Origin of the sequence: Tenacibaculum holothuriorum, from assembly GCF_002120225.1 — a bacterium.
GTDB lineage: Bacteria > Bacteroidota > Bacteroidia > Flavobacteriales > Flavobacteriaceae > Polaribacter > Polaribacter holothuriorum.
Map to the genome: position 1 here is coordinate 115,343 of NZ_LAPZ01000003.1, position 115,343 is coordinate 230,685.

Annotated in this window: 123 protein-coding genes, 1 tRNA gene and 1 pseudogene (2 of these 125 running past the window's edge); 52 read left to right on the forward strand and 73 right to left on the reverse strand. The window is 31.1% G+C overall.

Annotated features, from left to right (window positions below; genetic code table 11):
- From WH52_RS05720 to WH52_RS05780, 13 genes are all read left to right on the forward strand, one after another.
- On the forward strand, nucleotides 1-321 hold the 3' portion of the coding sequence (locus tag WH52_RS05720; RefSeq protein ID WP_086029990.1) for a PadR family transcriptional regulator. It extends 24 nt beyond the left edge of the window; 321 of the gene's 345 nt are visible here — the last part of the coding sequence; its start codon lies beyond the left edge, outside the window; the stop codon is at nucleotides 319-321.
- A complete protein-coding gene (locus WH52_RS05725) occupies nucleotides 314-2,287 on the forward strand; it encodes a PspC domain-containing protein (RefSeq protein ID WP_086029991.1) in 1,974 nt (657 codons plus the stop codon). The genes WH52_RS05720 and WH52_RS05725 overlap by 8 nt, the downstream gene beginning before the upstream one ends.
- Before the next feature lie 109 nt (nucleotides 2,288-2,396).
- Nucleotides 2,397-2,816 carry a nuclear transport factor 2 family protein gene (locus WH52_RS05730; protein ID WP_233131523.1) on the forward strand — a complete coding sequence of 140 codons (420 nt, stop codon included), beginning with the start codon at nucleotides 2,397-2,399 and terminating at the stop codon, nucleotides 2,814-2,816.
- A gap of 137 nt (nucleotides 2,817-2,953) precedes the next feature.
- Complete coding sequence (locus tag WH52_RS05735) at nucleotides 2,954-3,463, forward strand: hypothetical protein (RefSeq protein ID WP_086029992.1); 510 nt, start codon at nucleotides 2,954-2,956, stop codon at nucleotides 3,461-3,463.
- 98 nt (nucleotides 3,464-3,561) lie between these two features.
- On the forward strand, nucleotides 3,562-3,954 hold the full coding sequence (locus WH52_RS05740; protein WP_086029993.1) for a helix-turn-helix domain-containing protein: 393 nt from the start codon (nucleotides 3,562-3,564) through the stop codon (nucleotides 3,952-3,954).
- A gap of 59 nt (nucleotides 3,955-4,013) precedes the next feature.
- A complete protein-coding gene (locus tag WH52_RS05745; protein ID WP_158091355.1) occupies nucleotides 4,014-4,409 on the forward strand; it encodes a VOC family protein in 396 nt (131 codons plus the stop codon).
- A gap of 31 nt (nucleotides 4,410-4,440) precedes the next feature.
- A complete protein-coding gene (locus tag WH52_RS05750; RefSeq protein WP_233131524.1) occupies nucleotides 4,441-4,980 on the forward strand; it encodes a VOC family protein in 540 nt (179 codons plus the stop codon).
- A 105-nt stretch (nucleotides 4,981-5,085) separates the two neighbouring features.
- Nucleotides 5,086-5,751 (forward strand): M15 family metallopeptidase, encoded by a 666-nt coding sequence (locus tag WH52_RS05755; RefSeq protein ID WP_086029995.1) that lies wholly within the window; start codon nucleotides 5,086-5,088, stop codon nucleotides 5,749-5,751.
- A gap of 94 nt (nucleotides 5,752-5,845) precedes the next feature.
- The gene (locus WH52_RS05760) at nucleotides 5,846-6,520 is read left to right on the forward strand and encodes a hypothetical protein (protein ID WP_086029996.1); all 675 of its coding nucleotides are present in this window, start codon (nucleotides 5,846-5,848) and stop codon (nucleotides 6,518-6,520) included.
- 123 nt (nucleotides 6,521-6,643) lie between these two features.
- Complete coding sequence (gene pdhA, locus WH52_RS05765) at nucleotides 6,644-7,633, forward strand: pyruvate dehydrogenase (acetyl-transferring) E1 component subunit alpha (protein ID WP_086029997.1); 990 nt, start codon at nucleotides 6,644-6,646, stop codon at nucleotides 7,631-7,633.
- 20 nt (nucleotides 7,634-7,653) lie between these two features.
- The gene (locus WH52_RS05770) at nucleotides 7,654-9,279 is read left to right on the forward strand and encodes a pyruvate dehydrogenase complex dihydrolipoamide acetyltransferase (protein WP_086029998.1); all 1,626 of its coding nucleotides are present in this window, start codon (nucleotides 7,654-7,656) and stop codon (nucleotides 9,277-9,279) included.
- 119 nt (nucleotides 9,280-9,398) lie between these two features.
- Entirely contained in the window at nucleotides 9,399-10,085 is a 687-nt protein-coding gene (locus WH52_RS05775) for an Ig-like domain-containing protein (protein ID WP_086029999.1), read from the forward strand.
- Between the two features lie 16 nt (nucleotides 10,086-10,101).
- Nucleotides 10,102-10,962 (forward strand): hypothetical protein, encoded by an 861-nt coding sequence (locus WH52_RS05780; protein WP_143592081.1) that lies wholly within the window; start codon nucleotides 10,102-10,104, stop codon nucleotides 10,960-10,962.
- A 30-nt stretch (nucleotides 10,963-10,992) separates the two neighbouring features.
- On the opposite strand, the gene WH52_RS05785 is transcribed toward WH52_RS05780, so the two are convergent.
- From WH52_RS05785 to WH52_RS05810, 6 genes are all read right to left on the reverse strand, one after another.
- On the reverse strand, nucleotides 10,993-11,535 hold the full coding sequence (locus tag WH52_RS05785) for a DinB family protein (protein WP_086030001.1): 543 nt from the start codon (nucleotides 11,533-11,535) through the stop codon (nucleotides 10,993-10,995).
- Nucleotides 11,536-11,587: 52 nt separating this feature from the next.
- Complete coding sequence (locus tag WH52_RS05790; RefSeq protein ID WP_086030002.1) at nucleotides 11,588-12,124, reverse strand: Crp/Fnr family transcriptional regulator; 537 nt, start codon at nucleotides 12,122-12,124, stop codon at nucleotides 11,588-11,590.
- The gene (locus WH52_RS05795; RefSeq protein ID WP_086030003.1) at nucleotides 12,124-13,188 is read right to left on the reverse strand and encodes a PA0069 family radical SAM protein; all 1,065 of its coding nucleotides are present in this window, start codon (nucleotides 13,186-13,188) and stop codon (nucleotides 12,124-12,126) included. The genes WH52_RS05790 and WH52_RS05795 overlap by 1 nt, the downstream gene beginning before the upstream one ends.
- 235 nt (nucleotides 13,189-13,423) lie before the next feature.
- The gene (locus WH52_RS05800) at nucleotides 13,424-14,497 is read right to left on the reverse strand and encodes a hypothetical protein (protein WP_086030004.1); all 1,074 of its coding nucleotides are present in this window, start codon (nucleotides 14,495-14,497) and stop codon (nucleotides 13,424-13,426) included.
- A 29-nt stretch (nucleotides 14,498-14,526) separates the two neighbouring features.
- Nucleotides 14,527-15,588, reverse strand: a complete 1,062-nt coding sequence (gene aroC, locus WH52_RS05805) for a chorismate synthase (protein ID WP_086030005.1) — start codon at nucleotides 15,586-15,588, stop codon at nucleotides 14,527-14,529.
- 45 nt (nucleotides 15,589-15,633) lie between these two features.
- Entirely contained in the window at nucleotides 15,634-16,377 is a 744-nt protein-coding gene (locus WH52_RS05810) for a sulfite exporter TauE/SafE family protein (protein ID WP_086030006.1), read from the reverse strand.
- Nucleotides 16,378-16,536: 159 nt separating this feature from the next.
- Here WH52_RS05810 and WH52_RS05815 point away from each other — a divergent pair.
- Nucleotides 16,537-16,621 (forward strand) — tRNA-Ser (locus tag WH52_RS05815).
- Between the two features lie 208 nt (nucleotides 16,622-16,829).
- Here WH52_RS05815 and WH52_RS05820 read toward each other — a convergent pair.
- A complete protein-coding gene (locus WH52_RS05820) occupies nucleotides 16,830-19,214 on the reverse strand; it encodes a TonB-dependent receptor domain-containing protein (protein ID WP_086030007.1) in 2,385 nt (794 codons plus the stop codon).
- Nucleotides 19,215-19,341: 127 nt separating this feature from the next.
- Here WH52_RS05820 and WH52_RS05825 point away from each other — a divergent pair, with 127 nt between their 5' ends.
- Nucleotides 19,342-21,021, forward strand: coding sequence for a sensor histidine kinase (locus WH52_RS05825; protein WP_086030008.1), 1,680 nt, complete (start codon nucleotides 19,342-19,344; stop codon nucleotides 21,019-21,021).
- 3 nt (nucleotides 21,022-21,024) lie between these two features.
- A complete protein-coding gene (locus WH52_RS05830; protein ID WP_086030009.1) occupies nucleotides 21,025-21,723 on the forward strand; it encodes a LytR/AlgR family response regulator transcription factor in 699 nt (232 codons plus the stop codon).
- 63 nt (nucleotides 21,724-21,786) lie between these two features.
- Here WH52_RS05830 and WH52_RS05835 read toward each other — a convergent pair whose 3' ends face one another.
- From WH52_RS05835 to WH52_RS05940, 22 genes and pseudogenes are all read right to left on the reverse strand, one after another.
- Complete coding sequence (locus WH52_RS05835; RefSeq protein ID WP_086030010.1) at nucleotides 21,787-22,437, reverse strand: class I SAM-dependent methyltransferase; 651 nt, start codon at nucleotides 22,435-22,437, stop codon at nucleotides 21,787-21,789.
- 185 nt (nucleotides 22,438-22,622) lie between these two features.
- Nucleotides 22,623-23,609, reverse strand: coding sequence for a quinone oxidoreductase family protein (locus tag WH52_RS05840; RefSeq protein WP_086030011.1), 987 nt, complete (start codon nucleotides 23,607-23,609; stop codon nucleotides 22,623-22,625).
- A gap of 79 nt (nucleotides 23,610-23,688) precedes the next feature.
- Entirely contained in the window at nucleotides 23,689-24,552 is an 864-nt protein-coding gene (locus WH52_RS05845) for a helix-turn-helix domain-containing protein (protein ID WP_086030012.1), read from the reverse strand.
- 88 nt (nucleotides 24,553-24,640) lie between these two features.
- On the reverse strand, nucleotides 24,641-25,501 hold the full coding sequence (locus WH52_RS05850) for an SDR family oxidoreductase (RefSeq protein ID WP_086030013.1): 861 nt from the start codon (nucleotides 25,499-25,501) through the stop codon (nucleotides 24,641-24,643).
- Between the two features lie 93 nt (nucleotides 25,502-25,594).
- On the reverse strand, nucleotides 25,595-26,485 hold the full coding sequence (locus WH52_RS05855) for a helix-turn-helix domain-containing protein (RefSeq protein ID WP_086030014.1): 891 nt from the start codon (nucleotides 26,483-26,485) through the stop codon (nucleotides 25,595-25,597).
- A gap of 15 nt (nucleotides 26,486-26,500) precedes the next feature.
- Complete coding sequence (locus tag WH52_RS05860; protein WP_086030015.1) at nucleotides 26,501-27,559, reverse strand: L-dopachrome tautomerase-related protein; 1,059 nt, start codon at nucleotides 27,557-27,559, stop codon at nucleotides 26,501-26,503.
- 137 nt (nucleotides 27,560-27,696) lie between these two features.
- Nucleotides 27,697-28,614, reverse strand: a pseudogene (locus WH52_RS05865) (alpha/beta hydrolase); the annotation flags it as partial.
- Between the two features lie 18 nt (nucleotides 28,615-28,632).
- The gene (locus tag WH52_RS05870; protein WP_143592083.1) at nucleotides 28,633-29,637 is read right to left on the reverse strand and encodes an alpha/beta hydrolase; all 1,005 of its coding nucleotides are present in this window, start codon (nucleotides 29,635-29,637) and stop codon (nucleotides 28,633-28,635) included.
- A gap of 21 nt (nucleotides 29,638-29,658) precedes the next feature.
- A complete protein-coding gene (locus WH52_RS05875; protein ID WP_198938388.1) occupies nucleotides 29,659-30,204 on the reverse strand; it encodes a nuclear transport factor 2 family protein in 546 nt (181 codons plus the stop codon).
- Nucleotides 30,205-30,211: 7 nt separating this feature from the next.
- On the reverse strand, nucleotides 30,212-30,739 hold the full coding sequence (locus WH52_RS05880; protein WP_086030017.1) for a nuclear transport factor 2 family protein: 528 nt from the start codon (nucleotides 30,737-30,739) through the stop codon (nucleotides 30,212-30,214).
- 223 nt (nucleotides 30,740-30,962) lie between these two features.
- Nucleotides 30,963-31,871, reverse strand: coding sequence for a helix-turn-helix domain-containing protein (locus WH52_RS05885; RefSeq protein WP_086030018.1), 909 nt, complete (start codon nucleotides 31,869-31,871; stop codon nucleotides 30,963-30,965).
- Between the two features lie 85 nt (nucleotides 31,872-31,956).
- Complete coding sequence (locus WH52_RS05890; RefSeq protein WP_233131525.1) at nucleotides 31,957-32,847, reverse strand: nuclear transport factor 2 family protein; 891 nt, start codon at nucleotides 32,845-32,847, stop codon at nucleotides 31,957-31,959.
- A 193-nt stretch (nucleotides 32,848-33,040) separates the two neighbouring features.
- Nucleotides 33,041-33,895: a helix-turn-helix domain-containing protein gene (locus WH52_RS05895; RefSeq protein ID WP_086030019.1), complete on the reverse strand. Its 855-nt coding sequence runs from the start codon at nucleotides 33,893-33,895 to the stop codon at nucleotides 33,041-33,043.
- A gap of 68 nt (nucleotides 33,896-33,963) precedes the next feature.
- Complete coding sequence (locus WH52_RS05900) at nucleotides 33,964-34,416, reverse strand: hypothetical protein (RefSeq protein ID WP_086030020.1); 453 nt, start codon at nucleotides 34,414-34,416, stop codon at nucleotides 33,964-33,966.
- A 112-nt stretch (nucleotides 34,417-34,528) separates the two neighbouring features.
- Nucleotides 34,529-35,065 carry a Crp/Fnr family transcriptional regulator gene (locus WH52_RS05905; protein WP_086030021.1) on the reverse strand — a complete coding sequence of 179 codons (537 nt, stop codon included), beginning with the start codon at nucleotides 35,063-35,065 and terminating at the stop codon, nucleotides 34,529-34,531.
- A 34-nt stretch (nucleotides 35,066-35,099) separates the two neighbouring features.
- Complete coding sequence (locus WH52_RS05910) at nucleotides 35,100-35,642, reverse strand: dihydrofolate reductase family protein (RefSeq protein ID WP_086030022.1); 543 nt, start codon at nucleotides 35,640-35,642, stop codon at nucleotides 35,100-35,102.
- Nucleotides 35,643-35,663: 21 nt separating this feature from the next.
- Nucleotides 35,664-36,707 carry an ArsO family NAD(P)H-dependent flavin-containing monooxygenase gene (locus WH52_RS05915; RefSeq protein WP_086030023.1) on the reverse strand — a complete coding sequence of 348 codons (1,044 nt, stop codon included), beginning with the start codon at nucleotides 36,705-36,707 and terminating at the stop codon, nucleotides 35,664-35,666.
- 82 nt (nucleotides 36,708-36,789) lie between these two features.
- A complete protein-coding gene (locus tag WH52_RS05920; RefSeq protein WP_086030024.1) occupies nucleotides 36,790-37,896 on the reverse strand; it encodes a bestrophin family protein in 1,107 nt (368 codons plus the stop codon).
- A gap of 138 nt (nucleotides 37,897-38,034) precedes the next feature.
- A complete protein-coding gene (locus WH52_RS05925) occupies nucleotides 38,035-38,736 on the reverse strand; it encodes a DNA alkylation repair protein (RefSeq protein WP_086030025.1) in 702 nt (233 codons plus the stop codon).
- A 9-nt stretch (nucleotides 38,737-38,745) separates the two neighbouring features.
- The gene (locus WH52_RS05930) at nucleotides 38,746-39,525 is read right to left on the reverse strand and encodes an MBL fold metallo-hydrolase (protein ID WP_086030026.1); all 780 of its coding nucleotides are present in this window, start codon (nucleotides 39,523-39,525) and stop codon (nucleotides 38,746-38,748) included.
- A gap of 3 nt (nucleotides 39,526-39,528) precedes the next feature.
- Nucleotides 39,529-40,182 (reverse strand): MBL fold metallo-hydrolase, encoded by a 654-nt coding sequence (locus WH52_RS05935; protein ID WP_086030027.1) that lies wholly within the window; start codon nucleotides 40,180-40,182, stop codon nucleotides 39,529-39,531.
- Nucleotides 40,183-40,242: 60 nt separating this feature from the next.
- On the reverse strand, nucleotides 40,243-40,818 hold the full coding sequence (locus WH52_RS05940) for a Crp/Fnr family transcriptional regulator (RefSeq protein ID WP_086030028.1): 576 nt from the start codon (nucleotides 40,816-40,818) through the stop codon (nucleotides 40,243-40,245).
- Nucleotides 40,819-40,977: 159 nt separating this feature from the next.
- Here WH52_RS05940 and WH52_RS05945 point away from each other — a divergent pair, with 159 nt between their 5' ends.
- The gene (locus WH52_RS05945; protein ID WP_143592085.1) at nucleotides 40,978-41,952 is read left to right on the forward strand and encodes a pepsin/retropepsin-like aspartic protease family protein; all 975 of its coding nucleotides are present in this window, start codon (nucleotides 40,978-40,980) and stop codon (nucleotides 41,950-41,952) included.
- Between the two features lies 1 nt (nucleotide 41,953).
- A complete protein-coding gene (locus WH52_RS05950; protein WP_086030030.1) occupies nucleotides 41,954-42,916 on the forward strand; it encodes a glycogen-binding domain-containing protein in 963 nt (320 codons plus the stop codon).
- A gap of 113 nt (nucleotides 42,917-43,029) precedes the next feature.
- Here WH52_RS05950 and WH52_RS05955 read toward each other — a convergent pair whose 3' ends face one another.
- Nucleotides 43,030-44,055, reverse strand: coding sequence for an alpha/beta hydrolase (locus WH52_RS05955; protein ID WP_086030317.1), 1,026 nt, complete (start codon nucleotides 44,053-44,055; stop codon nucleotides 43,030-43,032).
- 194 nt (nucleotides 44,056-44,249) lie between these two features.
- Between WH52_RS05955 and WH52_RS05960 the strand changes: the two genes are divergently transcribed.
- Entirely contained in the window at nucleotides 44,250-45,125 is an 876-nt protein-coding gene (locus tag WH52_RS05960; protein ID WP_086030031.1) for a LysR family transcriptional regulator, read from the forward strand.
- Nucleotides 45,126-45,179: 54 nt separating this feature from the next.
- On the opposite strand, the gene WH52_RS05965 is transcribed toward WH52_RS05960, so the two are convergent.
- The 9 genes from WH52_RS05965 to WH52_RS06005 form a co-directional block, all read right to left on the reverse strand.
- Entirely contained in the window at nucleotides 45,180-47,207 is a 2,028-nt protein-coding gene (locus tag WH52_RS05965; protein WP_086030032.1) for an NADPH-dependent 2,4-dienoyl-CoA reductase, read from the reverse strand.
- 122 nt (nucleotides 47,208-47,329) lie between these two features.
- Nucleotides 47,330-48,199 (reverse strand): pirin family protein, encoded by an 870-nt coding sequence (locus WH52_RS05970; protein WP_086030033.1) that lies wholly within the window; start codon nucleotides 48,197-48,199, stop codon nucleotides 47,330-47,332.
- 132 nt (nucleotides 48,200-48,331) lie between these two features.
- Nucleotides 48,332-48,769, reverse strand: coding sequence for a MarR family winged helix-turn-helix transcriptional regulator (locus WH52_RS05975; protein WP_086030034.1), 438 nt, complete (start codon nucleotides 48,767-48,769; stop codon nucleotides 48,332-48,334).
- A gap of 49 nt (nucleotides 48,770-48,818) precedes the next feature.
- A complete protein-coding gene (locus WH52_RS05980; protein WP_086030035.1) occupies nucleotides 48,819-49,067 on the reverse strand; it encodes a glutaredoxin family protein in 249 nt (82 codons plus the stop codon).
- A gap of 73 nt (nucleotides 49,068-49,140) precedes the next feature.
- A complete protein-coding gene (locus tag WH52_RS05985) occupies nucleotides 49,141-49,422 on the reverse strand; it encodes a GNAT family N-acetyltransferase (protein WP_086030036.1) in 282 nt (93 codons plus the stop codon).
- A complete protein-coding gene (locus tag WH52_RS05990) occupies nucleotides 49,422-49,850 on the reverse strand; it encodes a (4Fe-4S)-binding protein (protein ID WP_086030037.1) in 429 nt (142 codons plus the stop codon). Before WH52_RS05990 ends, WH52_RS05985 begins: the two co-directional genes overlap by 1 nt.
- A gap of 42 nt (nucleotides 49,851-49,892) precedes the next feature.
- Nucleotides 49,893-50,423, reverse strand: a complete 531-nt coding sequence (locus WH52_RS05995; RefSeq protein WP_086030038.1) for an NADPH-dependent FMN reductase — start codon at nucleotides 50,421-50,423, stop codon at nucleotides 49,893-49,895.
- Nucleotides 50,424-50,436: 13 nt separating this feature from the next.
- A complete protein-coding gene (locus WH52_RS06000; RefSeq protein WP_086030039.1) occupies nucleotides 50,437-50,844 on the reverse strand; it encodes an OsmC family protein in 408 nt (135 codons plus the stop codon).
- Complete coding sequence (locus WH52_RS06005) at nucleotides 50,837-51,193, reverse strand: DoxX family protein (protein ID WP_086030040.1); 357 nt, start codon at nucleotides 51,191-51,193, stop codon at nucleotides 50,837-50,839. The genes WH52_RS06000 and WH52_RS06005 overlap by 8 nt, the downstream gene beginning before the upstream one ends.
- Before the next feature lie 161 nt (nucleotides 51,194-51,354).
- On the opposite strand from WH52_RS06005, the gene WH52_RS15085 reads away from it, so the two are divergent.
- Nucleotides 51,355-52,308, forward strand: a complete 954-nt coding sequence (locus tag WH52_RS15085) for a bifunctional helix-turn-helix transcriptional regulator/GNAT family N-acetyltransferase (protein ID WP_086030041.1) — start codon at nucleotides 51,355-51,357, stop codon at nucleotides 52,306-52,308.
- A 163-nt stretch (nucleotides 52,309-52,471) separates the two neighbouring features.
- On the opposite strand, the gene WH52_RS06015 is transcribed toward WH52_RS15085, so the two are convergent.
- Together WH52_RS06015 and aceB are read right to left on the reverse strand one after the other, a co-directional pair.
- Nucleotides 52,472-54,094: an isocitrate lyase gene (locus WH52_RS06015; RefSeq protein ID WP_086030042.1), complete on the reverse strand. Its 1,623-nt coding sequence runs from the start codon at nucleotides 54,092-54,094 to the stop codon at nucleotides 52,472-52,474.
- 83 nt (nucleotides 54,095-54,177) lie between these two features.
- Nucleotides 54,178-55,773, reverse strand: coding sequence for a malate synthase A (gene aceB / locus WH52_RS06020; protein ID WP_086030043.1), 1,596 nt, complete (start codon nucleotides 55,771-55,773; stop codon nucleotides 54,178-54,180).
- A 152-nt stretch (nucleotides 55,774-55,925) separates the two neighbouring features.
- Here aceB and WH52_RS06025 point away from each other — a divergent pair, with 152 nt between their 5' ends.
- The 4 genes from WH52_RS06025 to WH52_RS06040 are packed head-to-tail and all read left to right on the forward strand — an operon-like array spanning nucleotide 55,926 to nucleotide 61,902.
- A complete protein-coding gene (locus tag WH52_RS06025; RefSeq protein WP_086030044.1) occupies nucleotides 55,926-57,404 on the forward strand; it encodes a helix-turn-helix domain-containing protein in 1,479 nt (492 codons plus the stop codon).
- Nucleotides 57,405-57,463: 59 nt separating this feature from the next.
- Nucleotides 57,464-59,107: an acyl-CoA carboxylase subunit beta gene (locus tag WH52_RS06030; protein ID WP_086030045.1), complete on the forward strand. Its 1,644-nt coding sequence runs from the start codon at nucleotides 57,464-57,466 to the stop codon at nucleotides 59,105-59,107.
- A gap of 18 nt (nucleotides 59,108-59,125) precedes the next feature.
- Nucleotides 59,126-61,123, forward strand: coding sequence for a DUF3352 domain-containing protein (locus tag WH52_RS06035; protein WP_086030046.1), 1,998 nt, complete (start codon nucleotides 59,126-59,128; stop codon nucleotides 61,121-61,123).
- Between the two features lie 56 nt (nucleotides 61,124-61,179).
- Nucleotides 61,180-61,902, forward strand: a complete 723-nt coding sequence (locus tag WH52_RS06040; protein WP_086030047.1) for a YebC/PmpR family DNA-binding transcriptional regulator — start codon at nucleotides 61,180-61,182, stop codon at nucleotides 61,900-61,902.
- Between the two features lie 19 nt (nucleotides 61,903-61,921).
- Here WH52_RS06040 and WH52_RS06045 read toward each other — a convergent pair whose 3' ends face one another.
- From WH52_RS06045 to WH52_RS06100, 12 genes are all read right to left on the reverse strand, one after another.
- Nucleotides 61,922-63,022 carry an AMP-binding protein gene (locus WH52_RS06045; RefSeq protein ID WP_086030048.1) on the reverse strand — a complete coding sequence of 367 codons (1,101 nt, stop codon included), beginning with the start codon at nucleotides 63,020-63,022 and terminating at the stop codon, nucleotides 61,922-61,924.
- 3 nt (nucleotides 63,023-63,025) lie between these two features.
- Entirely contained in the window at nucleotides 63,026-63,943 is a 918-nt protein-coding gene (locus WH52_RS06050; RefSeq protein WP_086030049.1) for a CPBP family intramembrane glutamic endopeptidase, read from the reverse strand.
- Nucleotides 63,943-64,845 carry a CPBP family glutamic-type intramembrane protease gene (locus WH52_RS06055; protein ID WP_086030050.1) on the reverse strand — a complete coding sequence of 301 codons (903 nt, stop codon included), beginning with the start codon at nucleotides 64,843-64,845 and terminating at the stop codon, nucleotides 63,943-63,945. Before WH52_RS06055 ends, WH52_RS06050 begins: the two co-directional genes overlap by 1 nt.
- 20 nt (nucleotides 64,846-64,865) lie before the next feature.
- Nucleotides 64,866-65,903: an o-succinylbenzoate synthase gene (locus tag WH52_RS06060; protein WP_086030051.1), complete on the reverse strand. Its 1,038-nt coding sequence runs from the start codon at nucleotides 65,901-65,903 to the stop codon at nucleotides 64,866-64,868.
- A gap of 1 nt (nucleotide 65,904) precedes the next feature.
- Complete coding sequence (locus WH52_RS06065; protein ID WP_086030052.1) at nucleotides 65,905-66,291, reverse strand: VOC family protein; 387 nt, start codon at nucleotides 66,289-66,291, stop codon at nucleotides 65,905-65,907.
- 28 nt (nucleotides 66,292-66,319) lie between these two features.
- Nucleotides 66,320-66,832: an SRPBCC family protein gene (locus WH52_RS06070; RefSeq protein ID WP_086030053.1), complete on the reverse strand. Its 513-nt coding sequence runs from the start codon at nucleotides 66,830-66,832 to the stop codon at nucleotides 66,320-66,322.
- Nucleotides 66,833-66,837: 5 nt separating this feature from the next.
- Nucleotides 66,838-67,515, reverse strand: coding sequence for a metal-dependent hydrolase (locus tag WH52_RS06075; RefSeq protein ID WP_086030054.1), 678 nt, complete (start codon nucleotides 67,513-67,515; stop codon nucleotides 66,838-66,840).
- Nucleotides 67,516-67,542: 27 nt separating this feature from the next.
- Nucleotides 67,543-68,478, reverse strand: coding sequence for a 1,4-dihydroxy-2-naphthoate octaprenyltransferase (gene menA / locus WH52_RS06080; RefSeq protein ID WP_086030055.1), 936 nt, complete (start codon nucleotides 68,476-68,478; stop codon nucleotides 67,543-67,545).
- Nucleotides 68,479-68,554: 76 nt separating this feature from the next.
- Entirely contained in the window at nucleotides 68,555-69,334 is a 780-nt protein-coding gene (locus tag WH52_RS06085) for a (Fe-S)-binding protein (protein ID WP_086030056.1), read from the reverse strand.
- An 89-nt stretch (nucleotides 69,335-69,423) separates the two neighbouring features.
- Nucleotides 69,424-70,740 carry a (Fe-S)-binding protein gene (locus WH52_RS06090; protein WP_086030057.1) on the reverse strand — a complete coding sequence of 439 codons (1,317 nt, stop codon included), beginning with the start codon at nucleotides 70,738-70,740 and terminating at the stop codon, nucleotides 69,424-69,426.
- Between the two features lie 94 nt (nucleotides 70,741-70,834).
- Nucleotides 70,835-71,797 (reverse strand): MlaD family protein, encoded by a 963-nt coding sequence (locus tag WH52_RS06095; RefSeq protein WP_086030058.1) that lies wholly within the window; start codon nucleotides 71,795-71,797, stop codon nucleotides 70,835-70,837.
- A gap of 66 nt (nucleotides 71,798-71,863) precedes the next feature.
- On the reverse strand, nucleotides 71,864-73,105 hold the full coding sequence (locus WH52_RS06100) for an N-acetylmuramoyl-L-alanine amidase family protein (RefSeq protein WP_086030059.1): 1,242 nt from the start codon (nucleotides 73,103-73,105) through the stop codon (nucleotides 71,864-71,866).
- Nucleotides 73,106-73,196: 91 nt separating this feature from the next.
- Between WH52_RS06100 and WH52_RS06105 the strand changes: the two genes are divergently transcribed.
- From WH52_RS06105 to WH52_RS06115, 3 genes are all read left to right on the forward strand, one after another.
- The gene (locus WH52_RS06105; RefSeq protein ID WP_198938390.1) at nucleotides 73,197-75,911 is read left to right on the forward strand and encodes a putative LPS assembly protein LptD; all 2,715 of its coding nucleotides are present in this window, start codon (nucleotides 73,197-73,199) and stop codon (nucleotides 75,909-75,911) included.
- Nucleotides 75,912-75,944: 33 nt separating this feature from the next.
- Complete coding sequence (locus WH52_RS06110; protein WP_086030060.1) at nucleotides 75,945-76,325, forward strand: Rid family detoxifying hydrolase; 381 nt, start codon at nucleotides 75,945-75,947, stop codon at nucleotides 76,323-76,325.
- Nucleotides 76,326-76,421: 96 nt separating this feature from the next.
- Complete coding sequence (locus WH52_RS06115; RefSeq protein ID WP_086030061.1) at nucleotides 76,422-77,909, forward strand: T9SS type A sorting domain-containing protein; 1,488 nt, start codon at nucleotides 76,422-76,424, stop codon at nucleotides 77,907-77,909.
- A gap of 169 nt (nucleotides 77,910-78,078) precedes the next feature.
- Here WH52_RS06115 and WH52_RS06120 read toward each other — a convergent pair whose 3' ends face one another.
- The 4 genes from WH52_RS06120 to pfkA all read right to left on the reverse strand — a co-directional run bounded on the left by WH52_RS06120 (nucleotide 78,079) and on the right by pfkA (nucleotide 81,643).
- The gene (locus WH52_RS06120; RefSeq protein ID WP_086030062.1) at nucleotides 78,079-78,441 is read right to left on the reverse strand and encodes a methylglyoxal synthase; all 363 of its coding nucleotides are present in this window, start codon (nucleotides 78,439-78,441) and stop codon (nucleotides 78,079-78,081) included.
- 62 nt (nucleotides 78,442-78,503) lie between these two features.
- The gene (gap, locus tag WH52_RS06125) at nucleotides 78,504-79,496 is read right to left on the reverse strand and encodes a type I glyceraldehyde-3-phosphate dehydrogenase (protein ID WP_086030319.1); all 993 of its coding nucleotides are present in this window, start codon (nucleotides 79,494-79,496) and stop codon (nucleotides 78,504-78,506) included.
- 149 nt (nucleotides 79,497-79,645) lie between these two features.
- The gene (gene gap, locus WH52_RS06130) at nucleotides 79,646-80,638 is read right to left on the reverse strand and encodes a type I glyceraldehyde-3-phosphate dehydrogenase (protein ID WP_086030063.1); all 993 of its coding nucleotides are present in this window, start codon (nucleotides 80,636-80,638) and stop codon (nucleotides 79,646-79,648) included.
- A gap of 21 nt (nucleotides 80,639-80,659) precedes the next feature.
- Nucleotides 80,660-81,643 carry a 6-phosphofructokinase gene (gene pfkA / locus WH52_RS06135; RefSeq protein WP_086030064.1) on the reverse strand — a complete coding sequence of 328 codons (984 nt, stop codon included), beginning with the start codon at nucleotides 81,641-81,643 and terminating at the stop codon, nucleotides 80,660-80,662.
- Between the two features lie 167 nt (nucleotides 81,644-81,810).
- Between pfkA and WH52_RS06140 the strand changes: the two genes are divergently transcribed.
- Nucleotides 81,811-83,538 (forward strand): sodium:solute symporter family protein, encoded by a 1,728-nt coding sequence (locus tag WH52_RS06140; RefSeq protein ID WP_086030065.1) that lies wholly within the window; start codon nucleotides 81,811-81,813, stop codon nucleotides 83,536-83,538.
- 13 nt (nucleotides 83,539-83,551) lie between these two features.
- Here the strand turns inward: WH52_RS06140 and WH52_RS06145 are convergent, their stop codons facing one another.
- Nucleotides 83,552-84,919, reverse strand: coding sequence for a tetratricopeptide repeat protein (locus tag WH52_RS06145; protein ID WP_086030066.1), 1,368 nt, complete (start codon nucleotides 84,917-84,919; stop codon nucleotides 83,552-83,554).
- 208 nt (nucleotides 84,920-85,127) lie between these two features.
- On the opposite strand from WH52_RS06145, the gene WH52_RS06150 reads away from it, so the two are divergent.
- The gene (locus WH52_RS06150) at nucleotides 85,128-85,469 is read left to right on the forward strand and encodes a DUF2853 family protein (RefSeq protein ID WP_086030067.1); all 342 of its coding nucleotides are present in this window, start codon (nucleotides 85,128-85,130) and stop codon (nucleotides 85,467-85,469) included.
- 85 nt (nucleotides 85,470-85,554) lie between these two features.
- Complete coding sequence (locus WH52_RS06155) at nucleotides 85,555-86,982, forward strand: L-serine ammonia-lyase (protein WP_086030068.1); 1,428 nt, start codon at nucleotides 85,555-85,557, stop codon at nucleotides 86,980-86,982.
- On the opposite strand, the gene WH52_RS06160 is transcribed toward WH52_RS06155, so the two are convergent.
- The 3 genes from WH52_RS06160 to WH52_RS06170 form a co-directional block, all read right to left on the reverse strand.
- Nucleotides 86,979-87,611 (reverse strand): SanA/YdcF family protein, encoded by a 633-nt coding sequence (locus tag WH52_RS06160; RefSeq protein ID WP_086030069.1) that lies wholly within the window; start codon nucleotides 87,609-87,611, stop codon nucleotides 86,979-86,981. The two genes, WH52_RS06155 and WH52_RS06160, sit on opposite strands and share 4 nt — an antisense overlap.
- Before the next feature lie 6 nt (nucleotides 87,612-87,617).
- Nucleotides 87,618-88,376: a peroxide stress protein YaaA gene (gene yaaA, locus WH52_RS06165; protein WP_086030070.1), complete on the reverse strand. Its 759-nt coding sequence runs from the start codon at nucleotides 88,374-88,376 to the stop codon at nucleotides 87,618-87,620.
- 99 nt (nucleotides 88,377-88,475) lie between these two features.
- Nucleotides 88,476-89,258, reverse strand: coding sequence for an MBL fold metallo-hydrolase (locus WH52_RS06170; RefSeq protein WP_086030071.1), 783 nt, complete (start codon nucleotides 89,256-89,258; stop codon nucleotides 88,476-88,478).
- An 82-nt stretch (nucleotides 89,259-89,340) separates the two neighbouring features.
- On the opposite strand from WH52_RS06170, the gene WH52_RS06175 reads away from it, so the two are divergent.
- The 4 genes from WH52_RS06175 (at nucleotide 89,341) to WH52_RS06190 (ending at nucleotide 92,463) form a co-directional block, all read left to right on the forward strand.
- Nucleotides 89,341-90,786 (forward strand): nicotinate-nucleotide adenylyltransferase, encoded by a 1,446-nt coding sequence (locus tag WH52_RS06175; RefSeq protein WP_086030072.1) that lies wholly within the window; start codon nucleotides 89,341-89,343, stop codon nucleotides 90,784-90,786.
- A gap of 107 nt (nucleotides 90,787-90,893) precedes the next feature.
- Nucleotides 90,894-91,439 carry an RNA polymerase sigma factor gene (locus WH52_RS06180; protein WP_086030073.1) on the forward strand — a complete coding sequence of 182 codons (546 nt, stop codon included), beginning with the start codon at nucleotides 90,894-90,896 and terminating at the stop codon, nucleotides 91,437-91,439.
- A gap of 33 nt (nucleotides 91,440-91,472) precedes the next feature.
- A complete protein-coding gene (locus WH52_RS06185) occupies nucleotides 91,473-92,009 on the forward strand; it encodes a hypothetical protein (RefSeq protein WP_086030074.1) in 537 nt (178 codons plus the stop codon).
- 1 nt (nucleotide 92,010) lies between these two features.
- Nucleotides 92,011-92,463 carry a sensor of ECF-type sigma factor gene (locus tag WH52_RS06190; protein WP_143592086.1) on the forward strand — a complete coding sequence of 151 codons (453 nt, stop codon included), beginning with the start codon at nucleotides 92,011-92,013 and terminating at the stop codon, nucleotides 92,461-92,463.
- A gap of 37 nt (nucleotides 92,464-92,500) precedes the next feature.
- Here WH52_RS06190 and WH52_RS06195 read toward each other — a convergent pair whose 3' ends face one another.
- From WH52_RS06195 to kdsB, 5 genes are all read right to left on the reverse strand, one after another.
- Nucleotides 92,501-92,698, reverse strand: a complete 198-nt coding sequence (locus tag WH52_RS06195) for a hypothetical protein (protein WP_086030076.1) — start codon at nucleotides 92,696-92,698, stop codon at nucleotides 92,501-92,503.
- A 135-nt stretch (nucleotides 92,699-92,833) separates the two neighbouring features.
- Nucleotides 92,834-93,100 (reverse strand): hypothetical protein, encoded by a 267-nt coding sequence (locus tag WH52_RS06200; RefSeq protein WP_086030077.1) that lies wholly within the window; start codon nucleotides 93,098-93,100, stop codon nucleotides 92,834-92,836.
- A gap of 21 nt (nucleotides 93,101-93,121) precedes the next feature.
- Nucleotides 93,122-93,748: a chloramphenicol acetyltransferase gene (locus tag WH52_RS06205; protein ID WP_086030078.1), complete on the reverse strand. Its 627-nt coding sequence runs from the start codon at nucleotides 93,746-93,748 to the stop codon at nucleotides 93,122-93,124.
- A 3-nt stretch (nucleotides 93,749-93,751) separates the two neighbouring features.
- Complete coding sequence (locus tag WH52_RS06210; protein ID WP_086030079.1) at nucleotides 93,752-94,441, reverse strand: HAD family hydrolase; 690 nt, start codon at nucleotides 94,439-94,441, stop codon at nucleotides 93,752-93,754.
- Nucleotides 94,434-95,168, reverse strand: a complete 735-nt coding sequence (gene kdsB, locus WH52_RS06215; RefSeq protein WP_086030080.1) for a 3-deoxy-manno-octulosonate cytidylyltransferase — start codon at nucleotides 95,166-95,168, stop codon at nucleotides 94,434-94,436. The genes WH52_RS06210 and kdsB overlap by 8 nt, the downstream gene beginning before the upstream one ends.
- A gap of 490 nt (nucleotides 95,169-95,658) precedes the next feature.
- On the opposite strand from kdsB, the gene WH52_RS06220 reads away from it, so the two are divergent.
- Complete coding sequence (locus WH52_RS06220) at nucleotides 95,659-96,012, forward strand: hypothetical protein (RefSeq protein ID WP_086030081.1); 354 nt, start codon at nucleotides 95,659-95,661, stop codon at nucleotides 96,010-96,012.
- Between the two features lie 81 nt (nucleotides 96,013-96,093).
- Here WH52_RS06220 and WH52_RS06225 read toward each other — a convergent pair whose 3' ends face one another.
- The 3 genes from WH52_RS06225 to idi are packed head-to-tail and all read right to left on the reverse strand — an operon-like array spanning nucleotide 96,094 to nucleotide 98,009.
- Nucleotides 96,094-97,068: a type I phosphomannose isomerase catalytic subunit gene (locus WH52_RS06225; protein WP_086030082.1), complete on the reverse strand. Its 975-nt coding sequence runs from the start codon at nucleotides 97,066-97,068 to the stop codon at nucleotides 96,094-96,096.
- A 4-nt stretch (nucleotides 97,069-97,072) separates the two neighbouring features.
- On the reverse strand, nucleotides 97,073-97,486 hold the full coding sequence (locus WH52_RS06230; RefSeq protein ID WP_086030083.1) for a 6-pyruvoyl trahydropterin synthase family protein: 414 nt from the start codon (nucleotides 97,484-97,486) through the stop codon (nucleotides 97,073-97,075).
- A 1-nt stretch (nucleotide 97,487) separates the two neighbouring features.
- The gene (gene idi, locus WH52_RS06235) at nucleotides 97,488-98,009 is read right to left on the reverse strand and encodes an isopentenyl-diphosphate Delta-isomerase (RefSeq protein WP_086030084.1); all 522 of its coding nucleotides are present in this window, start codon (nucleotides 98,007-98,009) and stop codon (nucleotides 97,488-97,490) included.
- A gap of 83 nt (nucleotides 98,010-98,092) precedes the next feature.
- Here idi and WH52_RS06240 point away from each other — a divergent pair, with 83 nt between their 5' ends.
- The 11 genes from WH52_RS06240 to ettA all read left to right on the forward strand — a co-directional run bounded on the left by WH52_RS06240 (nucleotide 98,093) and on the right by ettA (nucleotide 108,800).
- Entirely contained in the window at nucleotides 98,093-98,791 is a 699-nt protein-coding gene (locus WH52_RS06240) for a peptidylprolyl isomerase (protein ID WP_086030085.1), read from the forward strand.
- Between the two features lie 45 nt (nucleotides 98,792-98,836).
- On the forward strand, nucleotides 98,837-100,426 hold the full coding sequence (locus WH52_RS06245) for a peptide chain release factor 3 (RefSeq protein WP_086030086.1): 1,590 nt from the start codon (nucleotides 98,837-98,839) through the stop codon (nucleotides 100,424-100,426).
- A complete protein-coding gene (locus WH52_RS06250; RefSeq protein ID WP_233131526.1) occupies nucleotides 100,419-101,969 on the forward strand; it encodes a hypothetical protein in 1,551 nt (516 codons plus the stop codon). Before WH52_RS06245 ends, WH52_RS06250 begins: the two co-directional genes overlap by 8 nt.
- A gap of 27 nt (nucleotides 101,970-101,996) precedes the next feature.
- On the forward strand, nucleotides 101,997-102,926 hold the full coding sequence (locus WH52_RS06255) for a peptidylprolyl isomerase (RefSeq protein ID WP_086030087.1): 930 nt from the start codon (nucleotides 101,997-101,999) through the stop codon (nucleotides 102,924-102,926).
- A 183-nt stretch (nucleotides 102,927-103,109) separates the two neighbouring features.
- A complete protein-coding gene (locus WH52_RS06260) occupies nucleotides 103,110-103,775 on the forward strand; it encodes a hypothetical protein (protein ID WP_086030088.1) in 666 nt (221 codons plus the stop codon).
- Between the two features lie 73 nt (nucleotides 103,776-103,848).
- Nucleotides 103,849-104,523: an energy transducer TonB gene (locus tag WH52_RS06265; RefSeq protein WP_086030089.1), complete on the forward strand. Its 675-nt coding sequence runs from the start codon at nucleotides 103,849-103,851 to the stop codon at nucleotides 104,521-104,523.
- A 299-nt stretch (nucleotides 104,524-104,822) separates the two neighbouring features.
- Nucleotides 104,823-105,929 carry an energy transducer TonB gene (locus WH52_RS06270; protein ID WP_086030090.1) on the forward strand — a complete coding sequence of 369 codons (1,107 nt, stop codon included), beginning with the start codon at nucleotides 104,823-104,825 and terminating at the stop codon, nucleotides 105,927-105,929.
- A 77-nt stretch (nucleotides 105,930-106,006) separates the two neighbouring features.
- Nucleotides 106,007-106,468 carry an Mpo1 family 2-hydroxy fatty acid dioxygenase gene (locus WH52_RS06275; RefSeq protein ID WP_086030091.1) on the forward strand — a complete coding sequence of 154 codons (462 nt, stop codon included), beginning with the start codon at nucleotides 106,007-106,009 and terminating at the stop codon, nucleotides 106,466-106,468.
- Nucleotides 106,469-106,470: 2 nt separating this feature from the next.
- Entirely contained in the window at nucleotides 106,471-106,806 is a 336-nt protein-coding gene (locus WH52_RS06280) for a tRNA-binding protein (protein ID WP_086030092.1), read from the forward strand.
- 113 nt (nucleotides 106,807-106,919) lie between these two features.
- Entirely contained in the window at nucleotides 106,920-107,096 is a 177-nt protein-coding gene (locus WH52_RS06285) for a CAL67264 family membrane protein (protein ID WP_086030321.1), read from the forward strand.
- Nucleotides 107,097-107,108: 12 nt separating this feature from the next.
- Nucleotides 107,109-108,800, forward strand: coding sequence for an energy-dependent translational throttle protein EttA (ettA, locus tag WH52_RS06290; protein ID WP_086030093.1), 1,692 nt, complete (start codon nucleotides 107,109-107,111; stop codon nucleotides 108,798-108,800).
- Nucleotides 108,801-108,824: 24 nt separating this feature from the next.
- Here the strand turns inward: ettA and holA are convergent, their stop codons facing one another.
- Nucleotides 108,825-109,826: a DNA polymerase III subunit delta gene (gene holA, locus WH52_RS06295; RefSeq protein ID WP_086030094.1), complete on the reverse strand. Its 1,002-nt coding sequence runs from the start codon at nucleotides 109,824-109,826 to the stop codon at nucleotides 108,825-108,827.
- A 17-nt stretch (nucleotides 109,827-109,843) separates the two neighbouring features.
- On the opposite strand from holA, the gene WH52_RS06300 reads away from it, so the two are divergent.
- The 3 genes from WH52_RS06300 to WH52_RS06310 are packed head-to-tail and all read left to right on the forward strand — an operon-like array spanning nucleotide 109,844 to nucleotide 111,540.
- Entirely contained in the window at nucleotides 109,844-110,290 is a 447-nt protein-coding gene (locus WH52_RS06300) for a type I restriction enzyme HsdR N-terminal domain-containing protein (RefSeq protein WP_086030095.1), read from the forward strand.
- Nucleotides 110,291-110,317: 27 nt separating this feature from the next.
- On the forward strand, nucleotides 110,318-110,545 hold the full coding sequence (locus tag WH52_RS06305; RefSeq protein ID WP_086030096.1) for a PLDc N-terminal domain-containing protein: 228 nt from the start codon (nucleotides 110,318-110,320) through the stop codon (nucleotides 110,543-110,545).
- The gene (locus WH52_RS06310) at nucleotides 110,542-111,540 is read left to right on the forward strand and encodes a glycosyltransferase family 2 protein (RefSeq protein WP_086030097.1); all 999 of its coding nucleotides are present in this window, start codon (nucleotides 110,542-110,544) and stop codon (nucleotides 111,538-111,540) included. Before WH52_RS06305 ends, WH52_RS06310 begins: the two co-directional genes overlap by 4 nt.
- Here the strand turns inward: WH52_RS06310 and WH52_RS06315 are convergent.
- Genes WH52_RS06315 through WH52_RS06325 form a run of 3 tightly spaced genes read right to left on the reverse strand, consistent with a single transcriptional unit; the run spans nucleotide 111,524 to nucleotide 113,395 of the window.
- The gene (locus WH52_RS06315; protein WP_086030098.1) at nucleotides 111,524-112,210 is read right to left on the reverse strand and encodes a hypothetical protein; all 687 of its coding nucleotides are present in this window, start codon (nucleotides 112,208-112,210) and stop codon (nucleotides 111,524-111,526) included. The genes WH52_RS06310 and WH52_RS06315 overlap by 17 nt on opposite strands.
- Nucleotides 112,211-112,264: 54 nt before the next feature.
- Nucleotides 112,265-112,885, reverse strand: a complete 621-nt coding sequence (locus WH52_RS06320; RefSeq protein ID WP_086030099.1) for an L-threonylcarbamoyladenylate synthase — start codon at nucleotides 112,883-112,885, stop codon at nucleotides 112,265-112,267.
- 9 nt (nucleotides 112,886-112,894) lie between these two features.
- The gene (locus WH52_RS06325) at nucleotides 112,895-113,395 is read right to left on the reverse strand and encodes an IS1096 element passenger TnpR family protein (RefSeq protein ID WP_086030100.1); all 501 of its coding nucleotides are present in this window, start codon (nucleotides 113,393-113,395) and stop codon (nucleotides 112,895-112,897) included.
- Nucleotides 113,396-113,505: 110 nt separating this feature from the next.
- Between WH52_RS06325 and WH52_RS06330 the strand changes: the two genes are divergently transcribed.
- The 3 genes in view from WH52_RS06330 to WH52_RS06340 are tightly spaced (at most 19 nt apart) and all read left to right on the forward strand, a layout consistent with a single transcriptional unit that may run on beyond the window.
- The gene (locus WH52_RS06330) at nucleotides 113,506-113,922 is read left to right on the forward strand and encodes a PaaI family thioesterase (protein ID WP_086030101.1); all 417 of its coding nucleotides are present in this window, start codon (nucleotides 113,506-113,508) and stop codon (nucleotides 113,920-113,922) included.
- Between the two features lie 19 nt (nucleotides 113,923-113,941).
- Nucleotides 113,942-114,793 (forward strand): alpha/beta fold hydrolase, encoded by an 852-nt coding sequence (locus WH52_RS06335; protein ID WP_086030102.1) that lies wholly within the window; start codon nucleotides 113,942-113,944, stop codon nucleotides 114,791-114,793.
- On the forward strand, nucleotides 114,790-115,343 hold the 5' portion of the coding sequence (locus WH52_RS06340; protein ID WP_086030103.1) for an isochorismate synthase. Its footprint extends 487 nt past the window's final position; only the first 554 of its 1,041 coding nucleotides appear in the window; its start codon is at nucleotides 114,790-114,792; its stop codon lies beyond the right edge, outside the window. The genes WH52_RS06335 and WH52_RS06340 overlap by 4 nt, the downstream gene beginning before the upstream one ends.

The following is a 115,343-nucleotide window of genomic DNA, read 5'->3' on the forward strand; positions in this document are numbered from 1 at the left end:
CAAATGCGCAAAGGTGTTTTAGAATATTGCATCTTATCAATCCTTCAAAAGGGAGATGCTTATACTTCTGAAATCCTTTCAACATTAAAAAGCGCAGAAATGATTGTGGTTGAAGGTACCATATATCCGTTACTAACTCGTTTAAAAAACGCAGGTTTATTAACGTACCGATGGGAAGAATCAACCTCAGGACCACCACGAAAGTACTACGTTTTAACAGAAAACGGAGGCATGTTTTTAAAAGAATTAGACAAAACCTGGAATAATTTAGTAAACGCAGTAAACCAAGTAACACAAGATAAATCAACTAAAGATGAATAAGACTATCAATATAAATTTAGGAGGCTTCTTCTTTCATATAGACGAAACCGCCTACCAAAAACTAAAACGTTATCTAGACGCCATTGCTCGTTCGTTGAGCGATGATCCTCAAGGTAAAAACGAAATAATTTCGGATATAGAAGCTCGTATTAGTGAGTTACTTTCTGAGAGAATTACTGATGCTCGTCAAGTTGTAAACGAAGGAGACATTGAAGAGATTATTGGTATAATGGGGCAGCCAGAAGATTATTCTGAAGCTGAAGAAAATTATACCGAATCGAACTACTATCAAAGAAGAAGTTCATCATCTAAAAAATTATTTAGAGATGGAGACGATAAATTCTTAGGAGGTGTAGCTGCTGGTTTAGCACATTATGTAAATATTGATGTTATTTGGGTACGATTAACCTTTTTAATCTTAACCTTAGCAGGTATAGGATTTGGAGTAATCGCATATATTATCTTATGGATTTTATTACCTGAAGCTAAAACTACCTCTGAGAAATTACAGATGGAAGGGGAAGCTGTAAACATTGACAACATTGAAAAAAAAATTCGTAACGAATTTGAGAACCTTTCTGCCAAGGTAAAGGAAGGCGCCCATGAATTATCTGATAAAATTTCGAGTGCTGATTATCAAAAATTACGCAACCAAACTAAATCAGGATTTCAAGATTTTTTAGATACTTTCGGAAAAATACTACTAGCCGTATTTAAAGTATTTGGTAAATTCATGGGCGTTTTATTAGTATTTGTAGCTGGTGTAACCTTAGTTTCTTTACTATTCGGTATGTTCTCGGTAGGTAGTATCGAAGTATTAGGATTTGAAAATGGTATGGTACATTACCCACCATTCTTTTACGACTCTCTTTTACCTCGTTGGTTGTTAGCTACAATGCTGTTTATAGCTATAGGAATTCCGTTTGTAGCCTTATTTATTTTAGGTTTACGAATTTTATCACCAAACATTAAAAAAGTTAGTACACCTACCTTTTTAACCTTATTAGGAATTTGGTTAGTATCAATTTTATGTTTGATTTTCTCTGGAATAGAATTTGCTACATCAAAAGCTTATAACGGAACAAAAATTACCAAACAAGCAATTACGTATACTACCGAAAATCCGCTAAAAATTAGAGTAATTAACAACGACGATATTTATTACAAACACAGTTTACGTAGAAGCAACAATGCAATAGATGTTGAAGTTGATGATGAAATGATGAAATACTCTAACGATGTTAGAATTGATGTTCAAAAGAGTGAAACAGGAAATGCTTACATAGAAATCAGAAAAAGGTCGGAAGGAAGAAACCGTAAAAAAGCAAATGACAAAGCTTCACAAATTAGCTATAACTATAAAATAGCAAACAACACAATTGTCTTCGATGGGTATTTCTTGAGTAAGTACAGAAGCTTATGGAAAGACGAAGAGGTTACAGCTACAATTTATATTCCTGAAGGAACAAAAGTATATTTCGAAGGATCTACAAGAAGCTTCTTATACGATATTAAGAATACACAAGATATTTACGATAGAGATATGGTAAATCATAATTTCGAAATGACTTCAAAAGGATTTGAATGTTCAGACTGTGAAGATGAAAAGAAAGAGAACGATACTGATGACGAATGGAACTCTGACGAAGACAATAACAACGATGTTAGTTTTTTATTCGACAGTACTATTAACGATGCTAAAGCTGAATTAATAATCACGAAAGAAACAACCAAAAGCGAGTTAAAAGAATTAGCTCGCTGGTTTAAAAACAAAAAGAATATTGATATAGATTTTTCAGAATCAAGCTTTTTTAACAACGGAAAAATAAAATCGTACATCTTAAAAGTTAACTGTAATGACGGATATAAAGGAAATACTGCCTCTAAAGGTATTACCATAAACAACGGAAAACACGGTTTTATAAGAAATTACGATAACAGTACAGTTTCTTTTAAAATTTGGTAGCAAATAATCAATACAACTAACCATGCAACAACTATTTGACTTCTTTTTTAAAGGAAACTTTTTCTTAAAAGTTGTACTATTTATTTGGGCGCTACTAAAATCATTTTTTATGAGCGCTCAAGTAAATGAAATTCCAAAATACAAACCTATTGATTTTGAGTTACATCAACAAATAAGTAAAATGGATAGTATCTTTTTCAACGCATATAATACTTGCGATTTAAAAACTCAAGCCGATATTTTACATGAAGATTTGGAGTTTTATCATGACAAAGGTGGATTATCAACCTCAAAAGAAAGTATCGTTAAAGCGCTTAAAGACAATATCTGTAACAAAGTCACGCGCACACTTATAAAAGGAAGCATAGAAGTTTATCCAATACCAAATTATGGAGCAGTACAAGTAGGCTATCATAAATTCTTTAACAAACTTGAACCTAACTCAAAATCAAAACCTGGTAAATTTATTATGCTTTGGAAAAAAGAAAATTCAGGGTGGAAAATATCACGTGTTATTAGTCTTCATTAACACGTCACAAAATTAGTCCCATTAGTTAGCTAACTCTAATGGTAACTAATACTTGGTTTTATTAGTTTACAAGCCAAAACTGTACAGTTTTGGCTTTTCTTTATAAAAATACTATTTTGGTCTCAAAATTAAGTTTTATGAAAAAAGTTATTTATTTAACATTATTTTTTTTAATGTTTATTTCTTGTGGAAACAATAATCAAGACTGTAAAGAAACTCTTACCATCCGTCAATTTTATTTTGTTAACGGTAATTCATATGACTATGATACAAATATTGAAGTTCCGTGTGGTACTATTATTGAAAATCAGCCAGTAAATATTACACCTCCAAAATTAAAAGAATTTACTTATGAAGTAATTAATTTCGAATACACTATTAATACAGTAACTAACATATCTAAGTTAGAAATGGAAGTAAAACTAAATAATACTAGCAATGCTTCTGTAAAAGGGTTTCCTTACTTTACTATTAAAACTGATAATTTAGAGTTTTCAACAGATTACTCTAATCTTGCTACTAATTCTTGTCAGCAATTAGAAGCAAATAGCAGTTGTACTTTTATTTTAAAAATTGAAGAGTCTTTAAATATAGGAAACTGGAGTAACCCTAAATTAACTAACGTACAATACTTTTTAACTAATTAAAAAATTTACACCTAAGTTATTTCATTATAGCTTTTCTTAATTTTAGATAAAGTGTTCCCTCTTCACAAAAAAAAGATTTATCTTACCTTTTAGAATTGATGGCATTTATTATGTCTTTTTACAATAAAGAAATACTAAGAATTAAAGAGGATTGTTATTCCAACCAATGGCAACTAGATACTGTTATCGGATTACGGAATTATATTAACAATAACTTCAGTGAAAAATTAAATTTAGACCTTTTTTCTCGTATTCGGTTTGTTTCAAAATACCATCTTTTAAGACTATTTAAAAGATATTATGGCCAAACTCCTAATCAATATTTAATTAACAAAAGAATCGAAAAAGCTAAAGAATATATAAAAGACGGTCTATCTATTTCAGATACCTGTCATGAAGTAGGCTTTGAAAGCTTGAGTTCTTTTAATTCTTTATTTAAAAGAAAAACGGGATTTACACCACGGGCATATCAAAAGAGCAATTTTCGATAAGTTTTTTTGAACATGATTTTAAATCTTTGCACCATCAAATAATTATTAAACTTTAAATCATGAAGATTAAACTTGTAAGTATTCCTGTAGATAATCAAGAAAAAGCCCTTGAATTTTATACTAAAAAATTAAATTTTGTAAAAAAGATAGATGTTCCTGTAGGTGACGGTAATAGATGGTTAACAGTAGTTTCTGGTGAAGAACAAGATGGTCCAGAACTTTTATTAGAACCAGCTCCTGTTAATTTTGAGCCGACAAAAGTATATCAAAAAGCATTATTTGATGCTGGTATTCCTTATACACAATTTAATACCTCTAATGCTCAGAAAGAATATGAAAGGTTAATCGATTTGGGAGTCACTTTTAGTGTAAAACCAACAGAAATGGGAACTGTAAAGATTGCTGTTTTTAATGATACTTGTGGAAATCATATACAAATTGTAGAAGTTTTATAGTCATATTCTTTTAATAAAAATACTTCATCATATGAAACAAATTTTACCAATACTATTATTACTAAGTTTAATCGGAACAAGTTGTACTAATTCTAAAAAAAATAACATCTCAGAAAAACTTAGATTAGAAATCGATAGTTTAAAAACTAAACTAACAAAAAACAAGACAATTATGAAAAATCAAATGATAAGGTCTCTTACTTTTCAAGACGGAAATGCAGAAAACGCTATGAATTTTTATGTAGAATTATTCGATAACTCTAAAATCATAACAATAAAACGTTGGGAAAAAAGTGCACCAACAGAAGAAGGAAAGATTATGCAGGCAACATTCGAATTAAATGGTAATTTATTTATGTGCAGCGATAGTCCTGCTATACACGATTGGAACTTTACACCAGCGGTTTCTAATTATATAGAATGTGAAAATGACGAAGAAATTGAAAAATTATATTCCAAATTATCTGAAAACGGAAAAATAATGATGGAATTACACAATTATGGATTCAGTAAAAAATTTGCGTTTATTCAAGATCAATTTGGAGTTTCTTGGCAATTAAACTTAAATTAACCTAATTAATTCTAATTTAATAATCAACTACCTCGGGGAAAGTCTCAGAGAATTAGCCTTGATTATTGCACTGCGATTAAAATCCATTTCAGTATTTTTACCAACATGAAATGGATTTTATATTTAATACTTATAACAACCACTACAGTTGTTGCTCAACAATTGCCTAAAGGATTTTCGTATGTAAAAGATGTAGCACCAACCATACAAAAAGAGCTACGCTACTGTTCACATAACAATTTTATAGGCATACCTATAGACGGATATGAAGAGAATGTTTTAATTACTTCTACCAAAGCTGCAAAAGCACTAAAAAAAGTACAAGACGAATTACTTCTTTTAGGACTAAGTCTTAAAGTTTATGACGCTTACAGACCACAAACCGCTGTAAATCATTTTGTTCGTTGGGCAAGAGTGTTAAACGACACAGTTATGAAACAGCAGTACTATCCCAAAATCAATAAAAGACATTTATTTAAATTAGGATATATTGCCTCAAAGTCAGGTCATTCAAGAGGAAGTTCAATCGATTTAACTATTGTTGATACACAAACAGGAAAAGAATTAGACATGGGAAGCCCATATGATTTCTTTGGAGGAATTTCACATATTACATATACGAAACTTACTAAACAACAATTAAAAAACAGACAACTTCTTCAGAAGGTTATGAAGAAAAACGGATTTAGACCTTATCCAAACGAATGGTGGCATTTTACCTTAAGAAATGAACCTTTTCCAAAAACATATTTCGATTTTCCTATTAAATAGATTAACAAATATTTCAGAACTTACCAGTAAGTTTTAACGTCATATTGTGACCTTATACTTAAATCGGCATTATATTTGCTAACAATAAGTTTCTATGATGAACATTTTTAAAACAATATTATTTCTAGGAATCTGTATTTGTACTTCCAACTCTTTTGGTCAATTAGATGGTTCCGAAGGTGGTTCTACAAAAGGAAATAGTTCTTTTAATTTCAATGCTGCCCCAGCTAAAGAAGTAAAAAAACCAAAATCTTTAGATTTTAATAATGATAATGGATTTAAAAATGCACACAAAGAGCATCAAAAAGAGTTAGATAAAAAAAGAAAAGAAAACGAATTTAACAATAAAGGAATATTAACTAAGGCTAAAATTGCTGAAGAACAATATTTAAAATCTTTCAAAAAAATAAATGGTTTATATGATTATCCTGTCATAGACCAAGATTTAGGAAGTTTTAGTACCAAGTCTGGCAGTGTAAATATTATTTGTAGAGACTATCAATATCCTGACGGAGATATGGTAACTATTTTTATAAATGATATCCCTGTTGTTTCTAACATTACACTAAAACAACGTTATCAGTCTTTTAACATCCCATTAGAAGAAGGTATTAATACTATAAAAATATTAGCATTAAATCAAGGAACATCAGGTCCTAACACTGCTGCTTTTAAAATTTATAACGATGCTGGTATGCTTATATCTTCTAACGAATGGAACTTAGCAACTGGTGCTAAAGCTACAATTATTGTCGCTAAGGAAAAGTAATACTCAAACCTTATCGTAACTTTTATCTATTACTCTTTTTTTAATTGTATAAAACAATTATTTTTGCGTTTGCGTTTTAACCATTTAAACGTATACAAACACTAAAATAAACAACTTATTACGATGAAAGAAATCACTAAAGAAACCTACATCAATTGGTATAGAGATATGCTATTTTGGAGAAAGTTTGAAGATAAACTTGCAGCTGTTTATATTCAGCAAAAAGTAAGAGGTTTCTTACACTTATACAACGGTCAAGAAGCAGTATTAGCAGGTTCATTACATGCAATGGACTTAACTAAAGATAAAATGATTACTGCATATCGTAACCACGTTCAACCAATTGGTATGGGAGTAGATCCTAAACGTGTTATGGCCGAGTTATATGGTAAGGCAACAGGTACTTCTCAAGGTTTAGGAGGTTCAATGCATATATTTTCTAAAGAATTCCGTTTTTACGGAGGTCACGGTATTGTAGGAGGTCAAATTCCTCTAGGAGCAGGTATTGCTTTTGGTGATAAATACAAAGAAAATGATGCAGTTACCTTATGTTATTTTGGTGATGGTGCTGCACGTCAGGGTTCTTTACACGAAACATTTAACATGGCAATGAACTGGAAGTTACCAGTAGTTTTTATTTGTGAAAACAATAATTATGCTATGGGTACTTCGGTAGAAAGAACTGCAAACCACGAAGATATTTGGAAGCTTGGTTTAGGATATGAAATGCCTTGTGGACCAGTAGATGGAATGAATCCAATAAAAGTTGCCGAAGCAATCGATGAAGCTATTCAAAGAGCACGTCGTGGTGAAGGACCAACTTTCTTAGACATTAAAACATATCGTTATAGAGGTCATTCTATGTCAGATGCTCAACATTATCGTACTAAAGAAGAAGTAGAAGAGTATCGTAAAATAGATCCTATTACACAAGTTTTAGATATTATCAAAGAAAACAACTATGCTTCTGATGATGAAATCGAAGCAATAAAGCAAGAAGTAAAAAACAAGGTGAAAGAATGTGAGAAATTCGCAGAAGAATCTCCGTTCCCAGATGCAAGTATTTTACACGATGTTGTTTACGAACAAGAAGATTATCCTTTTATTAAATAAATCATCAATCGAAAAAAATTATGGCTACAATAGTAAATATGCCACGTTTAAGTGACACCATGGAAGAGGGTGTAGTGGCAACATGGTTAAAACAAGTTGGTGATAAAATTGAAGAAGGAGATATTTTAGCAGAAATCGAAACCGATAAAGCTACGATGGAATTCGAATCATTCCACGAAGGTACTTTATTATATATCGGAGTTCAAGAAGGAGAAACTGCTCCTGTAGATAGCTTATTAGCTATTATTGGTGAAGAAGGTGAAGATTACCAAGCTTTAATAAATGGAGCTGATAGTGCTACTGAAACTAAGGTTGAAGAAACTCAAAGTGAAGAGCCTAAAGCTGTTGCTTCTTCAAGTTCTGCTGAAATTCCAGCGGGAGTACAAGTAGTTACCATGCCTCGTTTAAGTGATACAATGACTGAAGGTACAGTAGCTTCTTGGTTAAAAAATGTTGGAGATACTGTAGAAGAAGGAGACATTTTAGCAGAAATCGAAACAGATAAAGCTACGATGGAGTTCGAATCTTTCTACGAAGGAACTTTATTACACATAGGAATTAATGAAGGAGATAGCGCACCAGTAGATAGTTTATTAGCTATTATTGGTCCTGCTGGTACAGACGTAGCTGCTGTTATTAGTGCGGCTAAATCTGGAAGTATTTCTAATACTTCTGAAACCAAAGCAGAAACTCCTAAACAAGAAGAAAAAGTAGCTGAAACAACTCCTGTAGTTGAAACTACTTCTACAAATAACGGAGGAAGAATTTTTGCTTCTCCTTTAGCTAAAAAAATAGCAAAGGATAAAGGAATTAATTTATCTGAGGTAAAAGGAACTGGAGAAAACGGACGTATCGTTAAAAAAGACGTTGAAAACTTTACTCCTACTGCAAAAGTAGCAGCTTCTGCTCCTACTAAAGCTTCTACTCCTACTCCATCAGTTACTAATTTTGCTATTGCTGGTGAAGAAGGTACCGAAGAAGTTAAAAACTCTCAAATGCGTAAAGCGATTGCCAAAGCGTTAAGCAATTCTAAATTTAGCGCGCCTCACTTCTATTTAAATATAGAAGTAGATATGGACAATGCAATGGCTTCTCGTAAAATGATTAATGCTATTCCAGATACAAAAGTATCGTTTAACGATATGGTTGTGAAAGCATGTGCTATGGCATTAAGAAAACATCCACAAGTAAATACTTCATGGACAGATGAAACGACAAAATATCATAAGCATATTCATGTTGGTGTAGCTGTTGCTGTAGATGAAGGTTTAGTGGTTCCTGTTGTTAAACATACAGATGCTTTAACTTTAACTCAAATTGGAGCTTCGGTAAAAGATTTAGCAGGTAAAGCTAGAAATAAAAAAATTACTCCTGCAGAAATGCAAGGAAGTACATTTACAGTTTCTAACTTAGGTATGTTTGGTATTGAAAGTTTTACTTCAATTATCAATCAACCAAACTCTGCGATTTTATCTGTTGGAGCAATTGTTGAAAAACCAGTTGTTAAAAACGGACAAATTGTTGTTGGTAACACTATGAAATTAACCTTAGCTTGCGATCACAGAACTGTTGATGGCGCTGTAGGAGCTCAGTTTTTACAAACGTTAAAAATATATTTAGAAAACCCAGTAACTATGCTGGCTTAAGCTAAATTTAACATATAATATTGAAAAACTCGAAACATAAAGTTTCGAGTTTTTTTTATTTCATAACTGTAATGTTTTGTTTTTGTATCGACCAAACTCACAATACAAAAAATACTTAGATGAAACATTTTAAACTATTATTCTTATTCTTAATAATACTTCAAAGTTGTGTTGAGAATGATATTGTTGATGATCGAGTTGACGAAAAATTAACTATCAATAACCCGATAGAGAAAATCACTTTAAACACTACTTATCAATATACCACAAAATATACTAATAATGTCGGACAGACATCAACTCCTACGATAAGCTGGTCTAGCTCAGAATCTTCTATTATATCAGTAAGTAACAATGGTTTAATTACTGCTTTAGCAGAAGGAAACGCTATTATTACTGCATCTACTACAACTGAAGATGGAAAAACTATTACAACCAACAATACTGTACTTGTTACAACAGAAAATATAGACAACAATGGTCCTAAAGAAAAATCAGGAACTCTTTCTGGAAGCTATTCTTTAAGAGGTACATTTACTTTAAAAGAAATCCCTAATTCTAACGATTTAGAACTAAGCATTAATGCAGATTATAATCTATCTAGCGGTGTTCCTGGACCTTATTTGTATCTATCAAACAATCCAAATACTGTTATTGGAAACGGATCTAAAGAAATTAGTCGTGTTACTACTTTTAGCGGAACACATGCATACATTATAAAAGACACAAAAATTGGTGATTTTAAATATGTTTTCTATTGGTGTAAACCGTTTGGGGTAAAAATTGGAATTGGAGAAATTAAATAAATCAAGAATTAGCTACATGAAAAAATATATTTTATCAATCTTAGTAATAGCGTTTAGTTCAAGTACACTATTCGCACAATGGACTAAAGGAAAAGGAAAAGGGTATTACAAATTATCTGCTTGGTACCTTGAATCTGATAAACATTATGAAACTGATGGTACTATAAGAGATAATGTTAACAGAAAACAATTTAATGTAAATGTATATGCTGAATATGGTGTTACTAACAATCTAGACATCATTGGATATATTCCTTTTTTTGCAAGAGTCGCTCAAGATAATCAAGTATCGGGTACTACCGGTGCTGTATTACAAAAAGGAGAAGGTCTAAGCTCTATTGGAGATATCGATTTGGGGGTTCGTTATGGTATTTTTAAAAAAGGAAAATGGGCTATGGACGCTAAACTATTACTTGGCTTACCTACAGGGAATAACAAAGGAGGAAGCGATGGCAGCTATCAAACTGGTGATGGTGAATTCAATCAATTTCTATCTACATCGTTAGGATATTCTACCAACTTTGGAGATTTACCATTCTATGCAAAATCATATGTTGGTTTTAACAACAGAACCAAAGGTTTTTCAGATGAATTTAGAGGTGGTGTAGAAGCTGGAATTAATCTATTCAATAATAAATTATGGATTATAAGTAGATTAAATATTTTAAAATCGTTTAAAAACGGCACCTTAAATGCTGCAAATGCAAATGGTAGTATTTTTGCGAACAATATAGAGTTTACTAGCTTCGGGTTTGAAGCTGCCTACTATATAACTAATAAACTTGGAGTTTCAGCAAGTTTTGATTCTGCTTTTTCTGGTAGAGTTATCGCTGCTAATCCGTCCTTTTCTGGAGGTATATTTTTAGATATAAAATAATAAAGAAGAGAACTTTTAAAGTTCTCTTTTTTATTTTAAAGCTTTTTTAGCTTGTTGAATATGCCTTTCATTATGATAAATTACAAATCGTAAAGTATCGCCTAATCTAAATTTCAATAGCGGCAATGTTATTGCTGTTTTCGTTTTAGTTAAATCAATTTCTTTTGATTTTTCTAACAATTCTACCAACTCTTTCTGTAGTTTTATAAACTTATTTAAAACGGTAGCTGCATCCAATTCTGAATAAATAGGATTTTTACTTTTAAAAGTATTCATGGTATCCATATCTTTTTTAGGTAACATGCTTACAGCAGACTTATTTCCTAAATAACCTGATTTAAAAACGGTAGATTTAAAATACTTAGAATTATCAATTCTTTTTCTAATCTCTTTATTATAAAATTGTGCATATAAGTTTAAATGTTCTAAACATTCAATAGCCGACCACGATTTTTCATTCTTCTTTTTCAACAACTCAGTTTCATTAAATCCTTTTAATTTTTCAGCATATTGAATATGAGAATTTACATAAGTGGTAAGCTCGTTAATTAGTTCATCTGTCTTAAAAACCATATCATTAATTTTTATTCAAATTTGAATATTTTTGTTTTACTAATTCTTGAGGCTAATCAAGAGTTTTTAAAATTCTAGATAAGGTTTCGGGTGTCATTCTTAAATAAGATGCAATATATTTTAACGGAATTTCTTGAAATACTTGCGGACTTCTTTTTAAAACTCGTTCAAATCTTTTTTGTGGAGAATAGGTAATTAAATCAATTTCTCTTTCTATTTGTTGATACACAAAACTTTGTAATAATTGCTCCCAAACAGCTTTATTCTCTTCTGAAGATTGCATCACTTCATTAAAACGAGCCTTAGAAATCATTTTTAACTTACATTTTTTTAATGCTTGAATATAAAATTCGGTTGGTTTTTCGGTAAGAAAACAATCTAAGGCAGTTATTATTGAATTTTTATATCCAAATCGAATAGTGTGTTCTTCCTCTTCATCATCAATAAAAACTCGTAAACTGCCCTCTTCTACCAAAAATAAATTAGTGTTTTTAGTCTGTTTAGTTACTAGATATTCATTTCTTTTTAAAACGATTTCTTCTTCCCAATAAGGTTCTAAAATCAATAAAAGTTTTTGATAAAAATCCATTAAAATAATGACATTTGATTGGTTTGATGTTTATCAAATTTAGTAAAATCTAACGGAGGAAAATGCTTCTCTTTTAAATACAGATTTCTGGCAATGGTAAATTGTGTTTTAATTTGTTCAGCAATTTTGCCCTCACCTCGCATTCTACTTCCGTAACGGGAATCGTTTAATGTTTCATTATGACAATCTTTTATTTGATGTAAAATCTTATCCGCTCTATCAGGATATGTTTTTCGAACCCAATTTGTGAAAATTTCACCTATCGCTCCGTTTAATCGTACAATTGTATAGCCTACGGAAAGAGTTCCTAATTCACTTACTTTTTTCACTAACGGAATTATTTCATGACTATTAATTGACGGAATTATCGGCGCCATCATTACATTCACAGGTATTCCGTTTTCTGATAAAATCCGTACAGTTTCTAGCCTTTTTTTAATCGTTGTTGTTCTGGGTTCTACCACTCGCCTAGTTTCTTCTGACAGTGATGTAATAGACACACTTACTCTCACTAAATTCATTGAAGCCATTTCTTTAAGAATGTCTAAATCGCGAAGTATTAATGAGTTTTTGGTAATCATGCTTACTGGATGTTTCAACTTCAATAAAACTTCTAACATTTTTCGCGTAATTTCTAGCTTCTTTTCTATAGGTTGATAACAATCTGTATTACCTGAAAACATAATATTCTGCGCTTCCCAATTTCTACTTCTCAGCTTTTTCTCTAACAACTCTGGGGCATTGGCTTTATACAGAATCTTCCTTTCAAAGTCTAATCCTGCTGAATATCCCCAATATTCGTGCGTATTACGAGCGTAACAATAAATACAACCGTGCTCACAACCTTGATACGGATTCATTGAATAGGTAAAACCGATATCTGGACTCGTAACCTTGTTTAAGATTGTCTTCGGAAAAATTTCTAAAAAGGATGTTTTGTTATTGTCTGCCGATTCGTTTTCGAGCTCACAGTAATTTAAAAAATCGTTTAATACTTCTTTTTGATGCTGTAAAAATTTGTTGTGCGTATTGTGTTGTGCACCACGTCCTTTAAGGTAGTCCATAATTAAATCTCAATAAAATGTTACTAAAATGTCTTTAGAATGATTTTATCGAGAACACGTTAGAAAAAACTTCTCGATACTATTTCGACAGAAAATCGAAATCACTCGAAGTGACTGTATAAAATTACAGGAAAAAGAAATTGGCAAATGTTAAAGAGTATAAATTTTATGAACAAAAAAAACAGGAATAAAAAATTACTCCTGTTTTAATTTATAAGATTATGTGAACTTCTTTCTATTCAGCTACAAATAACTTCTCTATATCTTTTCTCTTAAAAGATCTATAATTTAATGGTGATGGAGCATTTCTGAAAGAGATAATTTTTCCTTTAGATGGATTAAATACAACTTTATGATCCATTGTAAGTGCAGAAACAAATCCTACTGGTCCAAAACTAGATTTAGCTTTAACATACTTTTTAATTAAAGGAAAACCAATATATACGTCCTCCTTATTTATAATTGCATCAGCAATACGCTTAGCAGAAACTAGCTCTACTCTATCTTTGTATTTCTCAAATTGCTTATATAATTTACTTCCAGAAATTGCTGATTGGATTAAAAGTTTCTTCCCTACCAACTCTTTTTTATTCTTATCAGATTGATTTTCTGCATATTTGTGAAAACTTATCTTCTCTCCTGTTTTTAATGCTTCTTCTATAATATTTTGAGCTAATATTAAAGTTACAATAATATTTTCTTTACTTAATACTTTTGCTTTTCCTTCCTTTTCGAATTCTAATTCCTCAATTAACTTTTTTTGATTTTTATTTTTAAAATTCGTCTTAGGATAATTAAAATTTGTATTAACTAAATGATTTCTATAAGTTGCTTTTGTTCTCTTCTTCTCAGATTTCCCATAGGTCATTAAGTTAAAACTCATTGTATAATACATATTATACCCGCTAACACTTACTTCATCTGGTGTAAGATTTAAGACTGCAAACTCTGTAGACTTTTCTTTTCTTAACTTTTCTATTTCTTCTTTAGTTAGGTACGTTATATTTTGAGCATCATTTAACTTCCAATACTCTGGTACTACTTCTTTTACCGTCGTATTAAAATACTTAATATTGTATATTAGATCGTCTAATTCTTTTTGTAATTTCTTCTTCTTTTTTTCTTTTTTTGTTTTTGAAATCTTTTTCTTTAATTCTTCAATTGTTTCATTTCCTTCTTCTGGCATAACAACCACAGCCAATGGTCTTGTTGTTAATTTTTTTAAGTCTTCAACTTTTCCTGTAAAACATTTTTGTGCATTTACATTTAAAATAGATGTAAATACTAAAAAGAGTAATATCTTTCTCATTCTTAATTATTAAATTATTTTAGTTTTTATTAAAATTTTCTCGCCCTGTCCAACAACCAAAAATCAGCTAAAACCAACGCAGTTAAGGCTTCAACAACAGGAACTGCTCTTGGTACAACACAAGGATCATGTCTTCCTTTTCCTTGTATTTCTGTAGCTTCTCCTTCAGAATTAATTGTAGATTGATTTTGCATAATAGTAGCTACAGGTTTAAAAGCTACTCTAAAGTAAATATCCATTCCATTAGAAATTCCTCCTTGAATTCCTCCAGAAAGATTTGTTTGAGTAGTACCATCTTCATTAAAAATATCATTATGCTCAGAACCTTGCATTTTTGCACCACAAAACCCGCTTCCAAATTCAAAACCTTTTACAGCATTTATAGATAGCATTGCTTTTCCTAATTCAGCATGTAGTTTATCAAAAATTGGTTCTCCTAATCCAACAGGAACATTTTGTGCAACACAAGTAATAGTTCCTCCAATAGTATCTCCTGCTTTTCTTATTTCTTTGATTTTATCAATCATTTTTTCAGCAGAAACCTCATCAGGACAACGAACTATATTACTTTCTGTTTTTGAAAAATCTAAATCTTGATATGGTTTATCAATAAAAATATCTCCTACCGAAGATGTAAATGCATTGATATTAATGTGCTTTAGTAATTGCTTAGCCAAAGCACCTGCAACTACCCAATTGGCAGTTTCTCTTGCTGATGTTCTTCCTCCTCCTCTATGATCTCTTATTCCATATTTTTTATCGTAGGTATAATCGGCATGAGAAGGTCTATATACATTCGTATTATGATTGTAATCTTTACTTTTTTGATTGGTATTTTTAATAACAAAACCAATAGAAGCACCTGTAGTTTTTCCTTCAAAAATTCCAGATAAAAACTCAACTGTATCGGGTTCTTTACGTTGAGTTACAATCTTAGATTGTCCTGGTTTACGCCTGTCTAATTCATATTGAATTGCTTCAAAATCGACTTCCATTCCAGCAGGAAAACCATCGATAACACCACCAATAGCTGTTCCGTGAGATTCACCAAATGTTGTAAGCTTTAAAATATTTCCGAAAGAATTAAACATAGTATCTTCTATTAAAAATGAAAGAAGCGAATTTAACAGATTACTTTAAAAAAACCATAGTTTAATTGCCATAATTGTTACCATAATTCCTAGAAAAATCTTTACTAGATTATCTCCTTTATCTACCGACCATCTACTAGCAAACCACGCTCCTGTAGAATTACCTATAGCCAATATAAAACCATGATACCAACTAATTTTGTCATTGAACGCAAAAACTGCGACTGCGCCTATTGTATAAATAAAAGCTACTACCACTTTTACAGCATTCGATTTTACTAAAGATAAATTATTGATTGTTGATAAAGCTAATAATATAAATAAGCCTGTGCCTGCTTGAATAAAACCTCCGTAGATACCAATAAAGAAAAACACAACTATAGATATCCATAAATGCTTTCCTGTTAATTTCTCTTGAACAGATTTTAAAGATGTTCTCGGTTTTAAAACCATTAAAACAACTACCATAACCATTACTACAGCTAGTATTTTATTAAAAGTTTCTCCTTTTATATCTACTGCTATTTGGGCTCCAACCAATGCTCCTATCAGTGCAGATAAACCTACCCATATACTAAATGGGAAAGCTGATACTCCTTTACTTTTAAAACCTGCGGTAGAAAAAACATTTTGAATTAAAATAGCAATTCTATTTGTTCCGTTAGCAATATTTGAAGGCAATCCTAAGAAAATTAACATCGGTAAAGTGAGTAAAGAACCTCCTCCTGCAATAGTATTTATAATTCCAGCTATAAATCCTACTCCAATCAATAAAAAAATTTCAGTCATACTTTTTCTCTAAACTTATTGATTGTAAAAGTATTACAATTGATTTGAGTTTTCATCAAAAAAATTAATTAAAAAAAGTTCAAAAAAACTTGTAGAGAACTAAAAAAAGGTCATATATTTGCACCCGCAATCAGCAATTACAACTGCTGAGACACTCAAGGAGAAATGGCAGAGTGGTCGAATGCGGCGGTCTTGAAAACCGTTGTCTGTAACAGGACCGGGGGTTCGAATCCCTCTTTCTCCGCAACAATCCGAAGTTTAGGCTTCGGATTTTTTTTAGGGGATTAAGTAAAGAAAACACTCAAATTATTGAGTGTTTCTTTTTTTATTAAAGTTTTAGAATATTTTATACTACACTTTGACTAAATTCTTACTTCAAACTATTACTTATTAATAAAAAAGCCTGCATTGAAAAGTCAACACAGGCTTTAAATAATTAAACACAATATAATTTAATATCTATTTCTTCTATTAGCTCTTCTATTTTTATCGGATGGTTTTTGATTAAACTTATAAACAAAACTCAATGAAAACCTTTGTGCATTTCTACTTCTATCTTGATAAATGGAAAAATTTTCTCCTATAATTTGCTCCCTAGTTCTTCTTGTATCAAATACGTTAGAAACATTAAATATTAAACTTCCTTTATTATTAAGAATACTTTTTTGCAATCCAAAATTCACATTACTTATTGGCTTAGATGCTGTTTGCTTATTGCTTTCTGCTCCTTGATAAAAAATTCTTGTTTGTAATCTTAATGTTTTAGTTGGTTTCATGCTTATAATCAAATTTGTAAACCATGTATTACTTGAAAAATCAGCTGTTTGACCATTTAAAACACCTTTTTGCTCAAATATATACGCATTTACATCACCCGAAAAACGTAACCATTTTAATGGATTATACGATGCAGATAATTCTACTCCATATCGTTTTTCATTATCTAAATTAACTGGTGACTGAATAAATACTCCTTCATTGTTTTGAACAGTTTCATATTGAAAAGCATTATCTGTATCTGAATAATAAATAGATGGATTTAACTGAAACTTGTTTCCTCTATATATAAAAGAAAATTCGACAGTATCTGTAAATGATGGATTTAATGCTGGATTCCCAGTAAATCTAGCTGTAAAATCTTTCAATTGAAAAAAAGGATTGAGCTGCCATAATGAAGGACGCCCTATACGCTTACTATAGCTTATTTGCCCGCTCAGATTATCTTTAAATTCATACCCGAAAGTTGCAGAGGGAAATAAGTTTGTGTAGTTATTTTTTAAATTTAATACGGTTTCTGAAGCTTCAACATTTATATCAGTATTTTCTAATCTTAACCCTAACTGATAACTGGTCTTCCCCTTTTTAGATTTCAATTGAGCATAACCAGATACTATTTTCTCTTTATAATCTAGTTGATTATTAATATTATCTATTATTTCAAATTGTCCATTTATTAATTCTTCTGCTAAAAACTCATTCGTAATGGCTCTATCTTCAAATTTAGCTCCGATTTCTATCTTAGATTTTTCATTTAGAGGCGCCTCAAAATCTGCTTGTATTACAATATCATCTGTATTTCCTTTTCCTTTCGTTTGTATTACTGTTTGCGCTTCAGTATTCGTTGGAAACTTTTCATCGGTTTGTAAATGCCAACCCTTTTCACTATTCCAAAAATCATATTGAAAATCTACCGTTAATTTTTGTCCTTTCTTAGCAAAAGTCTTGGTATAATTTACTTCTAATTGATTATAGTCCCTTTCTTCTATAGAATTTCCTATGGTTTGTAATGATTGAGTTATTGCATTAGAAACAGAAAAATCATAAAATAAATTGGTTACATCTGTGTCTTTTGTTTCATTCCTATAATATGCTACAGTAAAAGTATTCTTATCATTAGCGTAAAAGTCGGTTCCGAAATAAAACAATTGCCCATCATCATGCCTATCTTCATCTTCTCTTTGATTTAGAAAAGTACTTATGTTGTTTGCAATTGTAGTTTGTTGTTTAAAATATTCTCCTTCATAGTCGGTATATCGTATTCCTGCGTTAGCGAAAAAATTGAACTTTTTTGTTTTATAATTTAAATTACCTATAGCTCTATAATCGTCTGGTATACCTGCTACCAAACGTATTTGTCCGTTTAATCCAGACTGTCTATTCTTTTTTAAAATAATATTGATGATACCTGCGGAGCCAGATGCATCAAATTTTGCTGAAGGATTGCTAATTACTTCAACACTTTCAATAACATCTGCCGATAATTGTTCTAATGCTTGAGACTGTGTTAAAGCAGAACGCCTACCATTAATCATTACCTGAACGTTTGTATTTCCTCTTAAACTTACTGCTCCATTTGGACTAACATTTACTGAAGGCACATTATTCAAAACATCAGTAGCTGAGCCATTCTGAGAGGTTAAATCTTTTCCTACTCTAAACACTTTCTTTCCTAACTTTAATGAAACTTCAGAAGTTTGTCCCTCTACTACTACTTCATCTAAAGTCTTAGAATCTTCTTTTAAAATTATCTTCCCTAAATCAACTTTTTTTTGCGTTTTGTCTATAGTTACATCTTTTATTACAGTAGTAAAACCTATATATTGAATTTCTACTATATAATTTCCATTTAAAATTTTATGAAAAGAAAAAATCCCTTTTTCATCTGTAACCACGCCTTCTATTAATTTTTTAGAATTATCCTTTAAAATAACTGTCGCAAAAGGCAATGGTTTTTCTGCAACATCAACCACATTCCCACTAATAACAACTTCTTTTTGCTGTCCGAATATGATAATATTAAAAAATAGACATATTAATAAACTTGTAAATGACTTCATACTTTGAGTTTTAATTTTCCTCAAAAATGAAAACAAAAACTACTCTTTATATGTAAAACTATATGAACTGCTCTAGAAGTTTGTAAACTGCTCTAATAAGATCTTTATTTCTTTTACTTTTACTGTGATGAAAAAACTACTTTTCTTAACAATTACTTTCTTATGCATTTCTTGTAACCATGAAATAAAGCAAGATTATGCTGAAATTTCTGGTTCTATAGTTTTTAAAACCGGAGATAATATCTCTTGGGCTAATCATAATTTTAATGATAGTAACTGGAGTAATGAAAAAGAAATTCCTAAAAATGAGGAAATCTTTTGGGCTAGAAAAAAAGTTAGTATTAAAACTCCTATAGATTCTTTACAGGCTATCGGATTAGGTATTAATACTTTCGGAGCCTATGAGGTATTTTGGGATGGAGTTTTAATCGGCAAAAATGGAACTCCTGGTAACGAGTCAAATAAGATTGGAGTTGTGACACAAAATTTTTTAATTCCGAACCATTTGTTAAGAACTGGTGAGCACACAATTGCCTTAAGAATGTCTCAACGATATGAAAAAGAACATTTACGTGGTATATATGCCTACATATACGATTATAAAAAACTAGTAACTAATAAATTAAAAGACACAATTTACATTAACCTTTTAGCAGGAGCATTTTTACTAACAACTATTTATTACTTTTTCCTTTATATAAGCGATAGAAAACAATACACAATGCTTTTGTTTAGCTTGTCTAGTTCTTTATTTTTTTTATTAATTATTGCTGAGTATATTAAATTTTACATTCCTATACATTACTCAAACTTTATTTTACGCTTAAGAATTATTGGACTTCTAACCTTATTTATTTCCTTTTTAGTTCCTTATTATTTTGCTGTACAGTTTTCTTTTCCTTATCGCAAATGGTTTTTTACAGTATATGGTTTATTATTAATATGGGCGTATCTATTTTACTCACACTCTTATGATTATACTGCTATATTTTTAGCACAAATGATGTGGTTATCTTCTACCTTAATTATATGTTTTGCTATTTTTAAAAAACAAAAAAATGCTGTTATCGTGTTAATAGGCTTATTATTAAGCTTCACTGTATATAAAATTTCTATTTTCGATGTGAGCTTGTTTGTAAGCTTTGCTATTATCTCTTTATGTATGTTCTATTTACTTTCAGTAAAATTAAAAGAACAACGATTAGCTTTTGAACATTCTATAGCAGAGTCAACACGTTTAAAATACGAACTATTAAAAAAGAAGATACAGCCTCATTTTTTAATGAACACACTTACCTCCTTAATTGATTGGGTAGAAGAAGCTCCTAATAAAGGTGTTGAGTTTATTGAAGCTTTGGCCGATGAATTTGACTTATTAAATCAAGTAGAAAATGAAACATTAATACCAATTTCTCAAGAAATACAATTGTGTAAAAGCCATTTAAACATTATGAAATTTCGAAAAGAAATCGATTATATCTGGCAAGATGAAGGTGTAAAAAATGATACTTTTCAAATGATTCCTCCAGCAGTAATTCATACCCTATTAGAAAATGGAATTACGCATTGTTTACCTCTTGAAAACAATTCAATGCGATTTAAATTAATTGTTACTGCTCATAACAAACAGGCGACCTATACATTTCTAACGTATGCCAAGGTTCGAAATGCTCAAAAAAACACATCAGATGGTACTGGTTTTAAGTATATAAAAGCAAGATTAACTGAAAATTATGGAGATAATTGGGAATTTAATTCTGAATCTACTGAAAGTGGATGGAAAAATGTAATTACAATTTTTAACTAATCTATGAGGATTTTAATTATTGAAGACGAAGCTAGAATAGCCAAAAGAATTGAACGTATGACGAAAGATTTTTTTCTTAATACACTTCAACAACTAACCTGCGTACATTCCTTAGTAGACGGAATTGAACACATTGCTAATAATCCACTAGATCTACTCCTTCTGGATTTAAATCTTAATGGTGAAAATGGATTTGATGTATTACAACAAAGTGTTTCTGAAGCCTTTCATACCATCATTATCTCAGCAAACAAACATCAAGCATTAACTGCCTTTGAATATGGTGTTTTAGACTTTGTACCCAAACCTTTTAACAAAATAAGACTAGAACAAGCCTTTAATAGAGTGCTAAAAAAAGAAGAAGTAACTACAGAAAACCTTCAATACCTAGCTATAAAAAAACGTACTGGCATACAGCTGGTAGATATTAAAAATGTACTTTACATCAAAGGAGCTGGTATGTATACCGAAGTGTATCTTAAGAATGGAAAAATAGAACTACACGATAAATCTTTAGAAAAACTATCACAACTTCTACCTCAATCATTCCACAGAATTCATAAATCATATTTAGTGAAATTATCAGAAATCAAAGAGATTTTAGTTCAAACAGGCAGTAAGTACTCTGTTGAATTAAATTCTGGTAAAATACTCCCTGTAGGTAGAACCAAATACAAAAATTTGAAAGAATTATTTCTGTAAAATTACTTTCTAAGTTTTGTATTTTAGATTCTGTACAACAGTTTCAATAAAGCTTGCTTTTCTTTATATTTTTCTTTGAAAGATGCTAAGGTGAATTTCTTCGCCCAATTCAACTTCATTACTCTTAGAATGGAATATTTGTTTTAGTCCTTTATTCTCAAATGATTCCATATAACTATTATTCAAAAGCCATGGTGGTCCATTCTCATAAGTTCTTTTTCCTTGTTGAACTTCAGTAACCACCATTAATTTTCCATTGTTAGCTACAAAATCTGAAATGTTTTGAATTACCTTCTCTTCATATTTGGGAGGGAGTGCTTGAATTGTAAAAATCTCCAATACGAAATCAAATTTTTGATACCATTCAGAAACTCCTTTAATTAAATCTGCTTGAACAAATGTAACTCCAGAATCTGGAAATCTTGTTTTGCAAAGCTCAATAGCACTATTTGAAACATCAAAAGCTGTTACATCAAATCCTTGAGACTTTAGCTCTATGGCATCATCACCCATACCACAACCAACAACTAAAGCGGTTTTTCCTTCTCCTATATTTGAATTTTTATCAATCCAATTCTTAAATATTGGATGCGGTGCCATATTTGCCCAAGGTACTCCTTCTCCACTTTCATTAGTTTCTGAATACAATACTTCAAACCAATCGTTAGGTTTATTTTCATCGATGCCTAACTTCTCTCTCGTTTTTTCGTCCATTTATATCTATATCAACTACAACAAAGATAGTACTTTAGATAAAGTATATAAACGTAAAATCTATTTTCCTTAATGAGAACTCATCTACAAAATGTATATATTATCATCTCTAAAATATTTTACAATTCTATCTAACTCATTATCTCATCAATTACTTTGTAAGAACTTAAAACAATATGCTTCTGTTACAGGGTTAATAATAACTTCCCTCTTACCAAACCTGCTTGTAACTTCTCATGAGCAGCTTTCGCTTCGCTTAGTGGCATGGTTTCAAAAATAGGATTGATTTTTCCTTCTGCTAACCATTGATATAACTCTTTTAATCCACTTTCAACTTGTGAATATTTATTATCGAAGGTTGCATACAATTCTGAAAAAGAAATGGATGGTGCTTTTCCGAAATACTTCACACTTTCTTCCATTAAGTTGAAACTTCCTAAACCGCCTAAAAATCCAAAGATTACAATATGACCTAAAGGCGCTAACAATTCTAAATCATCTTTTACCGTATCTCCAACCACAGGATTAAACACATAATCGATACTGTTTTCTCCTACTGCCTCTTTTACTTGTTGCTTCCAATTCTCATTCGAGGTATTGAATGCAAAGTTCGCTCCCATGTTTAAGGCATTTTGTACTTTTCCATCTCTACGTTCTAATGCCACAATATTCAACCCTAATAGTTTAGAAATTTGCACTAATGCTGTACCCACACCACCTGATGCAGCATAAATTAAAGCTGTTTTTCCTTCTTCTACCTTAGCCACATTCTTCAGCATATGATACGCTGTAAAATAGTTAACTGGTAATACGGCAGCTTTTAATAAGTCTGCATTGTCGTTTAATACCACTAATTTATCTGCATCTACTAAAGCATATTCTGCATAAACTGATGACCCTATTACACCTAAAAAGGCTACTTTGCTTCCTACTTTTAAGTCTGTCCTGTTAGCATCTTCAATAGTACCCGTTCCTTCTACACCTGGAATAAATGGTAATTCTGGCATCATTCCAGGAGGCATATTTCCTTCACGAATAATGGTATCTATAAAGTTTACTGGAGCTGCGTGTATCTTAACTAATACTTGTCCTGCTTTTGGAGTTGGACGATTTACCTCTTGATAAGTTAATACACCTGCTCCTCCTGTTTTTGTAATTTGAATTGCTTTCATCTTAAATCTAATTATAACACAAAGTTACTTTTGCTTAACAAAATGAAGATAATACTAAAAAAGGGTAAAATGGTATTTTTTACTGATTGTCTCTAAATACTTTTGGGCTAACTTGTGTGTGCTTTTTAAAGAATTTACCAAAGTATGAGGGTTCATTAAATTGTAAGATATGACTAATCTCTGCGATATCCATATCGGTATACAACAACATATTTTTTGCTTCCAACAATACTCTATTGGTAATATGTCCTTTAGCTGTTTTACTTGTATGAGCTTTAATTCTATCATTTAAATAATTAGCTGTAATGTGTAATTGTTCGGCATAAAAACGCACCGATTTATGTTCTATAAAATTATTTTCAACTAATCTTTTAAACGTGTTTACCAATTGAAACTCTGAAGAAATTTCTTTCTCTGATGTCTGGTGTTTTTCCTGTATTTCTTTACCTTTTTCTAAAAGCGCTAATATTAAATATTTACTTAGCTCTTTATTTTCACATTCTTTCTGAATTGTTTTAAAAAGACTTGTAATACTTTCTTTTTCCTCTATATTTAATTGAAAGATGTTGTTTTGAACATTGCTAAAAAAAGAATAGTCTGTCACTATATCTTTTACATGAGGAAGCAAAAACTCAGGGGTAAAGAATAGTATAAAGCCTTTCATTGCTTCTCCTCTAACAAAACTAAATATATGTTGAGAAGACTGAAAAAACAAGACATCTTCTAATCTTGAATGCGTATTTTGATTGATGTGCATTTCGCCATCTTGCTGACTTTCTAAATAAATAACAGAACAAAAATCTCGTCGGTGTGCAGCTACCATTTTGTGCACATCAGGATATGTATCTTGATGCGTCAAGATATCAAAATGCTTATGAATTGGCGTTCTTTTTAACCCTGTAAATTCATAAAGCTCTTGTATGCTTGAGATTCTTTTTATCATGTATTTAAAGCTAAATCAAATAGCTTGTACAACTTTAATCGTACAAGCTATATTGTAAATTTATGAATATTATTTTTCATCTAAACTACTACATAAAATAAGCTTTATGCTTTTTAAAAAATGTTTTTGCAGAAGTATACTCTCTTCCTGTTACAGTCTTAAAATCTTCGGTATACTCTGCAGTCCATCCTTGTTTCATGATGTAATTTAGCTCCATCATAGCATTTATCAACCACTCTGGCATACCGTTACCCAACATACTTTCTCTGGCTTTATCTTCAGGCGCATCTATATAACTTACTTGTTTACCAATTACTTCACTAATAATATTTGCATATGCGTCATTTGTTAATGCTAAACCACTTAAATCATAAGCTTTATTGTAATGCTTATCAGTTGTTAGTGCAATTGCTGCGACTTCAGCAATGTCATGTACATCTACCATGCCTACTTTTGCGGTGCCATTTGGAGCATAAAAACCACTATGCTCTTTGATGGTCTGACTATGAAAGTTTATAAAATTTTGCAAGAAATTATTTGGTCTTACAAACGTATATTTTAACCCTGAATCTTTCAGTAAATCTTCACTTGTTCCTGCCCAACGTGCCATCTGAATTTGTCCGTTACTACCTGCTCCCAAAGCTGTACTACGTACAATATGTTTTACAGTATTCTTTTTAGCAGCATTAATAACTAATTGTGTTACAAACTCAGGGTTTTGCATTAAAGGTGTTACCAAAAACACACGGTCTTTACCTTCCAGTGCTTTATCTAAATCTTCTTGATTGGTAAAATCTACTTGAACAGCCTTAGCTCCAAATTGTTCAACTTTTTCAATATCTTTTTCGTTACGAATTCCTGCAAAAACGTTTACAGACTTGTTTGCAAGTTGTTGCACAACTGCTAATCCTATATTTCCTGTAGCTCCTAAAACAATTATATTTTCCATTTTAATCTGATTTTAAATTAATTACACTACAAATTTACTTTGGAAAAAGAGGAAGAAATAACCAATATAAGGGTTAAAATGACCAAAATTGAGTTAGGTATTATGCTCTCGATATTGTTTTGGTGTTTTATGAAGATATTTTTTAAAGAAGCGTGTAAAATGTGTAGGTTCTTCAAACCCCATATTATAAGCTACTTCTGCAATAGACAATGTAGTATAACTTAGCTCCTTTTTAGCTTCGCTAAGTGTTTTTTCAATAATCAGTTCTTTAGCCGTTTTTCCTTTTACTTCTTTGAGTACTTCATTTAAATGACTAGAAGATACATGGAGCTTATCGGCATAATTTTTAACCTGTTTATCTCTTCTAAAACAGTTTTTTACCAAATTCTGAAATTTAAACACCAACATTTCTTTGGTTGTTAATGTTGATGTATTATCAAGAGTTATCTCTTCTAAACTCTTTATTTTAAAGAGTAATGCCAATAAAGACGATTGTATAATTTGGTATCTATATAATGTTTTGGTGTGATATTCTTTGTACAGCTTTTCAAAATCATCGGTCAATGTAGTTGCTGTTGTATCCTTTAGGTGAAATGAGTTTTTATCTGCAATATCAAAGAAGGTAAAATCCTTTTTTAAATCACCTTGATAAAAATTTAAGTAATCTCGTTTAAAATATAAAATATAGCCTGTTACGTGTTCGCTTCTCGTCCATGAATAAATATGGTCTGGAGATACAAAAAAAAGTGAGTTTTGAAGTTGCTCATTTTTATGTGTATCAATTTCTATTTTAGTGCCATTATTGGTCTTAATAATAAACCCTATTTGATAAAAATCTTTTTGATAAGGTGGCATATGATATACAGAAGAACTTGTGATTTCTTCAAACTTTAGAATAAAGAAATCAGAAATATCAGTTTTCTTATAAAAACCTGTTGCTTCAAGAAAATTGTTAATTTCTTTATACCTTTTAATATTAACCATATGCCTTAAAAAGCCTTACAATTTAATTCTATTTACGGTAAATACTAAATCAGATATATCTCCTCCAGCCTCGTGAATACGAGAATTGGTATAATACAGGTAATTATTTTCAATACTAAAAGTATCTGCCCACTTTACGTTATCTCCTTCAACTACAGTTGAAATTTCTTTCGTTTTTAAATCTAATTGCATGATTTTGTGATGCTCTAAATCAGCATAATACAAGATGTTTTTATGAATAATCATTCCATCTGGTGCAGACGTTTTGGCTACTAACTGAACTGAATTTTCAATTTCTTTTTCGGAAGCTTTTATAAGTTTTTCTACCGAAATAGCATACAAATTATATCCTGTGAGTGCATGATAGTATAACATTCCTCTTTTTGTATCTAATGCGATACCATCAGAATGTACCGTATTATTCCACTTTTTACCCTCAAAGGTTAAATAGGCTTGTTCACTATTGGTAGAAGGATGTTCATCTAACACACGTTTAGCCTCCCCAGTTTTTAAATTGATAATCACCAAACCTGAATTTGCTGAGTCTGTACAATATGCATAACCTCTTTCATTGTCGATACGAATATCATTGATGTAAGAGTCTTTGTGGAAAGCTTTTTCTGGTAATTTATAAGTTCTTACCAATTCATTGGTATTCAAATCGAACACAAAAACAATAGGTTGACCGATAACTCCTTGAAATAATGGATTTCGGGTATCTACCACATACAATAAATTATTCGATGCTACTACCGATTGTACACATACAAACGTGGAATCTGTTACGGGTTGTCCTATCTCCCAATTATTCCACTGTGCATTCGGATATGGAGTGAATTGATTCCCTTCTTTTATTTCTGCTACTGAAAATTTGATAGGCTTACGCCAATAAGGGAAATTCACAAACAAACGCTGATTGCTTATCGTTACTCCAGTTAACTGCTCTCCTTTTATAGAAGCTACTTCAGTTACTTGAGGTGATTGTTCTTTCTTCATGGTTTCTTTTTCATTTGCGCTTTTTTTACAGGCCAATAAAGACATTGAAAGAAACAAAACAAGATATATTGATTTCATTTTTACACGTTTTAAGCTACTTTAAAATTACTTATTTTATATTATTCTCTAAAGATTTAAAAGAAGATTTTATGAGAAAACATCCAACTATTATAAAAGCCATTTGACTTTTATGGTACAAATGGCTTTTACATCAATCATTCAACTAAAACTCGACGAAAAAATGCGCTTGCTTTTTCAACAGTCAAATTCACTTCTTTCTCTTGATCATAAAATGCAAATTGATGCATCGGGGAAACTACATCAGTGGTTACCCAAATTAATTCTTTGTCTTTTGAAGGTACTGCTTCAAAATACTTTTTGGTATATGCGGGCAATACACAACCATTTGAATGTATCATCAACAAAGGCTTATCAAGTCTTGCAGCTGATGGGAATGGATCAAGGTTCAACCAATCTTCCCAAGTAGCTACAGCAAATTGATTAGCATTCCATTGAGAAATCGCTCCTCTATTTGGATTCAAATAATAATCAAACTCTCCAAACATTGCAGCAATATCATCAGTTGTAGAAATCGTTTTGATATACGTAAACTCTCCTGTTTCTGCGTATTTCTTTTTAGCAGCTTGAGCCGCTAGTTTACGTTTTTTCACTCCTGCCTCTCCTCCATAAAATAACTTTACTGCCTCTTCATCATGTAACCATGACGCTGTAGTCGCTACCGCTTTGATAGCTGGATCTTCGGAAGCCGCTATAAGTGCATACATAGCCCCAGTACAAACTCCAAAAACACCTGTATTATTAGCATCTACCTCTGGTAGTTTTTTTAAATACGCTATTGCATTTTGAATGTCCTGAATTTTCATGGTTGGATTTTCCCATACTCTAGGAAACCCTTCACTTTCTCCATAGTTTCTAAAATCGAACGCTAAAGTGATAAAGCCTTTTTCCGAAAATCGTTTGGCGTATAAGCCTCCCATTTGTTCTTTTACAGTAGTCCAACTTCCAGAGCAAACAATAACTGGATATTGTTGATCTTTTTGAAAATTTGGTGGGTAATATAAATTCCCCACCAAATTTAAACCTTCACTCTTAAAGTTTACTTTTTTCATGACTCTAGAGAGATCCTTTTCTTATTTTAATTCTCTATCCATGTATGCAGCTACGTTGTCTACTGCTGTTGCTACTGGTTCTGGTTTGTCATAAAAATCGAATTGTGATACTCCTGGTAAGTTTACCGATTCTACTTTATCACCAGCAATTGCTTTAAACTCTTTACTTCCTTGTGGTAATGCCATTGCTTCTGACTCCACAAATAAAATCTTTCCAGGAATTTTATCAGCATTTTTAAAAGCATCATATGTTAACCAAGGTCTCCAAGTAGCCACATTGAATTTGTTGTCATATTCTGGAATTAACCCGCGATCTTTTTCTGTATAGTAAGGCGCATTAAACATTGGAGAAGTTTTATCTGTAGTGCTTGCCGCAATTAGAACTTGTAATTCACCTGTAGTTTCAAAGTCTTTTTCAGCTTTATCTGATAATGCTAATAAGTTTTTAACAGATTCTTCTCCTCCATATACTTGTGTAGCCAATGCTGGATTGTGTAGCCAAGGAGCTACTAAAGCCACTGCATTTAATTTATTTGCTGCATAAGCATCTACCATATATCCAGAACTAGCACATACTCCTACGCCTCCTACTTCATCAGACGCTATATCCGAACGTGTTTTTAAATAATCTGCTGCTGCCTCAATATCTGCTGTTTTGCTTATTGGATCTTCTATATAACGTTTTTTTCCTTCTGATTCTCCCCAACCATTAAAGTCGAACGCTAATGTGATGAATCCTTTTTTAGCCAATTTCTTAGCATATAACATCGGCATTTGTTCTTTAACCGTTGTCCAAGCTCCAGTTACAATTAATGCTGGGTACTTTTTTCCTTCTTCATAGTTGTCAGGATAAAAAATATCTCCTACTAATTTCATTCCGTTACTTTCAAAATTTATTTTCTCCATGGTTTTTACTGTTTTTTTATGGTTGTTTTCAGCTGTTGCGTTGTTTTCTTTATTCTTTTTATTTCCAGAACAACTCGCTAGGAGTACTACTGTGAATAGATTTAAAAATACTTTTTTCATTGTTTTTTGATTTTTAGTTTACTATTGTTTGATTTTATCTAATAATCCGAAACCTCTAGCGGCAACGATTGGATTAAATATTTCTACATATTCAGTGATTTCTCCATCAGTATTAAACTTAAATGTTGAATAGTAATCATTACTATACACTCCTGCATTGTTCTTTAGTTTAATGTCTCCTTTGTATTTTACAAATACCATATTTGGATCTTCCATTGCATATATCTCTTCGATATCGAAAGTCATTCCATCAAAATTTGGAAATACAGGTTCCCAATAATTTTTAATTCCTTCTTTACCATTAGCTCCTGTTGGAAAAATTCCAGAGTTGTATGGATTGATGTGTTTTGCATCTTCAGCGAATAAATTCGCTACAGTTTCTGCATTTTCTGCTGTTAAGGCATTAAAGAATGCACGTACTGTTTCCTTATTTTTTGTAGCTTTTTCTGTTGTCATTTCGTATTGTTTTAATTGATTTTGTAACTGTACTACTTTTTCAGATTGTTCTGTGTTAGCACATGATAAAAAACATACTGTTGTTACTGTTAAGATTAATAGTCTTTTCATTTTAATTTTAATTTGATTTTACATTTTCAATTGCCTTCTCTATTAACTTCCCATTCCCATCTTGGTATTTGTAATTGAAAGTCATTGAAGTAATTTTCCAATTATTATCTTTTTTCTCTAAATCGAAATCATAACTTCCAACAACTGTCCAAACACTTCCATTTTCGTCTTCTATATAATGTGTGGCTGTTCCATAACAAAAGCTATGAGCTTTTGTATCGTTTATTTCCGTAATAAAGTTTCCTATTTGATGATGTGTATAAGTAAAACCTGGTAATACTGTTTTCCATCCTGTGGTAATCTCTTCTGGAGATACTTCTGTTGCTGGATTTCCTGTCATTGATGAATAATCTAAGTTTACTTTAGGTGCGAATTGTGCTTCTACTGTATTCCAGTTTCTCTTGTCTGAATTCACAAACATCTTAGTTACAGTTTCTTCTATTGCAATAGTCTCATTCATAATAGTATTGTTTTTTTGTGGTTGTTGACATCCAAATAAGGATAGTATTATTATAAAAAATACCGCTATTCTCATATCATTTGTTTTGATGATACAAAGATCTAACAGCTTTTCGCATAAAAGTTTATGAAATCAAATCAAGAAGTATAAAAAACAAAGAAACGATTGAAATTGTTACTTTAAATGAAGTTTTACATTAAAAGTTAGCTAATTAGAAAAGTTCTCGATACGTTTTCGCTTTGGAAAAACTTATGGAAACCTTTAGACCCTGAAATAAATTCAGGGCGACAATTGTTAGTTAGTTACTTTTTCTGAAAGAATTTGGTGTAAGACCTGTTTGTTTTTTAAAAAAGCTATTAAAGTTGTTAGGAGCATCAAAATGTAATGAGTAAGCTATTTCTTTAATACTCATTTCTGTTTGTAATAAACGTGATTTTGCGAGTCGAAGGAGATGATTTTGAATATGTTTCTTAGCAGTATGACCTGTTATTTGCTTTACCGTTGCATTTAAATGATTTGGATGAACAGCCAATTGCTCCGCATAAAAACTAGGTGAATGAGTTCTTTTGTTGGCTAATGTACTCTCATAAAAACTCGTTTCTATTAATGTTTGAAAACGTGATAATAAATTAACATCAGCATTTCTAATCGCTTTTTCTGCCTCCTCTTTTGAAACTTGCTTGTCGAAAAATCGTTTTATATAATTCAATAAAACTAATAAATGAGCTTCTATAATTAAATTTGAATCCTTTTTTAGTTCTTGATTCTCTTGATAAATAAACTCGAACATGCTTAACAACACAGATACTTCTTCTGGTTTTACTTCAAAAGGCATAGCCTTATCTATCTTTAAAAAAGGAAATTCTCTAAGTAGATCTTGTAAATGTTTTGATTTTGTGATAAATTCTTTAGAGAACATTAAATAATAACCTTCCCAATTTGAAATAATATCCCACGATATTAATTGAAAGGGAGTATTAAAAAACACCGTTGCTCCTTCTGGAAAATTAGTATAATGCCCAGAAATAGCTTTTCCTCCTCCTTCAACTTTTATAGCAATGGCATAGAATTCATGCTTAAACGATGGCATTTTAGCAACGACCGTAGGCATGTTTTCTTCAAAAGTTCGAATATCAAAATAAGCTTGTTTTGGAGCTGGTATTTGAATAGCCTTACAATAATCTGATATCGTTTTGAAGTGTTGCATTACTCAAATGTACGGTTTCTTTTAAAAATTAACGTATAAAAAAATCCTGCATAAAGCAGGATTTAAAACAGTAACAAATGAAAGCTTAGAACTTACCATTTTCATGTGCCATTTTCTCTGGAATTTCTTGAATCACATCCCAGTGCTCCACAATTTTTCCATCTTTTACTCTAAACAAATCATAAAAGGCTTGTGGCTTTCCTCCCCACTCTCCTTCACTCATGGTTAGTACAAAGTTTCCTTCTCCTAAAACCTTATGTACTTTCTTGTATATAAACATATTGTTTTGAGAAGTTAAATATGTAATAGCTTCATTTAATCCATCTAAACCATCTTTTACTAACGGATTATGTTGATCATATTGTTCTGTACTAACATACTCTGTAATTTTTTCTGGCGCTTTACCAAACAATACATCATCTACAAACTTTTTAACCAATTCTTTATTAGCATCTGTTTTATCTAGATCTGTTACTTCAGTTGGACCATCTACCTGTGATCTTCCACTAGCAGTTTGCGCTACTTTAGGAGTTAAATTATCCCAATGCTCTGCTACTTTACCATCTTCCATTCTCCAAACATCAAAAGCTACCATTTCCTTTCCTCCAAATGCTTCTGCATTGTCATACGAATTGTGTAATACAATAAAGTCTCCATCTTGTAATATTCTATGCGTGGTCGATGTAGTACCCGCATTTTTTAAGGGTTCTAAAAACCCTAAAACCGGCTCTCTTCCTGTTGGTACATGTGGATTATGCTGAATATAATCTTCTGTAAAGTATTTTTTAATTCCATCTGCATTATAATCTTTGAAAAAAGCGTCTTGTGCCTTTAAGGCTACTTCTTTATAATTTGGTGTTTTTACCTCTTCTACTACCATTTCTGTAACTTCTTTTAGTTGTTCGTCTTTTTTTGCTTCTTTTTTACAGCTTGCTATAAGTGCTGCAACTGCAATAACTACTGTTAATTTTCTCATTTTGTTGATTTTTTATTTATAATTGATTTGTTAATAAACTCCTTATTGATTTTGTTTGAAAAGCTACCTTCATACTCGTATAAAGATAGCTAGCAATCAATCATAAACTCAAAATCAATAAAGTCTATTTTAACTGATACAAAGTTAGTTAGGGTTCTAAAGAATATTAGTATCTAAACAATAGTAAAAACTATCATTTTGATAACCTGTATTTTTTTGGAGAGTATCCTGTTTTACTTTTAAATAAACGAATTAGGTTATTAGGCTCTGAAAAATTTAAGTCATATGCTATTTCAGAAATTGTTTTTGCGGAATGAATTAATTGTGTTTTAACCTCAGAAATAATTCGATCTTTTATCATTTCTGTAGCAGTTACATTGAATTGTTTTTTTACAGATTGATTCAAGGTTATCCTGCTAATATTTAATAAAGACACATAATCATTTACCTTATGCTTGTGTACATAGTTTAACTCTAATGCTTCTTTGAATAGGTACGCATGATTATTTAGTTGTGTCTCACTATCTAATTGATATTTCTCACAAAAAACTCTGTTCATTTTAATCAAAATATAATATAACAGTGCTCTTAATATATGTCTTGAATCACTTTTAAAATCAATAATTTCATTTTGAATCTCGCTAAAAATGTTCTGATTAAAGCTGTGTAGCAATTCTTTAGAATCAAAAGTAGTAAGAACTGTTTTATTGTAGAAGTATTGCAATCGGTATACAAACAACTTATCCGAGAAAAAATTAGCTAGAAACTCTTTTTCAAAAATAACTGCCCAGCCTTTGATTTTGTTTTCACTAACAAACCAACTTCTCTTTTGATATGGAGACACGAACAAAAACATACCCTTCCGAAGCACTATTTTTTCTCCATCTAACACCACATAACCTTCGATTTCATCATAAATAAAAATTTCAAAAAAATCAGTATCATGAACTTCGGAAGATAAAAGAAACTCATTATTCTCTTCTATCTTAAAAAAATCCATTGCCAATGGATGGTCATACTTATATTTATCAAAGTTTACTGTTATCATTTTGATAACTTAAAACTACACCATTTTTATCTAAAAAACAAAAAGCTACTTTAACAGGGTGAATAAGTTTAGATTGAAAATGGCAATACATCTGGTTCTATAAATTTATCCTTTCCTATATCTGTGATAAAAATATCATAACTATAATGCTTGGCTATCAATTCTTTAAAATTGGTTTTTAACCGTACATTTTCAGCAATAAAATCTTTAAAACTTTTGGTTTTTGATTGCTTCATAAAATGATTAATTGCTCGCATAGCAACAATAGTCACCGTAGTATTATATTTATCTTGAGCTCCTACATGTTCTACATAGTTTAGTAGTTGTTGCTGTATACGCTCTTCTCCCTTTTCTAATCCGTAATTTTTAATATTTAACCACCCTAATCGTAAATGCGCCTCATGACTAAATAATTTAGGGTCTAATACACAATTAGAAAATTGTTTATCGAATTCTATATCTGATAAATTATAATGTGAATCTACTCTCTTTTCTTTCTTATCTGATGAATCAGTCTTCATACTTCTATAATTTTAAATTTATTCTGCAAAATTATAGGCTGTATAAATCTTTTTGATCAACATTTGTTGAGAAGTGGGAAGTTAAATAAAAAATAGCTTGCTTCTTTTGATGCTACTTTTTCTTTTCTTTAGAAACAAGTTGTTTACGTGCACGACTTAATTGTGTTGGAGTAATTCCGAGATAATTTGCTATATAATAATTGGGAATTCGATTGATTAAACTTGGATACTCTTGCAAAAACAACTCGTATTTTTGTAGTGAATTCAAATTTAAAAGTGATACTAATCTTGATTGTAATTGTTGATTTAATTTTTGAAACTCCCTAGTAATAACTTCAGTTATTTCTTGATCCTTGTTTACCTGAGCCATAACTTCTTGATAATTAGCTACAGATATTATACAACCTTCTAAGGCTTCAATAGTAAATGTCATTTTTCCATTGGGTATAAAACTACCCACAATTATATCTCCTTCTTGGTAAAAATGTGTGGTAACTTCACTCCCATCAGCATCGTATTCAAAACCTCTCATTACACCTTCCAACAGTTTTCCTATAGTATTGCATACTTTTTCTTGCTGTATAAAGGTTTCTCCTTTTTTTACTATTCTGATTTCGTGAAGTTTTTCACTAGTACTTTGTGCTGACATGAGTCGAAAATATAAAACTGATAAGATGCTACAACTATTCCTTTATTCGTTTAAAATGATTCTGCACAATCTTATCTAAATATATTTGGGTCTTAGTGCATTCAAAATTTAGTTTATTGGGCTGGCTAGAAAACAATGGTGAGCCTTCTCCTAAAAGAACAGGAATTCGAGTAAGAATTATTTCATCTATTAAATCTTCTTTTAGAAAACTTTGAATCACCTTTCCCCCATCTATATAGAGTTTATTATATCCTTTTTTATGTATTTGCGCTAAAACTTCTGTTAAAGTTCCTTTTATCAAAAATACTTTTCCTTCTAAATTTTCTGGTACCTTAGAGAGTGTAGTACTCAATACAAAAACAGGTTTTTGATAAGGCCACTCAATATCAAATCCTAAAACGGTTTCATAAGTAGTTCTCCCCATCACTAAAGCATCTATTCTTGAAGTAAACTCTTGATAACCCATATCTATATTTTCTGGATTAGGGATTTCATGCAGCCAATCTATATTTCCGTTTTTATCCGCTATAAATCCATCTAAACTTGTTGCTATAAATACTTTATTACTTCTTTCCATTATATTTTGTTTTAGCGCTGACTAAGATAAAAATTCTTCAATTTCATTGGCAGTTTGTCGTGCAGTTTTTCCTACACCATAGATAGTAGCAGAAGCAAACCCTGTCCAACTTCCATAGCCTACCAACCATAAACCAGGTACTTCTATGGAACGAGTATCTTGGGTTGCTATTCGATTATTCTCTGTAATATGCAAGGGTTCTAAATGCTCTAAATTCGCTTTAAATCCTGTACACCAAATTACCACATCAAAAGATTCTTGTATTCCATCTTTCCAAACAACACCTTGCTTATAAAATGATTGAAATGGTCTTTTTGCTTGTAAAACTTTCCTTTCTCTTGCTTCTTTTACACTTTCAACCATTACAATACTACTTAACGACACCTTCCTTTTAGAGGGTTGTTCTGTAGATTTCCCTAAAAACTTCTGTGTTGCTTGGTTAAATAAATAACGCCCATCAATATCATCAGGTAAAAAATGAGGCTCTTCTATAGTGACCCATTGCGTATTCGCAACCTTAGATACTTCAGCTAATATTTGTGCACCTGAATTACCTCCTCCCACAATTAAAACTTTCTTTCTTGAAAGTTCATTTGAATCTCTATAATTGACCGAATGCAACTGTTCCCCTTCAAATTCTTCTCGATTCGAATAGTCTGGTATAAATGGTTCATGGGCGGTTCCTGTGGCACTTACCAAGGTTTTAGTATAAAAGACCCCTTGATTTGTGATTATTTTAAATATCTCTTGTTCTTTATGAACACTTAAAACCTCCGTATTTCTCTGAACAGGAAAATTATATCGCTGTTCATACTGCTCTAAATAACTGATGAATTCATTTTTAGTGGGATACTCGTGCTCACTCTTAGGCATCATCCAACCAGATAACGAACTATATTCTGTGGGAGAAAACAACTTTAAACTATCCCAAGTATGTAGCCACGATCCTCCTGGCTTTGATTGATTGTCTAACACTAAATAATCTAGCTTTTTACGGCGCAAAAAATAAGCCATTGAAAGTCCGGCTTGTCCTCCTCCAATTATCAATGTGTCATATATCTTCATATATTTTTTAGAACTTTAAGTCTTTTTTAAACTAATTGTATTGATAAAAAAATCCTACTTAAATAAGCAGGATTCTCTTTATTTACATTTGAACACCGTCAGAATCTTTAACAGGTTCTGGAATTTCGTTTTCATCATCCCCTATAATTTGACGTATGTCTATTTCTATTCCACGTGACATTGTAGTAATAGGAACATCATTTGCAATACCTTCAAACGGATTTTCTGAAACTTCTCCTATACGCTCCATAGTATGAAAAATCCAAGAAATCACCACACTAAAAGGAATCGTAAACCATACAAAGTGTTCTCCTATCAATTCTATTAAGTGATGATATCCTCCTTCTGGATATGGTTTCCATGTTTGAGTTAACTCTACTATTTGTCTACCTATTTTATTAAATTCATGCATCATTCCATAAGGGAGTAAAATCACAAAAATCCAGATAAAAAAACGATTTAAAGTAGCAAACTGACGTGGATACGGAAAATTTTTAATCCGTTCTACTTTCCCTTGTAGTGTAAAAAACTCTACCAATATTTTTTCCATGTCTAAAAATGCAAACTCCCAAATATATCCTTGCTCTTTTAATTCTCTAAGTTGATTTGATTGTAACTTTAAGCAAGCTCCTTGTTTATTACGTTGTTTTAAAATGTAGTCTTTTTCTTCTTCTGAAACATAACCTTCTAGTTCTTCAGACAAAGTCATCTCACGTTCTCGAATATAAATTCCTTGCATATACTCTTTATCTGATTTATTTACGCTCGATAGTTCCCATGGCTTTGGAGCTCTTAATGCATGACGCAAAGAAGCCATCCACCCAACGTGACGCATAATTAATTGCTTCCGGATTTTAAATAATTCTTCTTCTGATAACTTATGCTCTGCTCTTTCATTTGTAATAAAATCATTCGTCATGATTGCAAACGAACGCGAAGTATTTACAATTCCTCCCCAAATTTTACGCGCTTCCCATAAACGACCGTAAGAAGCATTGTTTTTAAAGGAAATAATAAACGCCAATGCTGTACCTACCAAACCAATTGGTAACCAAGGTAAGTGTAACCAATACCAACGTAAACCTGTGTACAGTACTACCGGAATTAATGATAAAATAATAAAGATATAGATATAGCGTCGAGTCCACGATAACATATCTTTTACAGAATAATTTCTTTTAGTGTACATAGTTGATTAAAGTTCCTTTTTGTATAAATTAATATTTTCTATAATAAAAGCTAAACATCAATCTATTAGCTTCTTTATATATATTACAATATAAGTATTTATATCGACTTTAAAAGTATCGTACTTCTAATCAACTCCTTATTTACTTCTATAAATAGCTCTAGGATAATCCGACATTCGAACATTTTCTTTTTGTAATTCAGCTAAGGCATTTTTAGCAATCCAATGTGCTGATTTATTCTCAAGTTTTAAAATTTCATTAGCTTTTTGAATCGCTTTTTTATTGAGGTCAATATTTCTTTTTCCAATATTTCGTAATGCCCAGTTTACGGCTTTTTTCACATACAATCTATCATCTTTAGCCTCTCGCTTAATGATTGGTAAGAACTGCTCAAAAAGTCTGTTTTCACTTTTCTTATCTGCCATACAAAAAGCAGCCATAGTTGCAAATCCTGCCCGCTTTTCAAATTCAGACTTACGTTTTGTCCATTCTAAAATTTTAGCAAGTGCCAAATCACTTTTAGCAAATATTCCCATAGAAAAGCTGTCACAAATTTCCCAGTTTTCAAATGTTACCACCCATTTCTCCATCAAATCCTCAGTAATAGCTTTAGGATTAAAAAGCTTACTGCACAACAATCTTGCCTCATAAACACCACTATCAAATAGTTGTACAGCCAGCATATTGTTTTGACCTACTTCTTTTGCTATTTTCTTTAATTCACTGTGATAAATTCCCAACGAATTATGAGATACAATACCGTACTTCTTTTCCTTAAAAACAACTTTTTCAGCATCTTCAAGGCTATATAATCTTTGTAAGATCTCTTCGTAGGTCATTTATGTATTTTAAACATTACTAATATTAAATTCTAAAATTTCTCCATCTTCTGGAATTGATGTTTTCTCTAATAATCCTTCTTTTTCTAAAACTGATTTTAACTGTACACGAGTTGTCGGACAGTGATTCACCGCCTCCATATGATTGGCAATAGTTTTATACGGTGTATTTTTAATAAACTTTACAACATCTTCAACTGTCATTAATAATGGCTTAAAAATATCAAACTGTGCTGAACCAGCTGCCACAACGCTAATTTCTGGCTTGTATTCCGTTAATACTTTGTCTACAGCCTCTGTATAAACAGTATCACTACTTAAGTATACTGATAACTCATTGGGTAATTCTATATAAAACCCCATTACGTTTCCAGCTGGTTTTGCTACAAATCCATAGCCATGTTGTGCCGGTATTCCTTCTATTTTTCCTCCTAAAAAATCAGTTCGTTTCCAATAATCAATAGCTTGAACGACATTTAATCCTCTTTTCTTTAATTCCTTTTCATCTTTTATACTGCAAGTAACAGGAATATTTTTTTCTTTTAAAAATGCTTCAGCATCCTTATCTAAATGATCTGGATGTAAATGAGTAATTAAACAGTGTGTTACCTTTTCTAAAATAGGTCTACAATTATCTGGTAATTCAACAATAGGATTTCTCTTTGGTTTAAATCTAAAAAATGTAAACGGTGGCATTGTGCCTTTTTTCCCTATCATTGGGTCTACTAATATGACATCATTTTCAGTTTCAATAGTCATTGTGGCGTTTCTAAAGTGTTGTATTTTCATGATTTAAATATTAATTAGTTGTTCTTGTTTCCACTCTGCATAAAAGGGGTTGAATCTTTTTTCTGTACCTATTGTACTACTGCTTCCATGCCCAGGATGAATGAGCATATGCTCTGGTTGCTTATCTATTAACTTAAGTACGGATTCTTTAAGATGTTCGAGATTTGCTGTAGGCCGATCCCATTTTCCAACCGATCCTTCAAAGAGTGTATCACCTGTGTATATATCATGTCCTATTTTATAACATACACCTCCTTTAGTATGACCTGGAGTAAAGATAACCGATATTTCATGTCCTTCCAATTCAACAATTGAACTTTCATTGATAGGAACAACCTCTATTTTGTTTATATCGTACGCTTTTTGTTTTTTAAAATAGCCAAAACCATTTAGATTATCATTCAATAAGATTTCTACTTCTTCTTCATGAAGATATACAGGTACATTAAAGCAGTCCAAAGCCTCTATATGATCTATATGGGCATGAGTTAAGAGAATCCCTATAACCTCTAGCTTTTCTCTTTTTATATATGCTTGTATGGTTTCTTTTTGGTAACCTGGATCAATGATAAAACACTTATTATTCCTTTCCAACACATAACAATTCATTGGGAAAAAACCATCTAAGTGTAACTTTCTAACAGGATATAATTTCATGATTTCATCTTTTGAAAGCACAAAATTAGTCTGTCAATTATCTAATTCCATTGATTCAAATCAAGAAATTCTTTTTCGAATTCTGCTTAAGGTTTCTGGGGTAATATTTAAATAAGAGGCAATATGATATTGCGGAATTTTCTCCAACCAATTAGGCTTATAAATTAACAACTCTTTATACAATTCATCGGCTGTTTTGGTTACTCTATTGTACTCAAGTAGCTCCTTATGTTTTAATAATTTTTGAAATGATAAATCAATAAATGATTTTCCACATTCGTATTTATGAAGCAGCTTACGAAAAACACTTTTATCTATACACAACACTTCTATTTCTGTTAAACTCTCTTGATACTTATTAGTTTCAGAATTATTCATAAAGGATGATAAATCTGTTATGAACTGTGGACTGGTGTAAAAATTAATGTTCGTTTCTTTTTCTGAGGTTGCGTAGTATTCTCTAATAACACCCGTATTTAAAAATCGAAGCTGTTTTTCTTCCTGAGCTGTCTTAAGTAGCTGACTCCCTTTTGGAAAAGTTTTTGTTTTAAAAAAAGAAAGAAGCTCTTCTAAACCTTCTTTGTTTAACGGATATTCTGTTTCAAAAAACTTGGATATTTCAGCTAGGTTACTCATAGCTGCAAAAATAATAAAAACGCTACTCTAAATTTATGGTAGTTCTAAAACAACCTATAATTATATTGTTTTTCTGTATAACTTAGATTTATTAATCTTTTTAATATCTATATCTTTGAAAATATGTAACACATTCTCTTTAGAACGCGTCTTTATTGTATGTTTAAGTTAGTACCAATAGTATTCTTTCTATTATTTTGTCAATCTTCTTTTTCTATGAATGAGAATGAAATTATTATAAACTCTATTCCCATTCGTTTTAAAAATGCAAAAATTATAAACGAACACTCTACTAGAATTCCGTTTAAACTTGTAGATCGACTGATAGTTATTGAAGGTACTATAAAAGATAAAAAAGGACAATTTATAATTGATACTGGTTCTGAGACAATGCTTTTGAATAAAGTACATTTTAAAACCTATACTTTTGAAGAGAAACAAGAAACTACAACAGGTGTAATTGATTTTGTTGATGATATTTTTGAGAAAAGAATCAAAAAAATGTCCTTAAAAGAAATGACACTTCACAATAAAAGATCTGATATTATTGATTTATCTCATATAGAAAAAAGTAAAAAAATTAAACTACTAGGTATCATCGGATTTAGTGTTTTAAAAGATTATGAGGTTTTTATAGACCTATATTTAAATCAAATTACACTGACTAAAATAGATGCTTCTGGTAATACTTTGAATAAAAAAGTATACTTAGAAAAAATTGTTGATTCTTTAAATTTTAAACTAAAAAAACACACCATTGTTTTAAACGGTTATATTGACAACGAAAAAATTACATTTGGATTAGATTCTGGAGCAGAATTCAACCAAATAAGTAAAAGAGTTCATAAAAATGTGCTGCAACATTTTTATCCTAAAAAACGAGTAAAACTTGTAGGTGCTAGTAAAAGAAGTATTGAAGCCTTGTATGGAAACTTGTTTAGAGTTAAACTTAGTGATCAAATTTACTTTGGTCCTATGAAAACTATTCTAACCAACCTCAACAATATGAACAAAGCTTTTGGCACAAATTTAGATGGTGTTTTGGGGCATGACTTTTTTCTACAAAAAAGAGTTATCATTAACTATAAAAAGGAGAAACTATATTTTATTAATTATCCTCTGATAAGAAAATAACATGACACATTTTTTTAAAATAACTTTATGCATTATCGCTTTTTGGAGTCAGAATATTTTGGCTCAGGAAAAAGCTATAAAAGGTTATAAAATAGAAGGAGATTATGTTGTTTTTACATTTGATGAAAGAGATTATTCTGAGGCAACCAATGAAATAACCAAAGAAAAACTCGATTTTGATGATTTTGATATAAAGAATGTAGTGGTTTCAGGTAATTTTAATTCATGGTCTAGAGATAGCTGGAAAATGACTAGGGTTTCTAAATATGTATATGAATTAAGAAAAAAGATAAGCGACTTTAAGGACGAATTTGATTGGGAATTCAAATTCATTATTAACAATAGTATTTGGGCCGAACCTTCGGAAAACATTAGTAATATAACTCCCGCTACAGATGGGTATTATAACTACTATACCTATAATTTAAAGATATATAGTGCCTATCCTAGCAAAAACGGAAACACTAAATTTAAGCTTAAAGGCTATAAAAACGCCAAAAAAGTAATTGTTACCGGGTCCTTTAATAAATGGAACGAACAGTTGTTTGAAATGAAAAAAACAAACGATGGTTGGAAGCTTATACTACAATTAAAACCTAACAGATATGAATATCGATTTATTGTAGATGGAAATTGGATGGAAGATCCTAGTAATCCTTTTAGAGTTCCTAATCAATTTGGAGAATACAACTCTTTGATTGATATCTCTGTTCATGTAAAATTTCACTTACAAGGTTTTAAAAATGCTGAAAAAGTAATCTTAGCTGGTTCTTTTAATAATTGGTCTGAAAACGCTTTTAAAATGGAAAAAACAACCGATGGTTGGAGCTATACAGCAAAATTACCTTCTGGAAAACATCATTATAAGTTTATTGTGGACGGAAACTGGATCGTAGATCCGTCAAACTCTATAAAAGAATATGATGAACATGGTAATATTAATTCTGTAAGAATGGTAAGGTAGTTAGCATCTACGCTCTTATTTTGACCACTTATTCCATCAATAAAAAACCTGTTTAAATAATCAAACAGGCTTTTTTAAACTTTTCTTTCTATCTAGTTTTACTTTGATGGAAATTAATTCATCGTAGCAGCTACTTTACTCGTTACATTAAGTGTCTTTGTATAATAATCTTTTAGCTTTATTACTGCTTGATTTACATATCTTTCTTGGTCATATAAATCAAAATGTGTTGCCTCTTTTATGGTAAATAGTTCTTTACTTCCCTTTGCTCTCTCTACAGCTACCTCACTAAAATATGCCGAAAGCGCATTTTCTCCAACAATGGCTAAAAAAGGTCTGTCTGACATTAATTCCATTTGCTCACTTGGATTAAAAAAGTAACGTGTATCTAAAGACATCGCAGCTCTTAAAGGACTATAGGTAGCAAACTGTCCACCTCTCTTAGGGTTTCTATAATAATCAGCGGCTCTGTCCCAAAATGTTCCCATTCCCGATCCTTTTACTGGAATACCATCTACTAAAACAACCTCACCTGTTTCAAAGTATTTTTGGCGTGCATCACTTCCCATTTTAATTTGTTGCTGAAATTGTGCTACTTTATCTCCTTTTAAAACATCACTATACTGTGTTGCTCCTCCTAAACCATAATCGATAAAATCAACAAAACCACTTACGGTTGCAACCGATTTTACGCGCTGATCAAAAATAGCTGTTTGAATACTATATCCAGCTCCAGAACAAATTCCTAATTCAGCTATTTTAGTTTTATCTACTCCAGTCACTGTTCCAACAAAAGAAATAGCATTTTTAATATCTTCAACTTTCATAGGAGCATTCTCCATACCTCTTGGATAACCACCACTTTCTCCATAGGTTCTATGATCAAAAGCTAAAGTTACAAAACCTTCTTTCGCTAATTTTTCTGCATATATACCGGCTGTTTGTTCTTTAATTCCACTTGCAGGAGTAATACATATGATAGCAGGAAGTTTTCCTTCTGCTGTATAATTTTTAGGTATGAAAAGGTTTCCTGCAATCCTTGTTCCTTCACTTAAAAAACTTACCTTATTAATTCCTTCTTGATAAACAACTTCATAAGTTGCATCACTTCTCTTTGTTTGTGCATGTACGTTAAACATAATATTTACTATTAATATTGTTAATAATTTGATTTTTAAAACTTTATTTCTCATTAGTATTTGATATAAAAATTATTAATGATATTTTTGAATTATCAACAATTAATTATTGATTTTCAAATCTTTGACAAAATTATATTGAAACAAAAGACAATCAAAATACTATTTTTTTATATTTATCATAATTATAGATTATGGATGCTAGATTATTGAAATTTTTTATTGCCGTTTATGAAGAAAAGAATTTAACTCGAGCGGCCACACGATGCTTCGTTTCTCAACCAAACATTTCAAATGGAATAAAACAATTGGAAGAAGAACTGGATAAAAACTTATTTATTCGTCATAAAAAAGGAGTAGAATTAAAAACAGAAGCTCATTATTTGTATCCTATTGCGAAGCGATTGGTAGGAGAAATGAATTCATTAAGTCACATTTTTAAAGAGCGTCAGTTCAATAACAAAATTCAAATAGGCGTTGCAGAAAGTTTACCCCAAGAACATAAACAACAGTTTTTTAGAACAACTACTAACCTTTGTGAGTCGGTAGAGTGGGTTACGAAAGATATCGGACGAGAAAATGAAATAAACTTGCTGGTTCGAGAATGGAAGCATGAAGAGGATTTGTTTTTACCTCTATGGAAAGAAGATTATGTTTTATGTATTCCGAACGACAATCCTTTAATTAATAAAGAAATCATAGAGTTGAGCGATTTAGAAAAGGAAACCTTCATTCATTGCCCTCCGTGTGAAGCGCATAAGCAATGCTTATCTATACTAAACAACGAAACTAATAAAATGCTCACTATAGCAAATTGTTCTACGAAAACCGAAACCTTAACAATGCTTATGGCCGGTTTAGGAGTTACTTTTCTTCCCGAAGCTTTTGTTGATGGATGGTATGGTTTTGAAATAAAAAAGTACAACGGCCCGAGGTACTTTAGAGAAGTTGGGCTTGCGTATCCTCGTAAGAGTTTACGAAACCCAGCAATTGCCCAAATTATCGAGTATTTTTCTAAAAATGAATTAAAGACCAACAAGTTTACCGAGTTTGGCTATTATTTAAAATAAAAAAGCCCGTCAATTTCGACGAGCTTTCTTACAACTTGATTTTAAATTTATAAACTACAGCTTAGCAGCTAATCTGCTACCTTGGTCTATTGCTCTCTTTGCATCTAATTCAGCAGCTACATCTGCTCCTCCAATTACATGCGTTGTAATTCCTTTAGCTTCTAAAGGCTCTAATAATTCTTTAAATGGTAATTGACCAGCACATACAATAACATTGTCTACATCTAACACTTTTTGTTCTTCATTTTGAACATAGTGTAATCCTTGATCATCTATTTTCGAGTACTGAACTTCATTGATAAACTGTACTTTTTTCTTCTTTAATACAGCACGGTGAATCCATCCTGTTGTTTTTCCTAAGTTACCTCCGAATTTTCCTTTACTACGTTTGAACATAAAGATTTCTCTTGGCGAAGGGTAAAACTCAGGTTGTACACCTTCAATACCCGCTCTTGCTTCTAAGGTTTTATCAATTCCCCATTCTTGCAACCAAGCATCAATATTTTGAGAAGTACTTTCTCCTTCATGGGCTAAATATTCTGAAACATCAAAACCAATACCTCCAGCACCAATCACAGCTACTCGTTTACCTACTGTTTTTTTATGTTTTACAACATCTATATAGCTTAATACTTTTTCATGCTCTATTCCTTCAATACGAGGAGTACGAGGCGTGATTCCGGTAGCTAAAACAACCTCATCAAAATCTTCTCTGGCTAAATCATCTGCATTTACTCTTGTGTTCAACTTTAATTTGACATTATGCAATTCAATTTGCTTATTGAAATAACGAATCGTTTCATAGAACTCTTCTTTTCCAGGAATTTGTTTTGCTATGTTAAATTGCCCTCCTGTTTCACTATCTGCATCGTACAAGGTTACATCATGCCCTCTTTGAGCTGCTACCGTAGCCGCTGCTAATCCTGCTGGTCCAGCTCCAACGACTGCGATTTTCTTTTTATTATCTGTAGGTAAATAGTTTAATTCTGTTTCATGACAAGCTCTTGGATTCACCAAACAACTTGCTACTTTCTTTTGGAATGCGTGATCTAAACAAGCCTGATTACAAGCAATACAGGTATTAATTTCATCATCACGCTCTTCTTTTGCCTTAATCACCCATTCTGGATCTGCTAAAAACGGACGTGCCATTGAAATCATGTCTGCATCTCCTCTCGACAATACTTCTTCTGCCGTTTCTGGCATATTGATTCTGTTTGAAGTAACTAAAGGAATTGATACTTCCTCTTTCATTTTTTTAGTTACCCAAGTAAATGCTGCTCTGGGAACTGAAGTTGCAATTGTAGGAATACGAGCTTCGTGCCAACCAATTCCTGTATTGATAATAGTAGCTCCAGCTTTTTCAATTTCTTTAGCCAATTGTACTACCTCTTCCCAAGAACTTCCTTGCTCTACCAAATCTAACATTGATAAACGGTAAATGATAATAAAGTTCTCTCCAACGGCTTCACGCGTTTTACGAACAATTTCTACCGCTAAACGGATTCTGTTTTCATAACTTCCTCCATAATTATCGGTTCTTTTATTGGTTCTAGTAACAATAAATTGGTTTATTAAATATCCTTCAGACCCCATGATCTCTACACCATCATACCCTGCTTCTTGCGATAATTTTGCACAGTTTACAAAGTCTTTTAAGGTTCTTCGTATACCAGATTGTTTTAAAGCAAACGGTTTAAACGGATTTATAGGCGCTTGAATTTTAGAAGGAGCTACACTAACAGGGTGATACCCATAGCGTCCTGAGTGTAAAATCTGCATACAAATTTTACCACCTTCTTTGTGAACTGCTTCTGTAATTTTTTTATGTTCTCTTGCATGCTTTTTCGTACTCATACGAGCAGAAAAAGGAGCCGTCCATCCTTGAATATTTGGTGCAATACCTCCTGAAACTATCAACCCTACTCCACCTTTTGCACGCTCTGCATAATAAGTAGCTATTTTTTCAATACCATTTTTTTCTTCTTCTAACCCCGTATGCATCGATCCCATTAAAATTCTATTTTTAAGTGTGGTAAATCCAAGATCTAAGGGCTCGAAAATGTGTTTGTATTTTGTCATTTTGTTGATAGTTTTTGTTTTTTATTATGCGTGCATAACAAATTGCAAGATACAATTTTTTATATAATAAAAAACCTCGTGTTGTTTACGAGGTTTTTTAAAAGATTAAATTGAATGCTCTTCTAATATAAATATCCCATTTTTCCTTTTTGATAATCTCGAATCGCTTCCATGATCTCAGTTTGAGTATTCATAACATAAGGTCCCCAAGAAGCTACTTTTTCTTTGATAGGTTTCCCAGACAGCACTAACAAAGTGCTTTCTTGTTTTGCTGCTATTTCTATTGCTGTACCATCATGATGGAAAGTTAGCATTTGCGTTGCTCCTTTTTTAAGAGTTACTTCATCATTAACCATTACTTCTCCATCTAATAAATACACTAGCGACTCATGACTCATTGGGACGTCAACTAACATTTTCCCAGCATCTTTTGCGTTTATAGTAAACACATTAACTTCCGTTTGTGTTTTTATATGTCCTGTGACATCCCCTAGATTTCCAGCAATGACATTTAAAGCAATTGTTTTATCTTCATTTTCAACAACTGGAATGTCTTCACTTTTTAAATGCTGATAGTTTGCAGGCATCATTTTCTTTTCTGCCGGAAGGTTTAACCATAATTGAATTCCTTCTAACTTCCCTCCTCTTTCTACAAATTCTTTTGATGGACCTTCAGCATGAATAATTCCTCTTCCTGCTGTAGTCCATTGTACATCTCCAGCTTTTACCAACATTTCATTCCCTAAAGAATCTCGGTGTAATTGTTCTCCTTTAAATAGTAAGGTTATTGGCTCAAATCCTCTATGAGGATGCGGACCTAAATCAAATGGATTGTTAAAGGCACTTATTGCATACGGACCATAATGATGTAACAATAAAAATGGATCTACCATTTCTACTCCTTCAGTTGGTAATGGTTGTCTTAGCCTTACTGGTCCCATATTTACTAATGGGCTTCTTACTTTATGTTGTATTGTTTTTAGTTTCTTCATGCGTTCTTGTTTTTAATGTTTAATAATCCTTCAACTAAGGGTTCTAGATTATTTACCATAGTTTTATTTTCCTTGGAAAATATTATTGTAAATTTTTTTGTTTAGATTCTTCCTGAAACACAGGAAGAATCTTTATCTTATTTTGTCTAACAAATTACTTAATTGTGTAGCTTCTTCTTCTGTAAGATTATCGATAAAATCAAAATCGATATTATCATCAATTGCTTTTAACAATTCCAATCCTTGGTTTGTAATGCTAATAAACACCACTCTTCTATCATGATCACAACGAACACGTGCTATAAGCTTTTTATCACATAGCTTATCCATTAAACGTGTAGCGTTTGGAGCTCTTTCAATCATTCTATCTTTAATAATCTGAACTTTTGTTGGCTCGTTAGCTCCTCTTAAAATTCTAAGAATATTGTATTGTTGTGGTGATATTCCGTAAGGCTTAAAAAATTCATTCTCCCTACTACTAATCCAATTTGCTGTATATTTTATATTGATAAAAGCTTTCACTCTGTTATTTGGAAATGTTGAATTAATATCTTTTGAAATATCTCCCATTTACGTTACTCTTTAACCCTATTTCGATGCCTCGAAATCACTTATAATTTTATCCTCTTAATTTTAAATCGTGCATTACTTTGTTAAAAGTATCTGATGTAGGTGTTAAATACACTTCATCATTTACAAACAATGTTGGATACTTTACCACACCGTCATACAATTCTCTTGAATGTTCTCTTGCTGCTTCATCTTCTGATACATCTTTGTAATCAAAAGGTACTTCTGCAGATCTTAAAAAGTTCTTGTAAGCAACTGTATGTGCATGACCTTTTCTTCCGTACAATGTAATCTTCATATTTACCTCCTTACGAGTACAAAATTACGAAAAATAAATTTATTTACCAAGGAATATATTACAACTGAAAACACTAAGCTAATACATCTGAATAAGCGGTCTTTTTGGTAAAAACAGCTTTGGCAAATGGGCATAACGGAATTGCCTTTATTCCTTTCTCCCTCATAAAGTTAACGGAAGCTTCTACTAATTTATATCCAACACCTTGACCTCTTAAACTATCTCTAACCTCAGTATGATCTATAATAATCTTATCTTCTCCTGCCCAGGTATAGGTCATTAAGGCATCTCTACTTCCATTTACTTCAACATAAAACTCCCCTTTTTTACCATTATCTTCTTGTAAAACTTCCATTAGCCTACAAAATTTACATCATTATGTTTACCATCGCAAAATGGTTTGTTTGTAGAAGCTCCACATCTACAAAATGCAGTGACCTTGGTTCTCTTTTCTGTGGAACCATCTGAGTTGGTAATATGAACATCACCCATCACCATTAACGGACCATTTTCCATACATTTTACTTCTGTTTCTTGCTGAGTATCCTCAACAGCTTCATTCTTCATTTTATAGGATAAAGCTCCAGAAGGACACTCGTCAATTTGCTTCATAATGCGTTTGGTGGTTGCTCCTTCCATATTTACCCATGGTCTGTTTTGTGGATTAAAAACTTGCAATAAGCCTTTCCAACATTTTTTAGCATGGATACAGGTATTTGGTTTCCAATAAACCCTTAAATCCGCATTACTGTACTCTTTTGTAATTTCTCTATTCTCAGCCATAAGTGTGTTGTTTTTTGTTAGTTATTGTTACCTGTAAATGAATTACAAAGCTTGTTCAAAAGTTGCCACTGCTTCTTTTAGCTCATTCTTTTTATCTTCAATTACAATTTCTCCTTCTTTAAAGTTATCATAAAATCCTGGAAGAGAAAAACTTCCAGTTATTTTTGCTCCCATATGAGGAAAAGTTCCTGTAGCTGCTCCTAATACTCCAGCTCCTCCTCTACCTCCTGGAGAAGTAGCCATTACCAATACCGGCTTGTTTCTAAATACTTCTCTGTTTTTACGAGATGCCCAATCGAATAAATTCTTAAATGCTGCAGCATATGAACCGTTATGTTCAGCTAAAGACACTATAAATCCATCATATTTATCTAAATCATTGTTAAACAATTCAGCTCCTGCCGGATATTCGTTCTCACGTTCTTCGTCTTCACTAAATATAGATACCTTATAATCGTTTAAATCTAATACATCAAATGATGCATTTCCTAATTGTGCTGCTGCATAAGTAGCTAATTGTTTATTGATAGATGTTGAACTTGTGCTACCTGCAAATGCTGCTATTTTTTTCATTTTACTTGTTATTTTATACGATGTTACTTGTAATTGGAGTTGCTCCTTTTACCATTTTTGCCACAGGACATTTTCCTGCGATTTCTAATAATTTTTCTTTTTGCTCAGGGGTTACTTCCTTTTCAAAAGAAATCTCCTCAATTAGAGATTTCTTTATTCCTTCTGAAGTTAACTCTTCTTTCTGACGAACGTTTACGGTAATTTCACCTAAATCCCATCCTTTACGCTCTGCATACATACGCAATGTTATAGATACACATCCGCCTATGGCAGTTAATAAATATTCAACAGGTGTTGGCGCATTATCATCACCTCCAGCTTTTATAGGTTCGTCTATGACGGCAAAATGTTGTCGCATCTTCGCCTCTGCTAAATAGTTCTTAGTCGTTAACTTTACTATTGATTCTTGTTGTTTAGCCATCTATTTTTTTGCTAAAAATGTACGATGTAATTAAAAGTACCATGGCAATTAACGCTCCTGTTTGTTCTCCATCTCCAATCATAAAGTGCGCAAAGAATGCTAAAATGAATGCAAAGAAAAATCCAGCATATGCCCATTCATTTAAAAACTTACCTCTAAAAAACCACAGTGCTACTAATCCTAAAACTTTAGCTATACCATAAGGGTAAATAATGTAAGTTGGATATCCGAATGCCTCAAACAACTTAGCGATTTCTGCATTGTTAAAAAAGTACATTCCTGCCGACATCAACATCATTAAAGTTAATAGTCCTGTAGATACGTAAAAGATAATTTTGTTTTTTTTCATGATTAATTAGTTTTAAAATTTCAACAAAGATATAAATTATTTTTTTATTTACCATGGAAAATATCTTCTAGGTAAATTATTAACAAGTAATTAACTTTCAAGTTATCATATTTTTTTATAATTTTGTATAAGCACTTATATAAATACTTAATCATTAATAAATGGACGCTTTACAAGGTATTGGAGAAATAGGAATGGGCTCACGATTAAAACGAGTGAGTGAATATATGATGAGGGAGACACAAATTGTGTACGACACTTTTCATATTGATTTTGACCCCTACCTCTTCCCTACTTTTAAGATTATTAAAAATAAAGACGGTGTAACCAATACAGAAATCAATACCAGCTTAAGAACCACGCAACCTGCCACGACTCAAGCTATTAATAAATTGGTTAAAAAAGGGCTTATTGAATTAAAAGAAGACAAAAGCGATAAACGTAAAAAAATAATTCACCTTTCTGAAAAAGGAAAAAAACTGGTTCAAAAAGTAACTCCTATTTGGAATAGTATTGAGCATACTATTAAAGAGTATACTCAAATTGAATCAAGTTCATTAATTGAACATTTAAATATTTTAGAAACTAAATTTAACAAGAAGGGCTTTAGTGAAGCCATTATAGAACATATCCATATGAATACAGTAATAAATCCAGTAGAAATCATTACTTATGAAGATAACTACGCTTCGTATTTTTATGATTTAAATGTAGAATGGTTAAAAACATTCTTTTACGTAGAACCTTTTGACGAAGAAGTATTAAGCAATCCTGATAAGTATATTATTAATAAAGGAGGACATATCTTTTTTGCTAAACTAAATAATGAGATTGTAGGTACTGTAGCTTTAATGCCTAAAGAAGAGACTTTTGAGCTTACAAAAATGGCTGTTTCACCTAATCATCGTGGACATAAAATAGGTCAAAAATTAATGCAACACTGCATTGATTTTGCAAAAAATGAATTAAACCTGAACAACCTAATTCTTTATTCTAATACAAAGTTAGAAAACGCAATTTATATATACAGAAAATATGGTTTTATTGAAATTCCTGTAGAAGAAAATTCTCCTTACAAACGCAGTGATATTAAAATGAAATTAATTTTAAGATAAAAAAAGCTCCCAATTGGGAGCTTTTTGCTTCAAAACAAAAATTTATAAACAGCTATTGCTATATAAATTCTATTAGGTAAAATTTCCCACCTACTAAACAAACAACTTATACAAACCAACATAGGTGGGAAATTAAGATATAACTAAATTAATTATACGTATTTTAAACTGCTACAGCTTCCTGAGTTACTTTTTTTTCAACTCCACCAAACTGATTAGAAGTATTCTTAGCTCCTCCTGCTTTTAAAGCATTATCTCCAGAGAAGAACGTTTTATGATCATCTCCTAAGTCTGAACCAGCCATTCTTTGATGTTTTACACATGAAACTCCTTTACGAATTTCTTGACGTTGCACGCCTTTAACATAAGCCAACATTCCTTCTTCACCAAAATATCCTTCAGTTAAATCATTCATATGAAGCGCAGTTGTGTGGTATGTAGGTAACGTAATTAAGTGATGGAAAATACCTGCTTCTCTTGCTCCGTCTACCTGAAAAGTACGGATTTTCTCATCTGCTCTTTTACATAATTCTGATCCATCGTATTTTACATCCATTAAGTTATTTCTATCATAAGCAGAAACATCTTCACCAGCAGCTAGCATTGCATCATAAACTTGATTACGGAAATTCAATGTCCAGTTAAATGATGGAGAGTTATTATATACTAATTTAGCATTTGGTACTACTTCTTTAACTCTGTTTACCATATGAGCAATTTGACCAACATGCGGCGTTGGAGTTTCAATCCATAATAAATCTGCTCCGTTTTGTAAACTTGTAATACAATCAAGTACAACTCTATCTATATTTGTTCCGTCTTTGAACTTGTACAACCCGTTTGGTAAACGAACAGGGCGTACTAATTTCCCTTCTCTTTTTAATAATACATCGTCTTCTCGAGCTTCATCAATCGTAATTTCTTCAGCTTCTACAAAAGCTAAATATTGAGATGCTAAATCTCCTGGTTCTTGGCTTACAGGTAATTTTTGTGTTAATCCCGCTCCTTCAGAATCAGTACGAGCTACAATAATTCCGTCTTCAACCCCTAACTCTAAAAATGCATAACGAATAGCATTTAATTTTGCAATAAAATCTTCATGTGGCACAGTTACTTTTCCATCTTGATGACCACATTGTTTAGCATCTGACACTTGATTTTCAATTTGAATTGCACAAGCCCCTGCTTCAATCATTTTTTTAGTTAATAAATACGTAGCTTCTTCGTTTCCAAATCCAGCATCAATATCAGCAATAATTGGTACAACATGTGTTTCAAAATTATCTATTTGATCTTGGACATCTTCACCTTGATCTAACCGTCTAAACAAATCATTTAACTCAACCGCGTCAGCTTGTTTTAAAAAATCATAAATCTCTTTGATTAATGCAGGAACAGCTGTTTTTTCGTGCATTGATTGATCTGGTAAAGGCCCTAACTCAGAACGTAAAGCAGCAACCATCCAACCCGATAAATACAAATATCTTTTACTAGTAGTTTTATGATGTTTTTTTACAGAAATCATTTTTTGTTGTGCAACAAAACCATGCCAACAACCTAATGATTGTGTGTATTGAGAATTATCGGCATCGTAAGCTACCATATCTTCTCGCATAATTGTAGCTGTATATTTAGCAATATCAAGTCCCGTTTTAAAACGGTTTTGAGTGATCATTCTTGCTGCACTCTCAGAAGTTACCGCATTCCATGTATTACCATACTTCTGTTTAAGATTTCTTACAGTTTCTAATGCAGAACTATAACTACTCTGAGCTAAATTTTTCATAAATTTGTGTTGTTAATAAGTTATTGAATTATTAATATTTATAGCCCTGAAAATGTTGCCGCATTTAGGGGCTTTCTTTGTTTTTATAAGTACTTGTACGCTGGTAAGGTTAAGAACTCTTCAAAATCTTTTGATAAAACTAATGAGTCGAACAACTCAATAGCTAAAGCAAATTTTCCTGATTCATATCGTTCTTCACCAACCAAATTTTTAATCTTTTTTAATTCTTCTTTTTTAAACTGCTCGTACATTCCTTCTGTAAAAGTTCTTCCGTCTTCTAACATTTCGTTATTATGCAACCATTGCCATAACTGAGTACGAGAAATTTCGGCAGTTGCTGCGTCTTCCATTAAGTTGTATAAAGCAGCTGCTCCTTGCCCCATTAACCAAGATTCTATGTATAAAATTCCTACGTTGATGTTTTCTCTAATTCCTTTTTCGGTAATATTTCCTATTGGAGTTTCAACCAAATCTGCTTCAGAAATTTCAACATCATTTCTCTTTACATGGATTTGATTTTTTGTAAGCATTCCTGCATTGAAAATCTCTAACGCTAACGGAACCAATCCTGGATGTGCAACCCAAGTTCCATCATGCCCATTCTTTACTTCTCTCTCTTTTCCTTTTCTTACCTTATCGAAAGCCAAAGCATTTGCTTTTTCATCGTTTTTTACAGGAATTTGTGCTGCCATACCACCTATAGCATGTACACCTCTTTTATGACAAACCTGAATTACTCGTAACGAATATGCTTCCATAAAAGGAGTTTGCATCGTAACTTGTGCTCTATCTGGTACAAAGAAATTTTTGTGATTTCTGAATTTCTTTATGTATGAAAAAATATAATCCCATCTACCACAGTTTAAACCAGCCATATGGTTTCTTAATTCGTAGATAATTTCGTCTAATTGAAAACTTGCAGTGATAGTTTCTACCAAAACAGTTGCCTTAATAGTTCCTTGTGGTACTTCTAAATAATCTTGAGCAAATTCAAATACTTCATTCCACCAACGTGCTTCTAAATAATGTTCTAGTTTTGGTAAATAGAAATACGTAGCGCTATCTTTATTTAATAATGTTTTAATATTATGAAAGAAATACAATCCAAAATCTAACAAAGATCCAGACGTTTCTTCTCCATCAATTAAAAAGTGTTTTTCATTTAAGTGTAACCCTCTCGGTCTTACTAATAATGTTGCTGTTTCTTTAAAAAGTGAATACTCTTTTCCAGTCCTTGGATGCACATAAGAAATTGTCTTGTTTACTGCATCTCTTAAATTTATTTGTCCGTCTAAAGCATTTGTTATTGTTGGAGAATTACTATCCTCAAAATCTGCCATAAACATTTTTGCTCCAGAATTCAAAGCATTAATAATAATCTTTCTATCAACTGGTCCTGTAATTTCTACTTTTCTATCTAATAAATCGAAAGGTAATTCTGCACAAACCCAATCTCCTTCTCTAATTTCTTTAGTTTCTTCCGGAAAGTTTGGAAAGTTCCCTGCATCAAAATATGCTTGAGTAATTTTTCTTTCCTCTAATAATTGAAGCCTCTTTTTATTAAACTTCTCATGAAGTGCTACCAAAAACTCTTTGGCTTCATCAGTCAAAATACTAGAATATTCTAATTCATTAAAACCTTTGGTAACTATTTGTGTTGTTAAGATATTTTGACTCATTTTTTTGTGTTGTTATAATTAGTATGATACAATATTAAAAAAAAGAACAAAAACAAAAAAGCGAACGTTCGCTAAATACTTTATTTTCTCTAATTTTTACGAATCTGCTAATTTTTATACCTTTGAATTATTAATTTTTTAATAATCATATCTTGGAAGAAGAATATATCAGACTAATTTTCGGTCTAAAACTCAAACAAATACGTAGCGATAAAAAACTATCACTCTTCGGGTTAGCTAAACTTACTGGTTTATCGAAATCGTATTTAAATGAAATAGAGAAAGGGAAAAAGTACCCAAAAACCGATAAGATTATTACTCTCTCTGAAAAGTTAGAAGTACCCTACGATCATTTAGTTTCTTTAAAACTTGATAAAAACCTTGCTCCTATTGGAGAAATTTTACAATCAAAAATTTTAAAAGAAATTCCGTTAGACTTATTCGGAATAAAAGAAAATAACTTAATAGACATAATTGCAAATGCACCTGCAAAAGTGAATGCTTTTATAAGTACTATTATTAAAATTTCTCAAAACTATAATTTAACCCGAGAAAGTTTTTTCTTAGCAGCGTTAAGATCATATCAAGAAGCACATAACAACTATTTTGAAGACATAGAAGAAAAAGCTATTGAGTTCGCTAAGTCATATCACTTAGACCTTAACAAAACACTATATTCAAAAGACTTAGAAGAAATTTTAATTGAAGAATATGGTTATACTATAGATAACAAAGAATTATCTAAACACGAAAATCTTTCAGAATTAAGAAACATATTCATTCCCGCTAAAAAGGTTTTATTAGTTTATAACACAGTAACCGAAGCTCAAAAAACTTTTATTTACGCAAAAGAAATTGCCTACAACTATTTAAATATAACCGATAGGCTTTATACTTTTCCTTGGATAAAATTTGATAGTTTCGATCAAGTTCTAAACAACTTTATAGCTTCTTATTTTGCTGGTGCTATAGTAATTCCTAAGAATAATATTGTTAAAAAACTAACATCTTTATTTGCTCAAAAAGAATGGAAACCGATAGAATTACACAAAATAATTAAAAGCTATAATTGTTCAGATGAAACATTTTATCAACGTTTAACGAATATTTTACCTAAACATTTTAATATTAAAAACCTATTCTTTTTACGTTTTACACACAAACATAATTCTCCTTCATTTAGGTTAACTAAAGAACTGCATATTACACAACAACAAACTCCACATGGTAATAGAAATAACGAACATTATTGCAGAAGGTGGGTATCACTTCAAACCATAAAAGATTTAGAAAATGACAATCGTAAAAAGTCTTCTTATGGAATTCAAATATCGTCTTATGAAAATACTAAAAATCAATATTTAGTTTTATCAGCTGCATCAGAAGATCCTTTTAAAGAAAACATAAGTCGAAGTATAAGTATTGGTTTATTATTATCTCCACATTTAAAAAACAAAATTCAATTTTTTGATGAAGAAATTTTTACTACAAAAACCGTAGGAGTTACTTGCGAGACTTGTAGCGTAAAAAATTGCACAGAAAGAGTTGCAGAACCAAGAACATTAAATCGAGTACTTCGTAATGAAGAAATTGAAAATACAGTAGCTTCAATTATAAACTCTTACAAATAACACACTTGAAATCTCTTACGATTTTATTATTTTAGCACACCTAAAAACAAACAACTTCTATGGATTTAAACTTCAATAAAAACGAAGATCACAATAAACTTTTAGCATCAGATTTACGCCAACGTTTTGCCAAGGTAAAATTAGGCGGAGGTCAAAAACGAATTGACAAACACCATGCTAAAGGAAAACTTACTGCAAGAGAACGTATTGAATATTTATTAGACAGTGACAAAGAAGCTATTGAAATTGGAGCTTTTGCGGGTGAAGGAATGTACAAAGAACATGGAGGATGTCCTTCTGGAGGTGTAGTTGTAAAAATGGGATATGTTAGTGGCAAACAATGTATAGTTGTTGCTAACGATGCTACTGTTAAAGCAGGTGCTTGGTTTCCTATTACAGGAAAGAAAAACTTACGTGCACAAGAAATTGCTATCGAAAATAAATTACCTATTATCTACTTAGTAGATTCTGCAGGGGTTTATTTACCAATGCAAGATGAAATTTTTCCTGATAAAGAACACTTCGGACGTATTTTCAGAAACAATGCGGTAATGAGTAGCATGGGAATCACCCAAATATCTGCTGTTATGGGAAGTTGCGTTGCTGGTGGTGCTTACTTACCTATTATGAGTGACGAAGCTTTAATTGTAGATAAAACTGGAAGTATCTTTTTAGCAGGAAGTTACCTTGTAAAAGCTGCTATTGGTGAAGCTATAGACAATGAAACTTTAGGAGGAGCCACAACACATTGCGAAATCTCTGGAGTTACAGATTATAAAGCTAAAGATGATAAAGATGCTTTAGACACCATTAAAAAATTAATGGATAAAATTGGAGATTATGACAAAGCAGGCTTTAATCGTAAAGAAGCATTACCTCCAAAAGAAAATGAAGAAGAAATCTTCGGAATTTTACCTAAAGCTCGTAATGAGCAATATGATATGATGGAAATTATTCATCGTTTGGTAGATAATTCTGATTTTGATGAATACAAAGCTGGCTATGGACAAACCATTATTACTGGATATGCTCGTATTGATGGTTGGGCAGTTGGTATTGTTGCCAATCAACGTAAAATTGTAAAATCGAAAGGAGCAAAAACAAAACCTAGCGAAATGCAATTTGGCGGTGTTATTTACAACGACTCTGCAGATAAAGCTACCCGTTTTATTGCTAATTGTAATCAGAAGAAAATTCCGCTAGTATTCTTACAAGATGTAACTGGATTTATGGTAGGAAGCAAATCTGAACATAGTGGAATTATTAAAGATGGAGCTAAAATGGTAAACGCTGTAAGTAATTCAGTTGTTCCTAAATTCACAATCGTTATTGGTAATTCTTACGGAGCTGGTAATTATGCCATGTGTGGTAAAGCATACGACCCTCGTTTAATTGCTGCATGGCCTAGTGCTGAGTTAGCTGTAATGAGCGGAGCTTCAGCTGCCAAAGTATTATTACAAATTGAAACCGCAGCTCTTAAAAACAAAGGTGAAGAAATTACCAAAGAGAAAGAAGCTGAATTATTTGACAAGATTAAATCGAGATATGACGAGCAAATTTCTCCTTACTATGCAGCTGCTAGATTATGGACAGATGCAGTTATAAATCCGTTAGATACGAGAAAATGGATTAGTATGGGAATTGACGCTGCTAATCATGCTCCTATTGAAAAGCAATTTAATTTGGGAGTTTTACAAGTTTAATAGCACATACATTGTAGTATGAAAAAAAAGATAATATGGGCTGTTTTAGCAGCCCTTTTTAGTTTTATCCTATATCAAGTTTATGTATTTTCTTTAGCCGAAGAAGACAATATAAATCCGATTTATTTAATACCCGAAGACGCTGTTTTTGTAATTGACACAAAACGACCAATAGACACTTGGGATGAAGTGAGCGCTAGCCCAATTTGGAAACATCTCCAAACAAATACTTCAATTAAAAAAGCTTCAAAAAACGTAGCTAGTTTCGATCAAACTTTTCAAGATCAAAAGAATATTATTGATTTTATTGGTGAAAGAGATTTATTAATTTCTGTTCATGTTTATAAACCCAAAAAGTACGGGTTACTGTATGTAGCTGATTTACAAAAACTATCGAAATTACGTTTTCTTAAAACTGCTATTTCAAAATTAGCAGGTGATAATTTTAAAGTTACCAAACGAGTTTTTAAAGAACATGAAATAATTGAACTTTATGATAAGAAGAAAAGAGAAACGCTACATATTAGTTTTATTAAAAATCAATTAATTGCTTCGTATACTCATGTATTGGTTGAAAACTCAATCAATCAATACACAAATCCAAAAATTGGACGAGATGTTAATTTTGTAGAAATAAAAAAAGAAACGGATGACAGTGGATTTTTCAATGTTTTTATACAACACAAATACCTGGATCAATTTTTAAATTGTTTCACAAAAGCATCTGATTTAACTTACTATAACAATATAAAAAATACGCTATACTATTCTGGCTTTGACGTTTCGTTAATTGAAGGTAGTATTATACAAGCTATAGGTTATACGAATGTAAACGAAACATCGCAAACCTATTTAAAGGCTATTCAAAAATCGGGTAAAGGAAAGAGAACTGTTGCTAAAATTGCACCCAAAAACACCTCACTTTACTTTAGTATTGGATTTGATAGTTTTGATGAATTTCATAATAATGTTGAAGAGCTTCAGAAAGAAAATCCGAAACAATTTGAAATCTACTCCAATCAATCGAAAGCTATCGAAGAAAAACTTGATATCAACCTAAAAAAACATATTTATAGTTGGATCGGTGATGAAATAGCTTTACTTCATTTTTCTTCAGCTCTATCAAAAAACAAAAAAGACATCGCTGTTGTTATTAAAACTGATGATATTGATGATGCTAAAGAAAACTTACAGCACGTACTGAGTAAAATAAAAGAAAATACTCCTTTAAAGTACAAACAGATAAATTACCAAGGTTATCCAATAAACTTTTTTGATCTAAAAGGTTTCTTTAAAATGTTGGCTGGAAACATGTTCTCTAAAATGGAAAAACCCTATTTCACTATTATTGATGATTATGTTGTTTTTAGCACGAGTCCGAATACTCTTAAATCAATTATTAATGATAATATTACTGGCTATACATTAAATACTTCTGATAAATTTGAAGAATTCAACTATCATTTTGAGAAAAAATCTAGTATTTACACCTACATAAACACTCCTTTAATCTACAATGAATTATTAGACATTTCAGATAGAAAAACTCGAGTAGAACTTCAAAAGAACAAGAATTATATCACTTGTTTTTCTCAAATGGGATTACAATTAATATCAGATGGAGGATTATTTAAAACTAACATAACGACTTCATATCAAAATCCAAAAGTTTTATCTGAGGAACTTCAGAAAGAGATTCAGCTAAAGAAAGAACTTCTTGAAAAAATAAAACCTCAAAAAGATTCCGTTATAGAATTAAATGCTGATACTGCTTTTATACTTCCTGAAATTCACCCTCCAGATTTAAGCACATCAGAATACAAAGAGTTTTATGATGATAAAACCTTAAAATTCGAAGTAGAATTAGACGACGGCATGTTAGATGGTGATTTTAAAATGTACTATTCTAATGGAAAATTAAAATTAAAAGGGCAGTTTAAAAAAGGAAAACAATCGGGTACTTGGCGTGCATATAGTAAAGAAACCGGAAAACAAATTTTCAAAAAAAGATTTTAATTGTAAATAATTATAGCATTGGTTACATTTGCCCTTGCGAAACAAAACAATAAGAAATGGGAAGAGCATTTGAATTTAGAAAAGCGAGAAAAATGAAACGTTGGTCTGCCATGGCTAAAACTTTTACCAGAATTGGTAAAGACATTGTAATGGCTGTGAAAGAAGGCGGACCTAACCCAGAAACCAATTCGCGATTACGTGTTGTAATACAAAATGCTAAGGCAGCAAACATGCCTAAAGACAACGTACAACGCGCTATTAAAAAAGCATCAGATAAAGATACTGCGAACTATAAAGAGGTTTTATTCGAAGGATATGCACCTCACGGAATTGCTGTTTTAGTAGAAACTGCAACCAACAACAACAACCGTACAGTTGCTAATGTTAGAGCTGCATTTAACAAATGCAATGGTAACTTAGGTACTTCTGGTTCAGTAGCTTTTATGTTCGATCACGTGGTAAACTTCAAGGTAAAAGAAGATACTTTAGGTATGGACTTAGAAGAGTTTGAAATGGAAATGATTGACTTTGAAGTAGAAGAAGTTTTTGCTGATGATGAAGATAGCTCAGTAATGTTGTATGCTCCATTTGGTCAGTTTGGTTCTATTCAAAAGTATTTAGAAGAAAATAATATTGAAATTTTATCTTCTGAATTTGAAAGAATTCCTACAACCACTACCGCGTTAACAGACGAACAAAAAGAAGATGTAAATAAACTTTTAGAGCGTTTAGAAGAAGATGACGATGTGAACACCGTTTACCATTCTATGGAAGAATAATGATTCTAAAAATCATAAACTATATAAAATCCAGCGTTTTACTACGTTGGATTTTTTTTGTTTCAGTTTCAATAAATTGATCTACAAAATATATTTCTTTAGGAATTTCGTATTTAGAAAGTTTATCAAGCTTTTCTAACTTAGTTTTTAAAGACTTCTTAGCTTCAATTGAATTGACATCTTCAACAATTAAAATTAACTTTTCTCCTAAAATAGTATCAGAAACTCCAGCAACAAAAAAACGTTGCGTAATTACTTTAGATAACTTCTCCTCTATTTTTTCTGGATGCAATTTTACTCCACCTGAATTAATCACATTATCAAAACGACCTAACCATTCAAAAGTTGTTTCTGACAGTAAATTCACAACATCATTCGTTACAATTTGTTCATTCGCTACTTTTGGTGCATTAATTACCAAGCAATTTCTATTGTCTTGTGATAATTCTACATTGGGTAAAGTTTGATAAAACTCTTCTTTATAAACATCTTTTTTATTGAGAGATTGCTTCGTCGCTTCTACTCGAAATAACGTAAAATGGTTGAGTTTTTTTACCGCTATATGTGTAACAGTTTCTGTCATTCCATAGGTAGCAAAAATCTTTGTTTTCTTTTCTTGAATAACTTCTATTAAATCATTGGCTACAACTCCTCCTCCAACAATTAATTGTTTTATTCTATCTAATTCTTCTAAAGAATTTCTAAGCTGTAAAGGAACCATTGCCGAAAAATCATACTCTTTATTTAAGTCTTTTAATGGATTAGAAATCGGATCAACAATGTCTAATTCCCAACCTAAAACCAATGCTCTTACTAACATCATTTTTCCTGCTATATAATCGGTAGATAGACACAATAAAGCTGTGGTGTTTTCTGATAAATTGAAAAAGTCTCCTGTGGCTAGAGCAGAGTTTTTCATAAACTCTTTTTTGATTTGAATTGGTTTCGGTTTTCCTGTAGAACCCGATGTTTGTACAACCACAAAATCTTGCTCATTAAACCAATCAGTCAAAAAAACAACTATTGAATTATTAATCGTTTTAGAATATTGAAGTAATGCTTCTTTATTTACAAACGATTTTCCGTTTAACTTAAACGATTTATGAAAAGAAGTTTGCATTAATTAGTTTTCGTTAACTATAGGTTTTGTAATTCTTCCTGTTATTTTTTCTTTCCAGTTTTCCCATCCATATTTCTTATTTAAAAAATACAAATACAACGGATAAATAAGCAATACAGGTACTATCATTTGAAACAACAAACTTGGTTCTGAATAATCTAAAAATAACGCATCTGTTTGAAAAACCGCCCAATTTGAAGCTACTAAAACTGCGGCTGCAATATTGTTTGCTGCATGAATTCCTAAAGCTAATTCGGTTCCTTCATCTAATAAGGTTACTATTCCAAATAAAAAACCTGTACCAATATAAAAGCCCATGATTCCGTAACCTAATTTAGACACTTCTGGATTTAATATGTGCATTAATCCAAACAAAACTGAAGTTATCACTAGAGGAAACCATCTGTTTTTTGCTAATATTCCTAAACCTTGCATTAAATAACCTCTAAACAGTAATTCTTCTAAAGAGGTTTGAATTGGAATTAACACGATTGAAATCAGTAACAATAAAAAGAAAGGTGCTGGTTTAAAATTCCATACAAATTCATCTGGACTTAGTAAAAACCCAACAAATAAAAAGAAAACTGTAACTACAAACCATGAGGAAAATCCGAAGAAAAAACGCTTCCAATCTATTTTGTTTCTACTCGTAACTAATGAAGTTATGCTTCGTCCATGTAATAGTTTAACTAACACTAAAAGCAATACAAGTAATATTAAAAATGGAATCAGATTTTCTAACAGAAAAACATTTTTATCCCCTTGAAAATTCACAGTTTCTTCAATCAATTCTTCATAAATAGAAGGCATTAAAAAGTAAACTGCAAAGTTTGATATAAAAGGAGACATAACAACCAAAACTGTTAATAACCACCTCCAAAAATTGTTCTTCCCTTTATATGCTTGTTGTATAAAATTCATTATAAATTGATGTTTTTAATACTTGGCTCTATTACTTTTCCTGATAATTTTTCTTTTACTCTTTCCCAACCATACATTTGCTTCAATAAGAAAAAATAAATAGGCAAGAATAATAACACAGGAATATAAACTAAAAATAACACTTTTGGCTCAGATCTATCTAATAATAATGCATTTGTTTGAAACCCTGTCCAAGTAGTTGTTATATAAAGTATTGCAAAAATATTGTTAGCTGTTTGCATTCCCATTGCTAGTTCTACTCCATCGTCTAAAGCTGTTATAATTCCTGTAAATAAACTTGAAGCTAAGTAAAAAAATAACACATGAAATCCTACTTTACTGAATATTGGACTTATCCCCACAGCTAGTACATACAAAATGGATTTCAAAATAATTGCTGTCCATTTATTCTTAGTCAACACACCAAACACTTGTAGTAAGTATCCTGAAAAAAATAATTCTTTAAAGATAGCTCCTATGGGTACAAGTGTAATACTAATTAAAAATAATATAGCAAATGGCACTAACTTAAAATTCCACCGATAGCTCTCTGGATAAGCAAAATAATTTAACGAAAAATAAATTAAAACAAAAAGTCCCCAAGAGCTTACACCAAATATATAGCGCCACCAGTCAATTTTCTTTTTAGACGTGAATAAACTTCTAATAGGTCTCTTATGCAAAAATCTAACTCCTAAAATAAGCACTACAAAAAACACTACATATTGTTGTAGCCCTTTAAATAACAAGAAGTTAGAATCTAGATTTGTAGGTTTAGTTTTAACTTCTACAAAAAGGAAATAAAATATTCTTAAAAAAAACGGTGTAAATACTACTAAAGAAAGTAATAAATATCTCCACCAATTATTTTTCCCTTTGTAAACTTGTTGGAAAAAATCCATGATTTAAATCTTTTAGTTTCTTAAATAGTAAAATTCCATTTCTTTTGAATGTCGTAAAACAACGCTCCCTCTTGAACGGTTAAAGGACTGTCAAAATTATTCGTAAACAAACCACCCGTACCTAAACCCTGTGGCATTGAGTTTTGTAAAGTATATGTAAATTGAGAAATAGCATTTAGTCCAACATTACTTTCCAACGCAGAGGTTATCCACCAACCAATAGATTGATTGTTTACAATTTCAACCCAGTCTGTACTTCCTTTAAAACCTCCTATTAAACTTGGTTTTAAAATAATGTATTGCGGATTTATAGTTTGAATACACTTCTGCTTTTCTTTATAAGAAAACACTCCTATTAACTCTTCATCTAAAGCAATTGGTAATGGTGTTTTTTCACATAAACTAGCCATTTCTTGCCACTGATCTTGTTTTATAGGTTGTTCTATGGAATGTAAATCGAGTTCAGATAATCTTTGAAGTTTTTCTAATGCATTTGACGGAGAAAATGCTCCGTTAGCATCAACTCGTAACTCTATTTCTGAAGCGGAAAACTCTTTTCTAATTGATTGTAGCAACTCTAATTCAGTAGCAAAATCAATAGCGCCAATTTTCATTTTTATACATGAAAAACCTGCAGCTATTTTTTCTTTAATCTGCGCTTTCATAAAGTTTTTTTCTCCCATCCAAATAAGTCCATTGATAGGAATATTTTGCTTTCCATCTACAAATTCAGATGGAAATAAATCGAACATCGATTTACTTTTTAAAGACAAGAAAGCTTGTTCTAATCCAAACTGAATGCTTGGATATTCAATTAATTGTAATAATAGATTTTCTAAACCTAAATGAATATTTTCACATACCCATTTAAGTTTTTCTTCGTACTGGGGGGTGTCATCAATACTTAATATTCTTAAAATTCCACATTCTCCAACTCCTTTTTTTCCATTTTCTTCAAGAATTAAAAACCATGTTTCTTTTGTTTTTAATATTCCTCTTGAAGTTCCGCTGGGTCTTTTAAAATTTAGAATGTATTGATAGTAGTTAGCTTTTAGCATTCTATTTATTATAAAGGGCTATTCTATTGCCTTCAGAATCTAAAAACAAAGCCATGTATCCTACTTCTTCTGCTATTAAAGTTTTGTCTTGTAAAATTGTTCCTCCTGCTTCTTCTATCCTACTCAATTCATTAGCTAAATCACCCGATTGAGATGCAAAATAAATAACAACTCCGTTTTTTTCTGAAGGAGCATACATCTCATTTAATACTAAGCTTCCGCTAATTCCAGGAGCATTGTTATCTTCTGCGGGTGGAAACCACCCCATAAGTACATCTCCCATTTGATGAATAGAAATATTAACCCGAAAAACTGTTTCATAAAATTTTTGTGCTCTTTCCATGTTTAAGACAGGAATTTCGAACCAAGACACCATGTTTGTTTTCATACTAAAGACTTTTGGTTATTTCATAATTTTATTCTTCTGCAATTTTTTTAAATCTATTTAAATAGTTTTGATCTAATTCTTTTAAAGTTCCTTTAAAATAAGGAAAAACACAACTCATTAAGTATGAATCACTTTTACAAGTTGATTTTTTTTCAATTTTAGTTTTATTATTATTTGCTGTAAAAGTATACTCATCTGTTTTTAGCATATTTTCTGCATCGAAATAAAATGTAATTTTTTCATTTGGCACATATGCTAAAACCTTCTCTGTCATGGCAATTCTTTCTCCATTATTTTCTACAACCATTTTATAAGTACTACCCACTTTTCCTGGTTTTTCTTCAATTACATCGATAGATTTTAGTTCTGGAATCCATTGTTTTAACAGGTCTTTATCTTCAAACTTCTTAAAAACTTCTTCTATTGGCTTATCAATTTCAACCTGAGTAGTATATTCAGTTTGTTTAAACACTAAACCTGTTCCTAAAAAGATTAGTGATAAACCTATTATAATTCCTAAAATAATTTTTACTGCTTTCATCTATATTATATAGTTATTGAACTTCCTATTTCTAAAATTGTTAATTCTTTGTTCTTTTCTAAAAATTGTTTTTGAGCTTCTTCTGTATCAATCTCTATTGGAGGGAATGTATTGAAGTGACAACCAATTACTTTATTACATTCTACTAAATCTGATGCAATAATAGCATCTTCAACTCCCATTGTAAAATTATCTCCTATTGGTAAAATTGAAGCTGTTAATTTAGTAGTCATTGGTATTAGTTTCATATCCATTGTTACCGCAGTATCTCCAGAAATATACAATGATTTATCGCCTGCTGTAATTACAAATCCACCCGGTTGCCCTCCATAAGAACCATCTGCAAAAGATGACGTATGAATTGCATTTACATATTTAGCTGAAAAAGTTTCAGTTTTAAAAGTACCTCCATGATTTACAGGATGTCCTTTTAAGCTCTTAGCTCCATAATACATTACTATTTCATAATTAGAAACTATAGTTGCTCCTGTTCTTTCTGCAATAGTTTCAACATCTAATACATGATCTTGGTGTGCATGCGTTACTAATATATAATCGGCTTTAATATCGTTAATATTAATATTTGATGCTAATGGGTTTCCCGTTATAAAAGGGTCTACAATAATTGATGTTCCGTTTATATCAATTCCAAAACATGCATGACCGTAAAAAGTTATCTTCATTTTTTGTTTAGTTGTTAGTTTATAAAATTACAAAACGTTCCCTAATCCGAAAAGAATGGAAAACAAAAACGTACTCAACGCTACTTTTTTCAATTCTCCATCTAACTGAGCCTCTTCTTTATTTTTTGCAACAAAAATTAAGTGTTTGACAATTGGTAAATACGCAATTACAAATAAAAATTGTTGTGGAGAATGATAGTTAATTACTGTATATAAAAAAGCACATAAAAAAGAAACGATTATCAATGCAAAGTGATAATATTTTGCCAACAATGCTCCCATTTTAACCACTAAAGTATTTTTACCTGACTTCTCATCATTTACTCTATCTCTCATGTTATTTAGGTTTAATACTGCTGTACTTAACAACCCGATAGTGATTGCTGGTAAAAAAATTAACAGATTTAACGATTTGGTATACAAAAAGTAGGTCCCTACCACAGCAAGTAAACCGAAAAAAAGGAAAACAAATACATCTCCAAATCCACTATAACCATACGCTGATTTTCCTACTGTATATTTAATTGCTGCTATTATGGATGCAATTCCTAATCCGAAAAACAGTAAAGAATACCCAAAGTTTTCTTTTCCAAAAGAAACATAAATAAGTAACACCGCTACAATTAAAGTAAGCATGGTTGTAATTACCATAGCCAATTTCATTTGCTTTGGAGAAATAGCTCCTGAGGATACCATACGCGCTTCTCCTTCTCTATTATCATCAGTTCCTTTTACTCCATCTCCATAGTCGTTTGCGAAGTTTGATAGTACTTGAAAACCTATAGTTGTTAAGATTGCTAACAGGAAAATCCAATAATTTTTTTCAGAATTCACAAAAGGAGTATACAGTCCTTCAATATTAATAACATTTGAGAAATCAGCTAAAAAACTTCCGACAATAATTCCTGAAACTGATAACGGTAAGGTTCTTAAACGGGCAGCTTTTATAAAATTTTTAATCATTTTTAAAATGAGATAATGTCTTAAAATGAGATTCCCGCTTTCGCGGGAATGACAAGTGTATTACTATTTTAAATTGTTATAAGCTATTAGCTTCTGCAATAAGTTCGGCAATATCTTTAACAACAATTTGATCTTCTTTTAGATGGAACTTAACACCATCTGTCATCATTGTATTACAATACGGACAACCCGTTGCAATAATTTGAGGATTGGTTTCTAAAGCATCTTTTGTTCTTAAGATGTTAATATCCATATCTCCTCTTTCTGGTTCTTTAAACATTTGTGCTCCACCAGCGCCACAACATAAAGCTGTAGATCGAGAACGCTTCATTTCGGTAGATTTAACTCCTAATTGATTAATTAAATCGCGAGGAGTTTCGTATACATTGTTCGCTCTACCTAAATAACAAGGGTCGTGATACGTTAATCGCTTACCTTTTAAGTTTTCTCCTTCTATATTTAAGCGACCATCTTTAATTAACTTACTAATGTATTGCGTGTGGTGATACACTTTATACTTACCTCCTAATCCTGGATATTCATTTTTTAAGGTGTTAAATGAATGCGGATCGCAAGTAACAATTGTTTTTACTTCGTAAGCATTAAGTATTTCAATATTAGTCATTGCTTGCATTTGGAACAAGAACTCATTTCCTGCTCTTTTTGCAGCATCTCCTGTTGAACTTTCTTCAGTTCCTAAAACTGCAAAATCTACATTTGCTTGTTGTAATATTTTAACAAAAGCACGTGTTATTTTCTTTGCTCTATCGTCATAACTTCCTGCTGCACCAACCCAAAACAACACTTCTGGTTGTTTTCCTTGAGCCATCATATCTGCCATTGTAGGTACGTTCATATCTCTAAGTTTTGAGTTTTTCAGTCTTTAGTTTTAGAGTTTGGAATTTTAAATAACTCTTAATTAAAAACTTCTAATTAAAAATTATTTTATTCGTCTTTCCAGTTTAATCTATCCATCTGGCTATACTGCCATGGTGCACCATTATTTTCGATGTTTGTCATCATCATATTCAACTCTTGTGGTGCTGAAGATTCTTCCATTACTAAATAACGACGCATTTCCATAATAATAGATAGTGGATCGATACCAATAGGACATTCTTGTACACAAGCATTACAACTTGTACAAGCCCATAACTCTTCACGAGTAATATAATCGTCTAATAATTGCTTACCGTCTGGTTTAAATTCACCTCCGTTAGCATCAATATTTTTCCCTACTTCCTCTACTCTATCACGAGTTTTCATCATAATAGCACGAGGAGATAATTCTTTTCCTGTTAAGTTTGCTGGACAAGATGAAGTACAACGTCCACACTCTGTACATGTGTAAGCATTCATTAACTGAACCCAGTTTAAATCAGTAACATCTGATGCACCAAATTTTTCAGGTTCTCCTTCGTCTTCTCCTTCTTCTGGCATTGCATACGGATCTGCATTCGGATCCATCATCATTTGAACCTCTTTGGTTACAGCTTCAACATTTGTAAACTGGCCCTTAGGTTTTAAATTAGCATAAAACGTATTTGGAAATGCTAATAAGATGTGTAAATGCTTAGAATAATATAGGTAGTTTAAGAAAATTAATATTCCAACTATATGTAACCACCAAGCTCCTTTTTCGATAACATGTAATTCTTCAGCAGAAAAACCACTAAACCAAGGTGCTATAAATTGTGAAATTACATTACCTGCTCCTGCTTCTTGAAAAGGAACGTCGGTTGCGTTCATTATTAAGAATAACGACATTAATACCATTTCGAAGTATAGAATGATATTACCATCGTTCTTTGGCCACCCTTGCATTTCTTTATTCCAGAAACGTTTTACCTTTTCGATATTACGACGTAGCCAGAAAATAATAACAGCCACTAAAACTAGTAGTGCCATTACTTCGAAAGAACCAATTAAGAAACCATATAATCCGTTTCCTATTAATGGTTGAAATACCCTATGTGTTCCGAATAATCCATCGATTACTATTTCTAGCATTTCGATATTAATAAGAAGGAAACCTACATAAACTACGATGTGTAAAATTCCTGACAATGGTCTTCTAACCATTTTATATTGCCCAAGAGCAATTTTTGCCATATTTTTCCATCGTTCGTTTTTTCGATCACTTCGATCTACATCTTTTCCTAGCTTAATATTTCTAATAAGCTTTCTTACATTCATAGCAAAATATCCTCCTCCTGCAATTAATATAACTGCAAACAAGATATTAGGTAGAAATTTTTCCATTACTTTAAATTAAAGGTTACTAAATTCTTCTTATAAATTGATTTCTTCTTTTTTATAGGGTTATGATGAATTTTAGTTGTTGTTTGATTTTAGTTTAGTTGCTTTTGTTTTCTTTATTATTCTCTTCATTATAAGGTTTTGCTTTTTTACCGAATAATGAAAAATGAACAAATCGTTTAGGGTTTAATTTCATTTCGCGCAATAGTTCTTCTAATTCTTTAGATGCATTGGTTAAATTGGTATACATTTTATCGTCTACCACCAACTTACCTAAAGTACCTTTACCACTATTTACTCCTGAAATTAATGTATTTACATTGGTTAATGTAGTTTCTAACTTTTTAACTGTTTCTCCTAAGTTAGCTTTTGCTAAATCTTCTGAAACTTTTGAGAAATTATCTGTGATTTTTTTAGCATTATTTAGAGTAGCATCTAAATTACCTTTATTATCAGCTAATAATTTATTTACTGAAGATAATGTTTTTCTAACATCTCCAATCGTTCCTTCTAAACCTAAGATACTTCTATTTAAGCTTTTTCTAGATTTTTGATTTAAAACTTGATTTAATCCTAATAATAAAGAATCAGCTCCTACTAACACACTTTGAAGTTTTATTGATAAAGGATCAATCTTATCTCCTAACGAAGCTAATAAACCAGCTTCTTCAATTCCTTTTAAATAATCTCCAGAAACTGCATTTTCCCCTTCGTAACTTGGTTCAATTGCTAAATTAGTTCCTCCCAACGGATTTGGAGAATGTAACTTTACCAAACTATTTTTTGAAAATTTAAAATCGCTATCCATAGAAAACTTTACTAATAAGTTTCCTCTTTCTTCTGGCGTAGTAATAAAATTAATAGAGTTTACTTTACCTACTTTAAGACCATTAATGGTTACAATACTTGCTTCGTTTAAACCATTAATATTTTTATATTTAACAAAGAAACTTCTCGAGCTTGGACTAAATAAATCTTGTCCTTTTAAAAAATTATATCCCCATATAAAAAGGGCTATAATAGCTACGGAAATGATTCCTGTTTTTAATTCTTTAGACATAAAACAAAATTATTACGAGCGAAAATACTAATAATTTTGTAAGAAATTACCTAGAACTTATCTAAATTACTGGCTTTTTAAAGCTTCTTTTATTGATATCTTTTTTCCGTCTTTAAAGGCAACTACAAAAGCCTCTTTATGTCCTAATTTTCTAGTATCTCTTAGTACATTTTTAATCCATTGAAAATTAGCAGATTTACCAGAATAGTATTTGTAATATCCATCAATTCTTTTCATTTCAGGGTTTTTCACACCTCTAAAATTAAAGTTTTTTGATGTTAATTTTTTGGTAGCTGCAGCAATTTGAACTCTAAACCAAACTCCTTTTTCTGTTGGTTCTTTTACAACAGGTTTCTTTTTAGGTGTTACTTTAATAGCTCTACTGTTTTTAGCCACAGTAGTTTTTTTAGGTGTTTTTTTTACAGTTTTAGGTTCTGCTTTTTTCGTTATTACTTTCTTTATAGGCTTATTATTACTTACTGGTGCTGTAGTTACTATTGTTCCAGTTCCCACAAAATTAAGCTTTAGCTGCTTTACATATTTCACAATAGCTTTTGCAATAGCTTTTGCCATTTTTAGCTGTCCACTTCTTGAATTTAAGAACCTTCCTTCTGCTTTGTTTGTTAAAAAACCTAGTTCTACTAAAACACTAGGCATTACGGTTTCTCTAAGCACTAAAAAATTATCTTGTTTTACCTTTCTATCAAACCTTCTTAAACTCGAAAAATTGGTTTGAATTAATGCAGCAATACCTAAACTATTATCTAAATTTTCTTCCTGAAGAAGCGATAATCCAATTAATGATTCTGGTGAATTAGGGTCATAATCGTAATTCTTTTCATAATCCTTCTCATATAAAATTGATGCATTCTCTCTTTTTGCAATCTCTAAGTTTTTGCTATTCCCTCTTAAACCAAGAACAAAAGTTCCTGCTCCATGCGCTCTTTCTTTTGAATATGAATCACAGTGAATCGATACGAATAAATCAGCTTTATTACTATTCGCAATTTTAGCTCTGTTATGTAATTCCACAAAAACATCTGTTTTTCTTGTGTAAATCACATTAATATCATTTACTGTAGAAAGTTCTTTACCTACAGCCAAAGCTACTTTTAATGCAATCTTTTTCTCTTTATAACCATTACCTAAGTTTCCTGGATCTTTACCTCCATGACCTGCATCTAACACAACGGTGTATTTTTTTTGAGAAAAAATTAAAGTCGGACTAGAGAAAAAAACAAACAATAATAACAGAGAAAAGATGTTTATTTTACTAAAATTATATTTGGGGAATTTTAAGAACTGCATCAATAAATTTTAACTAATTTTGACTTTTTATATTTGGCGTTTCAAATATTAAGCCATACTTTTAATTAACACAAAAATAGCATTTATAGTATTGCAAACAAATTCGTATTACATACTTTTATTACTCTCCTTTTTTTGTATTCAATTTACTAATGCTCAAGAATTTGGTAAAAAGGAAAAAATTAACTTAAACGTAGCTAAAAAAGACACCAATAGTATCAAAAAAGACTCAGTTATAACGGTCTTAAAAGATAGTATTATAAAAGTTAAAAATGATACTATTAAAACCGATTCTATAAAAAAATCTAAAGAAGTTATTGATGGAATCATAACTCACGATGCTGAAGACTACACAATTCAAAACGCTAAGGACAAAACGGTTACTCTTTACAACAAAGCCCAAGTAACCTATACAGATATTGATTTAAAAGCTGGTATTATAATACTTGATTATAAAAACAACACTGTTTACGCCAAAGGGATTAAAGACAGTTTAGGCTATCATCAAAGACCCGTTTTTAAACAAGGCGGACAAGAATCGGAGCAAGATTCAATTTTATTTAATTTTAAGACTAAAAAAGCGTTGGTATATGGTGTTAAAACCGATCAAGATGGAATTATTACTTACGGTGAAAAAACCAAACGTGTAAATGATTCTACTATTTACATGCGCAAACTAAGGTTTACTACTTCTAAGAAAGATAATCCTGATTATTATATCGCTACCAACAAAGCAAAATTAGTTCCTGGTAAAAAGATTATCGTAGGAGGAAGTAATTTAGTTTTAGCAGATGTACCAACACCAGTTTATTTACCTTTTGCTTATTTTCCACTAACAGATAAAAGAACATCTGGTTTTATTATTCCGTCTTGGGGAGATAGTAATTCTCAAGGTTTTTTCTTACAAAATGGAGGGTATTATTTTGCGCTTAGTGATTATTTTGACCTAACCGTTTTAGGTGATATTTACACTAATGGAAGTTGGGGGCTTAGAGGAGATTCTAACTACCGTGTTCGCTATAAGTTTAGTGGAAATTTTAGTATTCGTTTTGAAAATATTATTCAAAGTATTAAAGGATTGAGTGATTTTAGTAGAGCCACTAACTTTAATATTGCTTGGAGACATAGTCAAGATAGTAAAGCAAGTCCTAATTCACGTTTTTCTGCTTCTGTAAATTTAGGAAGTAGTCGATTTTTTAGAGAATCTTTAAACGAAACTAACGGGTCTCAATTTTTAACAAATACATTGAGTTCCTCTATATCCTATTATAAGAACTTTGTTGGAACTCCATTCAATATGAATGTTTCTGCAACACATTCTCAAAATACAAACACTAGAGTTATTAATATGACTCTGCCATCTTTACAATTAAATATGGATAGAATTTATCCATTTACAGGTAAAAATGGAGTGAAAAAAAATCCAATTCAGAAAATTGGTGTTAATTATAGTATGCAAGCTGACAATAGAATCACCACTACAGATGATGAGTTTTTCACTTCGAAAATGTTTAAAAATGCTCGAGTAGGTTTTCAACATAATGTTAGTGCTAACACCAATATTAAAGCTTTTAAGTACTTTACATTATCACCAAGTATTAATTACAAAGATGTTTGGTATTTAAAATCTATAAGTAAACGTTTTGATAATACTATTAAAAATAACGAAGGACTAGAAGTCGGAGGAACAGTAACCGATACTATTAGCGGTTTTAATCGTTTTAATGAATATAATTTAGGAGTATCTTTATCTACCAATATTTATGGTACATTTAACTTTAAAAAAGGACGACTAAAAGCGATAAGACACACTATTAGACCGTCTATTTCTTATGGTTATAGACCCGATTTTGCTCAACAACACCTTAGAACTGTTCAAAGCTCTTCTATACCAATTGCTTTCGAAACATACACTCCTTTTGATAATGGTATTTACGGTGGTCCTAGTAGCGGTTTATCTAACTCTATCGGTATTTCTGTAAACAATGTTTTAGAAGCGAAAGTAGCTCCTAAAGATCCAGATAGTGATGAAGAGGATAAAAAAATAACCATTTTAAACAACCTTAACTTTAGTACCAGTTATAATATTGCTGCAGATAGTTTACGATGGAGCCCTGTAAGTGTTTCTGCAGGAACTCGCTTATTTAAAGATAAACTAGCCTTAAATGCCAATGCTTCTTTAGATCCATATCAAGTAAATTCTGAAGGACAACGAATTGATAAGTTTAATCCTGGTCTTTTCAGATTAACAAATCTAGGTGTTACTGCCAACTACTCATTATCTAGTAAAGATTTTGAAAAAGATAAAGACGATAACAAAAAACAAAATCAAGAAGGAAACGGCGCTCAAAACACTCCTGACGTTTTTGGAAATGATTTCCCAACTACAAACAATTTTGCTGGAAACCCAAGAAACCGTCAAAACAATCAAGAAGAAACCACTAAAGAAACTAAATTATATAGAGCCAACATACCTTGGACACTTAATTTAGTCTATGCTATGAATTATTCTAATCCAAATGGATTAGGAGGTAGTGTTACCAATAATTCATTAATGTTTAGTGGAGATGTAGAATTATCTCCTAAATGGAAAGTAGGTTTTTCTTCTGGTTATGACATCAAAGAAAATGCCTTTACCTATACACGTTTAAACTTTTCGAGAGACTTAGACAGTTGGCGTTTTAATTTTAGTTGGACTCCTTTCGGTACAAACTCATCATATTACTTCTTTATTGGAGTAAAATCATCTGTACTTAGTGATTTAAAGTGGGATAAAAATAAACCACCAGACAGAAGATTATTCTAAACCAACATATAAACAACTAACTAAAAATAAATTATGAAAAAAATCATAACGACGACAAAAGCACCAGCTCCAATTGGACCTTATAATCAAGCGGTTTTAAGTGGAAATACACTATACACTTCAGGTCAAATTGCTATTAATCCAGCAACTGGTGAATTAGTTCTAGATACTATTGAAGCAGAAACTAAACAAGTAATGGAAAACATGAAAGAAGTGTTAGCTACTGCTGAAATGACTTTTGAAAATGTTGTAAAGACTTCTATTTTTATTTCTGATATGCATAATTTTTCTAAAATAAATTCGGTGTATGCTCAGTACTTCGATGAGGCTACTGCACCTGCAAGAGAAACGGTAGAAGTTGCTAACCTACCAAAGTTTGTAAATGTAGAAATTAGCATGATTGCTATTAAGTAATTTTAAAATTTAACTTAATTCTAAAAGTTTAAAAAATTAACTTCGCTAACGGTGGCTATAAGTTGTTAAAGCGACGCATAGTCAAAAATTAACATAATGAGAAAAAAATATATTGTTTTATTTTATTTAATAACTTTAATAAGTTCTATTTCTTTTTCGCAAAACCAAATAGGGAATGATATAGATGGTAAAATCCCAGGTGCAAGCTTTGGTTTACCTGTAAGCTTAAATGCTGATGGTACCATTATTGCTGTTGGTGCTCATTCTATTTCTGGAGATTCTACATACAAAGGTAAAGTTACTATTTACCAGTATCAAAGTGGAGAATGGTTACAATTAGGTAATGATATAAATGGCCAATCATCGGATGCAGGCTTCGGTTCTTCAATTAGTTTAAACAGTAATGGTGATATATTAGCCATTAGTTGTTACTCTATTAATAATAATGGAACATTCATAGGTCAAGTAAAAATCTATCAATATAAAAACAATGACTGGATACAATTAGGTACCGATATTAGTGTTGAAGACGGTAATGTGAATAGTTTTGCTCCTTCAGTAAGTATTAATTCTGATGGAAACATTATAGCTATTGGTGATTCAGATGCCAATGTTAATGGTTTAGTTACTGGTGTTCTTAGAGTTTATAAATACCAAGATACAGATTGGATTCAATTAGGTGAAGATATAAATGGAGAAACAAATGGTGATAGCTTTGGATACTCAGTGAGTTTGAGTAGCAGCGGTTATATTATTGCCATTGGAGCAGTAAACAACTCTGATAATGGTTATAGCTCTGGTCATGTTAGGGTTTATAAGTATGAAAATGATAGTTGGATACAATTAGGTAATGATATTGATGGAGAATCCCAAGGCGATCAATCAGGAAATTCTATAAGTTTAAATAGTAATGGTAGTGTTGTAGCTATAGGTGCAGAGTCTAATAACGATTATTCTGGTCATGTGAGAGTTTTTCAATTCCAAAGTAATAACTGGGTACAATTAGGTAACGATATTGATGGAGAATCACTAGGCGACCAATTAGGAAGTTCTGTGAAACTAAACAGTAATGGTAATATTTTAGTAGTTGGGGCTAAATCAAGTGATGGCAATGGAGAAAATTCTGGTCATGTAAGAGCTTATAAGTATGAAAATGGAAATTGGTTGAAGATAGGAAATAACATAAATGGTGAAGCAGCCTATGACAGTTCTGGTAGATCAATAAGCATTAGTTCTGATGGTAGTATAATTGCAATTGGTGCTGGTGGAAATGATGATAATGGAACAAATTCTGGTCATGTCAGAATATTTGATTTTAGCGAGGTCCTAAGTGTCAATAATTATTTGTCATTTAATACTTCATTATACCCTAATCCTGCAAAAGATAAAGTTTATATCGATTTACAATTTTATCAAAAAACAGATTTAGATAATTTACATCTTTATGACATCTTAGGTAAGCATATTTTTTCTATAAAAAAAACCAGTTCAGTAGATGTCTCTAATTTGAAAGCTGGAATATACTTTCTATCTATTGAAACTTCTTTTGGGAAAATTAATAAGCGTTTAATAGTTATAGATTAAAAATTAATAGTTAAATACAGCACAATAATGTTTGCCTACAAAGTATAAACCTTATAGTCAGCAATTATTTGCTAACTTTATGCTAAACCAAACGTAACAAGACTTATACAGAGGCGTTAACAAAACTTTAAAAAAAAAGAAAACCGAAACACAAGTTTCGGTTTTCTTTTTATATCGCTTTAATTAATAATTCTGCAGTTGCAGGATTTGTTGCTAACGGTACATCATGAACATCACACAAACGTAGTAGCATAGAAATATCTGGTTCATGCGGATGTTTTTCATGTGGATCTCTAAAAAACAATACCATATTACATTTTCCTTCTGCTACTCTACTTGCTATTTGTGCATCACCTCCATAAGGTCCAGATAGATATTTTGTTACAGTAAATCCAGCTTTTTCTGCTTTAGCTCCCGTTGTGCCTGTGGAAATTAACTGAATATTTTTTTGATGTAGTATTTCTTTATGTTCATTTAAAAACTGAACCATTTCAGCTTTTTTACCATCGTGTGCTATAATTGCTATTTCCATATTTTTAAAAATAAAAAATTCCCGCCTTTAAGCGGGAATACAATTTACAAAATTGTTTGATTTTATAATGATGCTGAATATTCTAATAAATCAACAATCTTAGTTGCATAACCAAATTCGTTATCATACCAAGAAATTACTTTAAAGAAATTCTCATTTAATTCTAAACTTGCATCAGCATCAATCACTGAAGTCCTTGTTTCAGACACAAAATCTTGTGATACAACTTCATCCTCAGTATAGCCAATAATTCCTTTAAAATTAGTTTCAGAAGCTTCTTTTAAAGTCGCTAAAATATCTTTTAAAGACGTAGCCTTTTCAGTTTTAAATGTTAAATCTACTAAAGAAACATCTGCCACAGGAACCCTTACTGCCATTCCTGTTAATTTTCCTGTCATTTCTGGAATCACTTTCGTTACTGCTTTTGCTGCTCCTGTAGAAGTTGGAATGATATTATTGACTACCGAACGTCCACGTCGCCATTTTTTATTAGGCCCATCAACAGTATTTTGTGTCGAAGTAGCTGCATGTACTGTGGTCATTAATCCTTCTGTTAAACCGTAATTATCGTTGATAACTTTTACTAACGGCGCTAAGCAATTCGTAGTACAAGAAGCGTTAGAAATAATGGTTTCATCAGCAGTCATTTCTGTATGGTTTACTCCCATTACATACATTTTTGCATCTTTAGACGGTGCTGAAATAATTACTTTTTTTGCTCCTCCTTTAATATGCAACTCTGCTTTTTCTTTAACTGTAAAAAAACCTGTAGATTCAATTACATATTCCGCCTCGACTTCATCCCATTTTAAGTTTTCAGGATTTCTGTCAGCAGTAACACGAATAGTTTTTCCGTTTACTACTAAATTTCCTTCTTTAACTTCAACATCCCCATCAAAACGACCGTGAACAGAATCGTATTTTAATAAGTAGGCTAAATAATCTACATCTAATAAATCATTAATTCCTACAATTTCTATATTATCTCTATTGATTGCTGAACGGAAAGCTAATCTACCGATTCTACCAAATCCGTTTATTCCTATTTTAATCATTTTACTGTGTATTTCTGTAAGTTTCACTTACAATTTTTACTTGTATATCTCCTTTATTAAAAAAGGACTACAAATATAAAACTTATCACAATAAAAAAACCTGATAATTATCAAAAACTATCAGGTTTATACTTTATTTAAGAATTCTTTTACAATGAAGCAGAATACTCTAGTAAATCAACAATTTTAGTTGCATATCCAAACTCATTATCATACCAAGAAACTATTTTAAAGAAATTACTGTTTAACTCTAAACTTGCATCAGCATCTATAATTGATGTTCTAGCATCTGACACAAAATCTTGAGATACTACTTTATCTTCAGTATACCCTAAAATTCCTTTTAATTCACCTTCTGAAGCTTCTTTTAAAACTTTCATTATTTCCTCTTTAGAAGTAGCCTTTTCAGTCTTAAACGTTAAATCTACTAAAGAAACATCAGCTACAGGGACTCTGACTGCCATACCAGTTAGCTTTCCTTCTAAAGCAGGAATTACTTTTGTTACTGCTTTTGCAGCTCCTGTTGATGCAGGAATTAAATTGTTTAATACTGAACGTCCACGACGCCAATCTTTATTAGGACTATCTACCACTCCTTGACCAGAAGTTGCAGCGTGTACAGTAGTCATTAACCCTTCTACTACTCCAAAATTATCATTAATAACTTTAGTCATAGGCGCTAAACAGTTCGTTGTACAAGAAGCATTTGACATTACAGTTTCATCAGCAGTCATTTCAGTGTGATTTACTCCCATTACAAACATTTTAGCATCTTTAGATGGTGCCGAAATAAACACTTTCTTAGCGCCTCCTTTAATATGTAGACCAGCGGCTTCTTTGGTTAAGAAAAAACCTGTTGATTCTATTACATACTCTGCACCTACTTCATTCCATTTTAAGTTTTCTGGATTTCTTTCTGCTGTTACACGAATTGTTTTTCCATTGACTACTAATTGTCCATCTTTAACTTCTACATCTCCATTAAAACGTCCATGAACAGAATCATGTTTTAGTAAATATGCTAAATAATCAACTTCTAATAAATCGTTTATTGCAACTACTTCAACATTATCTCTTGTCATTGCTGCTCTAAAAGCGATTCTTCCTATTCTACCAAATCCGTTTATTCCTATTTTAATCATATTTACTATTTAAATTTACTTTTAAGTTGTCATGATATCAGATACTCTTAACAACTCTCTATTAATATCATTTTGCCCTTTTATGGCTTTTTCTAAATCTATGGTTTGAATTTCATTATTCTGAAGACCAACCATTAAGTTTGTTTTTCCATCGATAAGCAACTCAACGGCTTTTACTCCCATTCTACTGGCTAAAACTCTGTCGAAACAAGAAGGTGTTCCTCCACGTTGCATATGTCCTAAAACAGAAACTCTAACTTCATAATCTTCTAAATTTTCTTCAACATAATCCGCAAGTTCAAAAACATTTCTACCTGTTTTATCTCCCTCTGAAACCACAACAATACTCGATGATTTCCCTGCTCTTCTACTTTTCTTTAAAGATTCCAACAACCTATCTAACCCTAAATCTTCCTCAGGAATTAAAATCTCTTCTGCACCAGCTCCTACCCCAGCATTTAATGCTATAAACCCCGCATCACGTCCCATAACTTCAACAAAAAACAATCTGTTATGAGATGACGCTGTATCTCTAATTTTATCAATAGCGTCTACTGCTGTATTTAAAGCTGTGTCATACCCTAAAGTGTGCGTAGTCCCAAAAATGTCGTTATCTATAGTTCCTGGAATTCCGATGATTGGAAAATTGTATTCTTTATTAAACACAACTCCTCCTGTAAAAGAACCATCTCCCCCAATTACCACTAATGCATCTATATTATTTTCCTTAAGATTTTCGTAGGCTTTTTTTCGACCTTCTTTAGTTCTAAAATCTTTAGACCTAGCAGATTTTAAAATAGTACCTCCTTTATGTACAATGTTATTCACACTTCTTGCAGTTAGCGGAATCATATCTCCTTCAATCATTCCTTGATAACCTCTATAAATACCCACACACTCGGTTCTATAATAAGCACATGCTCTTACTACAGAACGGATTGCTGCATTCATCCCTGGTGAATCTCCACCAGAGGTCATAACTGCTATTTTTTTTATTTTTCTCATAAAATTCAGTTTCAAAATTACTTAAATATACTACTTCTTTAAAAAAAATCTGCGAAATCGTTTTCGGTTTTTAGGTTAACAAACCATTAATTTTTCATAAAAGGTAAGCTACAAATTTACGTTTAATTTAGTTTGTTTATTTTAGTCGCTTTCTACATCACACTATTATGAATTTAGCTACAATTGACTATGTAATTATCATCGGATTTTTTATCGTTTCTCTCTTCATAGGGCTTTGGGTTTCGAAACAATCTGGTAAAAATACTTCGGAATATTTTTTATCTGGTAGAAACATGCCATGGTGGTTGTTAGGCGTATCTATGGTAGCTACAACCTTTGCCGCTGATACTCCTGGTTTGGTTACCGAGTTAGTTCGTAACAATGGTGTTTCTGGTAACTGGGTTTGGTGGGCTTTTTTACTTACAGGAATGCTTACCGTATTTTTTTATGCTAAACTTTGGAGAAAATCGGGAATTACTACCGATTTAGAATTTTATGAGATTCGATACTCAGGAAAAATGGCGGGATTCTTACGTGGATTTAGAGCTATTTATTTAGGAGTTATTTTCAACATAATAACTATGGCTGGAGTTTGTTTAGCTGGGGCTAAAATTGCAAATATTCTACTAGGAATATCTCAAGGTGAAATGTTGTTATACTCATCAATAATTGTAGTTGTTTATTCTTCTTTAGGAGGATTAAAAGGTGTTCTTATTACTGATTTTATTCAGTTTATAATCGCAATGATTGGTTCTATTTGGGCTACAATTTATATTGTTGATTTACCAGAAATAAATGGTCTTTCAAACTTACTAACTCATGAAAATGTGAGTGATAAATTAGCTTTATTACCCGATTTTTCTAATACTGAAGCACTTATCACTTTATTAATTATTCCGTTTGCTGTACAATGGTGGAGTACTTGGTATCCAGGTGCAGAACCTGGTGGCGGTGGGTATATCGCACAACGAATGTTAGCTGCTAAAGACGAAAAAAATGCTACTTGGGCTACTTTATTTTTCAACTTTGCACATTATGCGCTCAGACCGTGGCCTTGGATTATTGTGGGATTAGCTTCTTTAATTATATTTCCTAATTTAGAAAGTATGAACCAAGCTTTTCCTAGTTTAACTAAAGAAATGCAAGGACATGATGTAGCTTATGCAGCTATGATGACATACTTACCTGCTGGTTTATTAGGCATAGTACTTACTTCATTAATTGCTGCTTTTATGAGTACAATTTCAACACAACTTAACTGGGGAAGCTCTTATGTTGTTAACGATTTTTATAGTCGTTTTATAAATCCTTCAGCTAATGAAAAACAAAAAGTATTGGTTGGTAGAATTTCTACAGGTTTACTAATGTTAGCTGCTGCTTTGTTCTCGTTCTATTTACAATCTGCTAAAGATGTATTTGACTTACTATTACAAATTGGTGCAGGAACTGGTTTATTATTCATTATGCGTTGGTTTTGGTCAAGAATTAATCCATACAGTGAAATTGCCGCTATGGTAATATCTTTTATCATCGCAATTTTCTTTTTTATAAATGGTAAACTAGAAACTCCAATTGTTGAAATAGCTGGGTATTGGAAGTTAATCATTGGAGTACTTTTAACTACCATTGGTTGGGTTATTGTTACTTTTATGACACAACCTACTGATGAAAAAACATTAGATAAGTTCAATAATTTAATTTTTGATGACGAACCAAAATTTAAAAATGTTGGTTATAAAATAGTTGGGTTTATTGCTGGAACTATCGGTGTTTACTCTTTCTTGTTTGCTACTGGAAATTTTATTTATGGTAACATTACTTATGCACTAATATTAAGTTTAGCAACCCTTATAACTATATTTATATTAAGAAGAATTTGGAAGTTTATAGAATAAAAAAAGCAGTTAATTAACTGCTTTTTTTATAATCTGATAATATATCTTGAACTCTTAAATTATCAAATGCTGTAGGAAATAATTCTTTTAAAATATAATGATACTCATAATCTATCTCTAAGGCATTTTTTAAATGTGTTAAGCTATATTCTTCTTTATTTAGAATCATAAACAAACCACACAACCTATACTCAATTTCAGCAAATTCTCTGTAAGTTTTCTTTGCTTTAATCATTACTCGTAATGCATCGTTAAACTCTCCTAAGAATAATAAAACATCAGCTAAAGCAACATAGATTTCAATTTCAATATCTCCTAAATCAATACACATATTAAAAGCTTTTACAGCTTCTTCATAAAAGTTTAGTTTTAGATTTATATCTCCATATTTTCTCCAGTATAAAGCATTAGTTTCATCAATTTGAATTGCTTTATTTATATAATACAATGCTTTTTGGTAGTCTTTTAACTGATAACAAGCATTGGTTAGCATTATCCAACCACGATCTAACAACGGATCTTCATGTACCGCTTTCTTATAATATAAAATTGCAGTGGATACATCTTCTAACTTTTCATAACACTCGCCTATTCTTGTGTACGCATAAGCTGTAGGATCGTCTAATTCTAAAGTAATTAAATAGTTATTTATTGCCTCTTCATATTCTTCTAACTGTTCTAATGTTTTGGCTTTTTCTAAATACCCGCCTATAAAACTTTCATCTATAATAACCGCATAATCAAAAGCTCTTAATGCATCTTTAAAATTATTGATTGCGTAATATTGTCTTCCTAATTGATGCCATGCAATTTCACAGTATGGATTTCTATCTATGTAAGCATTTAAAAACTTAATTGCATCTTCATGGCTATCTTCCATATCGAAACAATACACCATGTTGTAGAGCGAAGAATAGTCCTCAAAATCTACATCGATACATTTTGCAAAGTTTAATCGGGCATTTTCAAAATCGTCTAAATAAAGATATTCCATACCTAACATAGACCAAATATCTGCAGGATCTTCAACGAACTCTAACGACGATTTCAATATTGTAATAGCTTCTTTATGTCTTTTTTTCTTAGACATAATCATAGCTTTTTGAATAAATACCTCATCGTTATGTGGTTCTACAGCTTCGATTTCACGTAATAAAGTAATTGCCTTTTGTAATTGGTTCTCAAATACCAACAATTCTATATACATTAATTTTAACTGAATAGACGAAGGATGCTGTTCTAAACCAAGCTGAACCGCTTTTTTTGCTAGCGAATGCTTACCTACATCGAGATAATGTTGTATAATTAATTCGAACTCTGTGGCATCGAAAAAATATACATCATTGGTTTTCAACATCGATTCAAATTTTGATAGTGACATAGGCTACAGATTTGAATTCATATAAATTTACTACAAGAATAGTGCCTATTTACCAAAGCTCCTATTTGTTTTCAACAATTTAATTAACAATTATAAATACTTTAACAGCTAGTAAAAAAAGAGTGTTTGAATACCTAATTTATTTTTCTATATTTGAAAGAATTAAATATTCAATCACAACTTATAAATATTATTTAAACAAAAAATCATGAGTAAATTTGACGAAAAAGTAGAACTGTATAAAAAATTTATGGATGACAGAAACATTCGTTCTAATACAGATTTATTAAAAGCCGTAACTAAAGGATTAGGTCCATCTATCTATAAAAAAGATGCTGAGACCGTATCAGGTACAGATCCTAAAGAATTAGAAACTGTTAAGAAGAACTTCTTAATGAAAAAATTAGGTTTAGCTGATAGCCCAGAATTAGATGAAGCTATTGATGAAGTAATGGAAAGAATTGGTAGATCTGAAAGAAATAAGTACCGTGCAGTTGTTTACTACATGTTAACTAAGAAATTCGATAAAGAATCTGTTTACGGAATGTAAACCAACAATTTTACAAAATATAAATCCTGTATTGATTTTTCGATACAGGATTTTTTTATTTTTGCTCTGAACAAACAACTTATTTATGTCACAATTTATTAGTGTTTTTGACATGCTAAAAATTGGTGTAGGTCCCTCTAGTTCTCATACATTAGGTCCATGGAGAGCTGCACAACAATGGATTAAGAAATTAAAAGAAACTAATTCTTTTGATAACATAACTTCTATTAAAGTAGATTTATACGGTTCATTATCTTTAACAGGAAAAGGACATGCTACCGATTTAGCGGTATTATTAGGCTTAAGCGGTACAGATCCTGAATACATTCCTATTGAAGATATTGATACCACAATTCAACAAATAAAAGAAAATCACACCTTACATTTCAATGCCGAAAGAGAATTAAATTTTCACACTGATAATGTAGTTTTTAATCGTGATTTTTTACCTTTTCACTCTAACGGATTAACTTTTAGAGGATTCAATACTAATCAAGAAGAAATTTCAACAGAGACTTATTATTCAATTGGTGGAGGATTTGTTATTCAAGAGGGAACAGAAGGAAATTCAACTTCTGAAATCAACAAACAAAACTTTCCTTTTCCAATAAATAGAGCTACTGAATTAGAAGTCTATTGCAAAGAGCATAATAAATCTATTTCTGAAATTGTTTTCGAAAATGAACTTGCAATACAGCCTAATGACAAAATCAATTCTGAATTAGATCGAGTTTGGGACACCATGTTAGAATGTATGTACATTGGTTGTCATACAGAAGGGATTTTACCTGGTGGACTCAACGTAAAACGTAGAGCTTTTGAAACACATAAAAAACTAATTAAAGGTGCTACATACAACTCTAAAGAGGAATGGATTACTGCCATTAGAGGCACCGAAGTTAAGTTTAGAGAAATTTTAAAATGGGTAAGTTGCTTAGCACTTTCTGTAAATGAAGTAAATGCTGCTTTAGGTAGAGTTGTTACAGCCCCTACAAATGGTAGTGCTGGTGTGATACCAGCTGTTTTAATGTACTACATGGTAATTGAAAACCATAATGCTACCTCAGAACATATTAGAAAGTTTTTATTAGTTGCTGGTGAAATAGGAAGCATTTTTAAGAAAAATGCAACCATATCTGCTGCTATGGGAGGTTGTCAAGCAGAAATTGGGGTTTCCTCAGCTATGGCTGCTGCTGCTTTAACCGAACTTTTAGGAGGAACTCCAGGACAGTGTTTAGTCGCTGCAGAAATTGCCATGGAACATCACTTAGGCTTAACCTGTGATCCTATTGGTGGATTGGTACAAGTTCCTTGTATAGAGCGTAACGCTATGGGGGCAATTAAAGCTATTAATGCTGCGGAATTAGCCTTAGAAACGAATCCAGAAGATTCTAAAGTTCCGTTAGATAAGGTTATCGATACTATGTGGGAAACTGCTAAAGACATGAACAGAAATTACAAAGAGACTTCTGAAGGTGGTTTAGCAATCACCGTAGGTTTAGCAGATTGTTAATGTATTTTTACAGGTTCACCTAAAAACTTAGGCTGAACATTAAACAATACATCAATAAAAAGTTTTACTCTAGCTAAGTATTCTCGAATAGTAACTTTTAAAGCATACTTTCCTGAAATACCTCTGGCATTAAAACCTATTGCATCTATATCATAATTATCCGCTAAGAACAACGCTCTTTCATTATGAAATTGCTGTGAGATAATTGTAACCGAATCCTGACCAAAGATTTCTTTAACTCTTACTATAGAATCTAAGGTTCTAAAGCCAGCATAATCCAAAAATATTTTGTCTTCAGGAACTCCCAATCGTATTAAATCTTCTTTAAAAACGGTTGGTTCATCATAATTCTTAGAACCATTATCACCACTTACAATAATAAAATCAATCTTTTGAGATTTGAATAACTTTACTGCTGCATCCAACCTAAACTGATAATACAAATTAACTCTACCATCCGCTAAATACTTAACAGTTCCTAAGAGTAAACCTACTTTGTTTTTTGGAATTTCATTTACTGAAGTATATAATCTATCTTCAGCGTTGTTAACCACAATTTTATTACAAACAAAAACAGTGATTAACAAAACTATCCCTGTATAAAATATAATTTTAAGTATTCTTTTCACTTAAATTTATCTTGTAAAAACTAATTCTGTGTCTGTAGACATTTCTTCAGAAAAACCATAACCATCTATATTAAAAGATTTTAACCCTTCTAAAGTTGTAATGTTATCATCTACAATATAACGAACCATTAATCCTCTTGCTTTTTTGGCAAAAGTCATAATTGTTTTATACTGTCCATTTTTAAAATCTTTGAATACAGGTGTAATCATTGGCACTTTCAACACCTTTTTAGGAATCACTTTAAAATACTCTGAACTCGCTAAATTCACAAACAGTTCATCATCTTTCATTTCGCTATTTAAAGTTTCAGCCACAGAATCTCCCCAGAATTTATATAAGTTATCTGCTCTTCCTACTTTTAACTTTGTTCCCATTTCTAAGCGATACGGCTGAATTAAATCTAACGGTCTTAAAACACCATATAATCCTGATAAAATTCGTAATCGTTCTTGTAAAATAGGTAACTTATCACTTTCAATTGAATTTACATCCAATCCCCTATATACTTCGCCTGTAAATGCATATACAGCTTGTTTTGCATTTTCTAAAGTAAAAGGCGGTAACCAATTTTGATTTCTATCATAATTCAACGAAGCCAAGTCTGGTGAAATTTTCATTAACTCAGACAACTTTTTTCTAGAAAGTGTTTTTAGTTTTTTATTCAATTTTGCAGATTGCTCTAAAAACAAAGGTTGAGTATGTAAACTTGTAGGTACTTTTGATTCAAAATCTAATGACTTAGCTGGTGATATTATGATTTTCATGTCTTCTTTTCAGTTTTATTTTGTAAAAATACGTGAGAATCTATAAAATTTATAAACTCCTTTTATTTATCTTTTTTATTTCTGTATAACCTTTATCAATTACGATTCTATTACTAAACCATCATATGATAAAAATACATTTTCTGGCAACTCCTTCTCTACTTCATCATGCAAGCCTAACAATTCACTTATATGCGTTAAATACGTTCTTTGTGGCTTAATCTCTTCTATAAAACTCAACGCTTCTTCAATGTTAAAATGTGTTGAATGTGGTTCTTTTCGTAAACCTGTCACAATTAAAACATCAAGATCCTTCAACTTTTCTTTTTCAATATCTTCCATTGATTTCATATCGGTTAAGTAAGCTACATTTCCAAAGCGATATCCTAAAATAGGCAATTTCCCATGCATTACTTCAATAGGAATTACCTCCATTCCATTCAACATAAAGTTGTCTTGATGAGAAATAATAGTTGGTTTTACAGATGGAGCACTCGGATATCTATTTTCTATAGCAAAAATATAATCGTATCGTTTTTGTAATACTTTTAAAACACGCTCACTTGTATAAATTGGTACTGGTCCTATCTTAAAACAGTATGGGCGAATTTCATCTAAACCCGCAATATGATCTGCATGTTCGTGAGTAAATAATATTCCGTTAATATTCTCTACCTGCTCTCGCATCATTTGTTGTCTAAAGTCTGGACCACAATCTATAACATACGTAAACTCATCCCAAGAAATTAATATTGAAGAACGTAATCGCTTATCTTTTGGATTGTTAGATTGTGCTACAGGATGTTTGCTCGTCAACATAGGAACACCTGTTGAAGTACCTGTTCCTAAAAATGTTATTTTAAACTTAGTTTTCTTAGTCATTTCAACACAAAAATAGCAATTAAAAATTGACTGATAGTTACGAATTTCTGTACATTTGTTTAACGTAACAAACAATTACAAAATGGCAATTACTTTAAAAGGAGATAAAAAAATAAATACAGTACCTACTAGTAAAGCTAAAGCACTTAGGGTTAACCTTAATGCTAATATTTACGGTACGTTTGCAGAGATTGGTGCAGGACAAGAAACGGTACGTAATTTTTTTAGAGCTGGTGGAGCATCTGGTACTATTGCAAAAGCAATGAGTGCTTATGACAAGGATTTTTCTGACGCTATTTACGGAATAGAAAATGACGGTCGTTACGTTACCGAGGCGCGATTAAAAAAGATGTTAAGACATGAAATGGACTTAATTGAAGAGCGTCTTGATAGACAAAAACATCCAGATAAATTATTTTTTAGTTACGCAAACACTGTTGCAACTATAAACTTTACAAAGAAGTTTAAAGGACATGGTTGGGTTGGTATACGTTTTCAATTAGATCCTTTAGAAGATTATAACGAAATAATTTTACACTTACGTTTTAAAGAAACTGACGCTAGAGCACAGCAAGAAACTTTAGGTACTTTAGGTGTAAACTTAATATACGGAGCTTTTTACATGAACGATAGCCCAAAAGAATTGGTAAAATCGTTTTATGACAATATAGATCACGATCAATTGGAGATAGATATGATTAACTTCTCTGGTCCAAGATTTATGTATGTAGACAACCGTTTAATGAGTTTACAATTAGTTAAAAATGGAATGACCAATGCTGTAATGTTTGGTCCTGACGGAAATAATTTATTACCTGCTCAAGTATTATATAAAAAGAACATCTTAGCACTTCGTGGAAGTTTCCGTCCTGTAACAAAAGTTAACATGGATATGTTCGAACGCTCTAAAGAACTATTCTTTAACGAGAGTAAGGTAAATCCAGAAAAATCTCAAATTATTTTCGAAATCACTTTAAGTAATTTACGTGCTGAAGGTGAAATTAATGAACGTGATTTCTTAGATCGAGCAGAACTACTTTGTTCATTAGGTCAAAATGTAATGATTACAAACTTCCAAGAGTATTACAAGCTTGTAGAATACTTTAGTGAATTCACTAAAGAACGTATGGGATTAGCTATGGGAGTTTATAATCTAATTCAAATTTTTGACGAGAAATACTATAGAGATTTAAGTGGAGGTATTTTAGAAGCATTTGGTAAACTTTTCTTCAAAGATTTAAAAGTGTATATGTACCCGTACAAAGAAGAAGAATCAGGAGAGTTTATAACTAGTGAAAACTTAAAAGTACACCCTAGGATGAAAGAATTATATAAATTCTTTAAAACTAATGGTAGACTTGTAGATATTAAAGATATTGATGACGATATTCTTCATATTTTCTCTCGAAAAGTTTTAGCGATGATTAAATCCGGAGAAGAAGGTTGGGAGAACATGTTACCAGAAGGAGTTTCTGAAATGATCAAAAATAATAGACTCTTCGGTTATACGAAACGAAGAAATTTATAATAGTAAAATTAAAAAGGAGGTTAATACCTCCTTTTTTTATAAATTTAATCCAACTATTTTAAACCTTTTATATTTTATGTAGTCTTACATACAAAATCAACCAAAATTTGATAGCAGAAGTAACGTTAATAGAGCAATTACAAAATAAGAGTACAAAAGAAAAAGCTTTTCGTGCTCTAATGTCTCAATACAAAGAACGCTTGTATTGGCATATTCGAAAAATTGTAATTTCTCATGACGACGCAGATGATGTTTTACAGAACACATTCATCAAAATATTTAGAAGTATTGATAATTTTAAAGCAGAAAGCAAACTATTTTCTTGGATGTATAGAATTGCTACAAATGAAGCAATAACCTTTATTAATAAGAAAGCTAAAGAAAAAAATATTGATATTTCTGATATGCAGCAACAATTGGCTTCAAATTTGAGTAGTGATAATTGGTTTTCTGGAGATGAAATTCAATTAATACTTCAAAAAGCAATTGCAACATTACCACAAAAACAACAATTGGTTTTTAATATGAAGTATTTTGATGAATTAAAGTATGATGAAATCTCAGAAATCTTAGACACATCTGTGGGTAGTTTAAAAGCATCTTACCATCATGCTGTAAAAAAAATAGAAGAGTTTGTAAAAAACTATAATTAAACCTTTTTAGGAAATAATAGTCTTAATAGTAACATGAAAGAATTTAATAAACATAATAAGAAAGAGTTGTCTCTTAATGAGATTAAAAGCACAGGCTTTAAAACTCCTACGAACTTTTTAGATTCTGTTGAAGATGATTTTTTCACTAAGATAGCTGAAGAAAAGTTACCAAAAACAAATGGCTTTGAAGTTCCTAAAGATTATTTTAATTCTTTAGAAGATGAAATACTTAAAAAAGTACCCTCTCAAACTAAAGTGATTAATTTACGTTCACGTCTTAAAAAAGCAATTCCATTAGCAGCTGCAGCTTCTGTCTTATTATTTATTGGAATAAACTATTTTTCTGTGCAAAGTGAAACAATTACTTTTGACGATATTTCAAGCACAGAAATTGAAAATTGGCTTGAAAATGGATATACATCTATTAACACAACCGACCTTGCTTCGGTTTTAGACGAAACTGATTTTAACGACAACGAATTAATAGACAATACAACTATAGAAGATATAGAAATTGAAGATTATTTAAACTCAATCGATGCATCTTCACTTATAAATGAAATTAATTAACATGAAAAAAATTACATACATATTAATCTTTTTAATTTCTTTTTCTGCCTCAGCACAAGTGAAGTACAAAAAAGAAAGTAGAGAAAAAATTAGAGCTTTAAAAGTTGGGATCTTAACCGAAAAGTTAGACTTAACCTCTAAAGAAGCCGAAAAATTTTGGCCTATTTATAACAAATACGATAAAGAATTAAATGATTTACGTATCGAAGAGAAACATTTAATGTGGAAACAAATTCGTAAAAATGGAGATGTTGAAGCTTTAACCGAAAAACAATCAAAAGAAATTGTTTTAAAAATGTTTTCTCTTAGAGAAAAAGTTTATAAAATGCGTAAAGACTATTACAAAAAACTACTCGATGTTCTTCCTTACAAGAAAATTATTCAACTAGAAATTGCTGAAAAAGATTTTCACAGAAAATTAATAGGTAAGCTAAGACATAAAAAACGTAAATAACTAAAAAATAAAAAGAGAGTTTATATAAACTCTCTTTTTATTTTTTAACTAACGCCATACAAACATATAATTCTGGTTTGTTAGCCGTAAATTGTTTTAACCAAATGGTTAATTCTTCTACTTCATAAGGTAATAATCTACCCAATGCTTTTTCTAATTCTCTACAAAATAAGTCTGTATTAAAACTTACTTTTTTAAGTACAGTCTTAGTGTACTCATACATTGCTCTAGCCATATTTTATTTTTTAAGAGGGATTCAAAATACTAACGTAAGTTACGATTTTTTATTCTCACTTATATGTTAAAATTGAGCAAAAAAAATCCGACTTATTAACATAGTCGGATTCACTTCATTTTATTTACACTCTAATTATAAGGCATTTACCTTATCAATTAAAGTATTTGCTTTTTCTTCTAACTCAACGCTAATTGCTTTAAAATGAGCTTTTTTGTTTTCTACATTTTTAGCATTAACTTTAGCTATTAAATCATCATAAACTTCAAAAATTTCATTTCTAATAGCTTCTGTTTTCGCTTCATCTACATCTGAATTTAATCCAGCTGTTAAATTTGTAATATCAAGAATATCACCTAATGTATAATCTATATCCTTTTTTAAATTTTTTATGCTTGCCATAATATTAATTTTGATGCAAATTTAACCTATTTTATCTAATTGATTTTGAAATTCTTCAAAAAATAATCCTACATGATAACCATCTACCAAAGCATGATTTACTGTAATTGCTACTGGCATAATTTGTTTGCCGCTTTCTTCTTTAACTTTTCCGAAAGCTAATTGTGGTACACTATTATCTTTATTTCCTGAAATTGGTTCTTTATGCCCTGTAAAATGTAACCATGGTAATGCCGAACAATGAATGCATCCAAGTGAATACTTTGGAGGAAACAAATTTGTAGAGTTTATAATTCTTTTCTTCTCTTCTTGAAATCTTCTATTAAACTCTTCAAAATCTTCTGTGAATTCAATATATGAAAAACCAAAAGTAGTATCGGGTCTTGCTATCGTTGCCGAAGCATTAATAACATCGTAAATTGCTATTTTGTCTTCTTCAATTCTATATTTAAAATTTTCAACAGAATTTAAAGCCTTTAAACAATTATGAAGATACAATACAAAAAAAGATACTTTCTTATTCTTTGAAAACCTCAAAGCTTTAGTTACATTAACATTTGCAACTATTCCAAACGATGGATCTTCTAACGTTCTAAAGTGATTGTATAATTCTTTTCTATTCCAGTTTTCAATATCTAAATACTTCATTATTTATAAAAAAGAGGTGATTTCTTTAATATTTGCTACAGTTTTATAGTCTGATGATTTTTGTTCTTCTGAAACTTCTTCATGTGCCCAAGTGGTATGAAACGGAATATGAATTGCAGAAGCACCAATATTTACCAATGGCAATACATCTGATTTTAATGAATTACCTACCATTAACAACTCTTCTGGCTTTATTTCTAAACGTTTTAAAACTTTGGTATAATCATCCTCTTTCTTTTCGCTCATTACTTCTGTGTGGTGAAAATACTGTAAGATTCCAGATTTTTCTAATTTTCGCTCTTGATCTAATAAATCTCCTTTGGTAGCTACAATTAATTTATAATTTCCTTGTAGTTTTTGTAGTGTTTCCTCTACTCCATCTAACAATTCGATAGGTTTTTCTAACATATCTTTACCTATGCTTAGAATTTGATTTAACGTTTTTTGAGATATCTTATAATTAGATAACTCTAAAGCTGCTTCGACCATAGAAAGCATAAATCCTTTTACTCCGTAACCATATAATTTTAGGTTAGCTATTTCTTTTTTAAATAACTCTTGATGAATTTTATTTTCAGTTTCGTAGTCTGACAATAATTTAGCAAACTCATTTTCGGCATCTCTAAAATAGGTTTCGTTTACCCAAAGAGTATCATCAGCATCGAAAGCTATTACTTTAATATTTTTATACATTTTCTAAATATTGTTTGGCTTTTTCTAAATCTTCTGGTGTATCGATACCAATTGCTTCTACATCAGTTTCAACCATTTTTATTTTTTTTCCTACTTCTAAATATCGAATACACTCAATTTTTTCAGCAGCTTCTAATGGTGTCATTGGTAAATTATAAAAGTCAATTAATGCTTCTTTTCTAAAAGCATACACTCCTTTGTGTTTGTAATATTTTACTGTAATATCTTTATCTCGATGGTAAGGAATTGGGTTTCTCGAAAAATACAATGCTAAATTGTTTTGATCGGTAATTACCTTAACATTATTCGGATTTTCAATATCTTCTTTATTTGTGATATGAACTTTTAACGACGCTAAATCAACTTCCTTATGAGTGTCTTCTTTAAAAATATTGATCAGTTTTCTTAGAGAAGTTTCATCTATAAACGGTTCATCTCCTTGAACATTAACAACAATATCTACTTCTAAATCTTCTACTGCCTCTGCTATTCTGTCTGATCCTGTTTCGTGTTCTTTTTTACTTCTTATAACCTTTCCTCCATGAGATTCTATTGTCTCATAAATTATATCAGAATCTGTTACCACATAAACTTCATCGAAAAGATTGGTGTTTTTCGCTGCTTTATAAGTTCTTGCAATTACTGGCAAACCTCCTAAATCTTTCATTAATTTACCAGGAAAACGAGAAGCACTATATCGTGCAGGAATCATAGCTATAATCTTCATAAATACTATATCTGTAATATAAACTCAAAGATACACATAATTAAACTTCATTCTTAATTCTGTTTAATTTATAACTTTAACACTTATTTTATAGCTATTTAACTTTGATTATTAATAATCTTTTATATTTTTGGTGGCATGAATAAGGTATTAACAAACATAATGTATGTAACTAAGCAAGTAATTAACACGGTTATTTGCCGTACGTTTATGTTTGGTGGCTATACAAAAATGCAAAAGCAGCATGTATACGTAAAGAAAAGTACCTTGAATGAATTTAGAAGAAAAAAATAATTCAATAAAATTATAAAAATAGTAAAGGTGCTTTTCATAAGAAAAGCACCTTTTTTTATATATCAATTTAAATTATATCAATCATGAAAAATTTTACAACAATTATGTATCGACAAGGCAAATGTTTTATGAACAATGTTAAGCATCAAACATTAAAAGAACCAGAACTATTACTCATACTTAATACTTAAACAACATGAAAACTTTACAAAACAACATATATAATTCATCTCAATTCGTAGTTAACAAAAAACAGATTAGCAAAAAAAACAAAACACTTAAAACTTCTATTTTGTATGATAAAATAGAATCGAGTGTAAATTCTTCACTTATACGTTATCAAAACTCATCTAACTTAAGCTTCAAAAGTATAGAGTTTGATATTTTAAATAATGCCTACTTAAACGATAAGCTTATTATAAAAAATAACATTAAAAAATTAAGTACTACTGAATTAGTCTTAGACATAACAGTATCGAAAAAAGAAGAGAATAAAAAAGATATTATATGCAAAGCCACTTTTGGTTATGCATTGAAAAAAGCTTCTTAATAATCATTTTCAAGATTATAAGTTGATTTGGTTTGTTTGTTAAACAGTCTTAGAGTAAATAATTTACTTTAAGGCTGTTTACTATTTTATATAAACCTCTAAAAGTTTTGCTGATGTTGGACTTGAAACAGAACATTTAGAAATACAAGCAGGAACTAAAATAGTTTCTCCCATTTTTAATTCTTCAACTTGATTATTATAGGTAAAACTTACTTCTCCTTCTACACACATATAAACCACAAAACTATCTTTGGTAGAATTATCTAATTCAACTCTTTTATTAAGAGACAACATATTTGTTGTAAAATAAGGACAATCTACTATTTCAGAAGAATTATTTTCTTCCACTGAATAATTTGTTTTATAATCTTTTTGTGCTTTATAATCTATTGCAGCGGTAGCTAAAGAAGTATGTAATTCTCTTTCATTTCCTTCACTATCTTTTCTGTCCCAGTCGTAAACCCTATAAGTTATATCTGATGTTTGTTGAATCTCAGCCAATAAAACTCCCGCTCCTATGGCATGCACTCTTCCTGTTGGAATAAAATACACATCCCCATTTTTTACCTTATCGGTATTTAAAATTGAAAGTAAATTCTTTTGCTCTAAATGTTGTTGATATTCAGCTTCATTAGAATCTTTTTTAAACCCAACAACAACTTCTGCTTCTTCATCAGAATCTAAAATGTACCACATCTCTGTCTTACCAAAAGAATTATGTCTTTCTTTTGATAGCGAATCATTAGGGTGCACTTGAATACTTAATTTTTCACTAGCGTCGATAAACTTGAATAATAAAGGAAATTTTTCTTGAAATTTATCATACACTTTTTTCCCTAAAAAATTAGAAGTATATTTTTTAATAAGTTCATCAATTGTTTTTCCTTTTAACGTACCGTTACTAACTATTGAAATGTTTTCATCTACTCCAGAAATTTCCCAGCTTTCTCCTAAATTAGATGTATTAGATTTTTTATGTAGTTTGGATATTAATTTGTCACCTCCCCAAATTTTTTCTTTTAAAATTGGGGTAAATTTTATTAACTGATCTATCATTATTCTATTCTCCACTATAAGTGACGTAATTTCTCGGGGTTTCGTATAAAGTTATTTTTAGTTCATATTCTTTTTCAATCTTTACACGTAATTTATCATAAATTACTACAGCAATATTTTCTACAGAAGGGTTTAAAGCTTTAAACTCCTCTACTTCAATATTTAAATTTTTATGGTCAAAAGCTTCTTCTACCTCTTCTTTAATTAAATCTTTTAAAATTCCTAAGTCGTACACATAGCCTGTTTCTTTATCAATTTCTCCTGTTAAAGAAACTATTAATTCGTAATTATGACCATGATAATTAGGATTGCTACACTTACCAAAAACAGCAACGTTTTTTTCATCACTCCATTTCGGATTGAATAACCTATGAGCAGCATTAAAATGAGCTTTTCTATGTACTGTTACTCTTGGCATATTATATAAACTTTACTAGTTTGTCGTAAGATTCTTTAAAAATTATCTTAAACCATTCAGTATAAATTTCTGGTTGAGCTTCAATATCATTCTTCACAGCTTCTAAAGGCATCCATTTGTAATCTTCTACTTCATCTGGATTTATCACTGGATTATCTTCATACTTCCCAACCATTACATGATCTAACTCATGTTCTGTTAATCCATTATCAAAAGGTGCTTTGTAAATAAACCAAAACACTTCTTCTAAATCACAAGTAAAACCCATTTCTTCACTTAATCTCCTTCCTCCTGCTTCTAAAGAAGTTTCTCCATCTCTTTGATGAGAACAGCAAGTATTTGTCCATAATAATGGTGAATGATATTTATGAGCAGCTCTTTGTTGCAACATCAATTCTCCTTTTGAATTGAAAACAAAAACCGAAAAAGCTCTATGTAATAATGCCTTTTCATGAGCTTCAATCTTCTCCATTAATCCTATCGGATTGTCCTTTTCATCAACTAAAATTACCTGTTCTACCATTTTAATATTTTACTAAAAGCAAACTTACAAAAATCAGATTATAGTTTACTTATCTTTGCTTCTTGATTTGACTATTTATAACAATGAAACTATTAAAATTTCTTTTTATTTCAACATTTACCATTTCATTTATTCAGTGCAATAATAACACCAAACCAAAGGAAGTTATAAAAAAAACTTCTATTGAAAAAATTAAAAAGGATAAAGAAAAGACCTTTACAAAACGACCTTGGGATAGTTTAAACAAAAAAAATGTCAATGCTTTTTTTACTGAATATGGTAAACAAAACAACGAAACTAAAGTTATTATAAAAACCAACTTTGGTAATATAAAACTTAGACTATTTAATGACACACCTATTCACAGAGCTAACTTTATTTTCTTAACCAAGATTGGTTATTTCGATAAAACTGTTTTTTACAGAGTTGCTAAAAACTTTGTGATACAAGGTGGAGATTCAGAAGAATATGCTACATCTAAAGTTCGATATAAATACAAAAACTATTTGTTACAGCCTGAATTTAGGAAAAACAGAAAACATAAATACGGAGCTTTAGCTTCTGCTCGCGAATGGGAAAATAATCCGAATAAATTATCTACTCCTTTCGAATTTTATATTGTACAAAGTAAAAAAGGAGCGCATCATTTAAATAACGAACATACTGTTTTTGGTGAAGTTATTTCAGGATTTTCAACTATCAATAAAATTGCGAATGTAAAAGTTGGTGAAGGAGAATGGCCTATAGAAGATATTCATATGAAGGTTGAAATTTTAAATTGATAATTGCGCTAGTAAACAGTATCTTTGCAGCCTTAAAATTTATAGATGAGTTTTTTAGAAGAAATACAAAAGAGACGTACATTCGGAATTATATCACATCCCGATGCTGGTAAAACTACTTTGACCGAGAAATTGTTATTATTCGGTGGAGCTATTCAAGAAGCTGGAGCCGTTAAAAACAATAAGATTAAAAAAGGAGCTACCTCCGATTTTATGGAAATTGAGCGTCAACGTGGTATATCGGTAGCAACTTCTGTATTAGCTTTCATTTATAAAGATAGAAAGATTAACATTCTAGACACACCTGGTCACAAGGATTTTGCTGAAGATACTTTTAGAACACTTACCGCTGTAGATAGTGTTATTGTGGTAATTGATGTTGCTAAAGGTGTAGAGCCGCAAACCGAAAAATTAGTAGAAGTTTGTAGAATGCGTAAAATTCCAATGATTGTTTTCATTAATAAATTAGATCGTGAAGGTAAAGACGCCTTTGATTTATTAGATGAAGTTGAACAAAAATTAGGCTTAAAAGTAACACCTATGAGTTTCCCTATTGGAATGGGGTACGACTTTAAAGGAATCTATAATATTTGGGAAAAGAAATTAAACCTATTCTCGGGTGATAACAAAACTACTATTTCTGAAGGAGTTGAATTTGATGATTTAAACAACCCTGAATTAGATACTATTATTGGTGAAGCAGCGGCAGAAACTTTACGTGAAGAAACTGAGTTAGTTTACGAAGTATATCCAGAGTTTGATCAAGAAGAATATATTAAAGGAGATTTACAACCTGTTTTCTTTGGTTCTGCATTAAATAATTTTGGTGTAAAAGAACTTTTAGATGCGTTTATTGATATTGCTCCAAACCCACAACCTAAACAAGCAGAAGAACGTTTAGTAGATTCAAAAGAAGAAAAACTGACTGGATTTGTATTTAAGATTCACGCAAATATGGATCCTAAACACCGTGACCGTTTAGCGTTCGTAAAAATCGTTTCTGGTACTTTTAAAAGAAATACTCCATACTTACATGTAAGAAATAATAAAAAAGTAAAATTCTCAAGCCCAAATGCATTCTTTGCTGAAAAGAAAGAAATTGTAGAAGAATCTTTCCCTGGTGATATTGTGGGATTACACGATACTGGTAACTTTAAAATTGGAGACACCTTAACTGAGGGAGAAAAACTTAATTTTAAAGGGATTCCAAGCTTCTCTCCAGAACACTTCCGTTATGTTAACAATGCTGATCCTATGAAAGCAAAGCAATTATATAAAGGATTAGATCAATTAATGGATGAAGGAGTTGCTCAATTATTTACCTTAGATATGAACGGACGTAGAATTATTGGTACCGTTGGTGCACTTCAATATGAAGTAATTCAATACCGTTTAGAGCATGAGTATGGAGCTAAATGTACCTATGAAAACATTCATGTTCACAAAGCATGTTGGGTACAACCAGAAGATGAAAAGAACGAAGAATTCAAAGAGTTCAAACGTGTTAAGCAACGTTATTTAGCAAAAGATAAACAAGGTCAATTGGTGTTTTTAGCCGATTCTCCTTTTACAATACAAATGACACAAAGTAAATATCCAACTGTAAAACTACATTTTACAAGTGAGTTTGAATAAAAAACATATACTGTCTTGGTTCTTGATTCTTGCTTCTTTGTTCTTACAAAGTCAAGAAAACCTATCAACATTAAAAGGAAAAGAGTTACACAATAAAGTTCGTTTGAATTTTATTCCTGTGGAAATGCCTTCAGAAAAATTTCCAGAATTGAAACCAACTATGGGAATGATGGGCTTACATTATCAAATTCCTTTTAACGATTGGTTATATGGTGGTGTTGGCATGTATGCTGCTTTAACTGGTGACCAAGGTGGTTTATTTACGTTAGGTGTAGAACTAGGAGTTAACAAACAACTGTATAAAAACTTATATCTTGATGCTAATTTCCACTTTGGAGGTGGCGGCGGATATAGAAAATATATCAACGATGGTGGTTTTATAAATCCAAATATTGGTTTACAATACAAGAAAAACGACTACTCGATTGGTGTTCAATACAGTCACGTTAATTTTTATTCTGGAGAAATTAAAAGTAACTCAGTTTCTTTCTTTGTAGAAATACCAAGTGTTTTACGTTTAGCTAGTTATAAAGACGCTCAAAAAGAATTCGAAATCTCTAATCTTTCTTCTGATAATTTCTGGAAAAGACCAATCGTGAAAAATGTACAACAAGTTCGTTTTGATTTCTTTCAACCTATCGGAAAATCAAAAAAGGATAATGGAGGTGAGTTAAATGAAACCTTGTATGTTTTAGGATTCGAATATCAAAAATACTTACAAGAAAATATATTCTTATTTGTCCATACCGATGCCATTTACAAAGGCTTACGTGCAGGATTCATGGATTTATTCTTCGGAGCAGGATACCATCCTTATCAATCTAAATATGTAAATATCTTCGGAAAAATAGGAATTGGTGCTGCTGGTGGTCGTATTGCTCGTGAAGGTGGACTTACCATTTATCCTTCAGCAGGAGTTGATTTAAAAATATCAAACAAATTTGCTATTAGTGGTCATGGAGGATATTACAGAGCCCTAGATGGTGATTTTGAAGCCTATACTTACGGTGTTGGTATTAAGTATTATGGTTTAAATGGAGGAGCAGATTCTTCCGAAGAAATAAACACATATAAAACCCAAGGAATATCCGTTGGAGTAGAAAACCAAACTTATTTTAATGTTGCTAAGTTCGACCCTCCAAACAATAAATATGAGGTTGACTTACAATTGTTAGCCCTTCAATTTAATTATGATATATCGAATCATTTTTATTTAATAGGAGAAGCTGGTTTTGCTTACGATGGTCAATCAGGTGGATATGCTCACGGACTTGCGGGTATTGGTTATAAAACTCCTTCAATATTAAATAATAAACTAAATGCATTTATCGACTTAGTTGGTGGTGCAGCTGGTGGCGCTGGTGTAGATACCGATGAAGGTATTGTGGTTAGACCTACTGCTGGTTTAAACTATAACTTAGCAAACAATTTTTCATTATCGGTTTCAGGAGGTAAATTCATTGCTCCGTTCGGTAATGTAAATTCAACAAATGTAAATATTGGTTTAAACTTCAATTTTGCAAGTTTAACTGGTCAAAAATAAAGTGTAAATAGATTTAAATTAAAGAAAATGAATAATGGAATTTATGCAAAGTTCACAACTCCTAAAGGAGATATTTTAGTGAACTTAGAACATGAAAAAACTCCTGGAACAGTGGGTAACTTTGTTGCTTTAGCTGAAGGAAACTTAGAAAACAATGCTCGCCCACAAGGAGAGCCATATTATAACGGATTAAAATTCCACCGTGTAATCGCTGATTTTATGATTCAAGGAGGATGCCCACAAGGAACTGGTACTGGTAATCCAGGATATAAGTTTGATGATGAGATTCACCCAGAATTAAAACACGACGCTTCAGGTAAATTATCTATGGCAAATGCAGGTCCTGGAACTAACGGATCTCAATTCTTTATTACACACGTTGCTACTCCATGGTTAGACGGTAAACATACTGTTTTTGGAAGCGTTGTTGAAGGACAAGATGTTGTAGATACTGTAGAGCAAGGTGACGAAATGAATGTAGAAATTATCCGTGTTGGTGAAGAAGCTGAAAAGTGGAATGCTGTAGAAGCTTTCAGAACTTTTGAAGGAGCTCGTGAAAAACGTGAAGCTGAAGAAAAAGCACGTCAAAAAAAATTATTAGATTCTGTTGCTGCTGGTTACGACGAAACTCCAAGCGGATTACGTTATAAAATATTACAAAAAGGAGAAGGTAAAAAAGCTACGAAAGGAGCAATGGTATCGGTACATTATAAAGGTCAATTATTAGATGGTACTGTATTCGATTCTTCATATAAACGTAAACAACCAATTGATTTTGCTATTGGTGTTGGCCAAGTAATTGCTGGTTGGGATGAAGGAATTCAATTATTACATGTAGGTGATAAAGCTCGTTTGGTAATTCCATCGAACTTAGCATATGGTTCTGCTGGTGCTGGTGGAGTAATTCCTCCTGATGCTACTTTAATCTTTGATGTAGAGTTAATGAATGTAAAATAACTTTTTTACATATCCAATATAAATGAAGGCTTTCCTAAAGAGGAAAGCCTTTTTTTCTCCTTAATTTTAAATTAATATTCATAACATTACACAAACAGTTTAATAATGTAGAAGTTATTTTTAGTTAATTCTTTCTTGAGAGTTCTTTTTGATATTTACTATTAAAATAAACACCCCCAGAAAATGAAAAACTTAACTACTTTACTTTTCCTATTATTATTTATAAAATTATCAGTAGCTCAAAATACATGCGAAAAAAAAGAGCAAACTGAAATTCAAGATTTAAACGCTATTAGCGTCAATAAATGTGAAATTGAAGTTACTAAAAACAACTCGCGAAAAGTTTCAACAAAAATTAAAACTTCCAGAAAAAGAATTACTAATCGTTTTAAAAGAGTATCTAAAAATAAAAGAAATTCATTAACAGGTATTAAATCTAGTGAAATAAAAATCGTTTCTAACAATCCTTTAAACACACCACCTATAAACAACTTATCTAAAAACGTTCTTTTTTCAATTGTTGAAGAAGTTCCTATGTTTCCTAAATGTAAAATAGGTCCTAAACAAGAAAATATTAAATGTTTTAAAGAAAGTATTAATAATCATTTCAATAAGAACATTCATGTTGAAAAAATTGCAGATGAGAATATTCCGAAAAGAATATTAGTGCAAATAACTATTGGAATAGATGGAAAAATTACGAATTCAAAAATAATCAGCAAGAACAAAAAAATAACTAAAGAACTAAAGCGAGTTATTTCAAAAATACCTAATTTAATTCCTGGAAGAGAACAAAACATCCCTGTGAATGTTACTTACTCATTTCCAATAAACTTAACATTAAATTAAAATTAGAATTTTATGTTTTTTTTATCTTAGCCTCCGCTTTTAATAAAAAATCAACAAGCTATACCCCTTAACTATGAAAACTACTTTCCCCCTTATTCTTGCAATTCTTTTATCATGCGGTATTTTTTCTCAAGAAAAATGTGATACTCCTGACAATTCTGTAGTTGACCCAAACAGTATTACTAAATGTAGTATTGAGGACGTAAAAAAAACTCTTGAAGCTATTGACAAAAAAGACTTAACCATTAAATATCGAAAAAAAAGAAATAGAGCAAATGCAACTTCTCTTAATGGAACAAGCAATATTGATCCTACCATTAAAGAAAAAAGTCAATTAGTAAGCAAAATAGAACTAAAAAACGATGCTATAGCTGCTGTAAAAAAAATACCATTTCATGTGGTAGAACAAATTCCTTTATTTGACAAATGTGAAAATGAGCCACTTTTACAGCAATCTAAATGTTTTGAAAAACAAATGGCTAAACATATTATTAGTAATTTTAATTACCCAAGAGAAGCGCTGAATAAAAAAATTGAAGGTAGAATTTTAGTTCAATTTGTTATAAATGAAAATGGAGAGGTTGTAAATATCAAAAAGAAAGGACCTAAGGGAACTGAATTATTAGAAAAAGAAGCTGTAAGGCTAATTTCTAAACTACCAAAATTCATTGCTGGTAAGCATAATGGAATTCCTGTAAAAGTTAAATACGGATTACCTATCATGTTTAGATTACCAAAAAAGTCATAAAAATTAATAATATATAAATTTAAAAAGGTTAGTAGCCACTAACTCTTTTTTTTTACAATTATGATAATAAAAATCAAAATTTAAATTAAAAACCTCAATACAAAAACAAAACATTAAATAATTATCAAAAAAAACACCTCTTCTATACAAATACAATAAAAAAACAAAAAAATAACATTGAAAATTATTTTTATCAAAAAAAATGGATATGAATTTGGTCAGAGAATGAATTTTCATATATTTACAACCTGAAAACGAATTAATTACATTTTTTAACCTCTTAATTAAATCGCACAACTATGAGATACCCCTTACTATTCGTAGCTGCAGTATTCGCTTCAACTGTAGCCCTAGGACAAGAACAATGTGCAACTCCAGATGAAACTATCGCAGATCCAAACAGTATCACAAAATGTGCTATTGAGGATACAAAAGATGGTAAAAAACAAGTTTCAATTGAAGTATCAACAAGAAGAAGAGTTAAAAGAACTCGAAAGAACGCAACTGCTATTGGAGGCTTAAACGCATCTACCAAAGTAGAAAATGTAAAAAAGAAAACTTTGTTAGTTGGTAGTTTAGAATTAGAAGATAATTCTGAAACTATTGATAAGATTCCTTTTAACTTAGTAGAAGAAGTACCTTTATTTGATAAATGTAAAAATGTGCCATTAGTAAAACAATCTAGATGTTTTGAAGACAACGTTGCAAGACACGTACAACGAAACTTTAAATATCCTGAAGAAGCTTTAAATAATGGTATTGAAGGTAGAGTTTTAGTTCAATTTGCAGTAAACCAAGATGGTAGTGTTGGAGAAATTAGAATGAGAGCTCCAAAGGGAACTGAATTATTAAAAGAAGAGGCAGAAAGAATTATAAATAAGTTACCTAAATTTACTCCTGGTAAGCACAATGGTAAAATTGTAAAGGTTAAATATGGTATTCCAATTACCTTTAAACTACCTAAAGGATATACTAAAAAAGCAGTAGCTAAGTCTACTCCTGTAGCAAAACCTAAAAAAGTGGCAAAAGAAAAGGTAATTTCAGATGCTATCGCTTTCGGTCAAGTACAAAGTATTCCTCAATTCAAGACTTGTTCAAAAGCTGCTGATGTTGAAAAATTAAACTGCTTCAACAAAAAAATGATGCAACACATTAATAGAAACTTTGCATACCCTGAAGCTGCTGCACAAAACAATATTGAAGGTAAAGTTTGGGTTAGATTCATAATAAACAAAATAGGTCATGTAACTAACATTACTATGAAAGGGCCTAAAGGAGGACAACTTTTAGAATTTGAAGCAAAAAGAATGGTTTCTAAGTTACCAAAATTTATCCCTGGAAAACAAGATGGTAAAGCAGCAAATGTATCATACACAATGCCTATCAACTTTAAACTACAAGATTAATTCTTATTAAAATATAAAACAAAAAAGCCTTAAGAAAATTTTCTTAAGGCTTTTTTTTATATTAGCTAAAAAATAAAATGAAAACAGCACAACAATGGTTTGATGAGTATGCTATAAGTCACCAAAACCAAACTAACCAGCTAATCCATTACATATGCGTTCCTGCAATATTTTTTAGTGTAATAGGACTTTTAATGAGTATACCTAGTTCATTTTTAAGTAAAAACCTAAAACTATACAATCCTTTAATAGAGAACTGGGCATTTTTTATTAGCCTACTGATATTACTCTTTTTCTATTTAAGACTTGGATTTTGGTATTTTATTCAAATGTTTTTAGTTACTTCTTTGTCAATAATAGGCAATTATTTTTTGGGCAAACAAGGTAATCTACTACTCATAAGTATTGGAGTTTTTGTTATTGCTTGGATTGGTCAATTTTATGGTCATAAAGTTGAAGGTAAAAAACCCTCTTTTATAAAAGACTTACAATTCTTATTAATTGGTCCTCTTTGGGTACTTCAAAAATTAGGAAAATAACAATGGAAGGAAATATAACTTTTGAAGATTTTTTAAAACTAGATATGCGAATTGGAACTATCATTGAAATAAATGATTTTCCTAAAGCTAGAAAACCAGCTTATCAATTAAAAATAGATTTCGGTTCTTTAGGAATTAAAAACTCTAGTGCTCAAATAACTAATTTATATACAAAAGAAGAGCTTTTAAATAAGCAAGTTATATCGGTTATTAACTTTAAACCAAGACAAATCGCTAATTTTATGAGTGAATGTTTGGTTTTAGGAGTTTATAAAGACAATAATGTTGTTTTACTTCAAGCATCAGAAACAATAAAAAACGGAACTCAAGTTAACTAATAATTAATTACTTCTTTCAGTTCAGAATAAGTATATTTGCTATATCAACTAAAAAAAATGCTCTTAAAAATTTAAGAGCATTTTTTAACTAATAAAACTTAGCAATTATGGCAATGAATAAAAATACCGTCTTAGGATGGGCTACATTAATTATGGTGTTAATGGGAATATTACTTGTAGGTTTAGCAGTTTTTAAATACGATGAAATTGCAGGTTATGGTTTTGGAGCAGTAGGCTTAGGTTTTTTTGCCAATGCTTGGGTATTTAATGCATTAAAAGGTAGAGTTTAATAGAATAAAAATATGTCAGACGATAAGAAAGTAATTTTTTCCATGAACAAGGTCTCAAAGACCTATCAAAGTACTGGAAAGCAAGTATTAAAAGATATTTATTTAAGCTTCTTCTATGGAGCTAAAATTGGGATTTTAGGTTTAAATGGTTCAGGTAAATCAACTTTATTAAAAATAATCGCTGGTGTAGAAAAAAACTTCCAAGGAGATGTCGTTTTTTCACCAGGTTATAAAGTAGGTTACTTAGAGCAAGAACCTCAATTAGATGAAGAAAAAACGGTATTAGAAATTGTAAAAGAAGGGGTTGCCGATGTCGTAGCTGTGTTAGATGAATACAATAAAATCAACGATATGTTTGGTTTAGAAGAAGTATATTCTGATGCAGATAAAATGCAAAAACTAATGGATCGTCAAGCTGAACTTCAAGATCAAATTGATGCTTCTAATGCTTGGGAATTAGATACTAAGTTAGAAATTGCAATGGACGCTTTAAGAACACCTGATGGTGATAAAAAAATCGGAGTTTTATCTGGTGGAGAGCGTCGTCGTGTAGCTTTATGCCGTTTATTATTACAAGAGCCAGAAATCTTATTATTAGATGAGCCTACCAACCACTTAGATGCAGAATCTGTACATTGGTTAGAGCACCATTTAGCACAATATAAAGGTACCGTTATCGCTGTAACTCACGACCGTTACTTCCTAGATAACGTTGCTGGTTGGATATTAGAATTAGATCGTGGAGAAGGAATTCCGTGGAAAGGAAACTACTCTTCTTGGTTAGACCAAAAAGCTAAACGTTTAGAGCAAGAAAGTAAAACAGCCTCTAAACGCCAAAAAACATTAGAGCGAGAGTTAGATTGGGTTCGTCAAGGAGCAAAAGGACGTCAAACCAAACAAAAAGCTCGTTTAAAAAACTATGACAGATTATTAAATCAAGATCAAAAGCAAGTAGAAGAAAAACTAGAAATTTACATTCCGAATGGACCACGCTTAGGAACTAATGTAATTGAAGCTTCTGGTGTTTCGAAAGCTTTTGGTGAAAAATTATTATACGAAAACCTAGAATTCAATTTACCTCAAGCAGGAATTGTAGGTATTATTGGACCTAACGGTGCTGGTAAAACTACCATTTTCAGAATGATTATGGGAGAAGAAACTCCAGATGCTGGAACTTTTACTGTTGGTGAAACTGCTAAATTAGCTTATGTAGATCAAAGTCATGCAGATATTGATCCAAATAAAACTATTTGGGAAAATTTCTCTGACGGACAAGATTTAGTAATGATGGGAGGAAAACAAGTAAACTCTCGTGCTTATTTAAGTCGTTTTAATTTCTCGGGAAACGAACAAAATAAAAAAGTAAACATGTTATCTGGTGGTGAGCGTAACCGTTTGCATTTAGCAATGACGTTGAAAGAAGAAGGTAACGTATTATTATTAGATGAGCCTACCAACGACTTAGATGTAAATACACTTCGTGCTTTAGAAGAAGGATTAGAAAACTTTGCTGGTTGTGCTGTAATTATTTCGCACGATAGATGGTTTTTAGATAGAGTTTGTACTCATATCTTAGCTTTTGAAGGAGATAGCCAAGTATATTTCTTTGAAGGTTCTTTCTCAGAATATGAAGAGAATAAGAAGAAACGTTTAGGTGGAGATTTAATGCCAAAACGAATCAAATACAAGAAATTAATTAGATAAAAAAAGCCGCTTAAAGCGGCTTTTTTAATGCATTATTTTAAATAATAATTCTTTTAGAATATCTGCATGGGACTGATTAGCCCCTACTCCTTTACTTTTTACATCTGCATCTCTAAGTAATCCAATAATTTGTGACACTTTACGCATAGGATAATTACGCGCTGCATTTACATAATCGTCAACAAAATACGGGTTTACTCCTAATGCTCTAGCTACAGAAGCTTTCGACTTGTCTTTTAATCCATGATACATTAATAACTGTGTAAAAAAACTGTTCAATAAAGAAATAGTCATTACCAACGGATTATTCTTCGGATTCTGAGCAAAGTAATTTATAATTCTGTTCGCTTTTACAATATCTCTAACACCAACCGCTTTACGCAACTCAAAATTGTTAAAATCTTTAGAAATACCAATATTCTCTTCTATATGCTTGTCAGAAATAATGGTTTCTTTTGGTAAAACCGAAACTAGCTTTTCTAATTCATTGTTTATTTTGCTTAAATCAGTACCTAAAAACTCCACTAACATTTGCGCTGCTTTAGGTTCTATATTAAACTTCTTAGCTCCTAAAATTTGTCGAATCCAATCTGCAACCTGATTTTCATATAGCTTTTTACTTTCGAAAATCAGTCCGTTTTTAGCAATCGCTTTGTAGGCTTTTTTACGCTTGTCTAATTTCTTGTATTTATAATTAAAAACAAGTACAGTTGTAGGTTGCGGATTATTAGCATAACTCTCAATTTTATCAATAGTTCTACTTAAATCTTGTGCTTCTTTAACAATAATTACTTGACGTTCTGCCATCATAGGAAATCGTTTTGCAGACGATACAATTTCATCTATAGAAACATCTCTACCGTACATCACCACTTGATTAAATCCTTTTTCAGATTCATCTAACACATTATTTTCAATAAAATCAGATATCTTATCAATATAATACGATTCATCACCCATTAAAAAATAAATAGGTTTGATATTTCCTCCTTTGATGTCGGATATTATGGATTTAATTTCGTTCATTTTCTTACTTTTGACTCATGCAAAAACTCAATCTTCCTTACTATAATTTCAAGCTCAAAAGTAACGAAAATAAAACGCTTGTTTTCGATCCTTTACGAAAAAAAAATGTGGTTTTAACACCAGAAGAATGGGTCCGTTTACATTTTGTTCAATATTTAATTCAAGAAAAAAAATATCCAGTTTCTTTAATTGCTATTGAAAAGCAACTTATTATCAATAATTTAAAAAAGAGAACCGATATTGTTATTTTTTCTCCTGACGGAACTCCTAACATTATTGTAGAATGTAAAGCACCGAAAGTAAAAATAACGCAGGATACTTTTGATCAAATTGCTCGATATAATTTAAAGTTAAATGCGAATTATTTAATCGTTACTAACGGTTTCAATCATTATTTTTGCATGCTCAACAAAGAAGAGGAAAGTTATGTTTTTCTTCAAGATATACCGAATTATAATTCTTAAATAACTTTTAATATATACTTTTGAGTTATGGAACCAGCAAGTCCTATTTTTGTGCTTACTCTTTTTATTATAGGATTCTCATCAATGTTTATTACCATTACTGGAATTATAAAAATTCTTAGAAATGATTTTAATGGAGATAAGGCAACTTGGATTATTATTTTAATGATTGGTATTATTGGATCTATTCTTTACTTGCTTAAAGGGAAGAAATTAATTATAAAAAAACAAAAACTGATTAAACAAAAATATTGAAAACTGCCATTGTTATATTAAATTGGAACGGAAAAAAATTGCTTGAGCAGTTTTTACCTTCAGTAGTAAATTTCAGCAAAGATGAAGCTGATGTGTATGTTGCTGATAATGCTTCTACCGATGATTCTATCCAGTTTATTAAAAACCATTTTCCATCTGTAAAAATTGTTCAAAACAAAATAAACGGAGGTTATGCGAAAGGATATAACGATGCGTTACAACATATTGATGCAGATATATTTTGCTTGGTAAATTCTGATATTGAAATTACTCAAAATTGGTTAGCTCCAATTTTAAACACTTTTAAAACTGAAGAAAACACAGGTATTATTCAGCCAAAAATATTAGATTTTAAAGAGAAGTCTAAGTTTGAATATGCTGGAGCTGCTGGTGGGTTTATAGACAAATATGGCTATCCGTATTGTAGAGGTAGGATGTTTGATACTTTAGAAACTGATGACAATCAATTCAACGATACAGAACAAATTTTTTGGGCATCTGGAGCTTGCTTTTTTATTCGATCTTCAGTTTTCTTTGAATTAAATGGATTTGATGAAGATTATTTTGCTCATCAAGAAGAAATTGATTTATGCTGGAGAGCAAAAAATAAAGGTTACGATATTAAATATGTTGGAACTTCTACAGTTTATCATGTTGGTGGGGCAACTTTACAGAACATCAATCCTAAAAAAACATATTTAAACTTTAGAAATAGTCTATTGAGTTTGGTTAAAAATCTTCCTACTTCTCAACTTTTTCCTATCATTTTTTCTCGTTTAGTTTTAGATGGATTCGCTGGAATCAAATTCCTTATTGATTTAAAACCATCTCATACTTTTGCTATTATTAAAGCTCACTTTAGTTTTTATAAAAACCTAAACAAATTTCTTAAAAAGAGAAATCAACTGCAGCAAAAAAATAATTACTACAAACATAACTCTGTAGTGTGGCAATACTATGTAAAAGGAAGAAAAAAGTTTAGTGATTTGCTATAGTTTCTTTGTCTTTATAAATATACAACAGCAACAAAAAAACTGCCAAAGCCCCGAAACTATGCCACAGCCAATGCGTTCCCATTGGTAATAAAACAACAATATTATCTAGTGTTCTAAATAGAATTGCGAGCCCAAAAATGAGAAATCCATATAGAATTAATTGAGCATTTTTCCATTGAGTTTTATAGGCATACCAAACAAAAGGAATTATCACTGTTAACGCAATAACAAAATATCCGAATGAAATTCTGTATTCATTAGCCAATGGTAAAAATCTTGGTAAAGCAGAAAGAACGAATAATCCTATGAATAATAGGAGTCTTTTCCACCATTCTACACAGATTTTCCAGATAAAATAAATGATTACAGAAAGGCATAAAAAAAGAATAGGCATCCAATCTAAAGCTAACCAAAATTCATGACTTCTAGTTCCATGAAACATAGTTCCTCCTATCCAACTTATAAAAATAACAGGTAAACAGAATACTAAAAACGGATGTTGTTTAGGGTTTGATTTTATCTTTTTCCAAAAGTAAAATATCAATAGTATAAAAAGAAAATTACTAAATGTATTAAACGGTTCTACAGGAATTCTTCCTTCAATAGTTTCTTGATAAATAGGACCGCTATCGTTTGGAAATCTTTGAAAAACAAAGTCATAAACACTCATAAAATCTGTATAAATTCTTATACTTAAAGATACAGATTTTACCTGTTAAAGAAATTACAAAATATCTAAACTTCCTTTTCCTTCACGAATAACTTCTGGTTCATCGGTAGTTAAATCAATAACGGTTGATGCGTAATTATCTCCATAACCTCCATCAACCACAACATCAACAATGCTTTGCCACTTTTCGAATATTAATTCTGGGTCGGTAGTATATTCTAAAACTTCATCTTCATCTCGAATAGAAGTCGACACAATCGGATTACCCAATGCTTCTACAATAGCTCTTGCAATATTATTATCGGGCACTCGAATACCTACCGTTTTTTTCTTTTTAAATACTTTTGGTAAGGAATTACTTCCTGGTAAAATAAAAGTATAAGGCCCTGGTAAACCTCTTTTTAAAATTTTATACGTAGCAGTATCTATTTGTTTAACATAGTCTGATAAATGGCTTAAATCATTACATATAAACGAGAAATTAGCCTTATCTAACTTAACTCCTTTAATTTTAGCTACCTTTTCTAAAGCTTTTGTATTTGTAATATCACAGCCTAAACCATATACTGTATCAGTAGGATAAATAATCAATCCTCCTTTTTGTAAAACCGAAACTATTTTTTCTGTTTCTTTCGGATTTGGGTTTTCGTTATATAGTTTTATAAACTGTGCCATAGCTACTTCTTAATAATTATCAAAATCAAAATCGTCTAAACGCTCAAAATCGTTGAATTCGTCTTTAAATTCATCATCAAAATCGTTTAGTAATTTATCTGCTTTAAATTCTTTTTCTGGTGCTTCTTTAGGAATTTCTCCTACTGCTAAAATTGTCTTAGTTTCTAAAACTGATTCGTTTCCTTGTTCGATAACCTCTACATAGAACGTCCACATATGAAAGAAATCGTATACATAAATCAACTTATCATTAACCTGTGGTAATGTTTCATTAAGAATACAAGTTGCCATTGATATCCCCTCTCCTGCTTCTGCCATGTTAAATAACGGAATTTCTTCTCCTTGATTCCATTCTTCATCCGTCATATAAAAAGATGCCATTTCTGCTCCATCAAACCCAAAAGACTTCGCTATATGTTGATGCAAACTTTCTAACGTTATAGCTTTATCAACAACTAATGTTCTAATTACATCTTCTTGGGTATCTAAAATTACTCTTACCTTGTACATTCTCTAATTTATTTCACATATTAAAACCTTTAATCTTCTCACTGTTTAAAAAGCTCTAGTAAGGTTTCCTACTGCAAAAATACGTATTTTTGAATGATAAAATTTATAAAATGAATACTACCAAAATACTAGAAAAACTCAATAGTCTTAACAAAAACACTTTAATGGAAACCTTAGAAATTGAGTTTATTGAAGTTGGTAATGATTTTGTCACTGCAAAAATGCCTGTGAACTCAAGAGTACATCAACCATTCGGGTTATTACATGGAGGAGCAACAGCAGCTTTAGCAGAAACGGTAGGTAGTTCAGCTTCAGCAGTTTTTGTTGATACCAATGTAAAAGTTGTAAAAGGAATTGAACTTAGTATAAATCATGTAAAAAGCAAAAAAGAAGGAACCGTATTTGCCACTGCTAAAGCTATTCATAAAGGACGAACAACACATTTATGGGAAGTTAGAATTGTTGATGAGGAGGAAAACTTAATTTCATTGTGTAAAATCACTAATATTGTTTTAGATAAGAAATAACTATTTCTACTGATTATCTATGAAGCTACTCAAGAAAATCTTTAAAGTGACACTTCTCATATTCGGAATTGTTTTTTTAATTCTCTATGGCTTGTTCTGGTATTATACAACTCCAAAATCAGATGCTGATATATTAAAAGCCTATTCAAAAAGCTTCATAAAACCTACAATAAGCAAGGAACAATTCAACGATTTCGAGTATAGAAAAGTAACTATTATAAAAGACACTACGCTTCCTTATTTAGTTTTTGTTCACGGAACTATTGGTTCTGTAAATGACTTTAATCGTTACCTTTCTGATAGTTTGCTTCAAAAAAAGTTCAATTTTATAGCTTATGATAGAATTGGTTACAACTTTAACGATAAAAACAACGTACAAGAAAGCATAGCTTTTGAAAGAGAAATGCTGAAAGATATTATTAAAAACTTACCTCCTGAAAAGACTATTTTAGTTGGCTATTCTTATGGCGGACCAATAGTACTTTCTATAAAAAACAAAGTACATAAAACGATATTATTAGCACCAGCAGCTTACAGTAAAGTTGAACCAATACCTTGGATGGTAAATCTATATAAATTTCCTTTTACACGTTGGTTAATTCCACCTGTATGGAAACAAGCATCGAAAGAAAAACTTTCACATCAAGAGGATTTAGAAAACTTTGAAAACGAGTGGAATACAACTCCAAACAATGTAATAAGTATTCATGGGACTAAAGATTGGATTGTTCCTATTTCAAATTCGATATTTTTGCAATCTCAATTTTCTTCAGAAAAATTTAAGCTAATAAAAATTGATGACGCTGGTCATGATTTAATTTGGAGCAATTTTGATGAAATTAAAAAACTCTTAATACAAAACGCGGATTGAAGATTTTTAACAACATAAAAGAATGGCAAAAAACGAACAAACCTTTTGTTGCATATAAAAAGCCAAACTCTACTATCATACAATCGTATTTTCAAAATGATGACGGAGTGAATACTTCAGATAATTTTGAAGAATCTGGTTTTATTTTCGCACCGTTTGACAGTAATGAATCTTCAATAATTTTCTCTAATAATAACTCTATTTATTTAGAAGAAAGCTTCAAGCATTCAGATTTTGAATTTGATGCTACTCCTCTATATTTTAACACAAATGAGTCTTCTAAACAAGAGCACTTAGAATTAGTTTCTGATGGTATTAAAGCTATTAAAAAAGGAGATTTTAAAAAGGTGGTCCTTTCAAGAAAAGAAACCATAGATCTTTCAGAGATAAACATAATTGAAATTTTTCAAAGACTAATATATCTCTACTCCACTGCCATGGTTTATGTGTGGCATCACCCTAAAATAGGCACTTGGATGGGAGCTACTCCAGAAACTTTACTTCAAGTAAATAATGATAATTTTTCAACAATGTCTTTGGCTGGAACTCA

Excerpts from the sequence above, each read along its gene's own strand:
- WH52_RS05920 (WP_086030024.1), bottom strand. The coding sequence starts at position 37,896 with ATGTACACTAAAAGAAATTATTCTGTAAAAGATATGTTATCGTGGACT.
- WH52_RS06170 (WP_086030071.1), bottom strand. The coding sequence starts at position 89,258 with ATGACTAAGAAAACTAAGTTTAAAATAACATTTTTAGGAACAGGTACT.
- WH52_RS06115 (WP_086030061.1), top strand. The coding sequence starts at position 76,422 with ATGAGAAAAAAATATATTGTTTTATTTTATTTAATAACTTTAATAAGT.
- WH52_RS05885 (WP_086030018.1), bottom strand. The coding sequence starts at position 31,871 with ATGCAACACTTCAAAACGATATCAGATTATTGTAAGGCTATTCAAATA.
- WH52_RS06270 (WP_086030090.1), top strand. The coding sequence starts at position 104,823 with ATGAGATACCCCTTACTATTCGTAGCTGCAGTATTCGCTTCAACTGTA.
- WH52_RS05855 (WP_086030014.1), bottom strand. The coding sequence starts at position 26,485 with ATGGTTAATATTAAAAGGTATAAAGAAATTAACAATTTTCTTGAAGCA.
- WH52_RS06320 (WP_086030099.1), bottom strand. The coding sequence starts at position 112,885 with ATGGCACAGTTTATAAAACTATATAACGAAAACCCAAATCCGAAAGAA.
- WH52_RS05735 (WP_086029992.1), top strand. The coding sequence starts at position 2,954 with ATGAAAAAAGTTATTTATTTAACATTATTTTTTTTAATGTTTATTTCT.
- menA (WP_086030055.1), bottom strand. The coding sequence starts at position 68,478 with ATGATTAAAAATTTTATAAAAGCTGCCCGTTTAAGAACCTTACCGTTA.
- WH52_RS05840 (WP_086030011.1), bottom strand. The coding sequence starts at position 23,609 with ATGAAAGCAATTCAAATTACAAAAACAGGAGGAGCAGGTGTATTAACT.
- gap (WP_086030319.1), bottom strand. The coding sequence starts at position 79,496 with ATGATTAAAATAGGAATAAACGGATTTGGTAGAATCGGTAGATTAGCT.
- yaaA (WP_086030070.1), bottom strand. The coding sequence starts at position 88,376 with ATGAAAATCATAATATCACCAGCTAAGTCATTAGATTTTGAATCAAAA.
- WH52_RS05925 (WP_086030025.1), bottom strand. The coding sequence starts at position 38,736 with ATGACCTACGAAGAGATCTTACAAAGATTATATAGCCTTGAAGATGCT.
- WH52_RS05940 (WP_086030028.1), bottom strand. The coding sequence starts at position 40,818 with ATGAGTAACCTAGCTGAAATATCCAAGTTTTTTGAAACAGAATATCCG.
- holA (WP_086030094.1), bottom strand. The coding sequence starts at position 109,826 with ATGAACGAAATTAAATCCATAATATCCGACATCAAAGGAGGAAATATC.
- WH52_RS06100 (WP_086030059.1), bottom strand. The coding sequence starts at position 73,105 with ATGCAGTTCTTAAAATTCCCCAAATATAATTTTAGTAAAATAAACATC.
- WH52_RS05960 (WP_086030031.1), top strand. The coding sequence starts at position 44,250 with ATGGATGCTAGATTATTGAAATTTTTTATTGCCGTTTATGAAGAAAAG.
- WH52_RS05975 (WP_086030034.1), bottom strand. The coding sequence starts at position 48,769 with ATGGGAGATATTTCAAAAGATATTAATTCAACATTTCCAAATAACAGA.
- WH52_RS05725 (WP_086029991.1), top strand. The coding sequence starts at position 314 with ATGAATAAGACTATCAATATAAATTTAGGAGGCTTCTTCTTTCATATA.
- WH52_RS06280 (WP_086030092.1), top strand. The coding sequence starts at position 106,471 with ATGGAAGGAAATATAACTTTTGAAGATTTTTTAAAACTAGATATGCGA.
- WH52_RS06315 (WP_086030098.1), bottom strand. The coding sequence starts at position 112,210 with ATGAGTGTTTATGACTTTGTTTTTCAAAGATTTCCAAACGATAGCGGT.
- WH52_RS05760 (WP_086029996.1), top strand. The coding sequence starts at position 5,846 with ATGATGAACATTTTTAAAACAATATTATTTCTAGGAATCTGTATTTGT.
- WH52_RS05870 (WP_143592083.1), bottom strand. The coding sequence starts at position 29,637 with ATGAAAAAAGTATTTTTAAATCTATTCACAGTAGTACTCCTAGCGAGT.
- WH52_RS06110 (WP_086030060.1), top strand. The coding sequence starts at position 75,945 with ATGAAAAAAATCATAACGACGACAAAAGCACCAGCTCCAATTGGACCT.
- WH52_RS15085 (WP_086030041.1), top strand. The coding sequence starts at position 51,355 with ATGGACGCTTTACAAGGTATTGGAGAAATAGGAATGGGCTCACGATTA.
- WH52_RS06085 (WP_086030056.1), bottom strand. The coding sequence starts at position 69,334 with ATGAACGTACCTACAATGGCAGATATGATGGCTCAAGGAAAACAACCA.
- WH52_RS05785 (WP_086030001.1), bottom strand. The coding sequence starts at position 11,535 with ATGGTTTTTAAGACAGATGAACTAATTAACGAGCTTACCACTTATGTA.
- WH52_RS06015 (WP_086030042.1), bottom strand. The coding sequence starts at position 54,094 with ATGAAAAATTTAGCTCAGAGTAGTTATAGTTCTGCATTAGAAACTGTA.
- WH52_RS05910 (WP_086030022.1), bottom strand. The coding sequence starts at position 35,642 with ATGGAAAGAAGTAATAAAGTATTTATAGCAACAAGTTTAGATGGATTT.
- WH52_RS06030 (WP_086030045.1), top strand. The coding sequence starts at position 57,464 with ATGGATTTAAACTTCAATAAAAACGAAGATCACAATAAACTTTTAGCA.
- WH52_RS06055 (WP_086030050.1), bottom strand. The coding sequence starts at position 64,845 with ATGGATTTTTTCCAACAAGTTTACAAAGGGAAAAATAATTGGTGGAGA.
- WH52_RS05935 (WP_086030027.1), bottom strand. The coding sequence starts at position 40,182 with ATGAAATTATATCCTGTTAGAAAGTTACACTTAGATGGTTTTTTCCCA.
- WH52_RS05950 (WP_086030030.1), top strand. The coding sequence starts at position 41,954 with ATGACACATTTTTTTAAAATAACTTTATGCATTATCGCTTTTTGGAGT.
- WH52_RS06140 (WP_086030065.1), top strand. The coding sequence starts at position 81,811 with ATGAATTTAGCTACAATTGACTATGTAATTATCATCGGATTTTTTATC.
- WH52_RS06145 (WP_086030066.1), bottom strand. The coding sequence starts at position 84,919 with ATGTCACTATCAAAATTTGAATCGATGTTGAAAACCAATGATGTATAT.
- WH52_RS05745 (WP_158091355.1), top strand. The coding sequence starts at position 4,014 with ATGAAGATTAAACTTGTAAGTATTCCTGTAGATAATCAAGAAAAAGCC.
- WH52_RS05800 (WP_086030004.1), bottom strand. The coding sequence starts at position 14,497 with ATGAGAAAGATATTACTCTTTTTAGTATTTACATCTATTTTAAATGTA.
- WH52_RS06200 (WP_086030077.1), bottom strand. The coding sequence starts at position 93,100 with ATGGCAAGCATAAAAAATTTAAAAAAGGATATAGATTATACATTAGGT.
- WH52_RS05835 (WP_086030010.1), bottom strand. The coding sequence starts at position 22,437 with ATGGACGAAAAAACGAGAGAGAAGTTAGGCATCGATGAAAATAAACCT.
- kdsB (WP_086030080.1), bottom strand. The coding sequence starts at position 95,168 with ATGAAGATTATAGCTATGATTCCTGCACGATATAGTGCTTCTCGTTTT.
- WH52_RS06325 (WP_086030100.1), bottom strand. The coding sequence starts at position 113,395 with ATGTACAAGGTAAGAGTAATTTTAGATACCCAAGAAGATGTAATTAGA.
- WH52_RS06120 (WP_086030062.1), bottom strand. The coding sequence starts at position 78,441 with ATGGAAATAGCAATTATAGCACACGATGGTAAAAAAGCTGAAATGGTT.
- WH52_RS06305 (WP_086030096.1), top strand. The coding sequence starts at position 110,318 with ATGGAACCAGCAAGTCCTATTTTTGTGCTTACTCTTTTTATTATAGGA.
- WH52_RS06185 (WP_086030074.1), top strand. The coding sequence starts at position 91,473 with ATGAAAGAATTTAATAAACATAATAAGAAAGAGTTGTCTCTTAATGAG.
- WH52_RS05875 (WP_198938388.1), bottom strand. The coding sequence starts at position 30,204 with ATGAAAAGACTATTAATCTTAACAGTAACAACAGTATGTTTTTTATCA.
- WH52_RS06230 (WP_086030083.1), bottom strand. The coding sequence starts at position 97,486 with ATGCCAAGAGTAACAGTACATAGAAAAGCTCATTTTAATGCTGCTCAT.
- pdhA (WP_086029997.1), top strand. The coding sequence starts at position 6,644 with ATGAAAGAAATCACTAAAGAAACCTACATCAATTGGTATAGAGATATG.
- WH52_RS05895 (WP_086030019.1), bottom strand. The coding sequence starts at position 33,895 with ATGATAACAGTAAACTTTGATAAATATAAGTATGACCATCCATTGGCA.
- WH52_RS06150 (WP_086030067.1), top strand. The coding sequence starts at position 85,128 with ATGAGTAAATTTGACGAAAAAGTAGAACTGTATAAAAAATTTATGGAT.
- WH52_RS06190 (WP_143592086.1), top strand. The coding sequence starts at position 92,011 with ATGAAAAAAATTACATACATATTAATCTTTTTAATTTCTTTTTCTGCC.
- WH52_RS05985 (WP_086030036.1), bottom strand. The coding sequence starts at position 49,422 with ATGGAAGTTTTACAAGAAGATAATGGTAAAAAAGGGGAGTTTTATGTT.
- WH52_RS05755 (WP_086029995.1), top strand. The coding sequence starts at position 5,086 with ATGAAATGGATTTTATATTTAATACTTATAACAACCACTACAGTTGTT.
- WH52_RS05820 (WP_086030007.1), bottom strand. The coding sequence starts at position 19,214 with ATGAAGTCATTTACAAGTTTATTAATATGTCTATTTTTTAATATTATC.
- WH52_RS06155 (WP_086030068.1), top strand. The coding sequence starts at position 85,555 with ATGTCACAATTTATTAGTGTTTTTGACATGCTAAAAATTGGTGTAGGT.
- WH52_RS06255 (WP_086030087.1), top strand. The coding sequence starts at position 101,997 with ATGAATAATGGAATTTATGCAAAGTTCACAACTCCTAAAGGAGATATT.
- WH52_RS05905 (WP_086030021.1), bottom strand. The coding sequence starts at position 35,065 with ATGTCAGCACAAAGTACTAGTGAAAAACTTCACGAAATCAGAATAGTA.
- WH52_RS05980 (WP_086030035.1), bottom strand. The coding sequence starts at position 49,067 with ATGAAGATTACATTGTACGGAAGAAAAGGTCATGCACATACAGTTGCT.
- aceB (WP_086030043.1), bottom strand. The coding sequence starts at position 55,773 with ATGAGTCAAAATATCTTAACAACACAAATAGTTACCAAAGGTTTTAAT.
- WH52_RS05740 (WP_086029993.1), top strand. The coding sequence starts at position 3,562 with ATGGCATTTATTATGTCTTTTTACAATAAAGAAATACTAAGAATTAAA.
- WH52_RS05830 (WP_086030009.1), top strand. The coding sequence starts at position 21,025 with ATGAGGATTTTAATTATTGAAGACGAAGCTAGAATAGCCAAAAGAATT.
- pfkA (WP_086030064.1), bottom strand. The coding sequence starts at position 81,643 with ATGAGAAAAATAAAAAAAATAGCAGTTATGACCTCTGGTGGAGATTCA.
- WH52_RS05730 (WP_233131523.1), top strand. The coding sequence starts at position 2,397 with ATGAGCGCTCAAGTAAATGAAATTCCAAAATACAAACCTATTGATTTT.
- WH52_RS05780 (WP_143592081.1), top strand. The coding sequence starts at position 10,102 with ATGAAAAAATATATTTTATCAATCTTAGTAATAGCGTTTAGTTCAAGT.
- WH52_RS06245 (WP_086030086.1), top strand. The coding sequence starts at position 98,837 with ATGAGTTTTTTAGAAGAAATACAAAAGAGACGTACATTCGGAATTATA.
- WH52_RS06045 (WP_086030048.1), bottom strand. The coding sequence starts at position 63,022 with ATGCAAACTTCTTTTCATAAATCGTTTAAGTTAAACGGAAAATCGTTT.
- WH52_RS06330 (WP_086030101.1), top strand. The coding sequence starts at position 113,506 with ATGAATACTACCAAAATACTAGAAAAACTCAATAGTCTTAACAAAAAC.
- gap (WP_086030063.1), bottom strand. The coding sequence starts at position 80,638 with ATGATTAAAATAGGAATAAACGGATTTGGTAGAATAGGAAGAATCGCT.
- WH52_RS05970 (WP_086030033.1), bottom strand. The coding sequence starts at position 48,199 with ATGAAGAAACTAAAAACAATACAACATAAAGTAAGAAGCCCATTAGTA.
- WH52_RS06005 (WP_086030040.1), bottom strand. The coding sequence starts at position 51,193 with ATGAAAAAAAACAAAATTATCTTTTACGTATCTACAGGACTATTAACT.
- WH52_RS06220 (WP_086030081.1), top strand. The coding sequence starts at position 95,659 with ATGAAAACTTTACAAAACAACATATATAATTCATCTCAATTCGTAGTT.
- WH52_RS06000 (WP_086030039.1), bottom strand. The coding sequence starts at position 50,844 with ATGGCTAAACAACAAGAATCAATAGTAAAGTTAACGACTAAGAACTAT.
- WH52_RS06050 (WP_086030049.1), bottom strand. The coding sequence starts at position 63,943 with ATGAATTTTATACAACAAGCATATAAAGGGAAGAACAATTTTTGGAGG.
- WH52_RS06300 (WP_086030095.1), top strand. The coding sequence starts at position 109,844 with ATGCAAAAACTCAATCTTCCTTACTATAATTTCAAGCTCAAAAGTAAC.
- idi (WP_086030084.1), bottom strand. The coding sequence starts at position 98,009 with ATGGTAGAACAGGTAATTTTAGTTGATGAAAAGGACAATCCGATAGGA.
- WH52_RS06205 (WP_086030078.1), bottom strand. The coding sequence starts at position 93,748 with ATGAAGTATTTAGATATTGAAAACTGGAATAGAAAAGAATTATACAAT.
- WH52_RS06265 (WP_086030089.1), top strand. The coding sequence starts at position 103,849 with ATGAAAACTACTTTCCCCCTTATTCTTGCAATTCTTTTATCATGCGGT.
- WH52_RS05965 (WP_086030032.1), bottom strand. The coding sequence starts at position 47,207 with ATGACAAAATACAAACACATTTTCGAGCCCTTAGATCTTGGATTTACC.
- WH52_RS05860 (WP_086030015.1), bottom strand. The coding sequence starts at position 27,559 with ATGAAATCAATATATCTTGTTTTGTTTCTTTCAATGTCTTTATTGGCC.
- WH52_RS05930 (WP_086030026.1), bottom strand. The coding sequence starts at position 39,525 with ATGAAAATACAACACTTTAGAAACGCCACAATGACTATTGAAACTGAA.
- WH52_RS06095 (WP_086030058.1), bottom strand. The coding sequence starts at position 71,797 with ATGTCTAAAGAATTAAAAACAGGAATCATTTCCGTAGCTATTATAGCC.
- WH52_RS06275 (WP_086030091.1), top strand. The coding sequence starts at position 106,007 with ATGAAAACAGCACAACAATGGTTTGATGAGTATGCTATAAGTCACCAA.
- WH52_RS06240 (WP_086030085.1), top strand. The coding sequence starts at position 98,093 with ATGAAACTATTAAAATTTCTTTTTATTTCAACATTTACCATTTCATTT.
- WH52_RS06210 (WP_086030079.1), bottom strand. The coding sequence starts at position 94,441 with ATGTATAAAAATATTAAAGTAATAGCTTTCGATGCTGATGATACTCTT.
- WH52_RS06075 (WP_086030054.1), bottom strand. The coding sequence starts at position 67,515 with ATGAAGATAACTTTTTACGGTCATGCATGTTTTGGAATTGATATAAAC.
- WH52_RS05880 (WP_086030017.1), bottom strand. The coding sequence starts at position 30,739 with ATGAGAATAGCGGTATTTTTTATAATAATACTATCCTTATTTGGATGT.
- WH52_RS06070 (WP_086030053.1), bottom strand. The coding sequence starts at position 66,832 with ATGAAAGCAGTAAAAATTATTTTAGGAATTATAATAGGTTTATCACTA.
- WH52_RS06065 (WP_086030052.1), bottom strand. The coding sequence starts at position 66,291 with ATGAAAACAAACATGGTGTCTTGGTTCGAAATTCCTGTCTTAAACATG.
- WH52_RS05775 (WP_086029999.1), top strand. The coding sequence starts at position 9,399 with ATGAAACATTTTAAACTATTATTCTTATTCTTAATAATACTTCAAAGT.
- WH52_RS05845 (WP_086030012.1), bottom strand. The coding sequence starts at position 24,552 with ATGATAAAAAGAATCTCAAGCATACAAGAGCTTTATGAATTTACAGGG.
- WH52_RS06335 (WP_086030102.1), top strand. The coding sequence starts at position 113,942 with ATGAAGCTACTCAAGAAAATCTTTAAAGTGACACTTCTCATATTCGGA.
- WH52_RS06225 (WP_086030082.1), bottom strand. The coding sequence starts at position 97,068 with ATGATAGATCAGTTAATAAAATTTACCCCAATTTTAAAAGAAAAAATT.
- WH52_RS06040 (WP_086030047.1), top strand. The coding sequence starts at position 61,180 with ATGGGAAGAGCATTTGAATTTAGAAAAGCGAGAAAAATGAAACGTTGG.
- WH52_RS06060 (WP_086030051.1), bottom strand. The coding sequence starts at position 65,903 with ATGCTAAAAGCTAACTACTATCAATACATTCTAAATTTTAAAAGACCC.
- WH52_RS05795 (WP_086030003.1), bottom strand. The coding sequence starts at position 13,188 with ATGGACTACCTTAAAGGACGTGGTGCACAACACAATACGCACAACAAA.
- WH52_RS05750 (WP_233131524.1), top strand. The coding sequence starts at position 4,441 with ATGAAACAAATTTTACCAATACTATTATTACTAAGTTTAATCGGAACA.
- WH52_RS05915 (WP_086030023.1), bottom strand. The coding sequence starts at position 36,707 with ATGAAGATATATGACACATTGATAATTGGAGGAGGACAAGCCGGACTT.
- WH52_RS06035 (WP_086030046.1), top strand. The coding sequence starts at position 59,126 with ATGAAAAAAAAGATAATATGGGCTGTTTTAGCAGCCCTTTTTAGTTTT.
- aroC (WP_086030005.1), bottom strand. The coding sequence starts at position 15,588 with ATGTTTAATTCTTTCGGAAATATTTTAAAGCTTACAACATTTGGTGAA.
- WH52_RS05825 (WP_086030008.1), top strand. The coding sequence starts at position 19,342 with ATGAAAAAACTACTTTTCTTAACAATTACTTTCTTATGCATTTCTTGT.
- WH52_RS05850 (WP_086030013.1), bottom strand. The coding sequence starts at position 25,501 with ATGGAAAATATAATTGTTTTAGGAGCTACAGGAAATATAGGATTAGCA.
- WH52_RS05890 (WP_233131525.1), bottom strand. The coding sequence starts at position 32,847 with ATGAGAAAATTAACAGTAGTTATTGCAGTTGCAGCACTTATAGCAAGC.
- WH52_RS05955 (WP_086030317.1), bottom strand. The coding sequence starts at position 44,055 with ATGTTTAACGTACATGCACAAACAAAGAGAAGTGATGCAACTTATGAA.
- WH52_RS06090 (WP_086030057.1), bottom strand. The coding sequence starts at position 70,740 with ATGGAAAAATTTCTACCTAATATCTTGTTTGCAGTTATATTAATTGCA.
- WH52_RS05770 (WP_086029998.1), top strand. The coding sequence starts at position 7,654 with ATGGCTACAATAGTAAATATGCCACGTTTAAGTGACACCATGGAAGAG.
- WH52_RS05900 (WP_086030020.1), bottom strand. The coding sequence starts at position 34,416 with ATGAAGACTGATTCATCAGATAAGAAAGAAAAGAGAGTAGATTCACAT.
- WH52_RS05810 (WP_086030006.1), bottom strand. The coding sequence starts at position 16,377 with ATGACTGAAATTTTTTTATTGATTGGAGTAGGATTTATAGCTGGAATT.
- WH52_RS06285 (WP_086030321.1), top strand. The coding sequence starts at position 106,920 with ATGAATAAAAATACCGTCTTAGGATGGGCTACATTAATTATGGTGTTA.
- WH52_RS05990 (WP_086030037.1), bottom strand. The coding sequence starts at position 49,850 with ATGGCTGAGAATAGAGAAATTACAAAAGAGTACAGTAATGCGGATTTA.
- WH52_RS05995 (WP_086030038.1), bottom strand. The coding sequence starts at position 50,423 with ATGAAAAAAATAGCAGCATTTGCAGGTAGCACAAGTTCAACATCTATC.
- WH52_RS06260 (WP_086030088.1), top strand. The coding sequence starts at position 103,110 with ATGAAAAACTTAACTACTTTACTTTTCCTATTATTATTTATAAAATTA.
- WH52_RS05790 (WP_086030002.1), bottom strand. The coding sequence starts at position 12,124 with ATGGATTTTTATCAAAAACTTTTATTGATTTTAGAACCTTATTGGGAA.
- WH52_RS05945 (WP_143592085.1), top strand. The coding sequence starts at position 40,978 with ATGTTTAAGTTAGTACCAATAGTATTCTTTCTATTATTTTGTCAATCT.
- ettA (WP_086030093.1), top strand. The coding sequence starts at position 107,109 with ATGTCAGACGATAAGAAAGTAATTTTTTCCATGAACAAGGTCTCAAAG.
- WH52_RS06175 (WP_086030072.1), top strand. The coding sequence starts at position 89,341 with ATGGCAATTACTTTAAAAGGAGATAAAAAAATAAATACAGTACCTACT.
- WH52_RS06195 (WP_086030076.1), bottom strand. The coding sequence starts at position 92,698 with ATGGCTAGAGCAATGTATGAGTACACTAAGACTGTACTTAAAAAAGTA.